Genomic DNA, 110,458 nt, shown 5'->3' with positions numbered 1-110,458 from the left:
CCCTGACATTGAACGCCGGCACGGTCGGGCAGCTGCGCATGGCGGCCGGTATCCTGATCGCCGCCTTCATCGGCTGGCTGATCCTCGCGAGTTTCGTGCCCGCCTTGCTGGGCCTGCCCCTGCTGCTCGCTTCGGAGAAAACCCGCGAGACGCTTCGCAACGCCGTGACGGATTGGATCGATCGGCTGCAATCGACTCCGTAAGGACGGGGAGAGGTTGCCCCCTCCCCCAATTCGTTAAAATGCGAAGGCAAATTGCCGGATGTCCCGGCGAAGACGCCGATAGCCCCTATCGTTGGGGAAATCGTGTCCCCTTCAAATACCCTCGCCGGTCAGTCGCTGGCAGACCATGTCCAGCTGATCGAGCGTCGAATAGCTGAGCGTCAGCGTACCGCCCTTCTCGCCATGCGCGATCCGCACCGACAGGCCGAGCAGATCGGCAAGCTGGTTTTCCAACGCGGCGATGTCCGCATCGGGCACATCCTGACCCTGGCCCTTCGGCGCACCACTCTTGTCCGACGCCCCGGTGGCATTGCGCCCGCCGCCCTTGGCCTCGCGCGTCAGCTTCTCGGTCTCGCGAACGCTGAGGCCCCGCGCGATCACCTGATCGGCAAGCGCTTCGACCTCATCGGCGCCCAGCAGCGCGCGGGCATGACCCATCGACAGCGCGCCGTTGACCACCTGTGCCTGCACGGTGTCGGGCAGTTCGAGCAGACGCAGCAGATTGGCGACATGGCTGCGCGACTTGTGGACGATCTTGGCGAGCGCTTCCTGGGTATGGCCAAATTCGCCGGCGAGCCGCTGATAGGCCTGTGCCTCTTCGATCGCGTTGAGGTCCTGGCGCTGGATATTTTCGATCAGCGCGACTTCGAGCGTCTGCGCATCGTCGAAGTCGCGGACGACGACCGGCACCTCGTGCAGCCGCGCGCGCTGTGCCGCGCGCCAGCGGCGTTCGCCGGCGACGATCTGATAATCCTTGCCATGCGGGCGCACGACGATCGGCTGGATCAGCCCGCGCGCCGCGATCGAGGCGGCGAGTTCGTCGAGCGCGGCTTCCTCGAAATGCCGCCGCGGCTGATCGGGATGCGGCGACAAGGCCCCAACGGGGAGCATGCGCACGCCGCCGATCGCGGGCTGGTCGCCCGGCCGGATCGGCGCCTCGCGCGCCATGTCGCCAAGCAGCGCGCCCAACCCGCGTCCCAGGCCGGGGCGCGGACGCTTCGCGGTCGTCTCAGCGCTCATGCCGCCGCCGCGCCCGGCTGGGTGGTCAGCGGCAAACGCGCGATCAGTTCACGGGCCAGCGCGATATAGGCCTGGCTGCCGACGCAACGATGGTCATAGATCAGCGCCGGCAGGCCGTGGCTGGGCGCCTCCGACAGCCGGACGTTGCGCGGAATCACCGTATCGAACACCACACCTCCCAAAACGGCGCGCACATCCGCCGACACCTGATCGGTCAGCCGGTTGCGCCGGTCATACATCGTCAAAGCCACGCCCAGGATCGCCAGCCCCGGATTGAACCGCGCGCGAATCCGCTCGACCGTGGTCAGCAGTTGCGACAGCCCCTCCAGCGCGAAGAACTCGCATTGCAGCGGTACGAACAGCGAATCGGACGCGACCATCGCGTTGATCGTCAGCAGCCCAAGCGAGGGCGGGCAGTCGATCAGGACAATGTCCCACCGCCCCTGCGAGCGCCGCATCGCATGATCCAGCCGGTGGGTACGATCCTCGAAATCGACCAGTTCCAGTTCGGCCCCCGACAGATCGACCGTGGCGGGTACTATGTCGAGACGCGGCACCTGTGTATGGACGACCGCGTCATCGATCCGCGCTTCGCCGAGCAGCACATGATAGCTGGAGAAGACCCGCTGGCTGTTGGGAATACCGAGGCCGGTCGAGGCGTTGCCCTGTGGATCGAGGTCGATCAACAGAACCTGAAGCCCGGTCGCCGCCAGGGCGGTGGCAAGGTTGATGGCGCTGGTGGTTTTGCCCACCCCGCCCTTCTGGTTCGCGATCGCAACGCAGATCATCGGGCCCCTACTCGGTCGAGGATCACGATCGACGACTCGGTCGATGTGATGCTATGTTCCACGTGAAACACGAAGCGCCATTGCCGGCTTAGGGTCTTGATCTCGCGCTCGTCAAGGCGGCCGCGCGGCAGCAGCCACCGCGTATTCTGTTTGCCGCAATGCGCCGCCGCGCGCAAAAGATTTTCGACTGTCGCCACGGCACGAGCAGAAATAATGTCGGCCTTCAGCTGGACCGCCTCGATCTTGGAGGCATGGACGCTGACCCGGTCGGCGATCCCCAATGTCTCGGCACAGTGCTGAAGGAACTCGGCCCGGCGCTTGCGCGGCTCGACCAGCGTGACCCGGCCGGGCCAGGCAAGCGCGACGACCATGCCGGGAAAGCCGCCGCCGGTGCCGATGTCGATCCACTGACCATCCGCCCGATCGGCGAGCGGGATCAGTTGCAACGAGTCGAGCGCATGCCGCGCCCAGATGCTGGCAATGGTCGACGGTGCGATCAGATTCTGCTGGTCATTCTCGACCACGACCAGGTTGAGGAACCAGTCGATCTTGCTCGCGGCGTCCTCGCCAAAGCGCTGGACCGCCCAGTCGCGCGCTTGTTCTTCGGTCATGCCGCCATCTTTCGTGCGTGAAGGAGAACCGCCGACAGGGCGGCGGGAGTGATGCCCCGGATGCGCGACGCCGCCGCCAGGGTCGCCGGCCGCGCCAGGCTCAGCCGGTCGATCATCTCCTGCGACAGTCCGGGGATCGCGGCATAATCGAGCGAGGCGGGCAACAGGATCTGCTCATCGGCACGGAGCCGTGCGACCTCTTCCGCCTGTCGCTCGACATAGGGGGCATAGCGCGCATCCTCCAATGTCTCGGCGACGACGGCAGGGTCTAGCCCCTCTGCCGCCTCGGGCGCGACATGCGCCAGCGTGACGCCATCGAAGCGCAGCCACTCATAAGCGGTCCGCCGTGCGCCATCCTGGGCGATCGCCGCCCCGCTGCGCGCGAGATCGGACGCGGTCCGCACCGTGGCCAGCCGATCGCGCAGGGTCGTGCGTTGTTCCAGCCGCCGCGCGCGATGCGCCAGCCGCTCGGGCGACAGACATCCTGCCTCCTCGGCGATGCGGCCCAGCCGGCTCTCGGCATTGTCGGCGCGCAAGGACAGGCGATACTCGGCGCGTGCGGTCAGCATGCGATAGGGCTCAGTCACGCCCTGCAGCACCAGATCGTCGATCATCACGCCGAGATAGCTCGAGGCGCGGTCGAGGATCACTGGCGCCAGATCGCAGGCCAGCGCGGCGGCGTTCAAGCCGGCGATCAGCCCCTGCCCCGCCGCTTCTTCATAGCCGGTCGTGCCATTGATCTGGCCGGCGCAAAACACCCCCGGCAACGCTCCCAGCGCCAATCGCGCATCGAGAGCGCGCGGATCGATATGATCATATTCGACCGCATAGCCAGGCAGCGTGATCACCGCCCGCTCCAGCCCCGGCATGGAGGCGATCATCGCCTCCTGCACATCGGTCGGCAGCGAGGTCGACAGGCCATTGGGATAGACCAAAGGATCGTCCAGCCCCTCGGGCTCCAGGAAAATCTGATGGCTGTCGCGATCGGCGAAGCGCTTGATCTTGTCCTCGATCGACGGGCAGTAGCGCGGGCCATTGGCCTCGATCGCGCCGGTGAACAGCGGCGATCGGTGGAAGGCCGCCGCGATGATCGCATGGGTTTCTTGCGTCGTCCGGGTGATCGCACAGGCGATCTGCGGCAGCGGCCGGCTCGCCGTCATCGGCGACATGGTCCAGGGATCACTATCGGAGGGCTGCTCGTCCAGCCTGGCCCAATCGATCGTCCGTCCGTCGAGACGCGGCGGCGTGCCGGTCTTCATCCGTGCCATGGGCAGCCCTAGCGCGCGCAGCTGCTCCGCCATTCGGGTCGCGGCGCGCTCGTTGATGCGGCCGCCGAGATGTCGCTCCTCCCCCCGGAACAGTCGCCCGCCGAGGAAGGTGCCGGTCGCCAACACCACCGCACGGCATGCCAGGACCGAACCATCGGCCAGCTGCACACCGGCGATCCGGTCCCCTTCGAGCACCAGCGCTTCCGCTTCACCCTCGACGATGGTCAGGTTCGCTTGCGCAGCCAGCATTGCCTGGATCGCCCCGGCATAGCGCCGTCGGTCGGCCTGGACGCGCGGACCCTGGACAGCCGTGCCCTTGCTGCGATTGAGCATCCGGTAATGGATCGCACCCTGATCCGCCGCACGACCGATCAGCCCGTCAAAGGCGTCGACCTCGCGCACGATATGGCCCTTCCCCAATCCGCCGATCGCCGGATTGCAGGACATGGCACCCAGACCATGACGATCGAAGGACAAAAGGGCCGTATGCGCACCCCGGCGCGCAGCCGCTGCGGCGGCTTCGGTTCCCGCGTGACCGCCACCGATCACTACGACATCAAACATGCCCCCGCCCTACCGGAAGGACGGGTCAGCGTCAAAGCGATCCCCACCGACATTCTTTGGTGAACGTTCCACGTGGAACAATCACTTGCCGAGGCAGAAGCGTCCAAACAGCGCATCGAGCATCGTCTCGGTCGCACTCACACCGAGTAACGCGGCCAGCACCTGACGCGCCAGACGAAGCTCCTCGGCCATCAGCAACGCGTCGGACCGCGGCGCGCTCAGCAACGCCAGGGCGGCCTTTTGACACTGATCCTGCTGATGCCGCTTGAAGCCCAACGCATCCTCACGCGGCAGCAAGGCCGCCGCCCGCGCCGCCAGCTCATCCCATAGCGCAGCGATCGCCCCCCCATCGTCGCGACGCACAGCCAGCGCGCGACCATCGGGCAAGGCCCCCCGCCCCGGCAGATCGGCACGCGAATGGAGCCATAGCGCATCCTCACGCGGGGGCGGCGTATCGGCCAGCCAGAGCAGGATGTCCGCCTGCGCCATCGCCTCCTGCGCACGGGTGACGCCGATCGCCTCGATCACGTCATCAGTGTCTTCTGCCAGCCCCGCCGTGTCGGTCAGGACATAGGCGATACCACCACGCAGCACCGTCGCCTCAATCCGGTCGCGCGTGGTCCCCGCGATCGGCGAAACGATGGCCGCGTCACGCTCGGTCAGCAGATTGAGTAATGTCGACTTACCGCTATTGGGCGGCCCCGCCAGCACGACGCGGATACCGTCATGCAACCGGTCCACCGGCGGCCGATCGACCGCCTCCAGCATCGTCCGTCCAAGAGCATCCATCTCGTTGCGGATGTGCTCCAGTGCCGCCGCATCGAGCGGAACGTCATCCTCTTCCGCGAAATCGAGCATCGCCTCGATCGCCGCCGATAGCGTGGCAGTGCGATCCATCCAGCCGCGTAACGCCTGGCTGACCCGCCCCTCGACCGCGCCGATCGCGGCACGCCGCTGGCGCTCGGTCTGCGCTTCGAGCAGATCGGCCAGCCCTTCCGCCTCAGCCAGATCGATCCGGCCATGGGTCAGCGCGCGACGGGTGAACTCCCCCGGCTCGGCGCGTCGAACGCCGGGATGCATCGCCAGCGCCGCTTCCACCGCCGCGACAACGGCACGCCCGCCATGGCAATGCAGCTCGACCAGATCCTCGCCGGTCGCGGTCGCCGGTCCGGGGAAGCACAGGACCAGCGCGGAATCGAGCGTCGCTCCACCCTCATCCCGTAACCTCCGCAGGCTAGCGCGCCGGGGTTCGGGTAGCCCGCCTGCCATGCGTTCGACCGTCGCAAAGGCACCCGGCCCGCTCACCCGGATCACCGCGATCGCCGCCGGCGGCTGTCCGCTGGAGACGGCGAAGATCGTATCGGCCATGCTCAGCCCTTCTGCCCCTCGAACATGCGACGCCACATCGCCATGCTCGCCTCCCCCATCGGTGCCCAGTTGCGCATCATCGCCTCGACCATTTCGGGCTTCACCCCCGACTCCATCGTATCGAGCATCATCTGGACATAGCGTTCATGGATCGGCGTCAGGTCGGGCAGGCCCATGGCGCGGCGCGCCTCTTCGGGCGTGCAGTCGATTTCCACATTCACTTTCATGCGCCATCCTCCATCACGCGACCAAGCGAGGCATAAGGCGTTATGGTCGCGTCGACCACAGGAGACCCGTATGACCGCCACCAAGACCATCGCCGCCACGTCCGGCGAGGGCCAATTCAACGCCTATTATGCCGAACCCGAGGGCAAGCCGAGCGCCGCGATCATCGTCATTCAGGAGATTTTCGGGGTGAATGCCGGCATCCGCCGCAAATGCGACACGCTGGCCGAGGCGGGCTATCTCGCGGTCGCCCCCGATCTTTTCCGCAAGATCGCGCCGGGCATCGAGCTGGACCCCGACGTCCCCAACGAGATGCAGCAGGCGCTCGACCTGATGGGGCAGTTCGATCAGGACGGCGGCATCCGCGACATCGAGGCGACGATCAAGGCGATCCGCGACGAGTATGGCGCGGACTTCAAGGTCGGCGTCGTCGGCTATTGCCTGGGCGGACGGCTGGCCTTCATGACCGCGGCGCGCACCGATGTGGATGCGAGCGTCGGCTATTATGGCGTCGGCATCGACGGCCTGCTGGATGAGAAGAACGCCATCGCCAAGCCGGTCCTGCTCCACATCCCGGAGGAGGATCACTTCGTCGACAAGGATGCGCAGAAGCGGATGCACGAGGGGCTGGACGATCACCCCAAGGTCACGCTGTATGATTATGCCGGTGAGGATCACGGCTTCGCGACCGAATTCGGTCAGCGCCGGTCGGATGAGTCCGCAAAGCTGGCGGACGAACGCACCATGGCGTTCTTTGCGGAGCATCTCCGTTGATATGAAAAAGGGGGGAGTCGATCACTCCCCCCTTCTTCGTCGTTGCGAGCGAAGCAAAGCAATCCAGGCCCGCAGCCCGAAGGCTGGATTGCCGCGTCGCTCCGCTCCTCGCAATGACGACGGCTTATACCTTGGCCAGCGCCTCGGCGATCAGCTTGCGGCTGTTCTCCACACCATAGAGCGCAATGAAGCTGCCCATGCGCGGCCCTTGTGCCGATCCCAGCAGCGTCTCGTACAGCGCCTTGAACCAGTCGCGCAGCGAGGGGAAGGCATCCGTCTTGCCGATCTCATAGACGATGTTCTGGATGTCCTCGGCGCTCGCCCCCTCGGGCAAGGCGGCGAGCTGCGCATCCAGCTGACGCAGTGCTTCTGCCTCATGCGGCTCGGGCGCGCGGCGCTGGAGCGTCGGCGTGACGAAGTCGCGGGCATAGGCCAGCGCATGGTCGATCAGCCGGTCGAGCTCCGGGTACTTCGCGGCCGATGCCTCGGGCACATAATTGGCGAGATAGCCCCAGACCTGTTCCTTGCTCGCCTCGCCCATCACGCCGACCAGATTGAGCAGCAGGCCGAACGTCACCGGCAGCTCGCCTTCGGGCAGCTTGCCGTCATGGATGTGATGCACCGGATTGCCCAGCTGCTCCTTGAGCGACTGGTTGGGGTAGTTCACCCGGAACTGCCAATATTCGTCCACCGCGCGCGGGATGACGCCCATGTGCAGCTGCTTGGCCTTTTTCGGCTCGCGATAGGCGAAGAAGGCCAGGCTCTCCTCCGGCCCATAGGTCAGCCACTGGTCGAGGCTGAGGCCGTTGCCCTTGGACTTGGAGATTTTCTCGCCATGCTCGTCGAGGAACATTTCGTAATTGAAGCCCTCGGGCGGACGCCCGCCGAGCACGCGGGCGATCTTGGACGACTGGGTCACCGAGTCGATCAGGTCCTTGCCGGCCATCTCATAATCCACGCCCAGCGCGACCCAGCGCATCGCCCAGTCGACCTTCCATTGCAGCTTGGACAGGCCGTCCAGCGCCGACTGGACGATCCGCTCGCCCTCATCCTCGAACGCGATCAGGCCGGCCTCGGCATCCACGACCTCGACCGGCACCTGGAGCACGATGCCCGACTTGGGGCTGATCGGCAGGACGGGTGAATAAGTGGCGCGGCGCTCGGCGCGCAGGGTGGGGAGCATCACGTCCTGGATGCCCTGGAAATGCTTGAGCACCAGCCGCAGCGCGTCGTCGAACCGGCCCGAGGTGTAATAGTCGGTCGAGGAAGCGAACTCGTAATCAAAGCCATAGCGGTCGAGAAACTGACGCAGCAGCGCGTTGTTGTGCGCGGCGAAGCTGTCGAACTTCTCGAACGGATCGGGGACCTGGGTCAGCGGCTTGCCGAGATGCGCGCGCAGCATCTCCTGGTTCGGCACATTGTCCGGCACCTTGCGCAGCCCGTCCATATCGTCCGAAAAGGCAATCAGTCGCGTCTTCTGATCCGACAGCGCGTGGAAGGCGTTGCGGACCATGGTGGTGCGCAGCACTTCGTTGAACGTGCCGATATGCGGCAGACCCGAGGGGCCATAGCCGGTTTCGAACAGGATCGGCTCGCCGCCCGGCTTGCCGTCGGGATAGCGTTTGAGGAGCTTGCGAGCCTCCTCATAGGGCCAGGCCTTGGACTCGAGAGCGGTGGAGCGGAGATCGTCTGTCATGCTTTTGCCTCTGGCAAGGCGGGGCGGGATGCACAAATGCATTTTGCGGTTTGATGGAGTTGTGCACGATATTATCCACAGGGGTCATGTGTTCCACGTGGAACAGATAGGGCGGTATTGCTTGGCATTCCCTGCCCCCATCCCCTCCCGCCTGCGGGAGGGGCGTGCATTGTCGAAAGGTCTTGCGCACTTCACGCGGTAAGCCCCGCCCGCAGGCGGGAGGGGTTTGGGGGAGGGCTACGCCCCAAACCGTAAAGCAAATGGCATGCACCCCGTTGCCAACCTGTTCCCACTCCCCCAAATCAACAAAGTGACCGCGCTCCCCCACCCCGCCCTTCATGCCAGCCATAGCGGTGTGTGGATTTCCACCGGGGGACAGACCCGCGCCGTCTCGCGTGGCGAGGCGATCGGGCTGGCTTCCGAAACCCCGGTCATTCTGCTCAACGCACCCTTGATCGGGCAGCGGCTGGGCTATGCCGAACTATCGGGTCTCGACATTCTCGAGCTGTTCGCCTTCCTGCGCCCCGCCCGCTTCGCCGTCCCGACCCCACACGGCTTGGCGCGCGCCTGCGGACTGGCGCCACCGCAAAGCGATGCAGAGGTTGCGGCCTTTCTGCTCCGCGCCACCGAGACGCTGCTCGCCATGCCGGACGGCGCATGGCCCGAGCGCGAAGGCGCGTGGACCGCCGCGCAGAGCCTCGCCCGGCTCCGCTGGCCTTGGGCACCGCTGATCGGCCCACGCCTCACCCGGCCTGAGCGCAACGAGCGCTGGCTGTTCAGCGCGCTGCCCGAATGGGAGGAGGATGCCCCCCGCCCCGCCCCGCGCACCATCGACCTGCCGCCCGCCGATGCCGAGGATCGCCTGCGCCACCTGACCGGTGAGGGTGCGGAGGAACGCCCGGGCCAGCGCGCCTATGCCGCGGCCGTCACCGCCGCCTTCGCGCCGCGCGCTGTGCGCGACACGCCCAATATGGTCTTGGCCGAAGCAGGCACGGGCATCGGCAAGACGCTGGGCTATCTCGCCCCCGCCAGCTTGTGGGCCGAGCGCGCGGGCGGAGCGGTGTGGATTTCGACCTATACCAAGGCGCTGCAACGCCAGCTGAGTGGCGAGACGGCGCGCATCTTTCCCGACCCCGTGTTGCGCAAGGAACGAGTCGTCACCCGCAAGGGCCGTGAGAATTATCTCTGCCTGCTCAATCTGGAGGATGCCCTGCAAGGCGGGTTCGCTGGACGCGCGGCGGTGCTGGCGCAGTTGGTCGCGCGCTGGGCGGCCTATAGCAGCGACGGCGATATGGTCGGGGGTGACCTGCCCGGCTGGCTGACCACCTTGTTCCGCCGCAACGGCTCGGCCGCGCTGACCGACCGGCGCGGCGAGTGCGTCTATGCGGGCTGTCCGCATTACCGCACATGCTTCATCGAACGGGCGGCGCGGGCGTCGGTGCAGGCCGATATCGTCATCGCCAATCATGCATTGGTCATGGTCAACGCCGCGCGCGGACGTGAGACGCAGACTCGGCCGACCCGCTATGTCTTCGACGAGGGCCATCACCTGTTCGACGCGGCGGACTCGATGTTCGCCACCGCGCTGACCGGTTCGGAGACGATCGAGCTGCGCCGCTGGATACTCGGCCCCGAAGCCGGATCGCGCGGACGTCGTCGGGGGCTGGCCGCGCGGCTGTCCGATGTCGCCAGCTATGACGAGGGCGGCAACCGCGCGATCGGCGATGCGGTACAGGCGGCGCAGGCGCTGGCGAGCGAGGGCTGGCTGGGGCGACTGGCGGAGGGCCAGCCCTTCGGTCCGATCGAGACTTTGCTGGCGGCAGTGCGCGGTCTCGCCTTCGCCCGCGCCGAGCAGCCGGGCGATGCCGGCTATGGCCTGGAAACCGAACTCGCCGACCCCTCCCCCGAACTGATCGACGCGGCCGGCCCCGCCGCCCATGCGCTCGACGCACTGCTGCGACCGCTGGTGACGCTGGGTCAGCGGTTGGAGGCGGTGTTGCAGGAAGCGCCCGACTGGCTCGACGGTCAAGCACGCGCACGGGTGGAAGGCGCGATCGCCTCGCTCGCCTGGCGGGCGGAGACGGTGGCGGCGTGGCTGTCGCTGCTCGCGCGGATCGGCGGACCAGTCGATCCCGATTTCGTCGACTGGCTGGCGGTCGATCGGGTCGAGGGGCGCGAGTACGACATCGGCCTGCACCGCCACTGGCTCGACCCCACCCGCCCCTTTGCCGAGATCGTGCTGAAGCCGGCGCATGGTGCGGTCGTCACCTCGGCGACCTTGCGCGCCGGCGGCGACTGGGATGTGGCGGAGGCGCGGACGGGGGCACCGCATCTGGCGCGCGGCCCGGCGCATTTCGTCGCGCAAAGTCCGTTCGATTATCCGGCCCGCGCCGAAGTACTGATCGTCACCGATGTGAAGCGCGGCGACATTCCCCAACTCGCCAACGCCTATGCGCGGCTGATCGCGGCGGCCAAGGGCGGGACGCTCGGGCTGTTCACCGCGATCCGGCGGTTGCGCGGCGTGCATGGCCGGATCGCCGACCGGCTGGCGCGCGACGGGCTGGCGCTGCATGCCCAGCATGTCGATCCGATCGACACGGGCACGCTGGTGGATATCTTCCGCGACGATCCGTCCGCTTCGCTGCTCGGCACCGATGCGTTGCGCGACGGAGTGGACGTGCCCGGCTCCTCGCTGCGGCTGGTGGTGATGGAGGGCGTGCCCTGGCCCAAGCCGACCGTACTGCACGCCGCGCGCAAGCTGGCGGGGGGCGGCAGCGCCTATGACGATCGGATCGTGCGCGCGCGGCTGGCGCAGGCGTTCGGGCGGCTGATCCGCCGTGCCGATGACCGCGGTGCTTTCGTGCTGCTGTCCGCCGCCATGCCGTCGCGGTTGCTTGATGCCTTTCCGCCGGGGGTCGCGATCAGCCGCGTGACGCTGGACGAAGCGGTCGCGCGGGTCGCGGGCCGGCTTTCCTCCGACGCCGCGATCGGGCATGGAGAGGCCGATACCCTGCCAGCCGCCGCCCCGGAGAATTCGATCCGATGAAGACGCTGACGCTGCTTCGCCATGCCAAATCCAGCTGGGACGATCCCGTCGCGCGCGACTTCGATCGTCCGCTGAATGCCAAGGGGCGACGCGCGGCGGCGATGATCGGCCGACACTTGAAGTCGCTTGACTTTCAATTCGATCACATCCTTGCCTCCCCCGCCGTGCGGGTGATGGAGACGCTGGACGAGGTGTGGAACGGCTATGGCCGGCGGCTGGAGCCGGTGTGGGACAAGGCGATGTATCTCGCCTCGGGCGCCAGCCTGCTCGATCTGGTCCATGCGCTGCCCGAGGATGCCGATCATGTCCTGATGGTCGGCCATAATCCCGGGCTCGAAGATCTAACGCTCGACCTGACGCTGGACGGGGAGCTGCGCGAGCGGGTGGAGGACAAATATCCCACCGCGACCGTCGCGCAGATGACCCTGCCGATCACCCGCTGGGCGGAAGCGCAATCCAACAGCGCGACGCTGATCGCCTTCATCCGTCCGCGCGATCTCGACCCCACGCTGGGTCCCGATACTCCCTGACTTATCCACAGCCATTCCGGCGATAGGATCATCGGTCCAACAAGGCTGAATGGCTCTTCCTGGCCGGAAACAGGGTGTGGATAACCCTGTCAGATAGGGGGCCCAATACCCCGCGTTTCCTGTGGATAAGCCTGTGTGCGATCGGCAGCACGATGCTGAAAACAATCATACGATCGGATGATAGAGCGAAACCCGAAAGGGCCTTTATTCTCTCACGATTTCAGTGTTTTGAATAAAATCATCACTGTGGATAACATGTTGGCAAAGGGTCGATAATCACCCCTTGCCTTCCAGCTTCGCCTTCAGCCCGGCCAGCGCGCCAAGAGGGCGTGCCTCTTCCTCGCTGATGACCCCCGCCTCCTTCAACACTGCCGCCGCGTTCGGGCTGCGCGGGAAGGGATCGAGCGCCAGCGCCATCGTCTCCGCCGCCGCTTCGCCCAGGTCGATCGCGCCGCCCTCGATCTCGATCGTGTCGAGCGTATCGCCGGACAGTTCGATCTCCTCATCCGTGCCGTACGCGGCGGGCTCGACGAAGCGCAGCGCGACCGGCTCGTCCACGGTCGCGGGCACGGGTTCGCCGGTGACCGAGCAAGGCTGGACCACCACGCTGCGCACCGTGCCGGTCACCAGGATGCCGGCGGCATCGCGGCGCACGACCAGATCGGCCTGAAGCCGGTCGATCGACAAGAGTCCGAAGCGCTTGGCCAACGCCGCGCGCTCGGCCGCGTCCGCTTCGATCGCGACCGGCTTTTCACGCTCGCCGATCGTGTCGATCTTTTCGGGGCGGCTCCATTCGGGGGTCACGGCAATTCTCCACTCATCAATCGGGCCAGCGGCATCGCCGCCAGCTGTTCGTGCAATAGGGTCAACGCGCGGCGGACGTGACCGACCGCATCGGCGTCGCCCGGCGCATCCCCCCGGTACAGGTTTCGCAGCAGCGCGGCATCCAGCATCGCCGGCTCCTCGGCCACCAGTGCCTCGCGATAGGCGGTCAGGCGACCGCCCAGCATCGCCATCATCCGGCCGATATGCTTGCCGACGACGATGTCGCCAATCCCCAACTCGCGCAACTGCCCGTCCATATCGGTCACGAACCGCTCGGTCAGGCGCGCGGCGGCCTCGGTGCCCTCCGCGCTCGCCTCCAGCCGGATCAGCACCAGCGACAGGATCGCGGCGATCATGTCAAACCGACCATCGACCGTGTCGGGCACTGCCCCGTCCAGATACCAGTGCGGTTCGCGCGCGCGCAGCACCACCGCATTGTACAGCGGCAGCACCGCATCGCCGTCCCGCCCGAAATAGCGTGCGGTCATCCGCTTCAGCCACGCTCCGGCCATCCGCCCCTCCCTCTTCACGCGGGCATCCACCGCGCTGACGCTTGTATGCGCCTTTCCCTTCGCATATCGAGGGGGCGACGGTCGAGCCGATCGATCGCCTGTTTGCCTACCCGCCTGTGCGGCCGAGTGCGGCCCGGAGATGATGATGAGCGTTTCTTCCACCCGGCTGGCCGTTCTCGGGCTGGGCCTGGCCATGGCCGCCGCCGCCTGCACGCCGCTGCGCTCGCATCAGGGTTATGTCGTCGACACCGACCTGGTCAATTCGATCCAGCCGGGCGTCGACAACCGCCAGTCGGTGCTCCAGACGCTGGGCACGCCGACCATCACCAGCCAGTTCAACGGCGGCGACTGGTATTATGTCGCGCGCGACAGCCGCAATCTGGGCTTCAACCTGCCGCGCCCCGCGTCGCAGATCACGCTGCAGATCAGCTTCGATCCGGCGGGCAATGTCAGCGCGATCCGCCGGTCGGGCATCGATCAGGTCGCCGACATCTCGCCCTATGGCAAGACGACGCCGACGCTGGGTCGCCAGCGCGGCTTCTTCCAGGACCTGTTCGGCAATATCGGCGCGGTCGGTGCACCGGGCGCCGGTGCGGGCGCGCCGGGTACGGGTGGCGGCGGACGTACCCGTCCGTAAGGGCGGGGTCGCTTTTCCTGTAATAGTGAACTCCGTTCCGTCGGAGTGCACGGCCTGTTGCCGGCGAGGGATTTCCTTGGCCTTCGACTTCGCCCAGGCGGAACGGGGTTTGTGGTGTCACCCTTCGCAAGGAGGTTGGGTTTCACCCTTACCTCCGTTCCGCCTCAGCGAAGTCGAAGGCCACGCTTCACCCTAGCTGAGCGCGGAACATACGCTTCGACTTCGCTCAACGTGAGCGGAGGTCGGGGTCTCATTTCAGCAAATCCCCCGTTTGGCCGCGTCGCCTGATAAGCAACGACGCGGCCGTGCCGTGCTTGGACCGGCACGATCCCGAAAGGGGGTGGGATCGGGCCTGCTAACGCCCCAAAACGACAATGGGTTCGCAAACGGGCCTAATTCCGTTTGCGAACCCATCATGGCGTCGCGTCGGCGGGGGCCACGGCCCCCTGCCCGCCCGCTTACTGATTCATCGAGTCGAAGAAATCCTCGTTGGTCTTCGAGTTCTTCATCTTGTCGAGCAGGAACTCCATCGAGTCGATCGTGCCCATCTGCATGAGGATGCGGCGCAGCACCCACATCTTGGACAGCTTGTCCTTCTCGACCAGCAGCTCTTCCTTGCGGGTGCCCGACTTGCCGACGTCCATCGCCGGGAAGATGCGCTTGTCGGCGACCTTGCGGTCGAGGACGATTTCCGAGTTGCCGGTGCCCTTGAACTCTTCGAAGATCACTTCGTCCATGCGGCTGCCCGTGTCGATCAGCGCGGTGGCGATGATCGAGAGCGAACCGCCCTCCTCGATGTTGCGCGCCGCGCCGAAGAAGCGCTTGGGCCGCTGGAGCGCATTGGCATCCACACCGCCGGTCAGCACCTTGCCCGAGGACGGCACCACGGTGTTGTAGGCGCGGCCGAGGCGCGTGATCGAGTCGAGCAGGATGACGACATCCTTCTTGTGCTCGACCAGGCGCTTGGCCTTTTCGATCACCATCTCGGCGACCTGGACGTGGCGCTGCGCCGGTTCGTCGAAGGTCGACGACACGACCTCGCCGCGTACCGAGCGCTGCATGTCGGTGACTTCTTCCGGACGCTCGTCGATGAGGAGGACGATCAGGAAGACTTCGGGGTGGTTGTCGGTGATCGCCTTGGCGATGTTCTGCAGCATCACCGTCTTACCCACGCGCGGGGGCGCCACGATCAGCGTGCGCTGGCCCTTGCCCTGGGGCGAGACGATGTCGATGACGCGCGCCGACTTGTCCTTCTGGGTCGGGTCGGCGGGGTCGAGGACCAGCTTCTGCTCGGGGTAGAGCGGGGTGAGGTTGTCGAAATTGACGCGGTGGCGGACGGCTTCCGGGTCGTCGAAATTGACGCTCGTCAGCTTGGTCAGCGCGAAATAACGCTCGCCATCCTTGGGCGCGCGGATCTCGCCTTCCACCGTATCGCCGGTGCGCAGGCCGTGCTTGCGGACCTGGTTGGGCGAGACATAGATGTCGTCGGGACCGGCGAGGTAGTTCGCTTCCGGGCTACGCAGGAAGCCGAAACCGTCGGGCAGCACCTCGATCGTGCCCAGGCCCATGATCTGGTCGCCCTTTTCCGCCTGCTCCTTCAGAATGGCGAACAGCAGGTCCTGCTTGCGCAGCGTCGACGCGCTCTCGACACCCAGTTCCTCGGCCAGCTGGACGAGATCGGCGGGGGTCTTTTTCTTGAGGTCTTTCAGATGCATGGGGATCGGTCCGGATGGTCGGAGGGCGTCGGTCGGCGAGGATCGCGGCGAAACGAGGCTGTCGATAAGGAAGTGTAGGCGACGCGAGGACCGCGCCCTACGCCGCCGGAGTTAGGATTGGGGGTGCCCCAAGTCAATGGGGAAAGCCCATCGCTGCTTGAGTCCCTCGCCCCTCCCGCAAACGGGAGGCTCCTCTTCCTACTCTTCCTACTCCCCTCCCGCAGGCGGGAGGGGCGGGGGAGGGAAAGCCGCAGGCGTTGGTCTCGGTGAGACTCCCTGCCCTCCCCCAACCCCTCCCGCCTGCGGGAGGGGAGTAAGGAGGGGGAGAGGAGGTCAGAACGGCTTGATGACGACCAACACCACGATCAACGCCGCCGCCAGCGCGGGCACTTCGTTGATCATGCGCAGCTGCTTGCCGCTGAGCTTGGTCACCCCGCGCGCCAGTTTCTTGGAATAGCCGACCATCCAGCCATGATAGCCGCTGAGCAGCAGCACGAAGAACAGCTTGGCATGGAGCCAGCCCAGTCCCGGCACGCCCGAGAACAGCCCCAGCGACGCCGCCAGCAACAGCCCCAGCACCCACACCGCAATCATCGCGGGCGTCAGGATGATCGATCGCAGCTTGCCCTCGCGCTCGACCCAGCGCGCAGCGTCGGTGGCGTCGCCCGCGACCAGCGCCTCCTGATGATAGACCAGATAGCGCGGCATCATGAACAGCCCGGCCATCCAGAAGATCACGAAGATGATATGCGCCGCCTTCACCCATTCATAGGCGGCCCCGAGAAGTCCGGTCATCATGCGCTCCGTACGCGGGCGATCAGCCGCTCGACATGCGCGATCGGCGTGTCGGGCAATATGCCGTGGCCCAGGTTGAAGATATGCGGCCGCTCGGTGAAGGCGGCCAGGATGTGATCGACCGCGCCGTCCAGCGCCTCGCCGCCAGCGATCAGCGCCAGCGGATCGAGATTGCCCTGCACCGGCAGACCCTTGGGCAAATAGGTGTCGGCCCAGACCGGATCGACCGTCTCGTCCAGCCCGACCGCGTCCACGCCGGTTTCGCGCGCATAAGCAGGCAGCTTACCCCCGGCCCCCTTGGGGAAGCCGATCACCGGCACGCCCGGGCAACGTTGGCGGAAACCATCGACGATCGCGGCATTGGGCGCGATCACCCAGCGCTCGAACTGTGCCGGCGACAGCGAACCCGCCCAGCTGTCGAACAGTTGTACCGCCTCGACCCCGTTGGCGACCTGTCCCGCCAGATAGTCGATGGTCATCTCAACGATCGCATCGATGATCGCCCCGAAGCCTTGCCCGTCGGCATAGGCGAAACGGCGCGTCTCACCCTGGTCCTTGGACCCCTGCCCCGCCACCATATAGGTCGCGACCGTCCAGGGAGAGCCGGCAAAGCCCAGAAAGCTGGTCTGGGGCGGCAACTGCGCCTTCACCCCCGCCACGGTGGCGTAAACGGGCTCGAGCCGCTCAGGAACGCGCTGAAGGGCATCCAGCGCATGATCGACCAGCGCCGGCGCCAGCCGTGGGCCCTCGCCCGCGCCGAAGCTCAGGTCCTGCCCCAGCGCCCAGGGGACCATCAGGATGTCGGAGAACAGGATCGCGCCGTCAAAGCCGAACCGGCGGATCGGCTGGACCGTCACCTCGGCCGCTGCGACCGGGTCGGTGGCGAGCGCCAGGAAGCCACCCTTCTCCGCCCGCAACGCGCGATACTCGGGCAGATAGCGTCCGGCCTGTCGCATGAGCCACATCGGTGGCGTCGCCTGCCGCTCACCCGACAGCACGGCGAGCAGGGGCTTTTGGATCGAGACGTCGGTCAGGAGACCCCCCTTCTTCTATCTAAGAAGATTCTAAGAATGGATTGTTGAAGTGGTTGGCACGTTGGTTGTCGGGATTATGCGGCTCTCCCCGATATGCCAACACGTTGACTCAAGGGGAATCACCGATTCAACGGGATTCGGATTCATGACCCCCGTAACTCACAGGCTGTGGAAAAGAATCGCACCTGTGAGATTCATTGTGGACGAATCGGTCGTTATCCACCGGCCGCCAGCCGCTTGGCCGGTCGGCGAAGTTACGCTACCGATTCTTCCCATGTTATCCACAGAGTCATTCGGGCGGTCATGACGACGCGGCTCCACCTGCACCTTTTGTCCGATTCCACCGGCGAAACGCTGGAGAACATCGCCAAGGCGGCGCTGGCGCAATATGACGATGTGGAAACCGTCCGGCACTTCTGGCCGATGGTCCGCACCGAAAGCCATCTGGAGCGCATCCTGCAGGAGATCGCGCAGAATCCGGGGCTGGTGATCTATACGCTGGTCAACCCGACCACCCGGCGCGTGCTGGAAAGCCGCTGCCACGCGCTGGGCCTGCCGACGGTGGCGCCGCTCGATCCGGTCAATGCCGCGCTGTCGGGGTTGCTGGGCGTCCAGGCCAAGATGCGGCCCGGTCGCCAGCACGTCCTCGACGCCGCCTATTTCGCACGGGTCGATGCGATCCAGTTCACCATCGCGCATGACGATGGGATCGCGTGGGAGGAATGGGAAGAGGCCGACATCGTGCTGGCGGGGGTCAGCCGTTCGTCCAAGACGCCGACGTCGATCTATCTCGCCAATCGCGGCTACAAGACCGCCAACATCCCGATCGTGGTGGAAAGCCCGCCGCCGCCGTTCCTCTTCACGCTGAAAAGGCCGCTGGTCGTGGGACTGACCACCAGCGCCGACCGGCTGATCGCGATCCGGCGCAACCGGCTGCTCTCGCTCAACCAGGCGCCCGACACCGATTATGTCGAGCAGGAGGCGGTAAACCGCGAACTGACCTTCGCCAGGCGGATGTTCGCCGACAATGACTGGCCGGTGATCGACGTCACCCGCCGCTCGATCGAGGAGACGGCGGCGGCGATCATCTCCCTCGTCAATCAACGAAAGTCCGACGCATGATCATCCTCGCCTCGCAAAGCGCCTCGCGCCGGGCGATGCTCGACGCCGCCGGGGTCGCCTATGAAGCCCTGCCCGCGCGGGTCGACGAAGCCAGCGTCAAGGCGGCGATGGCGGGGTCGTCCCCGCGCGACCTGTCCGATGCGCTCGCCGAGATGAAGGCGGTGAAGGTGTCGGCCAATGCCGGGCCGGTGCCGGTGCTGGGTTCGGATTCGATCGTGGCGCTCAGTGACGGCACGCTGCTCGACAAGCCCGAGAGCCGCGAAGAGGCGGCCGAGCATCTGGCGCGGATGAGCGGCGGGAGCCATGAATTGTGGAGCGCCGCCGTCATCGCCGAACATGGCCGCCCCGTCTGGCGCCATGTCGAGCGCGCGAAACTCCATGTCCGCCCGCTCTCGGGGGCCTTCATCGACCGCTATCTGGACCAGGAGTGGCCCGACATCGCGGGCTGTGTCGGCTGTTTCCGGATCGAGGGGCCGGGCGTTCAGCTCTTCTCGCGGATCGAGGGCAGCCATTTCACCATTCTCGGTATGCCGCTGCTGCCCGTGCTGGGCTATTTGCGCGAGCGCGGCTGGATGCCCGCCTGACAGGAATTTTCATGACCAAGCCCTATGCAGAGGTGATCGGCGACCCGATCAGCCATTCCAAATCGCCGCTCATCCACAATTTCTGGGCCGAGGCGCTGGGCCTCGACGTCGAATATCGCGCGGTACATGTCACGCCCGAAGGGCTCGCCGCCTATTTTGCCGAGCGCAAGGCCGATCCCGACTGGCGCGGCTGCAACATCACCGTGCCGCACAAGGTCGAGGCGCTGGCGCATGTCGAGGATCGGGGCGACGTTCGCAGCACGATCGGCGCGATCAACACCGTGATCCGGGCCGAGGACGGCGCGCTGGTCGGCACCAACACCGATGCGGCGGGATTCTACGCGCCGCTCAGCGAGCTCGATCTGGCGGGGCAGCCGGTGACGGTGATCGGGGCAGGGGGGGCGGCGCGCGCGATCCTGTTCGCGCTGTCGCGGATGGGCGTCGGCCCGGTGACCTTGTTCAACCGCAACGTGCTCAAGGGCGCGGCTTTGCTGTCGTCCTTCGGTCTGAAGGGACAGGCGCTGCCGATTGGCGCGGCGGTGCCGCCCTCGGCGCTGGTCGTCAACGCCACCAGCCTGGGGATGACCGGCCAGCCGCCGCTCGACCTCGATCTGTCGGCCTTGCCCGAGGACGCGGTGGTCTATGACATCGTCTATGCGCCGCTCGAAACCGGGTTGCTCGCGGCGGCGCGGGCGCGCGATTTCGACACGATCGACGGGCTGGAGATGCTGATCGGCCAGGCAGCGGTGGCGTTCGAGCTGTTCTTCGGTGCCGAACCGCCGCGCGACCGCGACGAGGACTTGCGGGCGCTGCTGCTCGGATGATCGTGCTGGGGCTGACCGGCTCGATCGGGATGGGCAAGTCCACCGTCGCGCAGATGTTCCGCGACGAAGGCGTGCCGGTGTTCGATGCCGATGCCTGTGTCCATGCGCTGCAAGGCCCCGGCGGCGCCCTGGTCGCAGCGATCGAATCGGCCTTTGCCGGCACCACCGATTCGGGCGGGGTGAATCGCGCCGCGCTGGGCCGCGCTGTGCTGGGTGATGATTCGGCGATGCGGCGGCTGGAGGGAATCGTCCACCCGGCGGTCCAGGCCGCGCGCGCCGCCTTCCTGCGCGATCATGCCGACTCGCCGCTGGTCGTCGTCGACGTGCCGCTGTTGTTCGAAACGGGTGGTGACGAATCTGTGGATAAGGTGTTGGTCGTATCGGCAGACGCCGCCGTGCAGGAGGCGCGGGTGTTGGCAAGGCCGGGCATGACGCCCGGGAAATTCGCCGCGATTCTCACGCGTCAGCTGCCTGATGCGGAAAAGCGCGCGCGCGCCGATCATGTCATCGCGACCGACATTCCGCTGGCCGAGACAAAGCGCGCGGTGCGGCGGCTGATCACTTGCATGCGGGACTCCGAAGGCCGATAGTCGGTGGATGAGAGAGATCGTTTTCGACACCGAAACGACAGGGTTCAAATTTTCGGAAGGCGACCGGCTGGTCGAGATCGGCTGTGTCGAACTGGTCAACCGGGTCGAGACCGGGCGCACCTATCACGCCTATTTCAATCCCGAACGGTCGATGCCCGCCGAGGCGCAGGCCGTCCACGGGCTGTCCGACGCGTTCCTGAAGGACAAGCCGGTCTTCGCGGCGGGCGTGGCCGAGTTTCTGGACTTTATCGGTGACGCGCCGCTGATCGCGCATAACGCGACCTTCGACTTCGGCTTCATCAATGGCGAGCTGGGCGCGCTGGGCTTTCCGCCTGTCTGCGAGAAGACGCGGATGGTCGATACGCTGGCGATCGCGCGGCAGAAGCATCCCGGCGCCAAGCATACGCTCGACGCGCTGTGCTCGCGCTATGGCATCGACCGGTCGCACCGCGTGCTGCACGGCGCGCTGCTCGACGCGCAGCTGCTGGCGCAGGTCTATGTCGAGCTGATGGGCGGGCGGCAGATCGGCCTGGGTCTGCTCGCCGACGATACGGGGCAGGGGACCGCGACGGTCACCGTCACCCGCACGCCCGCCATCGTGCGCCCGCCCCGTGTTTTCCGCCCCAGCGACGCGGAACTTGCCGCGCATGCCGCGTTCTTAAAGGGGATCGCCGATCCGATTTGGGGGGCCGAGGCGTCCGGTTGACGCCACGGGACAGGCCAAAAGGACCGTCCCAGTCGAGTAGTTGAGGAGAAAATGATGGATATCCGGATTTCTGGTCATCAGGTCGAAACGGGCGACGCGCTGCGGACCCATGTGACGGACCGGCTTCAGGGTATCGCCGAGAAATATTTCGCCCGCGCCATCTCGTCCGAGGTGACGTTCGGGACGGGTCCGCACGATGTCGGCTTCAAATGCGACATCGTGATGCATGTGACCCGCGGCCTTGTCCTGAAGGGACGTCACGACGCGCAGGATGCGCATCTGTCCTTCGACGGTGCGGCCACCAAGATCGAAAAGCAGCTGCGCCGCTATTCCCGCCGCCTGAAGGACCGCAATGCCGGTCAGGCGATCGAACTGGCCGAGGCGGGGGCCTATGATGCGGGCTATACGCTGTTCGCCGAACAGGTCGACGAAGACGAGGCGGGCGATGCACCCCTGATCATCGCCGAGACCCGTGTGGATATTCCCGATGCCAGCGTGTCCGACGCGGTGATGATGCTCGATCTGCGCAATACCGCGGCCCTTTTGTTCAAGAATTCGGGCACCGGTTCGTACAACATGGTCTATCGCCGGGGCGACGGAACCATCGGTTGGGTTGAACCACAACGGGGCGGCTCCGAAGGATAAGCCCCTATCGTTCTCCCGCGCGGGCCGCTATTGGCGCGGCCTGCGCGGGGGCGCATCGGAAAACGAGCATGAATGATTTCAGCGACCTGTTGCGCCACGATACGGTGCTGGCCGGCGTTTCGGCGGCCAACAAGAAATTGCTGTTCCAGACCCTGGCGGCGGCGGCCGCCGGTCCGTCGGGGCAGGACGCCAAGGTCCTGACCGATGTGCTGGTCGAGCGCGAGAAGCTGGGCTCGACCGGTTTCGGCGGCGGTGTCGCCATCCCGCATGGCAAGGTCGACGGGCTGACGCAGATCGTCGGCGTCTTCGTGCGCCTGGCGCAGCCGATCGATTTCCAGGCGGTGGACGACATGCCGGTCGACCTGGTCTTCGCGATGTTCTCGCCTGCCGATGCCGGCTCGGCGCATCTCAAGGCGCTGGCGCGGGTGTCGCGGCGGCTGCGTGACAAGGGTTTCGTCACCAAGCTGCGCGGGGCGGGATCGCCCGACGCGATCTGGGCGCTGCTGACCCAGGACGAGGCGCGTGACGCAGCCTGAGGGCGAGGCGGCGCATTTCCGGGCTCTCGAGACGCTCTACGCCCAGGCGCCGATCAATCGTCTGTTCGACTCGACACTGGACATTCCCGAACCCGGCATCGCGCGTATCCGCTTTCGGGTGGACGAGCGCCATTATCACGCGGCGGGGGCGGCGCATGGCACGAGCTATTTCAAGATGCTCGACGATGCCGCCTTCTACGCCTGCAACAGCCTGGTCACCGATCGCTTCCTACTGACTACCCAGTTCAACCTGTTGCTGACCCGCCCGATGAAGGCCGGCGCGGTGGTGGCCGAGGGCCGCTGGGTCAGCGGACGGCGGCGGGTGTTCGTCGCCGATGCGCGGCTGATCGATGCCAGCGGGGAGGAGGTCGCACGCGGCACCGGCACCTTCATGCGCTCGCAGATCGCGCTGGCGGGTCTGCCCGGCTATCGGACCGTCTGAGCCGATGGACGGCCGCCTGCCGAGCCATATGCTGGTGACCGCGCTGCTCCGCCGGATGAACGACGGCGGCGGCATGGGCATGGTGCTGGCCAAGGGCGATGCGCAGGCCGGCGGCATCCTGATGGTCATCATCGATGCCGACCGGCGCGAGCGGGTGATGGAGCGCGGCATCGGACCCGATGGCCGGACGGCGCTGATCGATTCGACGCCTGCAAACGATGTCATCGGCTATTGGCGACGCCGTCGCGCGCGCGATCCCGATCTGTGGGTGATCGAACTGGACGGCGCTGGAGCGGAACGCTTCGCCGCTGAAACGATCCTGCAACATTGACGAACGCGGCCGGATCGGCCACGAGCCCCCCATCTTAAGTTCGCGTTGTGCCGCGCTGGGTGCGATCCGGTCGGTTACGCAGTCGGGGGGAAGCCCGGACGAGCGCCTTTGGGCAATGCTCGGGTCCGTGATCCAACCGCATGTCTGTTCGAGTGAATGACCGTTTTCAAGCGAGTCGCGGCGTCTGCGGCCATGGCTCTTTCCCTGGCGGGTCTTCTCGCCACCAGCACGCCCAGCCTTGCGACCAACATCGCCGGCGCTGCTGCCACCACTCCAGTCAGTGCGATGACTGTTTCCGGGATCAACGCCGCCGAATTGGCGATGGTTCCCCAGAGCGCCCGGGCCACCATGTCCGCGCTTCCCGATTTTTCCCAGGTTTCTGAAAGCGATGAGGACAGCGAATATGCGTCGCTGGCCGAAGCCGTCGCCGACCAGGACGACATCGCGTCGAGCGAAGAGCTCCGCTGTCTCGCTGGTGCGATCTATTTCGAATCCCAGGGTGAGCCGCTCACCGGCCAACTCGCCGTCGCGCAGGTGATCCTGAACCGCACCAAGTCGGGCCGCTTCCCGACCGGCGTGTGCGACGTCATCAAGCAGCGCGGCCAGTTCAGCTTCGTGCGCCGCGGTGAAATCCCCTCGATCAGCCCGTCGCGCAGCGCCTATCGTACCGCCGTCGCGGTCGCCAAGGTCGCGCTGGCCCAGGCCTGGGACGGTCCGGCCGGCAAGGCGCTGTTCTTCAACACGCCCGGCAACCGCCCCGGCGTGCGCGTCCAGAAGGTCGCGGCGATCGGCAATCACATCTTCTATCGCTGAGACGAACGGTCCCGCTTGTCGCGGGGCTTTGCCTTTGTTCGTCAAATGTTCTAAGCGGGTGGCATGTTGGACATGCCGCCCGCTTCGTGTGTCGAGGACCCCAGCTCACCGCTCTGCGCCGCCGATGTCGCGCGCGGGGTCACCCGGATGCTGCTCCGCCACGATCTGATCACCATTCCCGAGGTCCCGCTGGAGGGCGGCCGCCGCGCCGACCTGATGGCGCTGGACGCACGCGGCAATGTCGTGGTGGTCGAGATCAAGGTGTCGCGCGCCGACATGCTGGGCGACGGCAAATGGCCCGACTATCTGGCGCATTGCGACCGCTTCTATTGGGCGGTGCCGGCGGGGTTCGACTGGACGCCGCTCGAAAGCGCGGCCTTCCTCCCTGAGCGGACCGGGATCATCGTCGCCGACCGCTATGACGCCGCGATCGTGCGCGAGGCGCATAGCGTGCCGCTGCCGGCACATGTGCGGAAGAAGGCGACGCTGAACTTCGCGCGCAGGGCCGGGCGGCGGATGATCGGGCTGACCGATCCGGATGCGGGGATGTGATGGTGGGCCCGGCAGGACTCGAACCCGCAGCCTAGCCGGATCGATACTCCGATCGCGTACGTCCCAAAGGTGATGGAGGGAAGCTCGGTCGGGGATGTTGGCCAATCTCTCGGACCGGGACACCCCTCCGTCAGGCCTTTCGGCCTGCCACCTCCCCTTCCAGGGGAGGAATGTTGATCCGGACTAGCAATCAGGGGATTCCCTTGGCCTTCGACTTCGCTCAGGCTGAACGGCTGTTGATAAGTCCCCTCGCAAACCTCCGTTCGGCCTGAGCGAAGTCGAAGGCCACGCCCCACCCTCACCGCGTTAGAATCAATGTCACGATCGACCGCGGCGGCGCGACGTCCCCTGGGACGTCCACCGCCTGATGCCCCGCATCGGTCACGATCATCCGCCGCCGCCAATTCCCCGGCACCGCGACCGACAGGGGCCGGGGCGACAGTCCCGGATTGACATGGACCAACACCAGCCGCCGGCCATCGGCGGACAGCGCGCCGACGCTATCCATGTCATCCACCGGCACCAGCCGGTCGCCCGGGCGGATATAGCGGCTGAACTGCGCCATCGCCCAATATTTGCCCGTTACGTGGATCGCATGCGGCTTGTCCGCCGCACCCTGCAGATCGGCCTTCACGATGCCCCAGTTGGACCCCGCCTGCCCGTTGCGCGCGCTCAGATCCTCGATCGCCTGCCAGAAGACCCAGGCGGCCGGCTCCAGCCGCTTCAGATCGCCGACGACATGCTCGGCAAAGGCGAGTGGCGTCGCCATGCCGGTGAAATCCTCCGGGTCCTTGGACAGCGGCGTGTCATTCTCGCTCATCCACAACCGGATGCCCGAGGCGCGGGCGATGTCGCGCACCGCCGTCTGGTGGACGGTGCCATAGCTGTGAACGTTGAGCTGCCCGATCACTTTGCGGGTCGAGGCGGGATAGGCGGCCCAGTCCTCGACGAACAGATGCGAGGCGGTTTCGTCCGGCGCACCGACGACGGTGGCGAGGCCCCTGGCCTTCAGCGCGGCGGCGGTAGCGTCGATCATCTGCGCCTGGCGCGCGGGCGACCAGTGCGCGCCCTCCTGCGTATTGGCGGCGAACCAATAATCGGTATTTGGCTCGTTGACCGGCGACAGGGTGCGGAAGGTGATGCGGTGCCGGCGCTGCAACTCGTCAGTCACGCGGACGAGATAGTCGGCGAAGGCGCGCTCCTGACCGGGACGCAGATTGTCGTCGGTGCCCTTTTCCGCCCCCGACACGCGGCCGCTGACCGTCATGAACCAGGGCGGCGAGTTGGAAAACGCCTCGAAGATCGGCTGCTTCACCCGCGCGGTGATCGCGTCCAGCCACCAGCGCTGATTGGCGTCCTGTGCCCAGTCCCAATGTTGTGGGTTGTCGGCGCGCCACCAGTCCTTGCCGGTCACCCCCGCCGGTTGCCGCCAGAAGCCCGGCACCGCACGCCCGACCTTCATATAGGGCGGGGTGTCGGCCGCGTTGCCGCCGCCGATATTATAGCGCGCGATCGTCCAGCCCAGGCCATCGGCGCCGTAGAACAGATCGGCCAGCCGCGTCCGCTCCGCCTCGGGCCAGCCGCCGGTGACATGCGCGAACCAGGCGAGCGCGGTGCCCCAGCCCTCGAACACCGTCGATGGCCGGTCGATCGCCGGCCGCAGCGTGACCGGCACCGGCCGGTCGGCGGGCAGGGGGGTGGCGGCTCTGGGGGGGGCAGTCTGCGCCACCGCCGCTCCGCCTAGCATGAGCGCCAGGATCGTCGTCAACGTGCGTGCCGGCCGGCCCATGCCGCCGGAAATCCGATTGCGCCCCATCGATCCTGCTCCCTGCCGAGGTCGCCGTGATGCGACCAAACGTCAGACTATAATCGCAGCTGGGCGCGCGCCGTCAATCCGCCGAAGACCATAGCACGACCGCGCACGCCTTGGCGGCTTTCGGCCTTGGCCATCCCGATTAGAGCTTGTGACAGAAAGTTCATGCTCTTATAAATCAGACAAAAGGACGGCGATCCCATGGAGGATCGCGAGCGGGACAAGGGGATGGCGATGACGTGGCAATGGGCGGCCGGTGCGGCCGTGATCGCGCTGAGCACGGCGGCGACGGCGCAGGATTCGGGGCCGCAGGTGGCCGCCGTCCAGGTCGACCCCAGCCGCCCCGACTGGGAAAATCCCGCCGTCAATGCCCGCAACACCCGCCCCGCGACCGCCACCGCCTTTCCCTATGAAAGCCGCGCACTCGCGCTGGCCGGCGACCGGTCACGCTCCAGCCGCTATATGAGCCTCGACGGACCCTGGTCCTTCGCCTTCTCCCCCTCGGTCGATGGCGCGCCCAAGGGGTTCGAGCGGCCCGATTATGACGTGTCGAAGTGGAAGACGATCCCCGTCCCCGCGATGTGGCAGGCCGAGGGGTATGGCCAGCCCAAATACAACAACATCACCTATCCCTTCCCCGCCAACCGGCCACTCGTGCCGCATGACGATAACGAAACCGGCTCCTACCGCCGCGACTTCACTCTGCCGGATGGGTGGCGCGGGCAGGATGTGATCCTGCACATCGGCGCGGCGGGATCGGCGTACCGCGTCTGGGTCAACGGGCGGGAGGTCGGCTATTCGGAAGACTCCAAGCTCCCGTCCGAATTCGATCTCACCCGCTTCGTGAAGCCCGGCCGCAATGTCGTGGCGATCCGCGTCCACCGCTGGTCGGACGGCAGCTATCTGGAGGATCAGGATTTCTGGCGTGTCTCGGGGATCGAGCGCTCGGTTTACTTACGTGCCGTACCCAAGGCGCGGATCGACGATCTGTTCGTCCATGCGGGGCTCGACAAGAATTATCGCGACGGCACGCTGTCGACCGAGCTGACGCTGCCCGACTTGCCCCAGGCGATGACCGCGCGGATGACGTTGCTCGACGGGGATCGCGCGGTGGTGACGCGCGACGTGGCGCTGGCGCAGGGCGCGACCTCGGCCATGCTGGAGGCGGCGGTGCCGGGTGTGCGCAGCTGGTCGGCGGAGACGCCCAACCTCTATACGCTGCTGGTCGAACTGGTCGATGCGAACGGTCAAGTGGTGCAGGCCACGCCGCAGCGCATCGGTTTCCGCACCGTCGAGATCAAGGACGGGCAGGTCATGGTCAATGGCCGCCGCATCATGATCCGCGGCGTCAACCGGCACGAGCATGACCCGGTGACCTTCCACGTCATCTCCGAAGAGTCGATGCGCCGCGATCTGGAGCTGATGAAGCGCAACAACTTCAACGCGATCCGTACCTCGCACTATCCCAACGACCCGCGCTTCCTGGCGCTGGCGGACGAGTACGGCTTCTACCTGATGGACGAGGCCAATATTGAGAGCCACGCCTATATGGAGCAGGGCAACCGCCACGGCGGCGAGCGGGCCAAATACCAGATCGGCTTCGACCCCGCCTGGGAGGGCGCGCACGTCTCCCGCGTGATGAACATGGTCGAGCGGGACAAGAACCACCCCTCGATCATCTTCTGGTCGCTGGGCAACGAGGCGGGGATCGGTCCCAATTTCGAAAAGGCGGCGGCGGCGATCCGACAGCGTGACCGCTCGCGGCTGATCTCCTATCTCGGTTGGGGCACGCTCGACTGGAGCCACCAGCCGAACAATTATGTCGACATCTATGCGCCCATGTATGACGACATCGAAAAGATGGTCGACTGGGCCGAGGACCCGACGCGCACCCAGCCGATGATCCAGTGCGAATATGCCCATATGCAGGGCAATTCGGGCGGCAATTTCAAGGATTATTGGGACACCATCTACGCCCACCGCAAGCTGCAGGGCGGCTTCATCTGGGACTGGGTCGACCAGTCCATGTACCGCTATACCAAGGACGGGCGGCGCTATTGGGGTGATGGCGGCGAGTACGGCCCCAATCCGGGCGGCGATATCGAGTTCGGCGACGGGCTGAACCAGCCCGACCGCACGCCCAATCCGCAGCTGTACGAGGTGCAGAAGGTCCAGTCGCCGATCCGCTTCGACGGCTATGATCCGAAGACCGGACGGCTCATTGTACACAACCGTCATGACTTTATCGATCTGTCGGGTTTCACCTTCAACTGGGTGGTCGAGAAGAATGGCGTCGCGGTGGCGACCGGAGAACTGCCCGCGCTGACCACGGCGGCCGGGCAGGTGCAGACGGTGACGCTCGCCCCCAAATTCGCGCGGGAGCCGGGGGCGGAATATCGGCTGACCGTGCGCGCGCATGCCAAGGACGGCACGATCCGCGCGGTTCCGGCGAACTACGTCGTCGGCTGGGAGCAGTTCGCGCTCAGTGACGGACCCGCGATGCCGGTGGCGGCCAGGGGGCAGGTCACGGTGGCCGATAGCGCCGACAGCGTCACCCTGTCGGCGAACGGCGCGGAGCTGGTCATCGATCGCAAGACCGGGCTGGTCACACGCTATGCGGCGGGTGGCCGCCTGCTCGCGAAGGGCGGTCAGCCCAACTTCGTCCGCGCCGAAACCGACAATGACACCGCCAATGGCACGGTCGCGCAGCAGGGGCCATGGCTGACGATGAACGGCCGTTATCAGGTACGGCGTATCAGCGTCGGCCCCGACCGGAGCGTCACCGTCGATCATGAAATGGGCGCGGGCGCGGCGCGCTTCGTGACGAAATACACGATGGCCGGCAATGGCGCGGTCGATGTCGATGGGCAGTTCGTGCCGCTGAAATCCGACCTGCCGCCGCCGGTCCGTATCGGCCTGTGGTACACCATGCCCACCGCGATGAAGATGGTGGAATGGTATGGCCGGGGTCCGCACGAAAGCTATGTCGACCGCCAGAGCTCGGCCGCGATCGGACTGTGGCGCGGGGCCATCGCCGAGCAAAATCACGATTACATGCGACCGCAGGATACCGGCAACAAGACGGACGTCCGCTGGATGGAGCTGTCGGGCGAGGGGGCGGGGCTGCGCGTCCGTGCGCCCAGGCCGCTGATGATGCAGGCGCTCGCCTTCCCCTATAGCGATCTTTACCGCCGTGCGCCGGGGACGTGGAAGTCGACCGACATCGTCCCCCATGGCGAGACGACGCTGATCATCGACGCCGCGCAGTGGGGCGTCGGCGGAGACACGACCTGGAGCCATGTCGGTCAGCCGCACATGCAATATCGCACCCGGCTGGAGCCGACGCGCGTCGCCTTCCGCCTCGAACCTTTCACCGGCGAGGGCACGACACCCGATCGGGCCCAACCGGCGCGCGCGACGGAACCGCAATAGGGCTATTCTTTACTCGGACAATAAGCCATCATGCCGCAACAGGCAGAGGAGAATCCATGAAAAGGGCTACGAAGTTTCTGATCGCGGCGGCGGCCACCCTGGTCGCGACCACGGTATCGGCGCAGACGGCGCCGGCGACCTCGGGGGAGACGGTCGCGGTGCATGGCGACCGCCCGGGCGCGGTCTATGACCGCCATATCTTCGGCCAGTTCGCCGAGCATCTGGGCACCGGCATCTATCCGGGCATCTGGGTGGGTAAGGGCAGCAAGATCCCCAACATCAACGGCTATCGCCGCGACGTCATCGACGCGCTGAAGGCGATCCGGGTGCCGGTGATCCGCTGGCCGGGCGGCTGCTATGCCGACGAATATCACTGGCGCGAGGGCATCGGCCCGCAGGCCAAGCGCCTGACCAAGGTCAACACCAACTGGGGCGGCGTGACCGAGGACAACAGCTTCGGCACCAACGAGTTCATGAACTATACTGAGCTGGTCGGTGCCGAGGCCTATGTCTCGGGCAATGTCGGCTCGGCCGCGCCGTCCGAAATGGCCGAGTGGGTCGAATATATGACCTTCCCGTCCAAATCGACCTATGCCGAGGAGCGCCGCAAGAACGGCCGCGACAAGCCGTGGAAGCTGGCGATGTTCGGCATCGGCAACGAGCTATGGGGTTGCGGCGGCAATATGCGCCCCGAATATGCGGCCGACATCACCCGCCGTTATTCGACCTTCCTGAAGGTCCCCGCCGGCGAGCGCCTGATGAAGATCGCCAGCGGCGCCAACAGCGACGATTATAACTGGACCGAAGTGATGATGCGCGACGCTGGCGGCGCGTTCGACGGCATCGGCGTCCATTATTACACCATCCCCGGCGACTGGTCGAACAAGGGGCCGGCGACCGGCTTCGACGAGGAATCCTGGGCGCGCACCCTGTCCAAGACGCTGAAGATGGAAGAGCTGATCAGCCGTCACGCCGCGATCATGGACAAGTACGATCCGCGCAAGCGTGTCGCGCTGCTCGTGGACGAATGGGGCACCTGGTATGACGTCGAACCCGGCACCAATCCGGGCTTCCTGTTCCAGCAGAACTCGCTTCGCGACGCGATGGTCGCCAGCCTGAACCTCGACATCTTCGCCCGTCACGCCGACCGCGTGCGCGGTGCCAACATCGCGCAGATGGTCAACGTGCTGCAGGCGATGCTGCTGACCGATGGCGCGCGCATGGTGAAGACGCCGACCTATTGGGTGTTCGACATGTACAAGGACTATCAGGACGCCACCGTCCTGCCGGTCGATGTCCAGTCGCGCTGGTACAATAAGAACCAGTGGGTGATGAAGGCGGTCAGCGCCTCGGCCGTGCGCGACAAGGCGGGCGTGGTCCATGTCGGCCTGACCAATGTCGATCCCAACCAGCCCGCGACCGTGAGCGTGAAGCTGGACGGCGTGACGGCAGGCCAGGTGTCGGGCCGTATCCTGACCGGCACGACGATGGACGCGCACAACACCTTCGACGCGCCCAACCAGGTCGCGCCGCAGCCGTTCAACGGCGCGACGCTGTCGGGTGGCATGCTGACGGTGCAGATCCCGGCCAAGTCGGTCGTGATGCTGGACCTGCGCTGATGAAGGCCCGCGCCGGGGCGCTGCTCGCCGCCGCCGTCCTGCTCGCCCCCGTGGCGATCCTGGAGACGGCGGGGACCGCCGCGCCCCGGCGCGATGTGGCATGGAATAGTCCGGGGGCGGGCAATCCGCTGCTCCCCGGCTATTTCGCCGACCCCTCCATCGTGGGCGATGGGGGGCGTTGGTATATCTTCGCCACGGTCGATCCGTGGGGGGATGACCGTCTGGGGCTGTGGACTTCGGACAATGGCCGCGACTGGCGCTTCTCGCAGCCCAACTGGCCGACCAAGCAGGCGGCGACCAGCCCGACCTCGGGCGATGCCAAGGTCTGGGCGCCCTCGGTCGTGAAGGCGGCGAATGGCCGCTGGTATATGTATGTCTCGGTCGGCAGCGAGGTGTGGGTGGGCTCGGCCCCCTCGCCGGCGGGGCCATGGGCGGACGCCAATGGCGGCAAGCCGCTGATCGCGCGCGACTTCGCGCCGAAATATCACATGATCGACGCCGAGGCGTTCGTCGATGATGACGGCCAGGCCTATCTCTATTGGGGTTCGGGGCTGAACTGGACCAACGGGCATTGTTTCGTCGTGAAGCTGAAGCCCGACATGGTGCATTTCGACGGCGCGCCCCGCGACGTGACCCCGGCCAACTATTTCGAAGGCCCCTTCATGGTGAAGGAGAAGGGGCGATACCTGCTGACCTATAGCGATGGCAACACGACCAAGGACACCTACAAGGTGCGCTACGCGGTCGGTTCGTCACCCATGGGGCCGTTCACCGAGGCGGCGAACAGCCCGATCCTGCAAACCGATGCGGCCCGGCAGATCATCAGCCCCGGCCATCATGCGATCTTCGCCGACAAGGGCCGGTCCTATATCCTCTATCACCGCCAGGCCCTGCCCTTCGTGATGGGGAGCGAGCGGGTGCTGCGACAGGTGGCGATCGATCCGCTGACCGTGCGCGCCGATGGCATGCTGGAGACGGTGCGGCCGAGCCACGACCCGGTGATCCCCGCCTTCGCCGCGAAGCGTGACCGGGGGCTGCGCTGGACGGGCAAGGGGGCCGACGCGCTGGCGGCGGACGACAATTACGCGACCGCGTGGCAGCCCGAGGTGGGGAAGCCACCGGTCCTGACCGCCGATCTGGGCGGGGTACGCGACGTGCGGGAGAGCCAGGTCCGCCCGGCTTTCGTGATCGAGCCGCAGGATGTGCGGGTCGAGGCCTCGCTGGACGGTAAGAGCTGGCGTGAGGTGGCGGCGGAGAAGGGGGCGAGCGGTTCGCCGATCACCTTGCGCCACCCGGGCAAGGCGCGATTCCTGCGCATGACGGTGCGGGCGAAGGAGCCCGCGATTTTGGAGTGGTTGATCTTCTGATCGTTAAGCTCCTCCCGTAGGCAAGTTCCAGGTCGGTCATGCCCCCGGCATGATCTAAACGATGCGGGGCATCGTTTACCTGAAACTGGGTTTGGGGAGGGCAAAGCCGCAAACGTTGATCTCGGTGAGACTCCTTTCCCTCCCCCATCCCCTCCCGTTTACGGGAGGGGAGCGGCTAGAGGAGAGCTCGGGTCCTCAACCTCCGTTCAGCCTGAGCCCTTCGACTGGCTGGCAAGTCAGCCGCTCAGGATAAACTTCGGCGCTACGCGCCGAAGTCGAAGGCCAAGGGAAACCCTCACCCCTTCGGCAATGCGAACGCCATGGTATAATCCCCATAGCGCGTCCCCAGCGCGCCATGCCCGCCGGCGGTGATCACGACATATTGCCGCCCGTCCCGCCCGCGATAGGTCATCGGCGTCGCCTGCGCCCCCGCGGGCAGCCGTGCGCGCCACAGCACCTTGCCGCTCTTCAGGTCATAGGCGCGCAAATACTGGTCGGTCGTAGCCCCGATGAACACCAGCCCCGAGGCGGTGATGATCGAGCCACCCAGATTGGGCACGCCCGTCTTGATCGGTACGCCCAGATGGCTGCCGAACAACCCGGTATCCTGCGCGGTGCCCAGGACCTTCTTCCACACCACCTTCCGCGTGTTGAGATCGACGGCGGTCAGATGCCCCCAGGGCGGGGCGTTGCACGGCGCACCGAACACCCCGATCCAGGCAGCGACGACTGCGACATAGGGCGTGTTATACTGGGTCTGGAGATTGGGTTCGCGCGCATTCTCGCCGCCCTTCTTCTTCGCCATGTATTTTTTGACGCGCGGATCGTCGCGGCGCATCAGCCAGATCATGAACGGCATCTCCATCGTGTTGACGGTGAAGACCTGCCGCACCGGATCGACCGCCGCCCCGCCCCAATCGGTGACGCCGTCGAAGGCCGGATGGCCGATGATCGGCTTCAGGCCGGTGGGTTGATAGATGCCCGTCCCCTGCGCGCGGCGGATGTCGATTCGGCAGAAGAGCTGATCGATCGGCGTCGCGCCCCAAGTCGATTTCTCGGTCGGCGCCGGCGGCGTGAAGGAGGGCAGGCCGACCGACCAGGGCTGGGTAGGGGAGACCCGGACGCCCGGCGTCGCGCCGTCCTGGCGCGCGGGCTTCTCGACGATGGGCGTGATCGGCGCGCCGGTCAGGCGGTTGAGGAAATAGACCTGGCCCATCTTGGTGGTCTGAATCAGCGCGGGGATCGTCTGTCCGTTCGGCGCGCGATAGTCGAACAGCGACGGGCCGATCGGAATATCCATGTCCCACATGTCGCGGTGGACCAGCTGGCGGACCCAGCGCAGCTTGCCCGTCGCGATCTCCAGCGCGACGATCGACGAGCCGAACCGGTCGTCGAACGGCCGCCGCCAGCCGATCCAGTAATCGGGCGAGGCATTGCCGGTGCCCAGATAGACCAGGCCATTGGCCGGATCGGCGGTCATCGCGCCCCAGACATTGGGCGTGCCGCGGGTATAGACCTGCCCCTCGGGCAAAGGCGGGATGGCATCGGGTGAGCGACCCACGTCCCAGGCCCAGACGCCCGCGCCCGTGACGGGATCATAGGCGCGCACCACGCCGCTGGGGATGTTGCGGTTGACGTTGTCGACGATCCGCTCGCCGACGATCAGCCGGCCATTGGCGACGACCGGGGGCGAGGTGCTGATTTGGTCCGCCGGACCCGACACGCCCATATTCTGGCGCAGGTCGATCGCGCCATTGGTGCCGAAGCCGGGGCAGGGCTTGCCCGTATCGGCGTCCAGCGCCATCATCCGCGCGTCGAAGGTCGGCGCGAAGATGCGGCGCGGGCAGGGGGTGCCCGCCGGCGCCTGATAGAAGGCGACGCCGCGACAGACGAGATAGCTGTTGCCTTGGCGGCTGACCCGATCCTTCCAGCTCCATTTGGTCCGCCCCGTCGTCGCGTCGATCGCCTGCACGATCGAATGCGGGGTGCAGGTATAGAGCGTGTCGCCGATCTGGATCGGCGTCGCTTCGGAATGATATTCGCGCTTATGCTCGACCGCCTCGGCGCGGTCGGGCAGGTCGCCGGTCCGCTGGGTCCAGGCGAGTTCGAGTTTCTTCACATTATCGGGCGTGATCTGCGACAGCGCGGAATAACGCTGACCCGACAGGGTGCCGCCATAATCGGTCCAGTCCCCCACCGGCGCCTGCGCCGCGATCGGCAGCAACGGGTCCTGCGCCTCGGCGGGACGCGTGCGGATCATCGGCATGGCGAAAAGCAGCGCGATGATCCCCAGCGCGGCGGGCACCGCGCGCGACCGCGTCTTCGGCGCATGGAACGCGTGGCCGATCCAAGGCAGCGCGACGAGAATCAGCAGGACGGTGGGCGCGACGACGCGCGGGACGAGTTGCAGCGGGTCGAACCCGACCTCCCACACCGCCCAGACCAGCGTCGCGAGCCAGATCGCGACGTAAAGCCAGCGCCCGCGCCCATCGCCGCGTCCGATCAGCGCGCCCGACAGGATCATCGCCAGCCCGGTCAGGACATAATAAGGCGATCCCCCCAGCAGCGCGAGATAGCCGCCCGCCACCGCGAAGAAGCCGCCGAGCAGCGCCAAGATCCAGCCCAATATCTTCGCAAAGGCGCGCGCGACCATCGCCGTCCCCGATTTGTGACAAAAGATTGCTGTCGGGTGAACGCATCCCATGCGGCTTTTGGTCCCATGGCTTGATGCGCCCTGATGAATTTGAAAGGGATGCGCCTTCGATTGCTCGATGCGGAAGGATTCGCATGGCCGATTCGCTGTCCTGGCCCGCCGATCTGCCGCTGGCCCCCTGGCTATCCGCCTGGGTCGCGCCCGATGGCTGGACGCATCGCCGCTATGATCGCCCGCGCGTGGCGGGGACCGTGCGGCGCGGGCGGCTGCTGTTCCAGACCGGGCGCGCCGACATGATCGAGAAATATGGCGATGCGATCGACCATTTCCGGGGTCGGGGCTGGGATGTCAGCGCGTTCGACTGGCGCGGGCAGGGTGGTTCGGGGCGGCTGGCGCAGGGCGATACCGGCCATATCGACCGGTTCGACCGGCTGGTCGACGATCTTACCGCCTTCCACGCCGATTGGACCGCCGAGGAGGAAGGCCCGCATGCCGTGCTCGGCCACTCGATGGGCGGGTTCGTGACGCTGGCCGCGCTGGCGGCCGGCGGAATCGCACCGGATGCCGCGATCCTGGTCGCGCCGATGCTCGCGCTGCGCTCGCCGATCGGACAATGGGCGGGCAGCCGGTTCGCGCGGTGGCAGATGCGGCGCGGCGATCCACTACGCCCCGCCTGGCAAAGGCTGGAAACTCCCGAGGCCGCGAGCGCGCGGCAGAAGCGGCTGACCCATGATCTGGCGCGCTTCGCCGATCAGCAGGCGTTTCGGCGGCAATGGCCCGATCTGTGTCTGGGCTCGCCCAGCTGGCACTGGGTGGCGGAGGCGTTTCGCGCGACGGCGGCGCTGCGCGACGATCCGGCACTGGCGCGGATCGCGACGCCAGTGCTGATGCTGGTGGCGCAGGCCGATCGCCTGGTCGATGCGCGCGCCGCCGGCCGGGTCGCGGCGCGGATGCCGCGCGCCGAGATGGTCGCCTTCGGGCAAGGTTGCGCGCATGAAATCCTGCGTGAGGCCGATCCGGTCCGCGCCAATGCCTTCGCCGCGATCGACGCGTTCCTGACGCGGCATGTATCGCCGGTCTAGCGGGTGCCGCAGCGGATTGGCCCGCTCCCTTGGCGTAGGATGCGGCATTTGGGTGACCCTTCGACCGTGATCCGGCCCAGCCCGCTATGGGTGAGGGTCGCCATATAGCGCGCCCGCACGCTGGCATCGCCGGGACCGTCGAGCATGACCGTCACCTCGCCCGCGTCCAGCCCCGAGGCCGTCGTCACACCCTGACCGCTGGCTGAGAATCGCGCCTTGCCGACCCGGCCGCCGGCAATGCCCAGTTTGCCCGGGCCGAGCAGCGTCGTGACCAGCTGCTCGCCATCGGCGCGGTCGACTTGGACCTCGCCCGGCCCGGTGATCGTCACGTTAATCATATCCCCCCGCAACGCCTGTGCGGTCACCAGCGCGCCGCCGATCACGGTGATACCGGAGAGCGGCGGGGCGGCGATGGTCAGTTCCACCGGTCCGTTGCCGGCGCGGCGCGGCGTACCGTCGCGCAGCGTGCGGATGACCAGGGTACGACCGACGATCACCGCCTCGGTCTGGCGCAGCGCCGCCGGATCACCGTGCATCATCCCGCGCGGCGAGGCGGCGGTGATCAGATGCACGACGAACGCCCCTTCGACCCGGAGCGAGTCGAAGCTGCTCAGATCGATCCGCCGCTCGGCCGCATCGACGCCGCCGCTCGGGGCGATACAGAGACAGACGGCAAGGAGGATGCGCGCGTTCACACCGCCACTCAGTCGGTGCGTTCGGACCGGCCGCAGCGAACATGGCCCGACCCCATCTTCTGGATGGTGCAGATCGACTCGGGGCCGAGATCGGCACTCCCCGATCCCATCAGCAAGACCTTCGCCGGCCCCTGAACCTGCGCCGTGACGCCGCCCGATCCGGCGATTTCGACCTGCGCACGGCCGGCGCGCAAGCCCCGGCCGGCGATGCTGCCCGATCCCGCCACCCGCAGGATCACCGTATCGGCCGATCCGACCGGCCGGACAGTGCCCGACCCGGCGATCTCGATCTTGGCTTCGCCGACGCGCATCGCCCCGATGGCCAATTGACCCGATCCCGCCATGCCGGCCTGGAAGCGCGGCCCCTCCACCCGGTCGACTGTCACGTCGCCCGATCCGGCAAGGTCGACCTGGGTCAGCCGGGGGAGCGTCACGACGATGCGGACCCCGCGATCCCTTTTCCACGACGCGCGCGTCTGCCGATCACCGCGCCGGGTGATGCGCAACGTGTCGCCCCGGCGATCGATGAGGAGATCGTCGAGTTGCGTCGTGGCGCCTTGTGCATGCACCGAAAAATCACCGCCGACGCGGATATCGACGGAATCGCTGGTCTCGACCGTGACGGCGGTGAAATCACGCAACGGATAGTCGCGCTCGCCCTGTGCCTGCTGCGGTGCCTCGCCAGCATCGGCAAGGGCGGTGACGGGCAGGGTGAGCATTGCGGCGGCGAGCAGCCAGGACATCGACACGGATTTGCGCATCGTTCATTCCCCCAAGACGAAATAAAGCGGCGGCCCCATCCCGGCCGTCGTCACCCCTTATCGGCCATAGCGGCCGCAGCGCGCGCTGCCCGACCCGGTCTTGCCGACTGTACAGACCGCATTGGGACCCAGATCGGCGTTGCCCGATCCGGTCAGCCCGACCTTGGCGGGGCCGTCGACCTGCAGCGTCACATTGCCCGACCCGGTGATCCCGACCTGCGCCTGGCGCGCACGAAGGCCGGCGCCCTGGACATTGCCCGAGCCGGCGACGCCGACCTTCAAGCTATTCACCGATCCGCTCGCCGTGACCGATCCCGAACCCGCCACCCCGACATCGGCGGTGTTGACCCGCATCGCGGCGATCGCCAGATCGCCCGATTCGGCGACACCGGCGCGGAATAGCGGGCCGTCCACCCGGTCGACCGTCATCCGCCCCGACCCGCTGACCCCCGCGCCCGTCAGACGGGGCAGCGTCACCAGGATGCGGACATTCCGGCGGCCACCCCAATGCACACCTTTCTTCACGCCGATCAGCAGCTTGTCGCCGTCGCGCGCGATGCGCAGCTGGTCGAGCGCCCCGGCATCACCTTCTGCACGCACCGAAAAGTCACGGCCGGTGCGGATGTCGACCGGGTCGCTGCCGCTGGCGTCCACCGCCGTGAAACCGCGCACGGCATAGCTGCGCTGGCCGCCCGAGCCTTGCGCAGCGATCTCCTGGCCGCGCGCCTCGCTTTCGAAAGAACAGGCGGCGGTGGGGATCGCGAGTGCCGTGATGGCGAGCAGCGAGGGAAGAATGACCGACGTCTTCATGCAACAGCCTCCCGTGTATTGTACGGATAATACGCATGGGAAAGCGGTGAGCGCAAATGAAAAGGGGCGGCCCCATCGGCGCCGCCCCTTGTTCGTGTCGGAGAAGATCGACCGCGTGTCAGGCGGCGGGCTTTTCCTTGTTGTAGATGGCGGCGGCGGCACGCAGGATTTCCAGGATCTTCTCCTGGGCGCGCGGCTCGTCCACCTCTTCCATCGCGGCGAGTTCGCGGGCGAGGCGGCTGGTCGCGGCCTCGAAGATCTGCCGTTCGGAATAGCTCTGCTCGGGCTGGTCGTCGGCGCGGAACAGGTCGCGGACCACTTCGGCGATCGACACCAGGTCGCCCGAGTTGATCTTCGCTTCATATTCCTGGGCACGGCGCGACCACATGGTACGCTTGACCTTGGGCTTGCCCTTCAGCGTTTCCATCGCCTCGCGCATGGTCTTGTCCGAGGACAGCTTGCGCATGCCGACCGACTCGGCCTTGTTGGTGGGAACGCGGAGCGTCATGCGCTCCTTTTCGAACCGCAGCACATAGAGTTCGAGCTGCATCCCTGCGATTTCCTGCTTTTGCAGCTCGATCACGCGGCCCACGCCATGTTTGGGGTACACGACATAGTCACCGACGTCGAAGTGGAGCGCCTTGGCAGCCATTAAGGGGCCTTTCCGGATCAAGGCCTTCGCACGAGCGCCGAACAAGCGGAAATGGGTCCACTGATCAAGCCGGCCTCGGGAAGGAAGGGTCGAACACATCAAGGCGGGCAGTCGCGAAAACAGCTATGCCCGTCGCGGAACCATATAGCATGGTCGCAACAAAATTACCAGCATATGTGCAGGTATAGGGAACCATCCGGCGCGAACGGTCGAGACGTCGCTATTCTATCTTTCCTCCCCTGTAAGGGGAGGGGGACCAGCGAAGCTGGTGGAGGGGTGTCCCGCTATCGAGAGGAGTGCCCCTCCGTCAGGCCTTCGGCCTGCCACCTCCCCTTACAGGGGGAGGAATGGTTTGGGCGTCAGTCGCCCTTGCCGGGTTCCGGGCTGAAGAACTGTTCGTACTTGTTCTCGACGCCCTTCATCGCATCGGCGTCGGGCGGCGTCTGGTCCAGCTTGCGCGTGACGTTGGGCCACTGCGCGGAGAAGGTGGTGTTCAGCTCCAGCCACTGCTCCAGACCGCTCTCGGTATCGGGCAGGATCGCCTCGGCCGGGCATTCCGGCTCGCACACGCCGCAGTCGATGCATTCCGACGGGTTGATGACGAGCATATTCTCGCCCTCATAGAAGCAGTCGACGGGACACACCTCGACACAGTCCATATACTTGCAGCGAATGCAGGCATCGGTGACGACGTAGGTCATGACAACTCCCAAGGTACGAAGGCGTGCTGCTATGCCGCGTGCGGCGATCCGTCAACGCTTGAAACCGGAGAAGTGACCAGATCGCAATAACAGGCGCGTCCCTCGGCCGGGGGGCCGCGCCGCACGGGCAGCGACTCGACGCGCAGCACGCGGACGTCGCCGTGATGCGCGAAGGTCAGGATGCTGCCGATCCGCACCGGGGCATGCGCCCGGTCGATCGCGCGACCGTCCATGCGGAAATGCCCGTCGCACGCCATCGCCTGCGCCGTCTCGCGCGACTTGGCGATCCGCGCCCACCAGAGGAAACGGTCGAGCCGCATCGACTCGGGGGCGGGGGCGCGAGTGGTCATGGGGTGGGGCGATCCTTTCTGTGGGGGAGGGAAGACATGCGGAATCCCATTCCTCCCCAAGCTGTGCTTGGGGAGGGGGACCATCCACAGGATGGTGGAGGGGCAGAGGCTTGGCGATGACCTTCGTGGCCTGACGCGAGCCGTGGGGCATTACCCCTCCACCACCGCTTCGCGGCGGTCCCCCTCCCCATCGGAGATGGGGAGGAATGGAGGAATGGCATCACGGCGTCCGTCCCCAGTCGGCGAGCGCGGCGAAGGCGTTGCCGGGGCGCGCCTCGACCCGCGGGGCGGGGCGGGCAGGCGGGCGGCCGCGCCAGATCCAGCGGACGGGTTCGCTCTCCCCGCTACGGATCTTGCGGAAGCCCAGATCGCCCATCAACCGGTCGAGCGTCGCCGCCTCCAGTCCGATCGAGGTGGCGAGCGACGCATCGGGGGTGAATGGTCCGCGCCCCGCACGCGCATCATGCGCGGCGCGCGCGATGCGTTCAACCAGATCGACGCGCACCGCCTGCTCCCCCAGTGGCCGATAGCCCGAGGCGACGCCGCGCCCCGGCTCGTCGCGCCGCAATATCGTCGCGCCCGGTCGCGCCAGATCGGGCGTCTGGCCCCAGAGCGTCATCAGCGTGCGCCGCCAGGCGGCGGCACCGGGCTTCAGCAGCCGGGGATCGAATATGTCGAGCGTACCGATGGTGATGCCGAGGGCGCGCAACCGCCGCCGCTCGTCGGGGGACAGCGCATCGATCATCAACCGCAGCGGCTGGCGCGGCACGATGCCGCCGGCATCCTCCAGCGCGGCGGCGACGGCGCGGATCGCGGGCGACGCCTTGGCCTCGCGCGCCAGCGCTGCCAGCCGGACCAGCGCGGGCAATTGCCGGTCGAGCGAACGCGCCAGCCACGCCTCCAGCCGCGCCTTCACCCTGTCGCGCATCGGCTGCGACAGGCAATCCAGGTCGCGCTCCAGCCTGATCACCGGCCGTCCGAGCGACGCACCCGCCGCCAGTCGCGCGACGCCATGCCCGTCCCAGACCAGCCGGTCTTCGGCAAGCGTGAAGGCATCATGCTCGGCGGCGATCAGCGCCTCGGCACGGCGGCCACGTTCGGTGCCCAGCCGCTTTTCCGCCGCCGCCAGCAACAGTCGCTTGTCGTTCGCCCGCGCCCCCGCCTCGACGGTGAAGCGGAACCCCTCCAGCCGACCGATCGGGTGGTCCTCGACCAGCACCTCGCCCTCCGGCCCGATGGTGACGGGCAGCGCGCCGGCATCCGCGCCGATGCGGCGGATCAGCGCGGTGGTGCGCTTGTCGACGAAACGCTGGGTCAGGCTGGCATGGAGGCCGTCGGACAGCCGCTCCTCGATCTCGCGGGTGCGCTCGGCCCAGTGGCGCGGGTCGGCCAGCCAGTCGGCGCGCTGCGCGATATAGGCCCAGCTGCGGATCGCGGAGAGGCGGCCCGCCAGCGTCTCGACATCGCCCGCCATGGTGTCGAGCCGCGCGATCTCGTCGGCGAACCATTGGTGTGGAACATGGCCCAGCCCTTCGGAGAGATGGCCGAACACGCGCGAGACGAAGCGGGCATGGGGATCGAGGCCGACTTTGCGGAAATCGGGGATGCCGCACGCCGCCCAGAGCCGCGCGACCATGGCGGGCCGCCGCACCCGGTCGCGGACCCAGGGTTCGTCGGCGAGTCGCTTGAGCACCTGCAAATCGGTGGCGAGGGGGGCGGCGCGGAGCACACCGGGTTCGGGCTTGCGCTCCAGGCTGGCGATCAGCGCGTCGATGCTCAACAGGTCGGGATCGCCCTTGCGCCAATAGAGATGGTCGAGCCGGGGGAAGCGATGCTCCTCGATCGCCAGCACTTCTTCGGGGAGAAACGAGTCCGGCCCTTCCTCGGCCAGCGCGCCGAAACTGCCGTCGCGGTGGTGCCGCCCGGCGCGTCCGGCGATCTGCGCCATCTCGGCGACGGTCAGACGACGGCGGCGACGTCCGTCGAACTTGTGCAGCCCGGCAAAGGCGACATGCGCGACGTCCATATTCAGGCCCATGCCGATCGCGTCGGTGGCGACGAGATAGTCGACCTCGCCCGCCTGGAACATCTCGACCTGCGCGTTGCGGGTGCGCGGGGACAGCGCGCCCATCACCACCGCCGCGCCGCCGCGCAGGCGCCGCAGCATCTCGGCGACCGCATAGACCTCCTCCGCCGAGAAGGCGACGATGGCGGAGCGCTTGGGCAAGCGGCTGATCTTCTTCGCGCCCGCATAGGTCAGCGTCGAGAAGCGCGGCCGCGCGATGATCTCGGCATCGGGCACCAGCGCGCGGATCATGGGTTTCAGCGCTTCGGAGCCGAGGATCATCGTCTCGTCACGGCCGCGCTGGTGCAGCAACCGATCGGTAAAGACATGACCGCGCTCCAGGTCCGCGCCCAACTGCGCTTCGTCCAGCGCGACGAAGGCGACGTCGCGGTCGGGCATCGACTCGGCGGTGCACAGGAACCAGCGCGCATCGGGGGGAACGATCTTTTCCTCGCCGGTCACCAGCGCGACCTTGTCCGCGCCCTTGATCGCGACGACCCGGTCATAGACCTCGCGCGCCAGCAGCCGCAGGGGAAAGCCGATGATGCCGCTGCTATGCGCGCACATCCGCTCGATCGCGAGGTGCGTCTTGCCGGTGTTGGTCGGCCCGAGAACGGCCGTAACGGCGCCCGATACGCGGCTGGTCATGCCCCCTACATCGGGCTTCGCGTGGCCGGTTGCAACGGCATGGAGCAAGACGGTCGACCGATGGCGGGATTCGGCCCGAAGCGGCCACGCCCCGTCGCAGCATGCGGCGCCCAAGCGGTCGCATGGTTTGACTTTGCCCCGCCCGGCCATCAACCAGCATGGCAAGCGCCGGGGGGGATCGGCGACGCCCATCGACACTCACGGACGTAACCGATCTTTCGCATGTTCCTGGCTACCGACGACGCATCCTATCTCTCCGGCGGCACCGCCGCGCGCACGCTGGGCGGCGCGCTGGCACCCGCGTCCAAACCCCGCCCGTCCGGCTGGCGCCAGATGCTGCGCGAAATCGACTGGGTGCCCGATCTGGGCACGCGGATCGGCAGCCGCGACTGGTGGCGCGGGCTGGCGACCTGCACCGCGCTATGTGCGACGACGATCGCGCTGTCGCCCGGCCTCCACCGCCCGATCATCGGCGAGTCCCCCGCACCCCTGAGCGGCGAGGTTCGCGAGAATGCCCGCGCCCAGGCGATCGCGCCGCTGGCGCTGGGGGCCGATACCGGTCGGCACGCGGTGGCGAACGCGATGGTCGCCACGCTGGCCGAAGCGCCTGAGCGGCCGATGATGCAATTGTCCGCGACGGTCGGCGCGGGCGACCGGCTGGCCCGCGTGCTCCAGCGCGCCGGCGTCGCCAAGGATCAGGCGCGGGCGGCCGCCGATCTGGTCGAACAGGCGACCGACGGTGCCGACATCGCCTCCGGCACCCGCGTCGCGCTGACGCTGGGGCGGCGGCCGAGCCGGACGGTCGCACGGCCGCTCGAACAGATGAAGCTGCGTGCGCGCTTCGACCTGGCGGTGACGCTGACCCGCGCGGGCAAGGGCTTCACCATGACCGAGCAGCCGATCGCGATCGATCGCACGCCGCTGCGCCTCCAGGGGCTGGCGGGGTCGAGCCTGTACCGATCGGCCCGCGCCGCCGGTGCCCCGGCCAAGGTCGTCGAAACCTATATGAAGGCGCTGGCCAGCCGCATGTCGGTCGGTCGCGAGGTCAAGCGCGCCGACAGCTTCGACCTGATCATCGAGCGTGAGCGTGCCGCCACCGGCGAGACCCGGCTCGGCCGGCTGCTCTATGCGGGCCTCGATCGCGGCGGGCGCAAGGTGCAGCTGGCGCGGCTGCCCGGCGAGGACGATGGCGACTGGTACGACGTCAATGGCCAGAGCCAGAAGCGCGGCGCGATGGGCATGCCGGTCGCAGGGCGGATCACCTCCTCCTTCGGCAATCGGATGCATCCGGTGCTGGGCTTCATGCGGATGCACAAGGGGCTCGACATCGGCGCCCCGCGTGGCACGCCGATCCATGCGATCATGGACGGCGTCGTCCAGTTCGCGGGCCGTTCGGGCGGTTATGGCAATTTCGTCAAGCTGATGCATGGCGGCGGCGTCGCCAGCGGCTATGGCCATATGAGCCGCTTCGTCGTCCGCTCGGGCGCGCGGGTGAAGCAGGGGCAGGTGATCGGCTATGTCGGCTCGACCGGCATGTCGACCGGCCCGCACCTGCACTGGGAAGTGTGGAAGAACGGCGCGACCGTCAATCCGCGCAGCCTGAAGCTGTCGAGCGTCGCCGCGCTGTCGGGCGCCAAGCTGCGCGCCTTCCGCCACGCGGTGCAGCAGCTGCTGTCGGTCAAGCCGGGCCGGTAAGGCACCGGCCAAGGCGGGTCAGCGCCCGCCCGAGCGCCAGCGCGCGACCGTCGCGTTCAACACGCCTTCGCCCGCCGCACGGTCGGTCCACAGCGCGGTGATCGGCATATCGCCCGAGGCGGGGCGCTTGCCGTCCTCCAGATTGTCGAAGCTGGCGCGCACCGGAAAGGCCACGCCCTCGCCGCACAGGATCGCCTCGCGGTTGCGCAGCGCCGACATGGTGTCGAGCAGGCCGCGCCCGCCCTCGGGCATGGCGGCGGCGACCATCGCCTGATCGCGGTCGTTGTTCAGGCGCATGGCGATGATGGTGCCGCACTGCGACAACACCCCTTCGGCCAGGTCGGAGGGACGCTGCGTCACCAGGCCCAGCGAGACGCCGTATTTGCGCCCCTCCTTGGCGATGCGCGCCAGGATGCGCCCGACCGCCGACCCCTGTTCGGCGCGCGCGGGGATGTAGCGATGCGCCTCCTCGCACACCATCAGCACCGGGCGCCGCTCCTCGGGCCGCGCCCAGACCGCCTGGTCGAAGATCATCCGCGCCAGCACCGCGACGACGACGCTGGTCACCTCGGACGGCACGCCCGACACGTCGATGATCGAGATCGGCCGCCCGTCGCCCGGCATGCGCAGGATGCGGCTCAGGAACGCGGCCATGGTATCGCCGACCAGCATGCCCGAGAACATGAAGGCATAGCGCGGATCGCCCTTGATCTCGTCCAGCTTGGCCTTGATCCGCTGATAGGGTGCGATCTCGCCCGCGCGGTCCAGCTTGCTCATCTCCTGGGTCAGCGCCGCGCCCAGATCGGACAGCAGATAGGGGATGGGCGTGTCGACGGTCACGCGCGGCACCTCGGCGGCGGCGCGGCTGCGCGTCCGCGCGGCGAGCAGGCACTTGGCGAGGATGTCGACCTCGATCTGGCGTTCGGCGGGGCTGGCCGACAGCAGCATCTCGCAATGCTCCTCGAAGGTCATCAGCCAATAGGGCATGCGCAGATTACCGACGTCATGCACCTCGCCGGTGGCGCGGAAGGCGGTGGCATATTCGCCGTGCGGGTCGATCATCACGACATGGCCGCGCGGCGCCATCTCGCAGATGCGGTGGAGGATCAGCGCGGTCGCGGTCGACTTGCCGGTGCCGGTCGACCCGACCAGCGCGAAATGGCGGCCGAGCAGCGCGTCGATGGTCAGTGTCGCGGGCACGCTGCGCGCCGGATAGACGGTGCCGATGCGGATGGTCGGCGCGCCCCGGCGATCGTGCATCGCGGCCAGTTCGGCGTTGGTGATCGCATGCACCGCCGCGCCGGGCAGCGGATAGGCGGTGACGCCGCGTCGAAAGCCGTGAAGCGTGCCGCTCCCCGCCTCGCACCAGCCCTCGCCGATCAGCTCGACCTCGGTCTGGATCGCGGCGGGATCGCTGGCGGGATCGAGCGACATGTTGCGGATCGTGCCGATGATCCAGCGATCGCCGCGCCGGATCTTGATCGGCATCGCCACCTGTCCCGCCGCCGCCAAGACCGGGTCGGCGTCTCCGCCAAGCGCGCTCACCGCCTCACGGTCGAGGACGATCCGCGCCGTCGATCCACCGACCGCCAGCAGCCACCCGATCACGGGCGTATCGACCGGCAAGGCCGAGGCGTTCGGAAAGGCGGGCAGGGGGTGGGACATGGGCGGGGCCGTGACGCTCAGGGGAGGAGACAAGCCTCGCGATAATCGGGAAAACCTAAAGATATGGTGTCGTTACACCCGCCGCGCGATCCACCCCGCCGCCCAGCCGAGCAACACCGACAGCGCCACCGCGGTCAGCCCGTACGGGATGGCGGCACGGTCGGCGGCGCGCGCGACGAACCGTTCGAACCCCGATTTGCGGATGTCGATGTCGCGCACGGCGGCGGCCAGCACGCGCCCGTCGCGGATCAGGAAGGTCTCGGCGGTGAAGCGCCCCACCGGCACGCGCGCGGGAATGGTGACGCGCGCACGGTAGAGCACGTCGTCGGTGATCTCGACCGCGCTTGGCGCCTCGACATACAGCCCCGCGCGGCGACGCTGGTCGACCAGCCCGGCCTGGAAACGCGCCTGCACATCGGCGGGCGCGTTGGAGGCGGGGGAGAGCTGAAGGCTGTCGAGCCCCAGTTCGTAGATGGCGCGGGTGCGATCGTCGACGATCCGGCCGATCGGCCGTGACGAGGCGATGGCGTAGAAGGACGGCGCCGACTGATAGCGCAGCCGCCCGGCATTGACCCAAAGCCCCGCGATCTTCTCCTTCTCACGGATCAGGATCGACTGGGTCGGCCCCTTGACCACGACGACGATGTCGGTCGGCTTGTCGTCCTGCGGCGGGCGGCCGCCGGGATAGAGGATCGCGCCGAACAGCAGCAGCTCGGCACCGGTGAAGCTGTACGCGATCTGGATGTCGCGCTGCGACACGTCGGGGACCAGCACCGGCTTGGCCTGCGCCATCAGCAGCGGCGACAGCAGGGCGAGGACAGGCGCGAGCCGCGTCATGACAGCTGGACCGTGAAGATCTCCTCGGGCCGCCAGACGAGGCCGAGCAGGATGCGCAGGCCGACGAGCAGCACGATGACGGCGAGTGCGAGCCGCAGATATTCGGGCTTCACATTGGTCGCGAACTTGGCGCCCAGCTGCGCCCCCGTCACCGATCCGATCAGGAGCAGGCCGGCCAGGACGATGTCGACCGCCTTGGTGGTGGTGGCATGGACCATCGTCGCCGCCGCCGTCACGAACAGCGTCTGGAACAGCGAGGTGCCCAGCACCACCCGCGTCGCCATGCCCAGGATATAGATCATCGCCGGCACCAGCACGAACCCGCCACCGATGCCGAGCAGGATGGTCAGGACGCCGGTGAACATCCCTAGCAGCAAAGGCGCGAGCGGCGAGATATAGATGCCCGAGGCGTAGAAGCGGGTGCGGAAGGGAAGGGCGGCGACCAGCGGATGGTGCCGCCGCCGCGCCGCCCGCTGCGCCACGCCGCGCCGCGCCGCGATGATCGCGGTCAGCGCCTCGCGCGCCATCACCGACCCGATCCAGCCGAGCATCAGCACATAGACGATCGCGATCACCGTATCGATCTGCCCGCTCGCCTGGAGCAGGCGGAAGATATAGGCGCCGATGAACGACCCGATGATGCCGCCCGCGACCAGAACGCCGCCCATCTTCACGTCGACCCCGCCACGCTGCCAGTGCGCGAACACGCCCGACACGCTGGCGCCGGTCACCTGGCTGGCGGCTGAGGCGGCGGCGACGGTTGGCGGAATGCCATAGACGATCAGCAGCGGCGTGGTCAGAAAGCCACCGCCCACCCCGAACATGCCCGACAACAGACCGACACCCGCACCCAGCGCGATGATGACCAGCGCATTGACCGACAGGTTGGCGATGGGAAGATACAGATCCACGCCGGCCGTTATAACCGCATGGGCGGAAGCGACCAGAGCCATCCCGATATTCATCCCATTCCTCCCCTGCAAGGGGAGGGGGACCATCCGAAGGATGGTGGAGGGGTGTCCCCGGTCGCGGGTTGAGGCCGATCTCTCCAGCCGGGACACTCCTCCGTCAGGCCTGCGGCCTGCCACCTCCCCTGCAAGGGGAGGAAAAAGCGGGAATGCCAATCGTCCTTAGAGCGGGATAACGTCAGTTTGACCCAAGCCGTCATTGCGAGCGTAGCGAAGCAATCCAGAGCGTCTTGCCTGGACACTGGATTGCTTCGCTACGCTCGCAATGACGAATCCACCTCATGTCATCCTTCTCTAGAAGGAATGCCGATCGTCCTAGAAATCGCCGCCGATCGACAGCGCGGGGCCGGACCCCGGCGCGGCGCTTCCCGCCACCCGCTGTCGCCAATCGAGCGACAGGCGCAGCCTCTGGCCGGCGACGGGCAGAGCGATGCCCAGCGTCGGCCCGACATCGAAGCGCTTCGCCCCGCGCTGGGCACCGCCCCAGGCGCCAAGCCCCAGATCGATGTCACGGGTGAGGGCGATGGTCGCACGCACCGCGCCGTCCGCGAACGGTTCGGCACGGTCGCGCAGCACGCCGCCCGCCTGGGCATAGCCCGCCGCCGTCACGCCGGGCAGGACGTCGCGTGGCCCGAAACCGGCAACGGCCAGAATGGCGGGGCCGCCTTGCCCGCGATCGAGCGCGATCCGCTGTTCGACCAGCAAGCGGACGGGCAGGTGCGGCGATGGTCGCCAGTCGACCCCCACCGCCATCTCGCGGCCGATACCCTCGATCGGCGTGGAGAGGCGCAGACTGGCCGACAGCGCGCCCTCTCGATCGATCCGGCGCAGGATACGCACCCCCGCCTGGGTTCCGCCAAGCTGTCCGCCGGGCAGCAATCCGCCGCCGCCGCCCTGAAGCAGGATCGCCCAAGCGCTAGCGCTCCAACGGGACGGGGATGTCGGCGTAACGGGGAGTGCGGGAATCGCGTCGGGCCAGCTTTGCGGCCTCGGCGAGACATCGGACCAATCCTCCAGGGGCGGCTGATACGACGGAAGTGCGGCCGACCGAGTGACCGGCACCAAGCCGGACGACGGGGCCGGGACGGCGCGGCGGGGACGCACCGCCAGGACCGGCGTCGCCACCGGGGCGGCCACGGCGGCAGCGGCCTTGGCCGCCCCGGGCCGCTTCGACGCATGATAGGTCGGCACCGACGACGTCCCGATCGGCAACAGAAAGGCGACCCGCCCCAGCGTCCACAGGCCGAGCACGCCGCCCAGGAACCGGATCGGCCGTCCGCTCATGGCTGGAGCGACAGGTCCGGAAAATGATGCTTCGTCTTGTCCCACACCGCCGGCCGGCCGCGCAGCACGAAGACATAGCGGATCAGCGCACGCGGTGCCGCCGCCAGCGCGACGAAATTGCCGATGACGAAGCGCGGCAGCGACCATAAAGCCTCGCGCCAGCCATAAGCCCGCCCGGTAAAGGCCATGCGCACGACCAGTCGCCACCACAGCAGCATCGCGTTGATCGCGAACAGCCACCACAAGGCGGGTGCCAGCGGCGGCACGGGCGCATCGATGATCCACCGCGCCACGATCGCGCCGGCATCGGCGAACAGCCCCAGATAGGCCGCCGCCAGCACCAGCATGGCCAAGGGCCCGCGCCGGTCGCGCAGCCGCCACCAGTGATCGCCCAGTGCCATCGGCCGCGCCCAGCCGGTACGATCCCAGCCGATCAGCGCGATGCCAGTCATCCACCGCGCCTTTTGCCGCACGGCGGCCACCAGATCGGCGGGAAAGAAGGCGCGCACCGCCACCACCCCGCCGCGCGTCCCGTCGGCGACGCGCGCGAACAGCCCCTCGCCGCCCAGCTCGGCGATGCGCAGGCCCAGTTCGTAATCCTCGGTCAGGCTGGTCGCATCGAACGGATCGCCCCCGCGCGCCGCCGCGATCGCCGCCAGCATCGCCGGCGCGATCGCGCAGCCCGTCCCCGCCAGCGGCATCCCCGCACCGATCCAGGTGCGGACGACCAGCTGCTTATGGTGGCTCTCCGCGAACTCGTCGGCGTAATGGCCCGACACCAGCCGCGATCCCGGCACGACCAGCGGCAGGACGGGAATCTGCACCACCGCGCGTCCCTCGATCAACGAATCGAAAACCGTCAGTTCCGCCGGATGCACGACATCCTCGGCATCGTGGAGGACGATCGCCTTGACCGCAAAGCCCTCCGCCGCCTGGTCGCGGGCGAGCGCATGCCACAGCGTGTTCAGGCAATCCGCCTTGGTCGTGGGTCCCGCGCGTGATCCGATGACCAGCCGCACCCGATCGTCCCCTTCGGCGATCTCGGCGGCCGCCGCGATGGTCGCCGGATCATTGGGATACAGCCCGACATATAGCTGGTAATCCGGGTGATCGATCCGCTCCAACGCGGCGGACAGCATCGCGCCGATCACCCCCGATTCGTCCCAGGCGGGAATGAAGACGACCATCCGCCCCGGCTGGCTTGGCGGTGGCAGCGCGTCGCAGCGGACCGGGCGGGCATGCCGGCCACCGATCCGACGCACCAGATACAGAAGGTCGACCAGCAGATCGTCGAGCCCGCCGATCAGCAGTCCGGCCGCCGCGAACAGCGACAGCTCGCGCGCGACGACATCGATGCTTCCGATGATCCCACCCATTCGGCTTGCTCCCCCACGCCGATGCATCCGGTGTGCGGGCCGCAGGCCGTCCGTTCAACGGGATTCTGCGCATCGATTTGAAACAGCGGCGGCAACCGGAAAATTCTGCCCGGAAATCAAGCCCGATCAAAGGTTGCGATCCGTGTTGCGCTGCAACATATGACAGCCGAAAGGACATTCTCTTGGCCAAGACATTTTCTCCGGGCGTCGTTCATGCCGCGCTGGCCGTCGGCGGCTTCGCGATCGGCACGACCGAATTCGCCGCGATGAGCCTGGAGCCCGACCTCGCGCGTGGCCTCGGCGTCGATGCGCCGACGGCGGGGCATGTCATCAGCGCCTATGCGCTGGGCGTCGTGGTCGGCGCGCCGTTGCTGGCGGTGCTGTCGGCCAGGCTGGCGCGACGCACCTTGCTGATCGCGCTGATGCTGATGTTCGCGATCGGCAACGGCCTGTCGGCGATGGCCCCCGATTATCACTGGATGCTGGTCTTCCGCTTTTTCAGCGGGTTGCCGCACGGGGCCTATTTCGGGATCGCCGCGCTGGTCGCGGCGTCGCTCGTTCCCGACGAGCGGCGGACGATGGCGGTGGGGCGGATCATGCTCGGCCTGACGGTCGCGACCGTGATCGGCGTGCCGCTGGCGCAGATGCTGGGCCAGTGGCTCAACTGGCGCTGGGTGTTCGGGGTCGTCGCCGCGCTCGCCCTGCTGACCGCGACCCTGGTCGCCATCGCCGCGCCGCAAGACCGACCCGATCACGGCGCCAGTGTCCGCCGCGAGCTGGCGGCGCTGGGCAAGGGGCAGGTGTGGCTGACGCTGGCGATCGGCGCGATCGGCTTTGGCGGCATGTTCGCGGTCTATACCTATCTGGCGTCGACGCTGACCGAGGTCACGGGCGCGTCGCAGACGACCATTCCGCTGGTGCTGGCGGTGTTCGGTCTGGGCATGACGATCGGCAATATCGTGGTGCCGCGCTTTGCCGACCGCGCGTTGATGCCGACCGCCGGCGCGCTGCTGCTCTGGTCGGCGGCGATGCTGGCGCTCTATCCGCTGGCGGCGGGCAGCTTGTGGACGATCCTGCCCAATGTCTTTGCGATCGGGCTGGGCGGGGCGCTGGGCACGGTGCTGCAGACGCGGCTGATGGACGTGGCGGGTGAGGGCCAGGGGCTGGCCGCCGCGCTCAACCATTCGGCGTTCAACACCGCCAATGCGATCGGTCCCTGGGCGGGCGGCATGGCGATCGCGCATGGGCTGGGCTGGACCTCGACCGGCTATGTCGGATGCGGGCTGGCACTGGGCGGGTTCGTGATCTGGCTGGTTGCGATGCGGTTCGCCGGAGACACGCTCAACGCGCCAGCGGATCGATCGAATCGCCCGGTGCTGTCGCACTGAGGCTTTTCGCCACCGCCTCCACCCGCTCCATCACGCGCAGAATGTTGCCGCTGGTCAGGCGGATCAGGTCGGCATCGCTCCAGCCGCGCCGGACCAGCTCGGCCAGTACCAGCGGATAGCCGTCGACGCCGGTCATCCCCTCCGGCCCGGTGCCGTTGATCCCGTCATAGTCGCCGCCGAACCCTACCGTGCCGTGACCGGCCACGCGGGCGATATGCTCGATATGATCGGCGACCATCGCGGGCGTCACGCGCGGGGGCGGGTTGGCGTCGTCCCACGCGATCAGCGGTGCCGGGCTGCGGAAGCCATAGACATTGGCGGGCACACCGACCGACCTGGCATAAGCGGTACGCTTCGCATCCCAGGCGCGCCAGTCGCTCGACAGGAAGGCGGGATAGCAATTCACCATCACCACGCCCCCGCTCGCACCGATCCGGCGGAGCAGCGCATCGGGAATGTTGCGCGGCGCATCCGCCAGCGCGCGGGCGTCCGAATGCGAGGCGATGACCGGCGCCTTGCTGGTGTCCAGAACCGCCGCCATCGTCGCGTCAGAGACATGCGCGACATCGACGATCATGCCGATCCGGTTCATCTCGGCGACCACCGCCCGGCCGAAGGCGCTGAGGCCGTTGGCAATGGGAGCATCGGTCGACGAATCGGCCCAGGCCAGGCTGCGGCCATGGGTCAGCGTCAGATAGGCGACGCCGAGCGCCTTGTACTGGCGCAGCACCGACAGCCGCCCGTCGATCTGATGGCCGCCCTCGACGCCGATCAGCGAGGCGACCCGGCCGCTGCGCGAAAGGCGGCGAATATCCTCGGCGGTGCGCGCCATTGCCAATCGCTCGGGATGCGCCGCGACCAGCCGGTGTACGCGGTCGATCTGCTCCAGCGTCATCTCCACCGCGCGCGGGCCGGTGACATCGGCGGGAATCCACACCGACCAGAATTGCCCGCCGACCCCGCCGCGTTTCAGTCGGGGCAGGTCAGTCTGGAGCGGATGGAGGAGGGTGGCGGTATTGGCGGCGAATGCCGGCGATTCAGGCGGAAGGTCCGAGTCGCGCAACTCCCATGGCAGGTCGTTATGCCCGTCGACGATCGGCGCGCGGGCCAGGACAGACTCGATGCGGCGCGTAATCGCGGGATCGGCGGCCTGGGCGAGCAGGAGCGCGATCAGCATGTTGGTCGCTGCTCGAATCGGGTGAGGCTGGGATCGATTTCGTGATCGTGGGGCAGGACCAGATCGACCCGGGCGGCGGGCGGGCCGTCTGTGGCGTCGGCGATCATCTGCGCGACGGAGGCGTCAGAGCCTTGAATCATAGCCTCGACCGAACCGTCCGCGCGATTGCGCACCCATCCGGTCAGCCCCAGCGCCTCGGCGCGGCGAAGGAACCAGTAACGATACCCGACGCCCTGCACGCGCCCGGTGATGCGAGGATGACGGCCGATCATGTTCGCGACTGTCGCGCGGGCGGATGGGAAAGGAAAGTTCCTATTCCTCCCCTGTAAGGGGAGGTGTCCCGCTATCGAGAGGGTGACACCCCTCCGTCAGGCCTTCGGCCTGCCACCTCCCCTTGTAGGGGAGGAATGATGGTTCGCGCAGAGGCGCAGAGAACGCGGAGAATACGAAATCTTCTCTGCGCCCTCCGCGCCTCTGCGCGAACGCATCTCAGACCTTGTCGGTCAACTCCGGCACGACGGTGAACAGGTCCCCGACCAGACCGATGTCCGCCACCTGGAAGATCGGCGCATCCTCGTCCTTGTTGATCGCGACGATGACCTTGGAGTCCTTCATCCCCGCCAGATGCTGGATCGCGCCCGAGATACCGACCGCGACATAGACTTCGGGTGCCACGATCTTGCCGGTCTGCCCGACCTGATAGTCGTTAGGGGCATAACCCGCATCGACCGCCGCGCGGGATGCGCCGACGGCGGCACCCAGCTTGTCGGCGAGCGGGTCGATCAGCGCGTGGAACTGCTCCTCCGAGCCCAGCGCCCGACCACCCGAGACGATGATCTTGGCGCTGGTCAGCTCGGGGCGGGCGCTCTCGGCCTTTTCCGCGCCGACGAAGCGGGACTTGGCGGCATCGCCGGTTGCGGCGACCGCCTCGACCGTACCCGAACCGCCCTCGGCCGCTGCCTTCTCGAAGGCGGTGGTGCGGACGGTCAGGACCAGCTTCTTGTCGCTAGTCTTCACCGTCGCGATGGCATTGCCCGCATAGATCGGGCGGGTGAAGCTGTCGGGGGCCTCGACCGACAGGATGTCGCTGATCTGCATCACGTCGATGAGGGCGGCGACACGCGGCGCGATGTTCTTGCCCGTCGTGGTCGACGGGGCGAGGAAGGCATCGTGATGACCCATCAGCTCGGCGATCAGCGGCGCGACGTTTTCCGCTAGTGCGTTGGCGTACGCCGCGTCATCGGCGACATGGACCTTGCCCACGCCCGCGATCTTGGCGGCAGCCTGCGCCACGCCGTCCACACCCTGCCCCGCGACGATCAGGTGGACCTCACCCAGCTTGGCCGCCGCCGTGACGGTCGCCAGCGTGGCATCCTTGACGGACCCGCCGTCATGCTCGACCCATACCAGCGTCTTCACTTGGCCACTCCCAGTGCTTTCAGTTTCTCGACCAGTTCGTCGACCGAGCCGACCTTGACGCCCGCCTGGCGCTTGCCGGGTTCGGCGACATGGGTGATCGTCAGGCGCGGCGCGATGTCGACGCCGTAGTCGGCGGCGGTCTTGGTCGCCATCGGCTTGGACTTGGCCTTCATGATGTTCGGGAGCGACGCATAGCGCGGCTCGTTGAGGCGAAGGTCGGTCGTGACGATCGCGGGCAAAGTCAGCGCCACCGTCTCCAGGCCACCGTCGACCTCACGCGTGACGTTGGCGCTGTCACCGTCGATCTCGACCTTCGATGCGAACGTCCCCTGCGCCCAACCGAGCAGCCCGGCGAGCATCTGGCCGGTCTGGTTGTTGTCGCCGTCGATCGCCTGCTTGCCCAGGATCACGAGGCCGGGCTGTTCCTCTTCCACGACCTTGGCCAGCAGCTTGGCGACGCCGAGCGGTTCGACCGGCTGGTCGGCGGTGATGAGGATCGCCCGGTCCGCGCCCATGGCGAGCGCGGTGCGCAGCGTGTCCGCGGCCTTGGGCTCGCCGATCGAGACGACGACCACTTCGGTCGCCGCCCCCTTCTCCTTCAGCCGGATCGCCTCTTCCACCGCGATCTCGTCGAACGGGTTCATGCTCATCTTCACGTTCGCCAGATCGACGCCCGTCCCGTCCGCCTTCACCCGCGGCTTCACATTGTAATCCAACACCCGCTTCACGGGCACGACGATCTTCATCGCAGGTCCTTCCCGGCTGAACAGCCAAACATGCCGTCGTCTTTGGCGGCGTTGCGAGCGCATCGCAAGAGGTACACCCGACCAACGAAAAGGGGCCCGGACGTTTCCGCCCGAGCCCCCCTTTTATCGGTCCGTCAGGGCCGAAGGTGCGGATCAGGCGACCTTCTGAACCTCGGCGACGATCTTCTTGGCGGCATCGCCCAGATCGTTGGCGGGGACGATGGCGAGACCCGAATTAGCGAGGATTTCCTTGCCCTTCTCGACATTCGTGCCTTCGAGGCGGACGACCAGCGGAACCTGCAGGTTCACTTCCTTCGCCGCCGCGACGATGCCGTCGGCGATGATGTCGCAGCGCATGATGCCGCCGAAGATGTTCACCAGGATGCCCTTCACGGCGGGATCGCTCAGGATGATCTTGAACGCCGCGGTGACCTTCTCCTTGTTCGCGCCGCCGCCGACGTCGAGGAAGTTGGCCGGGAACATGCCGTTCAGCTTGATGATGTCCATCGTCGCCATGGCGAGGCCGGCGCCGTTGACCATGCAGCCAATGTCACCGTCGAGCTTGATGTAGGCCAGGTCGTACTTCGACGCCTCCAGCTCCATGGCGTCTTCTTCGGTGGTGTCGCGCAGTTCCATCAGGTCCTTGTGACGGAACATGGCGTTGCCGTCGAAGCCGACCTTGGCGTCGAGCACCATCAGCTTGCCGTCCTCGGTGACGGCGAGCGGGTTGATCTCGATCTGCTCGGCATCGGTGCCCAGGAACGCGGCGTACAGCTTCGACGCGACATTGGCGGCCTGCTTGGCGAGGTCGCCGGTCAGCTCCAGCGCGGCGGCGACGGCGCGGCCGTGATGCGGCATGAAGCCGGTCGCGGTGTCGATGTCGATCGAGTGGATCTTCTCGGGCGTGTCATGCGCCACGGTCTCGATGTCCATGCCGCCCTCGGTCGAGGCGACCATCGAGACACGGCCGGTCGCGCGGTTGACGAGCAGCGCGAGGTAGAATTCCTTGGCGATGTCGACGCCGTCGGTCACGTACAGGCGGTTGACCTGCTTGCCCGCTTCGCCGGTCTGGATGGTGACCAGCGTGTTGCCCAGCATGTCGGTGGCGTGCGCACGGACTTCCTCGGCCGTCTTGGCCAGGCGGACACCGCCCTTGGCGTCCGGGCCGAGTTCCTTGAACTTGCCCTTGCCACGGCCGCCCGCATGGATCTGCGCCTTGACGACATAGAGCGGTCCGGGGAGCTTGGACGATGCCTCGACGGCCTCCTCGACGGTCATCGCGGCGAAGCCGGCGGGGACGGGCACGCCGAACTTGGCGAGCAATTCCTTGGCCTGATATTCGTGGATGTTCATGCGCTAGCCTTCCGCCTCTCGGGTGGTTCTAGGGAAATTGGGTGCGGCTAAAGCACAGGCTGGCGGACAAATCCACCCCGAAACGGTGTTAATGCAAATGCATTGCAAATGCGATTTATCCGGCGTCAGGCCGTTCGATGCGTGCGATCGACGGAATAGGAAGCAAAATCATCGCGGATGGGTTATGGCGACTCGATGAACTGGGCTTTCGGCATTCTTCTGTTTCTCGGCACCGTGATCTTCATGGAGGGGTTCGCCTATGCCGCGCACCGCTGGATCATGCACGGGCCGGGCTGGTTCCTGCACGAAAGCCATCACCGCCCGCGCACCGGCAATTGGGAACTGAACGACCTGTATGCGGCGATCTTCGCCGTTCCGTCCTTCGTGATGATCCTGGGCGGGGTACAGCTGGGCTGGTGGCCGGGCTTCACCTGGATCGGCGCGGGGATCGCGGCGTATGGCGCGATCTATTTCGGCTTTCACGATATCATCGTCCATAAAAGGCTGCCGACGCGCTATCTGCCCAAGTCCGATTATATGAAGCGGATCATCCAGGCGCACCGGCTGCATCATGTGGTCGAGACCAAGGAGGGGACGGTCAGCTTCGGCTTTCTGGTCGCCCCCAAGCCCGAGGATCTCAAGGCCGAGTTGAAGCGCCGCGCACGCGCCGGGGTTCGCCGCCCCGCGGGCGTCGCAGTCGAGGTTGATCGCGAACGGGCGTTGGCGGAAAAGTAACCTTCTTGTGGCTAAGGGGAGCGTTATGGAAAAACCGGTCTTCACACCGCCATTCGAGCCGGTCCCCGGCCAGGAGCTTCGCCGCTCGCTTCGCCATGCCGTCCGGATGCGCGCGCATCTGCGCGACAAGGGGCAGACCCGGTTCGAGATCGACGTGGTCGACCTGTCGCCCGAGGGCTTTCGCGCTGAAACCAGCTTCACGCTATGGCCGGGCACGATCGTCTGGCTGACCCTGCCGGGCCTCGCCCCGCTGGAGGCGGTGATCGCGTGGCGCGACCGGTTCAAATATGGCTGTGCGTTCTCGAAGCCGCTTCACCCGGCGGTGTTCGAGCATATCGTCGGCTTGGGGAATCGCTAATACCTCGTCATTGCGAGCGCAGCGAAGCAATCTAGAGAGCCAAGCTGGACGCTCTGGATTGCTTCGCTGCGCTCGCAATGACGATTCTCGTAAGACCCCGCCCGGCCGAGCGGGGTCTTTCCGTTTTAGTCGAACAGGCTCGACACGCTCGTCTCGTCCGCAATCCGCTTGATCGCCTCGCCCAGCAGCGGCGCGATGGGCAGGTGGCGGATTTTGCCGGTGCCGCTGATCGACTCGTGATTGCCGATCGAGTCGGTGATGACCAGTTCGCGCAGTTCCGAGCCATCGACTCGCGCTACCGCGCCGCCCGACAGCACACCGTGCGTGACATAGGCCACAACATCCTCGGCTCCCGCCTGGCGCAGCGCGGCGGCGGCGTTGCACAGCGTGCCTGCCGAGTCGACGATGTCGTCGATCAGGATGCAGAAGCGCCCCTCGACGTCGCCGATGATGTTCATCACTTCCGATTCGCCCGCGCGCTCGCGACGCTTGTCTACGATGGCGAGCGGCGCGTTGTTAAGCCGCTTGGCGAGCTGGCGCGCGCGGACCACGCCGCCCACGTCGGGCGACACGACCATGAGGTTGTCGTTCTTGAAGCGCGCCAGAATGTCCGCCGACATGACCGGCGCGGCATAGAGATTGTCGGTCGGGATATCGAAGAATCCCTGGATCTGACCGGCATGGAGATCGACCGACAGGACGCGGTCGGCGCCCGCGACGGTGATGAGGTTCGCCACCAGCTTGGCCGAGATCGGCGTGCGCGGGCCGGGCTTCCGGTCCTGGCGCGCATAGCCGAAATAGGGAATCACGGCCGTGATGCGGCTGGCCGACGCACGCTTCAGCGCGTCGATCATGATGAGGAGTTCCATGAGGTTGTCGTTGACCGGATAGCCGGTCGACTGGATCACGAACACGTCCTCGCCGCGCACATTCTCCTGGATCTCGACGAAGATTTCCTCATCGGCGAAGCGGCGCACCAGCGCCTCGGTCAGCGGCACCTCCAGATAGGAGGAGATCGCCTTCGCCAGCGGCAGGTTCGAATTGCCGGTCATCAATTTCATGGTCGTACCCCGTCCCCGCAGACAGCCCGTAGTCGCGGCCCCTTTAATCGCGCTGTCACAATAGCGCAAAGGTGATTCCCCGATTATGGGCGAGGCCATGACCGTGACCCGTTTCGCTCCCTCGCCCACCGGGCGGCTGCATGTCGGCAATATCCGCACCGCGCTGCACAACTGGATGTATGCGCAAAAGGCCGGCGGCCGCTTCCTGCTGCGCATCGACGACACCGATGCCGAGCGGAGCGAGGAACGCTATGTCGATGCGATCCGGGCGGATTTGGCGTGGCTGGGCCTGATCCCGGATAGCGAGGTGCGGCAGTCGCAGCGTTTCGCTTTGTACGAGGCGCGCTTTGCCGAGTTGGTCGCCAGCGGCCGAGTCTATCCCGCCTATGAGACGGCACAGGAACTCGATCTGAAGCGCAAGATTCAGCTCGGGCGCGGCCTGCCGCCGGTGTACGATCGCGCTGCCCTGTCGCTGAGCGAGGAAGATCGCGCCAAGCTGGAAGGCGAAGGCGTGCGTCCGCATTGGCGGTTTAAGCTGGATCATGGCGCGCCGATCGAATGGGACGACGCGGTGCGCGGGCCCCAGCGCTTCGATCCCGCGACGATGAGCGACCCCGTGATCCGCCGCGCCGACGGGACGTGGCTCTATATGCTGCCTTCGGTCATCGACGACATCGACATGGGCGTGACCCAGGTGGTGCGCGGTGAGGATCACGTCTCCAACACCGCGCTGCAGATTCAGATGTTCCAGGCGCTGGGGGCCGAACTGCCGCGCTTTGCCCATGCCGCGCTGCTGACCGGCAATGAGGGCAAGCTGTCCAAGCGACTCGGCTCGCTGGGCGTCGATCATTTCCGCGAGATCGGTATCGAGCCGCAGGCGGTGCGCGCCTTGTTGGCGCGGATCGGCACCAGCGATCCAGTCGAGCCGGTCGCCGACATGGCGCCGCTGATCGCCGGGTTCGACTTTTCGCGCTTCGGCCGTGCGCCCGCGCGCTTCGACGAGGCGGAGTTGGCGCAGCTCAATGCGCGCATCCTCCACCAGACGCCGTATGAAGCGGTCGCCGACCGCCTGCCGACCGGTATGGGGCCGGCGGAGTGGGAAGCGGTGCGGCCCAACCTCAACACCGTCGCGGAGGCCGCCGACTGGTGGCAGGTGATCGAGGGGCCGGTCGAGGCCCCCGAACCGGCCGGGGACGACCGCGCCTATCTAGCGCAGGCCGCCGAAGTCGCGGGGCAGATCGACTGGACGACCGATTCCTGGCACGCACTGACCGCCGCGCTCAAGGACGCGACCGGGCGCAAGGGCAAGACGCTGTTCCTGCCGCTGCGCCTCGCGCTGACCGGCCGCGCGCAGGGGCCGGACATGGCGGCGCTCTTGCCGCTGATCGGGCGCGCGCGGGCGATCGCGCGGCTGAACGGCTGATTTACGCGCCCACCTTCCATTCCCGCACCCGCTCGCCCACATAAGGGCCCAGCAACACGTAAAGGAGCGTCTTTTGGCCACGTTGGGAATGTCGCCCGCCGACAAGGAAGCCGTCACCGCCTTCCGCCGCGATGTCGTCGAGCCGTCGATGACCAAGCTGGTCATCCTCGATTTCTGGGCGGAATGGTGCGGGCCGTGCAAGGCGCTGGGCCCGACGCTGGAGAAGGTCGCGGAGGCCTATGCCGACAAGGGTGTGGTGCTGGCCAAGATCGACACCGACAAGAACCAGTTCATCGCCAACCAATTCCAGATCCGCTCGATTCCGACCGTCTATGCGATGTTCCAGGGCCAGCTGGTCGCCGACCTCACCAGCGCGCGCACCGAAAGCGCGCTGCGCACGATGCTCGATCAGCTGCTCAAGCAATTGCCGATTCAGTCGGAAGCGTCGGACGCGGCAGCGGAACTCGAACCGCTGATCGCGATGGGCGAGGAAGTGCTGGAGGCCGGTGACGCGACCCGCGCGCTGTCGATTTTCCAGCAGCTGCTCGACATGGCGCCGGAGCATCCCGCCGTGCTGTCGGGGCACATCCGCGCGCTGCTCGCCGCCGGCCGGATCGACGAAGCCGAAGCGGCGACTGAGGCGCTTCCGCAAGGCCTCGCCAACGATCCCGCCATCCACCGTGCGGTCGCTGCCGTGGCACTCGCCCGGTCGGCCCCACCGGCGGCGGACTATGCCGATCTGGCGGCCGAAGTCGCGGCCAGCCCCGACGACCATGAAAAGCGGTTTGCGCTGGCGAACGCGCAGATGGCGGCGGGCGACCGTGACGGCGCGGCGGACAACCTGCTCCACATCGTCGCGGCCGATCGCGGCTGGAACGAGGACGCCGCGCGCCAGCAGTTGCTTAAGCTGTTCGAGGTCGTCGGCATGACCGACCCCTGGGTGTCGCAGCAGCGGCGGCGGCTGTCCGCCATCCTGTTCGGATAAGCGCAGGTGGCGCGGCTCTCGATCTTTCCGCTGGCGGGCGCGATCCTCTTTCCGGGGATGCCCTTGCCGCTGCACATCTTCGAGCCGCGCTACCGGGCGCTCGTCTCCGACGCGATGGCGCGCGACCGGCGGATCGGCATGGTCCAGCCGGCGGGTGAGGGCGACAAGCCCGCGCTCTATCAGGTCGGTTGCGTCGGCCGCATCGCCGAGGTCGAGGCGATGGAGGATGGCCGCTACAATCTGGTGCTGGAGGGCGTGTCACTGTTTCGCATCCAGCGCGAGCTGGAAGTGACGACGCCGTTCCGTCAGGTCGAGGCGGACTTGCTGCCGATCGCCGACGAGGATTTCCTGTCGCTCGGCCGCCGCGCCTCGCTGGAGCAGGAATCGCGGCGCTTCGCCGAGCTTCAGGGCTATGCCGTCGACTGGGATTCGGTCGGGCGGCTGGACGATGAAAGCCTGGTCAACGGCATCGCCCAGATCGCCCCCTTCGACGTGGCGGCGAAACAGGCGCTGCTGGAGGCCCCCGACCTGGAACAGCGTGCCGAGCTGATCATCCAGTTGATGCAATTCTTCGGACGCCATGACGGCGAGGATCGGGTGACGCTGCAATGAGCCTGGACCCGTGGTTGCTCGAACGGCTGGTGTGCCCCGTCACACGCACGCCGCTGCGTTATGACGAGGCCGCACAGGAACTGGTGTCGGAGGCGGCGGGGCTGGCCTATCCGATCCGCGACGGCGTGCCGGTGATGCTGGTCGAGGAAGCGCGGGAGCTTTAAGCCCCCACGCCGTTCACACTATCCCCCACCCCCGTTCAGCCTGAGCGAAGTCGAAGGCCACGGAACTTGCTATCGGCCAACGCGGGACGTGCACTTCGACTTCGCTCAGTGCGAACGGAGGACGGGATTGGGGTTCGCGGACAGGGCGTGGCGTGGCCTTCGACTTCGCTCAGGCTGAACGGGGGGCGGATTTGATCAAATCAACCGCCCCACCAATGCCGCCAGCACGATGACCAGCGCCGCCACGCTGGAATAGAAACCCAGTGCAAAGCCGAACGCCCGTGCCACCGCGCCGCGTGCGTAATTTGCCCAAAACAACGTCCGCCCGATCGAGAACAGCGCGGCGAGCATCGGCACCATCGCGCCCGATCCCTCGACCACCCAGGCCAGCGCGATATAGGCCGGGACCGCCAGCACCACCTGCTCCAGCGTGTTGCGCAGCACCGCCTGCGCGATGGCGATGCGCGGCGAATCGCCGCCGCCCCCCGCCGCGGCATCGATGTCGGCGGGTGATTCGAAGCGGAGCGCGGCGACATGGCCGATCGCCGCCGCCAGCCATAGCGCCGCCACCGTCGCCGCCGCGACCGCGCGCAGGACCCGGTCGGTCGGCGACAGGACGGGCGCGAAGCTCCAGCTGACGATCAGGGTCAGGATGACGACGAACAGCGCCGCGCCCATGCCGCGCGCGACGCCGCGCTGACGCCGGTCGCGGATCGGCCCGCGCGTGGGGCGGGTGGGATGGCCGGGATAGTCAGGCCCAGGGATCATAGCTGCCAAAGCTCCAGATATGGCCTTCCGGATCGCGCACGGCATAGCCACGGCCGCCATAGGGCTTGTCCGCCGGCTCCGCGATGATCGTCGCGCCCACCGCGCGGGCCTGCGCCGCATGGGCATCGACATCGGCGACGACGAGATACAGCTCCATCGTCACCCCGTCCGCCTGGGCCGGCGTCCGGGACCCGGCGACGGCGGCATGCGGCGTGAACAGCGCGCTCGACACCATCACCATCCGGTCCTGCCAGACCAGCTGCGCGTGATGGACGATATTGGGATCGTCGGGGTCGGCGAAGACCGCCTGCCGTGCGAACCCGAAGGCGTCACACAGAAAATCGATGGCGTGCGGCGCATTCTCGTACCGGAGGCAGGGAATGATGTCGGGCCGCATCGCCATCTCGCTCATGAAGGTTCAGACCATCACGCCCTGTAACAACCGGGGCAATTGTCCGGTTTCACCGCGCGCTTCGGCCATGAAGCGGTTCTTGATCGGCGGGATATGGTTGATCGCGGTGATGCCCAGCCGCCGGACCGCGCTGGCGGTCTTGCCGGGTATGCCGAAGATGCGGTTGAAGCTGTCGGTCGCGACCGACACCATCAGCGTGTCGAGCCCGCGCCATTGCTGATAGCGCTGGAGCAGCGCCGCATCGCCCAGGTCCATGCCGGTGCGCTTGCCCTCGACCAGCACCTCGACGAGGGCGGCGACGTCGCGATAGCCCAGATTCACGCCCTGCCCCGCGATCGGGTGGATGCCGTGCGCCGAGTCGCCGACCAGCACCAGCCGTTCGCCGGTCATCGTCGCCGCGCGGTGGAAGCCCAGCGGATAGGCGGAGCGGGGGGACGCATGGGACAGCGTGCCCAGGAATCCGCCCATGCTCTTCTCCGCCTCGGCGAGGAAGGCGCGGTCGGACAGCTTCAGCATCCCGTCGCCATCGCGCCCCGGCACGGACCAGACGATCGCCGAGCGGTGCCCGATGTCATCGTCGGGCAGCGGCAGCAGCGCGAACGGGCCGCTGGGGTAGAAGATCTCGAACGCGATATTCTCGTGGGCTAACTCGTGGTGGAAGGCGCTGATGATCGCCTTGTGGTCGTAGGACCAGCGTGCGACCTTGATCCCCGCCGCCTCGCGTGTCGGCGACTGGCGTCCCTCGGCGGCGACGAGCAGCGGCGCGCGGACGGTGGTGCCGTCGCTTAAAGTCGCGGTGACGCCCGCCGGACCGCGCTCGACCGATACCGCGCGGGTCTGCATGCGCAGGTCGACTAGCTCGGCCTCGCTGGCGGTCGCATGGATCGCGCGGCGCAGCAGCTTGTTCTCGAACATGGTGCCGAGAGCGCCGTCATCGGCATCGGGGATGAAGTCGAGCGCGCCCGGCTCCAGCCCGTCGCTGACCCGGATGTGCCGGATCTCGCAACCCTGCCCCGCCAGCTTCGCGCCGATGCCGATCGCATCGAGCATCCGCCAGCTGGCCGAGGCGACCGCCGAGGCGCGCCCGTCGAAACCGGGGGCCAGGACCACCGCCGGATCGGCGGGATCGACGATGATCGAAGACAGGCCATGTGCGGCCAGGCCAACGCCCAGGGTCGCCCCGACCAGGCCGCCGCCGAGGATGATGACGTCGCTATCCATATCCATGCTCCTAGACCGTCAGGCGGTCGCAAACAATGCGGGGGCCGACAATCCGCCGTCCCTCGCGCCTTGACGTGGAAACCGTCAGAGGCGATGAATTTTCCCGGATTTTCGGACATTCCTGAAGGACAACAGCCATGGCCAGCCGCGCGCAGCCCGTTTTATGGCGCGAGACGGTGAAGGCGGGGGCGGTGCGCAGCGGGGCGCTGGTCACGGCGATCGCCTTGTTCGCCGTCACGCTGATGCTGGTGCTGGCGCTCGCCAGCTACCGCGCGAGCGACCCTGCGCTCAACACCGCCTCGGGCGCGGTGCCCGCCAACTGGCTGGGGCTGCCCGGTGCCTGGATTGCCGACATCGCGCTGACCCTGTTCGGGCCGGCGGTCGCGCTGATCCTGCCGGTCGGGCCGATCATCGCGACCCGGCTGTGGCGCGACCGTCCGGCGGGGCGCTGGGTGCGGATGCTGCGCCAAGCGGTGATCGGTGTCGCGCTGATGGCGTGCGCGCTGTCCTTCGTCTCCGACTCGGCGGTGCTGGCGTTGCCCGCCGGCTGGGGCGGGGTGGTCGGCCTGTCGGTCGCCGGACTGGTCGACTGGGCGCTGGCGTTCAGCGGACAGCCGGCGGTCGTCACCTGGGGCGCGGCGGTGGCGGGCCTCGCCTTTGGGCTGGGCGGGGCGTATCTATGGGGCCGCAGCCTGGAACTCGATCTGGCCGAGCGCGGGCTGGCGCGGCTGCGGCGGCGTCGGGCCACCTCGGGCGCGGACGCGGACGGCGTGCCGTGGGATGACGACGACAGCGCGCTGTACGACGATGACGGGGAAGAGGACGAGGAACCGCTGACCCTGGCGCGCAAGGCGGTGCCGGTGCGCGAGGATCGCCCCGCCCCCGTCATCGCCGACCGCCAGGTCGCCCCCGCCCCCGCCCGACCCAAGGCCGCCGCCGATCGCGACGCGCCCTATCAGTTGCCCAGCCTCGACCTGCTGACCCCCGCGCCGCCCTCTTCGGCGGGGACGGTCGACAAGGCGGCGCTGGAGCGCAATGCGCGCCTGCTCGAGAATGTCCTCGACGATTTCCGCGTCCAGGGCGCGATCGTCGAGGTGCGCCCCGGCCCGGTCGTCACCATGTACGAGCTGGAGCCCGCGCCCGGCATCAAGGCCAATCGCGTCATCGCGCTGGCCGACGATATCGCGCGCAACATGTCGGCGATCTCGGCGCGCGTCGCGGTGATTCCGGGGCGCAACGTCATCGGTATCGAACTGCCCAACGCCAAGCGCGAGATGGTGTCGCTGCACGAGCTGGTCGCGTCGCAGAGCTTCGCCGATCAGGCCGCCCAGCTGCCGATAATCCTGGGTAAGAATATCGCGGGCGACTCGGTGGTCGCCGATCTGGCCCCCATGCCGCATCTGCTGGTCGCGGGTACGACCGGCTCGGGCAAGTCGGTGGGTCTCAACGGCATGATCCTGTCGCTGCTTTACCGGCTGACGCCCGAGCAGTGCCGGATGATCATGATCGACCCCAAGATGCTCGAACTGTCGATGTATGACGACATTCCGCATCTGCTCTCGCCGGTCGTCACCGATCCGGCCAAGGCGGTCCGTGCGCTGAAATGGGCGGTCGAGACGATGGAGGACCGCTATCGCCAGATGTCCTCGGTCGGCGTGCGCAGCCTTGCCAGCTTCAACGACAAGGTGCGCGCGGCCAAGGCCAAGGGCCAGCCGCTCGGCCGCAAGGTCCAGACCGGCTATCACCCCGAGACCGGCCAGCCGGTCTATGAAGAAGAAAAGCTCGAATACGAACCGCTGCCGCAGATCGTCGTGATCGTCGACGAGCTGGCCGACCTGATGATGACGGCGGGCAAGGAAGTCGAATTCCTGATCCAGCGGCTGGCGCAAAAGGCGCGTGCGGCGGGTATCCACCTCATCATGGCGACGCAGCGCCCGAGCGTGGACGTCATCACCGGCGTCATCAAGGCGAACCTGCCGACCCGCATCTCCTTCCATGTGACGTCGAAGATCGACAGCCGCACCATCCTGGGCGAGCAGGGTGCCGAACAGCTGCTGGGGCGCGGCGACATGCTCTACATGCCCGGCGGCAAGGGGATCGTGCGCGTCCATGGCCCCTTCGTCTCGGATGACGAAGTGCACCGCGTCGCCGATCACTGGCGTGCGCAGGGCCAACCCGATTATATCTCTTCGGTCACCGAGGAACCGGCGGAGAGCTTCGCGCTCGATGGCGCACCCACGGGCGAGGATTCGGCCGAGGACCAGCAATATCGCGCGGCGATCCAGCTGGTGTGCGAGAGCCAGAAGGCCTCGACCTCCTGGCTCCAGCGGCAGTTGCGGATCGGGTATAACTCGGCGGCCCGGCTGATCGAGCGGATGGAGACCGACGGCATCGTCGGGCGCCCGGACCATGTCGGCCGGCGCGAGGTTCTGCGCGATACCGAGGGGCATCCGATCTAGGCCGGATCGACATTTGGACACTGCCGCCGTCATTCCTCCCCTGGAAGGGGAGGGGGACCATGCGGAGCATGGTGGAGGGGTGTCCCCCTCTCGATAGCGGGACACCCCTCCGTCAGGCCTTCGGCATGCCACCTCCCCTTCCAAGGGAGGAATAGGACGAATGTCGATTGGCCCTCGGCGTCGGTATGTGCACTTCGACTTCGCTCAGTGCGAACGGAGGCTGGGACATTGCCCCAAACTCCGTTCAGCCTGAGCGAAGTCGAAGGCCAAGGGATTACCCCACCGGCTTCAACGTCGCCGAATCGATATGCCAGCGCCGCTGCTCCGCGCTGGCGCCGTCCACGTCATTGACCCGCCGCACGACATATTGGCCGGTGAAGCGCTGCTGCCGGCCATTGTCGAGCTGGGCATCGACCGTCACCGGGATGGTCGCATAGACCGACCCCGCCGCGCCCTCGCTGGGGGCCATGCGGCCGATCGTCACGCGAGTCGCGCGGGTGTCGGCAAAGCCCTTCTGAAAGTCGGCGAAGCGCTGGCCCGGGCGGCCGTCCGGCCCCCATTGCTGCCACGCGGTCGCATAGTCATGCGCGTTGATCGCGGCATAATAGCGCCGGACCACGCCGGCGGCCGCCGCATCGCTCTTCGAATCGACCGAGCAGCCCGGCGTCGTCGCCGCATCCTCGCCGAGCAGCGCGCAACTGCGCGCGATCTCGTCCTCGATCAGCGCGCAGCTATTCGCGATGTTGCACGGCGGATGGGTGGCGGGGGAGACCGAGGTGCAGATTTTCACCAGCCGCTGCGCCGCCGCCTGTCCGCGCTCGGCGGAACAGGCGAGCACGCCCTTGGGCTCGGCCGGACGGCTGATCGGCTGGGCGGTCGTCTCGGGGTTGGGGGCCTCGGCGTTGGTCGGGCTGGCCGACGGCGTGGGGCCGGGCGTGCGCACCGTATAGGTTTCGTCCCGGCTCTCGCCGCCGTTCCCGCAGGCACCCAGCAGCGGCAGGAGCGCGCAGGCCGCGATCCAGGCCCTGGCGCGGTTGGAGGTGATCATCCGCAAATCTCCGGCAATGGCATGGGGTTCGAACGCCGGGCGACCGATCGGGCTCCCCGTCCGGGTGCAAGGCCGGACGGATCAGCGCGACAGGGCGATCAGTTGCGCCACGCTTTGCGTCCGGGTCTTGGCGAAGACGGCGGCGCGGTGGTCCTCGATCGTCTTGGGCGACAGGCCGAGCAGGCCGGCCACCGCCTTGTTGCCATGGCCCTGCACCAGCAAATCGAACACCTGGCGCTCGCGCGGGGACAGGTCCGCCAGCCGCGCCGCCGCCGCGCGCCGCTCGCGCGACCACGCGATGCCTTCGCGCAGGGAGGCGCCGAGCCGTGCCTCGTCGATCGGCTTTTCCAGATAGTCGAGGCCGCCATGCCGCCGCACCGCATCGACCGCATGCGCGGTGGTCGGCCAGGCGGTGATGAACAGGATCGCGACATGCGGGTCCAGCGCACGCAGCCGATCGGCAAAGCCGAACCCGTCCAGATCGCCCATCATCACGTCGCTGACCACCGCATGCGCCGGCATCGCGGGATAGCGGTCGAGAAGATCGACCGGATCACCAAAGGCGCGGGTGACGAAATCCTGCCGCGCCAGCATCCGCGCGATCGCCGCGCCCAGATCGGGATCGTCATCGACGACATGGACGACGGCACCGGCAAGGTCGGGGCCAAGATCGGGGAGGGGGTGCGTCATCGCGGCTCGACCAGCGGCAGCGACAGCGTGGCCAGGACCATGCCATCGGCCAGACGGGTGCGCGACAGGGTGCCGCCATGCGCCTCGACGATGGCGCGGGCGATGAAGGTGCCGACGCCCATGCCGCCATCCTTCGGCGCATGGGACGCGGCGGCGCGGTTCGTCACCGACAGGATGGCGCGGTCCAGCGCGACACCGGCCGAGAGCGTGACGGGCGGCGCGGGCGACAGGTCTCGCGCCGCCTGCACCGCGTTGCGCACCAGGTTCATCACCGCCTGCGCCAGCTCCACCTCCTGCGCCAGGACGAAGGCGTCGGGTGTGGCGGGGGCGATCTCCAGCGCCACTCCGGCATCGCGCGCCTCGGCACGGGCGAGCGGGGCGACCATGTCGATCAGCGCGGCGATGGCGACCGGCTGCGGACGGTCGGCCGCATGGCCGCCGAAGCGGCGTAGGCGGCGGATCATCGTCGCCAGATGATCGGCCTTGCGATCGATCAGCGCCGCGCTCTCCGCGATCTCACCGCCCAGATCACCCCCAAGGTCGGCGGTCAGGTGGCGCAGGTGGCGCGCTTCGATCGCCAGGGTGGAGAGCGGCTGGCTCGCCTCGTGGATCACCGCCACCGACATGGCGCGCAGGGTCTTCAGCCGCTCGGCCTGGAACAGCAGCCGGTCACGCCGCTCCAGCGTGGCGCGCGCGCTGGCCTGCGCATCGGCGAAGCTGCCCGCGAGGTAACCGGCGACCACGATCGTCGCCAGCGCCAGATGATATTGCAGTCGCTCCGGCGTCGCCATCGCGCCGGCGGTGTCGGGCAGGACGATCAGCACGATGATCAGCAGCGCCCCCCAGGCGGCCGCGCGGCCGAAGCGCAGGCCGATCCACGCGACCGCGACCAGCACGGGGGCGGGTTGCACCCCCAGCCCCCCGGCGGTCAGGAGGCGCGAGAGACCCAGCCCCAGTGCCAGCACGCCCAGCGCCTCGGCCAGCACCGCCAGCGACGGCGCGGGGCGTCTTTGCCGCCCGCGTCCTTGTGCCAGATCGGCCAGCCAGAGCAGCGGCGGCGCGACGAACAGCGTGCCGAGCAGATCGCCGACGACAAAGGCGGAGAGCGAGACGATGACCTCGCGCATATTGGTCACGCCGGTCAGTTCGGGATTGTAGAGCGCCTGCGGCACCGCCAGCGCGGCCCCCGCCAGCGGGGCCAGGGTCGCGGCCAATCCGAACGGCATCGGCGCGCTCAGCAAGGTGCCGCGCCGCCGCCCGGCCAGCCAGCGGATGCCCGCGACGGTCAGGCCATAGGCGAACACCGGGCGGATAATGCCCCAGATCGTCATCACGCCCCCCGCCCGGTCGAGCGAGACGAAGCCTAGGACGACATTGTCCAGCACCTCGACCACCGCGATCCATGGCGTCAGCCGCGCGCCCATCCGCCACATCAGCGCCAGGCGGAGGCCGGCGGCAGGAAACCAGAGCGAATAGAAGCCCGATCCGCTCCACAGATGCGATACGCGGTGCGCGGCGGCGAAGGCCAGCGCGTAGAGCGCCAGCGCCCACCAGTCCCGCCGATCGAGCCGCACCATTGCCCGTCGCGCGGTCCCGGCATCATCGCCCATGTCGGCGACCGCGAAACGGAACGGGCGGGGCAGCGCGGTCATGACATGCTGTCTGGATCAGGCGCGGCCCGCGCGGCATCCGGGAAAATCCCGGATTGCTCAACTAGATGGAGGGTGCGACCGGCTGGGGCGTGGGGGCGGGTGCCGCCTGGTCGCCGGAGCCTTGCGAAGGGGCTGCGTCGGGCGCGGTGTCGGGAGTGCCGACGACCGGACTGGTCACGATGGGCGCCGGCGCCGTGACCGGGGCGACCAGTGCGGCATTCTCGATCAGGTCGAGCGCATGGCGGGCGAGCACATAGCGCCGTGCCGCCCGCTGCCATGTCTGCGCCGCCGATCCGCCGGCCCCGGGCAGCCGCATGACCTCGGCCCGGGCGGCATCGACCTGACCGCTGTCGAGCAGCCGCTGCGCGCGTTCCAGCCGGCTATTGGGATTGGACGAGGGCGCGGACGCCTCGCGAATGACGATCAGCCGGCCGAGTTCCTGGCGCAGTCCTTCCCACCAGCCGTCATTGCCGTTCACGACCAGTTCGGGGCTGAGCGTGTCCAGCCCCTGGCGCAGCGTCTCCAGCGTGACCGGCTGGCGCGCGGCCATGACCAGCACGGTGACCGCGCGCGGCTCGCTGGCGCCGAAGCGGATGCGCAGCTGTTCCTCGAGATAGCCGAGCGGCTGGCCGCGATCGATCGCACGGCGGGTGGCGGCGGCGACCAGAATCGCTTCGGCACGACCGGCCTGCACCCCGGCGGCGGCGGAATCGGTGGCGATGGCGGCGGCGCGCGCCTCCAGCGTGGCGAGCTGCGCGGCCAAGGCGGCCTCACGGGTGGCCAGCGTCATCGGATCGGTGCCGGCGCGGGCGGCATCGCTGCCGGGCGTATTGGCCGTGGTGCCGGTGCCGGGCTTGGCGGTGACCGCGCGGGGGGTGCTGGCGGTGGTGCCGCCGAACCAGGACAGGTTGCGCATCGCATAGGCCATCAGGATCAGCCCTGTAGCAAAGGCCAGCAGGATCAGCGCGATGGTCGCGCCCGTTCGGGGGCCGCGCGATCGCGGTCGGTCGAGTGGCGCGAAGTCGTTCATGCGCCGCTTATCCCCGTGGCGGCTGTCCGGGTCAACGCCCGCGCGGCGGCGATCATCGCATCGTCGCGCGGCGCCTCGGCGAGCGCCACCGCGCGCCACCCCGGTCCGGCGGCGGCGGCCGTCTTGGCGCTGATCGCGACCAGCGCGATGGCGGCCCGCTCCACATCATGGTCCTCGACCAGTTGGGCGAGCCGCGCCGCCGCACGGGCCGAATGCAGCAGGACGATGGTGCCGGCCAGATCGCGTACGGTGTCGGGCGGGATGACGATCGGCTCGGCGGCATAGACGATGCGTATCATCGCGTCCGTCACCACCCGGTCGCGCCCCGCCAGATGGAGCAGCCGCGCGAAACCGGCCGCCCGCGCCGCCGCGACCACCGTCGCGGCATCGGTGTCGCCCGTCAGTACCACCGACAGGCCGGCGGCGCGCGCGGCGGCGGCGGTGGCGGGGCCGACCGCGATCACCGGTCGCGCGGCGAGGCCGGCCAGCGCGGGGCCGGCGAGCCGGACGCCCTGTGCACTGGTGAAGAGCAGCGCATCGACTTCGCCCGGATCGGGCGGCGTCCAGTCCACCGCCTGGGCAACGAAAAGGGGCAGCGACCGCGCCGTCAGCCCCGCATCATGCAATGCGGCGATCGTCGCGGCATTGCCCGGCTCGGGCCGGATGACGACGATCGTCACGGGGCGGCTCAACGCCCTGCGAACAGCCGCCGGACCTCGGGCGGCGCGCGGTCGAGCAGATCGGTTGCCAGCCTCGGCCCCAATTCCTCGTCCAGCGCGCCCTCGACCCAGCCGCCGACCCGCGCCGAGCCATCCTCGGCCAGCAATTCGGCGCGCAGCGTCAGCATCTCGCCCGACAGTGAGGCGAGCGCCGCGACCGGGCTGTGGCAATCCGCCTGGAGCGCCGCGAGCAGCGACCGCTCCGCCATGACGCAGGCATGGGTCTCGGCATGGTCGATCGACGCGATCAACATGGTCGCGGCCGCATCGTCGGCGCGCGTCTCGATCCCCACCGCGCCTTGCGCGGGGGCGGGCAGCATCTGGTCGGTCGGCACCGCATGGCCGACCTCACGCCCCAGTCGATCGAGCCCGGCGGCGGCGAGCAGGGTGGCGTCGATTTCCCCGTTCGTTACGGCGGCCAGGCGCCGGTCGACATTGCCGCGCAGCAGCGTGATGGTCAGGTCGGGCCGGTGCGACAGCATCTGCGCGCGGCGGCGCGGGCTGCTGGTGCCGATCACCGCGCCGGGGCGCAGTTCGGCGATCGTCTCCGCGCCGATCAGCCGGTCGCGGACATCGGCGCGCGGCAGCATCGCGGCGATGTGCAGCCAGTCGGGCCGGATCGTCTCGACATCCTTCATCGAGTGGACCGAGGCGTCGATCTCGCCGTCGTACAGCGCGCGGTCCAGTTCCTTGGTCCACAGCGCCTTACCGCCGATCTCGGCCAGTGCGCGGTCCTGCACGCGGTCGCCGGTGGTCTTGATCGGCACGATCTGGACCGCGTCCTCGCTCCACCCCTGCGCGCTCGCCAGCGCCGCGCGCACCATATGCGCCTGGGTGAGGGCCAGCGGCGAGCCGCGCGTACCGAGCCGGAAACGAACCATATGTCCGCCTTTGCCGTAAACCGACCCCCTTCGACAAGTTGTCAGCGGGCGGGTATGGAAGAGCCATGCTGATCCTGGGACTGGAATCCTCGTGCGACGAGACCGCCGCCGCGCTTGTCACCGATGACGGCCGCGTGCTGGCGCACCGGCTGCTGGGGCAGGAGGCGGCGCATGCCCCGTTTGGCGGCGTCGTCCCCGAAATCGCGGCGCGCGCGCATGTCGAGGCGATGGAGCCGCTGGTCGCCGCCGCCTTCGTCGATGCGGGCGTGACCCTGGCCGATGTCGACGCGATCGCCGCGACCGCCGGGCCGGGGTTGATCGGCGGGGTGATGGTCGGCCTCGTCACCGGCAAGGCGCTGGCCCATGCGGCGGGCAAGCCGCTGATCGCGGTCAACCATCTGGAGGGCCATGCTTTGTCGCCGCGCCTGTCGGATCGCGAGCTGGCCTATCCATACCTATTGCTGCTCGTCTCGGGCGGGCATTGCCAGCTGCTGCTGGTCGAGGGGGTCGGGCGCTATCGCCGGATGGCGACGACGATCGACGACGCGGCGGGCGAGGCGTTCGACAAGACCGCCAAGCTACTCGGCCTCGGCTATCCCGGCGGCCCGCGTGTCGAGGCGGCGGCGCGGGAGGGGAATCCCCATGCGGTGCCGCTGCCCCGGCCGTTGAAGGGTTCGGCCGAGCCGCACTTCTCCTTTGCCGGTCTGAAGAGCGCGGTCGCGCGCGCCATCGGCCATCATTCGCCCGAGGACATCGCCGCGTCGTTCCAGCAGGCGGTCGTCGACTGCCTGCTCGACCGGACGCGGCGTGCGCTGGCCAATGTCCCGCCCGTCACCGCGCTGGTCGTCGCGGGCGGGGTCGCGGCGAACGGCGTGATCCGGGGCGCGCTGGAGGGGCTCGCGGCCGAGCATGGCCTGCGCTTCGTCGCGCCGCCGCTCTGGCTGTGCACCGACAATGCCGCGATGATCGCCTGGGCGGGCGTCGAGCGGTTCCGGGAAGGGCTGACCGATCCGCTCGACACGCCAGCCCGCGCGCGCTGGCCGCTCGATCCGGCGGCGGAAGCCGTACGCGGCGCGGGGGTGAAGGCATGAAGATCGGGGTGATCGGTGCGGGCGCCTGGGGCACCGCACTGGCGCAGGTGGCGGCGCATGGGGCTCGGCCGGTGCGGATATGGGCGCGCGATCCGGCGGTGGCGGAGGCGATTAACACCACCCACACCAACCCACTCTATCTGCCGAATATCGCGCTCTCGCCGAGCATCGAGGCGGTGAGCGATCCGGCGGCGATGGCCGAGATGGACGCGCTGCTGGTCGTGACGCCCGCGCAAGCCGTGGGCGCGGTGCTGGCGACGATGCCGGTCGGGTCCAAGCCGCTGGTCCTGTGCTCCAAGGGGATCGAGGCGGGCACGCGGCGGCTGGTCGGCGAGGTGGCGCGGGCGATCCATCCGGGCGCGCCGATCGCGGTCCTGTCCGGCCCGACCTTCGCGCATGAGGTGGCGGCGGGGCTGCCGACGGCGGTGACTTTGGCCTGCGAGGACTCGGATCTGCGCAAGGCGCTGTCCGCGCGGATCGCCGCGCCGCATTTCCGGCCCTATGCCACCGACGATGTGACCGGTGCGGAGATCGGCGGCGCGATCAAGAACGTCCTCGCCATCGGTTGCGGCGTGGTCGAGGGGGCGGGGCTGGGCCAGAATGCCCGCGCCGCGCTGATCGCGCGCGGCTTTGCGGAGATGACGCGGTTCGGGCTGGCACGCGGTGGTCGGGCGGAGACGCTGGCGGGCCTGTCCGGCCTGGGCGATCTGGTGCTGACCTGTTCGTCGACCGCCTCGCGCAATTTCTCGCTCGGCGTCGGCTTGGGGCAGGGGCGGTCGGCGGCGGACTTGCTGGCCGATCGGCGGACGGTGGCGGAGGGGGCGTTCACCGCCCCCGTGCTGCGCCAGGCGGCGGCGGAGGCCGGGGTCGATATGCCGGTATGCGAGGCGGTGTGCCGGTTGCTGGACGGGGCGGCGGTCGGTGAGGTTATCGGAGCACTGCTGGCAAGGCCGCTCAAGGCCGAGGGGGCGTAACCCCACCTCCGTTCAGCCTGAGCGAAGTCGAAGGCCAAGGGAATCGGGTAACCAAGCATCCCTCTTGGCGAAGGTTGAAGCGTGGCCTTCGAGTTCGCTTAGGCGGAACGGGGTTCGGGATTTGGTCTGAACGGAACGTGGGGATGTATTACCGCAACACCTGCCGCGCCAACGCCCCACAGGCCGCGTTCTGCGCCTTCGGTCCGGTATCCCCGGTGATCGCGCGGCCGATCGACTTGAAGATATTGCCGACCGAGCGGACTTCGCGGGGGATGACTAGGTCGGGCTTTTGCAGCGTTCCCGTCACCGTCGCCGCCCCGGCGAGCTGCAACGTCGCGCCCTGCTTCGCCACGCCGGTCAGCCGCAGCGCCAGCCGTTCCTCAGGGAAGGTCACCGTCCCGATCCCCTCCAGCCGGCTGCGCGAGGTGTCGACGATCAACGGATCGGCGCGCCCCGTGCCGCCCTTCATGTCCACCCCCAGGATCATGCAGCGTAAGCTCGCGCGGCCGCTATTGCCCATGAACGCCGCCCCCGCATCGAAGCCCAGCGCCACCGCATAGCGATCGGGCAGGGTGCCGTTGGCGACGACGAGCCCGATCCGACCGTTCGAGCGGCCGATCGCGTCGCGTACCGTCTCGCCGCTGCCGGTCAGCCGGGCACGGGCGGCGACCTGTCCGGTGATCTCGGTCTGGCCCGACAGCGACAGCACATTGGCCCCCGACAGCCGCAGGTTCAGCGCCAGTTGCGGCACGCGGCGGCCGCCGCGCTGGTCGATCACTGCCTGACCGCGCACCATGCCCTGGCGCAAGGACATGCGGATGTCGTCGATGGTCAGACGCTGGTGGTCCATCGTCATCCGACCGGCGAGTCCGGTGATGGGGGAGGGGCCTTGCGCGCTGACCACCTGGCCGACCTTGAACCGGATCGTGCCGTCGGTCGTGTCGATCTTGCCGATGTCGATCCGGGTATTGGGCACCAGGCGCGGCCCGATCCGCCGTTCCAGCGCGGCGGCCTCCGCGCGCCCTTGTGCCGAGGACAGATCGTCGAAGTCGAGCTGCCCCGCCGTCACCTCACCGTCCAGGTGCGTCCGGCCCTCCTTCTTGTCGACCGTGAGCCGCCCGGCCAGGTCCGAACGGCCGATCCGCCCCTTCAGATTGGTGATCGTCCAGCGCGGATTGTCGTGCCGGACATGCGCGGACAGCTGGACCGGCCGTGTCTGGAACAGCCCGGCCTCGATCACCGCGTCGATCCGCTTCAGGTCGTCGGCGCGCGCGGTCAGGTCGAGCGTCATCGCATCGGTGTCGAGCGGCCGGTCCATCGTGCCTTGCGCGTTCATGGTCAGCCGATCGCCGGTGATCACGGCCTTGAAGGGCCATGGCCCCGGCCGCACCGGCGCGCCGGTGAAGCGCAGGGCGACGGGGGCGCCGCGAATCCTGCCCTGCCCCGCGGCGCTCAGGCCGTGATCGGGGTCGGCGGCGATGCGGACGACGGCCTCGCGATCCTCCTTGGCGTCGCGGTAGCTGACCACGCCATCGGTGACGACCAGCCCTTGCAGATCGCTGGAACTGCCGCCGCCCTGCGGCTCGCCGGGGCGCGACCAGTTGGTGCGGCCCTGCTTGTCGCGGACCAGCGCCAGCCGCAGACCGGAGACGCGAATGTCCTCGGGCACGAAATCGCCCCTGAGCAGCGGCCAGACCGAGAAGCGGATCTCGGCCCGCGCGAGTCGCGCGAAATCGCCCTGTCCCGCCCAGGTGGCCTGCGGGATTTGCAGATCCTCGACCGCGATTACCGGATGAAAGCCGATGCCGTCGACCCGGTGCACCGATCCGATCGTCACCGGCCGGCCGAACCGCGCCGTCGCCTCGCGCGCGACCGCCCCGCGCAGGATGCCCCAGGGAAAGACCGCCAGCACCAATAGCAGGATCAGGGGCAGGGCGATCAGCACCCCGATCGCGATTCGCCCCCAATGCCGCCGCCTGCCCCGACGCTCTGCCACCTGTTCCATGTTAAGCGGGACGCGCGGGCCCCAATGTTCGTTCCGCCTGCGTCAGGACCGGAGGGCGTGATTGTTGCCCCGACCGGCCTCGCGCCCTAGATAGGGGCCAATTGCCATCGGGAGCGTCCTCCGTTGATCCTCATCCTTCAGATTTTGCAGATTCTCCTCAACGTCGTCTGGTGGATCATCATCGTGCAGGCGATCCTGTCCTGGCTGATCGCGTTCAACGTGATCAACACCTCGAACGATTTCATCCGCTCGGTCTGGTATGCGCTGCAGAAGATGACCGATCCGCTCTATCGCCCGATCCGGCGCATCCTGCCCGATTTCGGCGCGCTTGACCTGTCGCCGATGGTCGTGCTGCTGGCGGTGATCATTTTGGGCAAGATCCTGGACACCGCGATCGCCAATCAGATGTACGGGGGCGCGGTCGTCGTCGGCTGATGCCTGCCTGGACCTCGCGCGATGATGGCATCCATATCGCGGTCCGGGTGACGCCGCGCGGCGGTCGCGATGCGCTGACCGCCGGGACCGAGGAGCATTTCGCCGCGCGGCTTTCCGCCCCGCCGGTCGATGGCGCGGCCAATGCGGCGCTGATCCCGCTGGTCGCCAAGCATTTCGGGGTGCCCAAGCGCGCGGTGACGATCATCGCGGGCGAAACGGCGCGACTGAAGCGGCTGCATGTCGCGGGCGACCCGCATACACTGGCGCGGTTGGCCCAGGCGCTTTATGGCGATCAGCCATGACCCCAAATACCCCAATGACTGGCGCCACGATCATCGACGGCAAGGCGTTCGCCGCCGGCCTCCGCACCCGCATCGCCACCCAGGTGGCAAGTTTCCGCGAACAGACCGGCCGCGCGCCGGGTCTGGCGGTCGTGCTGGTCGGCGAAGACCCGGCCTCCAGCGTCTATGTCCGCTCCAAGGGCAAGGCGACGCGCGAAGCGGGCATGGAGAGCATCGAGCATCGCCTGCCCGCCGATACCGATCAGGCGACGCTGCTGACGCTCGTCGAACATCTCAACCAGGACCCGACCGTCGACGGCATCCTCGTCCAGCTGCCGCTGCCGGGCCAGATCGACGCGCAGGCGGTGATCCAGGCGATCGACCCCGACAAGGATGTCGACGGCTTCCACCCGGTCAATGCCGGGCGGCTGGCGACGGGCAGCGAGGGCTTCGTGCCCTGCACTCCGCTCGGTTGCCTGATGCTGCTCAAGAGCATCCACCCCAGCCTGTCGGGCATGGACGCGGTGGTCGTCGGCCGCTCCAACATCGTCGGCAAGCCGATGGCGCAGCTTTTGCTCGGCGAAAGCTGTACCGTGACCGTGGCGCACAGCCGCACCCGCAATCTGGCCGAAGTGGTGGGTCGCGCCGATATCGTCGTGGCGGCGGTGGGCGTGCCCGGCCTGGTCAAGGGCGAGTGGATCAAGCCCGGCGCCAGCGTCATCGATGTCGGCATCAACCGCACCGAAACCGGCCTGGTCGGCGATGTCGACTATGATACGGCGGCGACCCGCGCGGGCGCGATCACCCCGGTGCCGGGCGGCGTCGGCCCGATGACGATCGCGGTCCTGCTGCGCAACACCCTGGTCTCGGCGGGACGGCGCGAGGGCGTCGCGATCGACCAGACGGCACTGTAAGGCCGTGCTCGAACTCTTCATCTCGTCGTTCATCACCTTCTTCGTGGTGATCGACCCGCCGGGCTGCGCGCCGATCTATGCGGGGCTCTCGGCGGGGGCGACGCCGCAGCATCGCCGCGCCATGGCCATCCGCGCGGTGACGGTCGCGGCGATCATCCTGTTCGTCTTTGCACTGTTCGGCGAGGCGCTGCTCCACGGCCTGGGCATCGAGATGGCGGCGTTCCGCATCGCGGGCGGCATCATGCTGTTCCTGATCGCGCTGGAGATGGTGTTCGAAAAGCGCACCCAGCGGCGCGAGGACCGCGCGGCCAAGGTCGCCGACGATCCGCACGAGGCGGAGGACGTGTCGATCTTCCCGATGGCGATGCCGATGATCGCCGGGCCAGGGTCGATCGCGACCGTCATGCTGCTGATGAGCCGCAATTCGGGACTGGAAGGCTCGCTGGTCGTGCTGGGCGCGATGGTGTCGATCCTGCTGCTGACGCTGATAGCGTTGCTGGCGGCGGGGCCGATGATGCGCCTGCTGGGCGCCAAGATCGAGGCCGTGATCACCCGCGTGCTGGGCGTGCTGCTCGCCGCGCTGGCGGTGCAGTTCGTGATCGACGGGGTCACGGCCAGCCTCAAGTAATTGCTATTCCTCCCCTGTGAGGGGAGGTGGCGCGCGCAGCGCGTCGGAGGGGTGTCACCCTCTCGATAGCGGGACACCCCTTCGTCAGGCCTGACGGCCTGCCACCTCCCCTCACAGGGGAGGAATTTCTTAGCTGATCCGGTACAGTCTCAGCGGCGAGCCCTTGGGCAGCGGCAGGGGGGTCAGCCAGTCCGGCACCCAGCCATGCGCCATCCGGTCGTAAAAGCCCCCCGGCGCGCGCGCGCGGTAATTGGTCGACTCGGCCATGTCGGGGCAGATCAGCAACAGCGTCGCGCCGTGCCGCTTCATGATCGCACGCGCCTGCACCTCATTGCCCTGAAAGGCGTGCTGGACGTCCAGGATCGCATCGCCATTGCGGTGATAGGGGCCGGCGATCGCATTGTGATGCGTCGTCACGATCAGGCGCGGGCCCAGATCGACGAAGGTGAAGACCGTCGCCTTGGGATAGGCGTTGACCCGCGTCAGCACCGAGGTGCGCACGCACTGCCCGGTCGCGCGGTTGACGCGCTGGGCATAGGCATTGGCCTGCGCGGCGGGCAGCTTCTTCAGGATCAGCCCGGCGACGATCCCCGTCGGCAGCAGGACGGCGGCGACCATCACCGGCACGCGCAGCAGCGGCGAGCGCAGCCGGTTGATCCAGGGCAGCGCCATCCAGAGGAGCGCCGCGATACCCGGCACCGCCAGCATCTGTCCCGCCGGGGCCGCGCGCACCTGCCACAACAGCATGGCACAGGCGAAGCCGGTGAACAGTGCGATCGCGGTCCAGCCCATCGTCCGATAGCGAATGGCGGCGGCGATCGCGCCGATCATCCCGACGACCGGCATGATCGCCATCGGCAGCGCGACGCGCAAGGGGTGCTTGTAGATCGGCTTGGCCTCGCGGACGTTATTCAGCCAGTTGCGCTGGAGCTCGGGACTGACCTGCTCGGGCCGGGTCAGGCATTGCGGAAACAGGCTGGCGAAGCCGCCCGCGATGATCCCGCCGGCGACCACCGCCAGCCCCAGCCGCGCAGCTCGCGACGCCGGATTGATCCGCGCCATCACGAACAGCAGCGCACCCGCGACCACCGTCACCGACAGCCAGACCGGGGTCAGCGCGTCGCAGCGCATGGCGTAATTGGCGTTGGAGGCGAAGGCGGCGAACCCCGCGGCGCTCCCCCCGCCTAATGTCAGGGCATAGACGGCCAGGCGCGGCGCCTCCGCCCGGTCCCACACCCAGCGCAGCGTCAGGATCGCGCCGGCCATCGCGGCATAGGGCAGCATCTCTAGCCCGATCGCCAGCGACACCGCGCTGGCCAGCCCCACCAGCGCGCCGCCGCGCCGGGCATGGGGATCGCACAGCCCCGCGACGGTGACCGCCAGCATGGCGAGCTGCCACCCGTGATGGTCGATGCGCATCGGCATATACATCAACATGGTCGCGTTGGCGCACAGCAGCAGGCCCAGCCCCACCGGCCAGGCGAAGGGCGAGACCAGCCGGCGCAGCGTCGCCGACAGCGCCAGCATGACCACCGACAGCGGCAAGAGCGGCGCCAGGCCGCAGGCGATCCGCTCGGCCCAGGCGGGGGTGGTGAACAGGCGGAAGAACAGGATCAGGCCCGCGATCGGCAGGTCGACGATACGGCTCCAATGGATGTCGAAGCCGCCCGGCGGATTGAGGCGATACTGGCGCAGGTCATACCATCCCTGCCCGTCCAGCCAGGCGCGCACCTGCATCAGGCGGATATTGTCGTCGGTGTCGCCCAGCGACCACCAGCGGATCTGGCCCCAGCGGTCATAAAGGTACCAGCCGGTCACCGCGAGCCAGACGATCATCACCCATTGCCGCCAGTTGCGGTCGATCTCGTCCTGCAGACGTTCCAAAGACGCTTCCCTCATACCCGCCCGCGGCTTAAGGCGCAGGACTCAGGGCCCGCTCTATCGCGGGTGGCGCAAAGGGCAAGGTCGGGGGCAAGGTAGCGGCGTGGCGACTCTTCAGCATCGGATCGCGCGGTGGCGGGACAGCGGGATGCTGGGCCAGATCATCCGTTTCGGGATCGCGGGCGGATTGTCGACGGTGGTCTATTCGGCGGTCTATCTGCCGCTGACCACCTGGGTGCTACCGAAGACACAAGCCGTGCTGGCGGTGCCCCCGGCCTTTCTGGTGGCGGTGATCTTCGGCTTCTTCGTGCACAGCGCCTGGAGCTTTCGCGGCCACGGCACCCGCGATTCCAGCGGCAGGCAGCATCTGAAATTCCTGGTGGTGCAAGGCTTTGGACTTGTGCTGAATGCGCTTTTCACGTGGATTGCCACCGGGCTTCTGCATCAACAACCCTGGGTCGCGCTGATCCCGGTGGTCACGATCACGCCGATCGCGACCTTCGCGCTCAACCGCCAATGGGTCTTCGGATAAGTTCATGGACCGTATCGTTTACGACCGCATGGCCGCGCATGATTCCACCCATTGGTGGTATCGCGCCCGCCGCGACATCCTGGCCGATTACCTGACCCGCTATGGCAAGTTGCCTGGCCAGGCGCGTATCCTGGAGATCGGTTGCGGCACTGGGCACAACCTGCCGATGCTGGCGGGCTTCGGCACGGTCGACGCGATCGAGATCGACCCGGCTGCACGCGAAATCGCGTCCGCCCGGCTGGGCAAGCCGGTCCAGGCCGCGCCGCTCCCCGAACTGCCGGGGATCGAGCGCGGGGCGTACGACCTGATCGCGGTGCTCGACGTGGTCGAGCATATCGAGGACGACGTCGCCGCGCTCGCCGCGATGAAGTCGTGCCTGAAGCCCGGCGGCAAGATCCTGATCGCCGTCCCTGCGCATCAGTGGATGTGGTCGGCGCATGACGTGGTGAATCACCACCATCGCCGCTACTCCAAGGGGACGTTGGTCGCGGCGATCGAGAAGGCGGGGCTGAAACCCCGCAAGCTGACCTATTTCAACTCGCTGCTCTTCCCGCTCGCCGCCGCCGCGCGCATTGCCGGGCGGCTTTCGGGGCGCGACGACAGCGACGACTCGCCGCCCCCGGCGCCGCTGAACAAGGCGTTCGAGGCGATCTTCCGGCTGGAGCGGCATCTGGTCGGCCGCGCGCCGATGACGCCGGGGGTTTCGATCGTGACCTTGGCGGAGCCGGTTTGAGGTAGGCGTTGGGGCGTGGCCTTCGACTTCGCTCAGGCTGAACGGCGGTTTGTATTTGGGGCATATTCCCCAACCGCGCTCAGCCTGAGCGAAGTCGAAGGCCACGGGAATCCCCAACCTTTCCGGGTTCCGCTCACCCCCTAACGGCGATACGGAAGCCCCCATGCTGGACTTTCATCGCGCCGATCTGGCCCGGTTGGCCGCGCGGGACCGATTGCGGGTGCTGGCCCCAATGGCGGGCAAGGACTTCGCCTCCAACGATTATCTGGGACTGGCGAACAGCCCGCGCCTCGCCGCCGCCATCGCGCGCGCGGTCGAAGAGGGGGTGCCCGTCGGCTCGGGCGGCTCGCGGCTGCTGCGCGGCAATCATCCCGAACATGAAGCGCTGGAGGCCGAAGCCGCCGCCTTCTTTGGGGCGGAGGCGAGCCTGTATTTCTCCTCGGGCTATGCCGCCAATGTCGCGATCATGGCGACGCTGCCGCAACGCGGCGACCTGATCGTTCATGACGCGCTGGTCCATGCCAGCATGCATGAGGGGATGAAACTGTCGCGTGCCGGCTCCGTGGCGGCGGCGCATAACGATGCGAATGCCTTTGACGACGCGATCCGGGCGTGGCGCGCGGGCGGTGGCAAGGGCACGGTCTGGATCGCGGTCGAAAGCCTCTATTCGATGGACGGCGACACCGCGCCGCTCGCCGAGCTGATGGCGGTGGCCGAGCGCCACGACACCATGCTGATCGTCGACGAGGCGCATGCCACCGGCGTCTTCGGCGACCGGGGGCAGGGACTGAGCATCGCCGGCGAGCGGGTGGTGACGCTCCACACCTGCGGCAAGGCGTTGGGCTGCGAAGGGGCGCTGGTCGCCGGGCCGCGTATCGTGCGCGACTATCTGGTCAATCGCGGGCGCGGCTTCATCTTCTCGACCGCGCCCTCGCCGCTGATGGCGCGCGGGGTACGCGAGGCGCTGCACATCCTGGCCGACGAGCCCGAGCGCCGCACTGCGCTGCACGACCGGATCGCGCTGGCGGGCGAGCATCTGGCGAAACATGGCGCGCTGGCGGGGGGCACGCCGATCATGCCGCTGATCCTGCACGATAATGGCCGCACCATGCGCGCGGCGCAGGCGCTGCAGGCGCGCGGTTTCGACATACGCGGCATCCGCCCGCCGACCGTGCCGGTGGGCGCGGCGCGGCTGCGGCTGTCGATCACCCTGAATGTCGAGGCGGCGGACATCCGCGCGCTCGACGACGCATTGCAAGAGGTTCTGGCATGAGCGCCATCATCGTCACCGGCACCGATACCGAGATCGGCAAAACCGTCTTTTCCGCCGCGCTGACCGGCGCACTCGGAGCAAGTTATTGGAAACCGGTGCAGGCGGGCACCGACGAGGACGGGCATGGCGATGCCGAGACGGTCGCGCGGCTCAGCGGGCGGCCAGTGCTGCCCTCCGCCTATCGGTTGAAGACGCCCTGCTCGCCGCACCGCGCGGCTGAGATCGATGGCGTGACGATCGATCGCGAGCGACTGGCGCTGCCGCAGGTTGAGGGGCCGTTGGTCGCAGAGGGGGCGGGCGGGGTGCTGGTGCCCGTTACCCGGCAGATGCTGTTCGCCGACCTGTTCGCGCATTGGGGCCGCCCGGTGGTACTGGTCGCGCGGACGGGGCTGGGCACGATCAACCACAGCCTGTTGTCGATCGAGGCCTTGCGGTCGCGCGGGGTGCCGATCCTCGGCATCGCATTCGTCGGCGAAGGCGTCGAGGACAGCGAGGCGACCATCACCGCGATCGCCGGGGTGAAGCGGCTCGGCCGCCTGCCGCGTCTGGACGTTCTCAATCGCGAGACACTGGCGGAGGCGTTCGCCGCGAATTTCGACATCGAGGATTTCCGATGACCTCGCCCGTCTGGCACCCCTTCACCCAGCATGGTCTGGGTGAGCCGATCCCCAAGGTCGCCACCGCCTCCGGCGCCGTCCTGACCACGGTCGACGGGCGCGAGGTGATCGACGCCATTTCCAGCTGGTGGGTGACGACCCACGGTCACAACCATCCGCGCATCAGCGCCGCCATCGCTGCCCAGGCCGGCAAGCTCGACCAGATCATCTTTGCGGGCTGGACCCATGAACCCGCCGAGGAGGTCGCCGCCGAGCTGGTGCGGATCACCCCGCCCGAATTGACGCGGGTGTTCTTCTCCGACTCCGGCTCGACGGCGGTCGAGGTCGCGCTGAAGATGGCGCTGGGCTATTGGCTCCACCGGGGCGAGCCGCGCCACCGCATCCTCGTCCTCGAACACAGCTATCATGGCGACACGATCGGGGCGATGTCGGTGGGCGCGCGCGGCGTGTACAACCAGGCCTATGCGCCGCTGCTGTTCGATGTCGGCACCATCCCCTTTCCCAGCGACATGCAGGCGACGCTCGACGCGCTGGAGGCGGAGTGCCGGGCAGGCGCGGCGGCGTTCATCGTCGAGCCGCTGGTGCTGGGGGCAGGCGGTATGCTGCTCTACGCGCCCGAAACGCTGGCGGCGATGCGCGATATCTGCACCGCTCACGGCGTCCTCTTCATCGCCGACGAGATCATGACCGGCTGGGGGCGCACCGGCACGCTGTTCGCCTGCGATCAGGCGGGGGTGGTGCCCGACATTCTCTGCCTGTCCAAGGGGCTGACCGGCGGCGCAGTGCCCTTGGCCGTAACGCTGGCGACCGAGCCGATCTTTCAGGCGCACTGGTCGCAGACCGATCGGTCGAAACAGTTTTTCCACTCGTCCAGCTACACCGCCAACCCCATCGCCTGCGCGGCGGCGGCGGCCAATCTGGCGATCTGGCGCGACGAGCCGGTGCAGGACCGCATCGATACGCTCGCCCAGCGTCAGGCGGCGCATCTGGCAGGCATCGCGCATGAGGACGCGGTGCGTAGTCCCCGCCAGCTCGGCACCATCGCCGCGTTCGAGCTGGGCGCGGGGCAGGACTATCTCTCCGACCTAGCGCCCCGGCTGCTGGCGCATTTCCGTGAGGCCGATCTGCTCGTCCGGCCGATGGGCAATACCATCTATGTGATGCCGCCTTATTCCATCACGGCGGAACAACTCGGTACAGTCTGGACTGGCATCCGCAAGGCGATCGACCGTTTCGGGGGTTAGGTACCCTCAGTATTCCTCCCCTGGAAGGGGAGGTGTCGCGCGAAGCGTGACGGAGGGGTGTAACCCTTTCGAGAGCAGGACACCCCTCCGTCAGGCCTGACGGCCTGCCACCTCCCCTTCCAGGGGAGGAACAGATGCCGCGCCCTTTGACTTTAGGGCTTTTCATTTGCTTTATCCCGCGGCGATTCAAAAGGAGCAGGCATGGGCGTGGCGGCGGCAAGAGCGATGGGGGCTCTGGCATCGATGACGGCGCTGATGTGGAGCCTCGCGGCCACCGCGCAGACAAGCCCGCCTGCGCCGGGGCAACCCCTCGGGCCGATCAACGCCGATCTGCCGCCGGGCGGCGCGTCCTACACCCGCGCGATCGATCGTGCCCCGGTGGCCGCAACCAACTGGACTTTGTCCGCTTGGGTCCAGCCGCGCAGCGTGACGGGCAAGGGCACGACGATGCTGATCGGCGGCTTCGGCGATCCCGCCAGCGGCCCGCGCCGCTATCTGGCGCTGGTCGACGGCCAGCCCGCGCTCGTCACCGAGGCGGGCGTGGTGCAGGGCGGCGGCGACGCCGATCGCAACAAATGGACGCACATCGCCGCCAGCTATGATGGCAAGGTCGTGCGGCTGTTCGTCAACGGCCGACAGGTGGTGCAGCGCGGGCTGACGCTGGCGCCGGTGGCGGGCGTCGCGACGCTGGCCCCGCGTGAGTATCAGCCGATCTTCGCGGGCAAGGTCATCGACTTCCGCATGGTGCGCGAGGCGGTCGATCCGCTCGCCATCCGCGTCGCCGCCAGGCGGGCACCCGATCCGGCGAAACTGGCGCTCCAGACCGGCAGCCCGACCTGGCCCTATCAGACCCGCCAGATGCAGGGGCAGACCGCGCCGCAGGACGCCTGGACATTGCCCCAGTCCAAGGCCCCGATCCCGACCAGCGGCACCGCCAAGCCCGAGCCCAAAGACCCCGCGCTGGTATCCACAGCGACAGGGCAATGGGCGGTCAATGGCTGGCGGCTGATCGAGGCGGCCAAGGTCGGCCCAGGCGGTGCAGACCTGTCGCAGGGCAATTTCGACGCGAGCAAATGGTATGCCGCGACCGTGCCGGGCACGGTGCTGACCACGCTGGCCGATCGCGGCGTCTATCCCGATCCGGCGGTCGGGCTCAACAATCTGGCGATCCCGGAGACGCTGGCACGGCAGGATTACTGGTATCGCACCGAGTTCGACACGCCCGCAGAGGCCGCCGGGCGGACCATGTGGCTGACCTTCAACGGCGTGAACTATTCGGCCGAAGTCTGGGTCAATGGCCGGATGATGGGCACGATGAAGGGCGCCTTCATCCGCGGCCGCTTCCCCGTGACGCTGGCCGCCGGGCGCAATGCGATTGCGGTGCGCGTCTCGCCGCCGCCGCATCCCGGCCTCGCGCATGAGGAGTCGATGACGGCGGGCGTCGGCGAGAATGGCGGCGTCCAGATGATGGACGGCCCGACCTTCGTCGCGACCGAGGGGTGGGACTGGATCCCGTCCGTCCGCGATCGCAATACCGGGCTGTGGCAGGGCGTGACGCTGGCCGCGACCGGCCCGGCGGTCATTGGCGACCCGCAGGTGGTCACGACGCTGCCCAAGCCCGACAATTCGGTCGCCGATGTCGAGATCGCGGTGCCCGTCACCAATAACGGCCAGGCGCCGGTGACGACGACGGTGCGTGCGGTGTTCGACGATGTCGTCGTCGAAAAGCCGGTGACGGTGGCGCCCGGCCAGACGGTTCGCGCCGTCCTGTCGCCGAGCGAGTTTCCGCAGCTGTCGGTCAAGAACCCGCGTCTGTGGTGGCCCAATGGTTATGGCGACCCCGCGCTGCACGATCTGGCGCTGACGGCGGCGGTCGACGGTGCGCTGTCGGACAGCAAGGCGCTTCGCTTCGGCATGCGGCAGGTGACCTATGATCTGTCGCTGTTCGACGATGACGGCGATCTGGAGCGGGTGACGCTGGACCTCAACCGCGTGCGCGGCGGGCCGAAGGTGGTGGACACCAGCCACAAGGGCATCCGCAAGACGGCGAATGGCTGGGCGATGAGCTTCACGCCGGGCGGCGACCAGTCGGCGGCGGTCGCCAAGCTGACCGATGATCCGCGCCTCGCCCCCTATCTCGTGCTGCGCGTCAACGGCGTCCGCATCGCGGCGCGCGGTGGCAATATCGGCATGGACGATTTCATGAAGCGCGTCGACCGCGCGCATCTGGAGCCGTTCTTCCGCCTGCACCGCGACGCGCATCTGAACATCATCCGCAACTGGGTGGGGCAGAATACCGAAGAGAGTTTCTTCGACCTGGCCGACGAGTACGGCCTGATGGTCCTGTCCGATTTCTGGGAGTCGACCCAGGATTACAATATGGAGGCCGAGGACCCGCAGTTGTTCCTCGCCAACGCTGCGGACGTGGTGCGCCGCTATCGCAACCATCCCTCGATCGTCGCCTGGTTCGGCCGGAACGAGGGCGTGCCCCAGCCGATCCTCAACACCGGGCTCGACACCCTTCTGCGCGCCGAGGACGGAACGCGGCTCTACATGCCCTCGTCCAATGCGGTGAACCTGCAAGGCTCGGGCCCCTATAACTGGCGGCCGCCGGTCGAGTATTTCACGACGCACGCCAAGGGCTTCTCGGTCGAGGTCGGCACACCCTCGCTCCCCACCCTGGAATCCTGGAAGCGAACCATCCCGGCCGAGGCGGATCGCTGGCCGATCGGCGATGTCTGGGCCTATCATGACTGGCACCAGACCGGGAACGGCGCGGTGAAGACCTATATGGATGTGCTCGAACGCCGCTTCGGCCCCGCCACCGGGCTGGAGGACTTCGAGCGCAAGGCGCAGATGATGGAGTACGAGTCCTACCGCGCCATCTTCGAGGGGATGAATGCGGGCCTGTGGACCGAGAATTCGGGCCGGATGCTGTGGATGACGCAACCCGCCTGGCCGTCCTCTGCGTGGCAGATCTTCTCGTCCGACTATGACACCCATGCCGCCTTCTACGGCGTGAAGAAGGCCGCCGAGCCGGTCCATGTCCAGATGAACCTGCCCGACCACCGCGTCGTGCTGGTCAACAACACCCGTGATGCGCTGAAGGGCGTGCAGGTCCGCGCGAAGATCGTCGGGCTCGACGGGCGCAGCGAGGGCGAGCAGGAGGCCAAGCTGGCGGCCAATGGCGAGGCGGTGACCCCCGTCTTCACGCTCGACCTCGCCAATGCGATGAAGCGCGGTGCGGTTCTGGTCCGGCTGGAGGCGACCGACGCGGGCGGGCAGCTGCTGTCGACCAACAGCTATTGGCAGGCGGCCGACGATGCCGGCTACCGCGCGCTGACCGGCATGGGCGCGGCAAACGTCACCGCGAGCGCAACGATGCAAGCACAGGGTGAGGAGGCGCTGGCGAGCGTGACGCTGACCAACAACGGCGCGGTGCCCGCGATCGAGACCAAGCTGACGCTCGTCAACGCCGACGGCACCCAGATCCTGCCCGCCTATTTCAGCGACAATTACGTCACCCTGCTGCCCGGAGAGACCCGCGTGATCGAGATTCGCTATCCCAGCGCCAAGGCGGACAAGCTGATGGTCGCGCTTCGCGGCTGGAACGTCACCGCGACCGGCACCGAGCTGCGCCCGTGAGCCGGCTGGTCCTGGCCGCGCTCATTGCGCTGACTCTCGCCACGCCCGCCGCCGCGCAGCAGAAGGAGACGGATGCACAGCGCTGGACCCGCGAATGGGAGGAGCGGCTGCATAACGACTTCGCCTATCTGGCGCGCTACCGCGACGATAATGCGAAGCTGGCGGCACCCGTGGCGGGGCAGCCGCGCGTGGTCTTCATGGGCGATTCGATCACCGAGGGCTGGGTCGGCAAGATGCCGCAATTCTTCGTGCCCGGCCGCATCGGGCGCGGGATCAGTGGGCAGACGACCTCGCAGATGCTGCTGCGCTTCCGCCAGGACGTGATCGACCTGAAGCCGGCAGTGGTGCAGATCATGGCTGGCACCAACGATATTGCGGGCAATACCGGCCCGACGACCGATGCGCAGGTCGAGGGCAACATCATGTCGATGGTCGAGCTGGCCCAAGCTAACGGCATCCGCGTCATCCTGGCCTCGATCCCGCCCGCCGATCATTTCGAGTGGAAGCCGGGCCTCGCCACCGCGCCGCGCATCGCGACGCTGAACGCGTGGTTGAAGGACTATGCCAAGCGGGTGGGCGTGACCTATGCCGATTACTGGTCTGCCTTACATGTCGGCGACGCGCTGAACCCCGCTTACGGCACCGACGGGGTGCATCCCAATGCGGCGGGCTATGCCGCGATGGCGCCGATCGCCGATGCCGCGATCAAGCAGGCCTTGGCCAAGCCTCAGCCCCGATCGGCATTCTCTCATTCCTCCCCTGGAAGGGGAGGTGGCAGGCCAAAGGCCTGACGGAGGGGTGTCCCGGTGGCAGCTCAGGGCCAAATATAACTACCGGGGACACCCCTCCACCATGTTTCGCATGGTCCCCCTCCCCTTGCAGGGGAGGAATGAGGGCAGCCTATCCACGCAGGATGCGGTAGTTCAGCCGGGCGGTCGCGATCGGATTGTCGCGATCCTCCTGCCAGGCGACCGCCTCGACATTGGCGGTCCGCTGGCCGAGCCGCAGGATGGTGCCGACCGCGCGTGTCGGATGCCGGTCACGCCCGGTGCGCAGATAGTTGGTGGTGATCGTCACCGGCTTGATCCGCGCCGTGCCGTTACCCGCCAGCCGGTGGGTCAGCGCGGCGATGCCGGCGACCTCCAGCAGCCCGGCGATCGCGCCACCCTGCAGCAGCCCCGGCCAGCCCATCACATGCTCGCCGAACGGCATGACGAGGTGCGGATCACCCTCGACCCAATCGATCGAACAGCCGAGCCATTCGGCATAGGGCGGCAGCTCCATCGCCTGCCCGATGGCGGTCCGGGGCGCGCTCATGCGGCCATGCCGATGAAAGTACCTGCGACATGCGCGACCGGATCGTCGGGGTCGCCGTCATGCGCGATGCCCCGGACAAAGGCGATGCTGCGCGTCAGCCGGTAACATTCGCCGCGCCCGATCACCGTGCGGTCGGGCACGGCGGGGCGGAGATAATCGACCCGCAGGTCGAGCGTCACATGTGCCTCGAACTTGCCCCGCTTCAACCAGACCGCGACGCTGGTCGCCATGTCCATCATCGCGACGATCGGGCCGGAGGCGATGACCCCGCTCGCCGGATCGCCGATCAGCCGCGCGTCATAGGGCAGCGCCAGCTCGGCCCAGTCCTCGCCATGCGCGCGGTAGCCGATGCCCAGATGCCGTCCATGCCCGCCGCCCAGGCCACCCATCGCGACGAAGCGTTCCATATCGAACCCCATAAGGCGATGGTCTACACCAGCATGCGACAAGCGCAAAAGGAGAGCGATGGTGCAGGACCGGGTGACGATCGAGATGACGGACGGCGTCGCCGATGTCCGGCTGGCGCGCGGGGAGAAGCTGAACGCGATCGATCGCGCGATGTTCGATGCGCTGGCCGGTGCGATTGATACGCTGGCCGCGCGGACGGACCTGCGCGTGGTGGTGCTGTCGGGCGAGGGGGATGGTTTCTGCTCCGGACTCGACATGGCGGCGATGGCGGAGGGCGATCTGGCGGGGCTGGACCTGTCGACGCGGGCCCATGGCCCGGCCAATCTGGTGCAGCAGGTCGCCTGGGGCTGGCGCACCCTGCCGGTGCCGGTGATCGCGGCGGTTCACGGTGTCGTGTTCGGTGGAGGCACGCAGATCATGGCGGGCGCCGACATAAGGCTGGCCCATCCCGCCACCCGGTTCGCGATTCGCGAGGTGCATTGGGGGATCGTCCCCGACATGGGCGGCTTCGCGCTGTGGCACGGGGTACGCGAGGATGTGTTGCGCGAATGGGTCTATACCGCGCGCGAGTTCGATGCGGCCGAGGCGCAGGCGGCGGGGTTCGTGACGCGGCTGGTCGAGGACCCGCGTGCTGAGGCGCTGGCGCTGGCCGCCAGAATCGCCGAGCGCAGCCCCGATGCGGTGAGGAGCGCCAAGCGGCTGTTCGGGGCGATGGGGTGCGCGCCGGAGGAGATGCTGGCGATGGAGAGCGCCGAGCAGGTGGCGCTGATGCAGGGCGCGAACCACCGCGAGGCAGTGCGCGCGAATATGGAACGGCGGCGGCCCATGTTTCGCGACGTTTGAGTGGGCGCGTGACCTCTCCCCACACGATAGCCCCTCCCGCAGGCGGGAGGGGTTGGGGAGGGTAGGGGGTCTCATAGAGACTGTCGCACGTGGCGTTCCCTCCCCCATCCCCTCCCGCCTGCGGGAGGGGCGTGTTGCTTGGCTGGGAGTAGGGCCAAACAAAAAGGGGGGAGCCTCTTGCGAGACTCCCCCCCTTTCCATCCGGCTCGCGAAAATTACTCCGCGGTCGCCTTCAAAATCTTGCCCGGATTGCGGGGCGGCTCGCCCTTGGGCAGCGCGTCGACATGTTCCATGCCGCTCTCGACCTGGCCCCAGACCGTGTACTGACGGTCGAGGAAGCGCGCGTCGTCGAAGCAGATGAAGAACTGCGAATTGGCCGAGTTCGGATCGTTGGTCCGCGCCATCGAGCAGGTGCCGCGTACGTGCGGCTCGGCGTTGAACTCCTGCTTCAAATTCGGCTTGTCCGAACCCGACATGCCGGTGCCCGTGGGGTCGCCGCCCTGCGCCATGAAGCCGGGGATCACGCGGTGGAACACGACGCCGTCGTAAAAGCCTTCATTGGCGAGGCCACCGATGCGCGCGACATGCTCGGGCGCCAGGTCGGGGCGCAGCGTGATCACGACATCGCCGCTCTCGAGCGTCAGGGTCAGCTTGGAAAAAGTCTCGGCCATAAGGGTCTTCCTTGGTTGATGTGCCGCAGGTAGGCATTCCCGTGCCCGCTGGCAAATGCAGACGCCTCGCGATAGAGGCGTGACACCGCGTTCATGTACCAATTCCGGCATGGTCCAGCGAGGGAGGCCGAGATCAGCGACACCGAACTCCCCGAACTCGAAACCGACGCCCTGCCGCCCGAGACCCAGCTGGACGAGGACGACCGGCTGAAGCCCGAATATGTGACGGCCGTGCTCGACGCGCTGGAGGCGGGCGACGATGAGGGTGCCCGCGCGCTGGTCGAGCCGCTTCATCCCGCCGACATCGCCGACCTGTTCGAGCTGGTCGGCGACGAGGAGCGCGTCAATCTGGCGCGCGCGGTCGCCGACCTGCTGAACGGCGACGTCTTCGCCGAAATGAACGACTATGTGCGCGAGCAGCTGATCCAGGCGCTCGAACCGCACGAAGTCGCCGACATCGCGTCCGAACTCGATACCGACGACGCGGTCGCGATCATCGAGGATATGGACGAGGACGAGCAGCGCGCGGTGCTGCGCGCGCTCGACCCCGACGACCGCGCCGCGATCGAGGAGGCTTTGTCCTTCCCCGAGGAGTCCGCCGGCCGCCTGATGCAGCGCGAGCTGATCGCGGTGCCCGAGCATTGGACGGTGGCCGAGACGATCGAGTTCCTGCGCGGCGACGAGGAACTGACCACCGACTTCTGGGAAATCTTCGTCGTCGATCCCGGCCACCGCCCGATCGGGACCTGCCAGCTATCCTGGATCTTGCGCGCGCCCGGCGGGATCGCGATCGGCGACGTGATGAAGCGCGAACAGACGCTGATCCCCAGGAAGAGGTCGCGCTGCGCTTCCAGAAATATGCGCTGATCTCGGCCGCCGTGGTCGATGGCAGCGGACGGCTGGTCGGCATGATCACCGTCGACGACATCGTCCACATCATCCAGCAGGAGGCGGGCGAGGACGTGCTGCGCCTGTCGGGGGCGGGCGAGGGCGACATCAACGAGCCGATCCTCGACAGTTACAAGAGCCGTGTGCGCTGGCTGCTCGCCAACCTGATCACCGCGATGGTCGCCTCCTCGGTGATCGCGGCGTTCGAAGGGACGATCGCGCGGATGGTGGCACTCGCCACCCTCATGCCGATCGTGGCGGGTGTCGGCGGCAATGCGGGGACGCAGACGCTGGCGGTGACGGTGCGCGCGCTGGCCACCAACCAGCTGACCCAGTCCAACACCGCGCGCGCGATCATGCGCGAGATTCGCGTGGCGATGATGAACGGCGTGACCGTGGCGGCGGTGATCGGGGTGGGCGTCAGCCTGGTCTTCGGCAATCCCGCGCTCGGGCTGGTGATCGCGGCGGCGATGATGACCAACATCCTGGTCGCCGGGCTGGCGGGGGTGCTGGTGCCGGTAACGCTCGACCGCTTCGATGCCGACCCGGCGGTGGCGTCGTCGGTGTTCGTGACGATGACGACCGATTCGATCGGCTTCCTGGCGTTTCTGGGACTGGCCACGGCAGCGGGGCTGACGGGCTGAACCATTCCTCCCCTGCAAGGGGAGGTGGCGCGCTCAGCGCGTCGGAGGGGTGTCCCGCTATCGAGAGGGCGACACCCCTCCGTCAGGGCTTCGCCCTGCCACCTCCCCTTGCAGGGGAGGAATTTTTCACCCAATCAAAACTATAGCGGTCCTCCCGCGCCATGCTTATGATGCACCCCCGCGCAGCCGGGGGGCCGCGTCATGTCACCACCCGTCAACGCGGATAGTTAAGCAGCGCGCATGAATCGTTTTGCCATCGGTATCGCCGGTATTCTTGTCATTCTGGCGATCGCGGTCGCCCTGTCCACCGATCGCCGCGCCATCCGGCTGCGCGTCGTCGGCGCGGCCTTCGCGCTGCAGGCGGGGATCGCGGTGCTGGTCCTTTACGTCCCCTGGGGCAAGAAGGTGCTCCAGACCCTGTCCGCCGGGGTCGCCGGGCTGCTCGGCTATGCCAATGAGGGGACCAAGTTCCTGTTCGGCGCGCTGGCGTCCGATCCGCTGGGCCGCAACTTCGCGATCCAGGCGCTGCCGGTCATCATCTTCTTCGCCGCCCTCGTCTCGATCCTCTATTATCTGGGGATCATGCAGTTGGTGGTGCGCTGGCTGGGTGGTGCGATCGAGAAGGTGATCGGCGTGTCCAAGGTCGAATCGCTCTGCGCCGCCGCGAATGTGTTCGTCGGCCAGTCCGAATCGCCGCTCGTCATCCGCCCCTATCTGGCGGGACTGACCCCGGCGCAGCTGTTCACCGTGATGACCAGCGGCATGGCGGGCGTCGCGGGCACGATCCTGGCGGCCTATGCGTCGATGGGCATCTCGATCGAATATCTGCTCGCGGCCAGCTTCATGGCGGCGCCGGGCGGCATATTGATGGCCAAGATCATCATGCCCGACCGGATGGAGCCGCCCGCCGGGCAGCTGCCGCTGGGCGACGTGATCGAGGACGAGAAGATCGCACTGGCCGAGGCCACCCATGACGAGGAAAAGCCCGCCAACATCATCATGGCGGCCGCCCAAGGCGCACAGACCGGCGTGAAGCTGGCGGTCGCGGTCGGTGCGATGGTGCTGGCCTTCGTCGCGCTCGTCGCACTGGCCAACGGCCTGCTCGGCAGCTTGGGCAATCTGGTCGGCCTGCCGGGGCTGAGCTTCCAGGCGCTGCTGGGCTATGTCTTCCAGCCGATCATGGCGCTGCTCAACGTGCCGTGGAAGGAAGCGGGTATTGCCGGCGGACTGTTCGGCGAGAAAATCGTGCTTAACGAGTTCGTCGCCTATATCGATCTGGGCAAGCAGGCCGCGCAGCTCTCGCCGCGCACCGTCGCGGTCGTCACCTTCGCTTTGTGCGGTTTCGCCAATTTCTCGTCGATCGCGATCCAGATGGCCGTTACCGGGAGCCTCGCCCCCAACCAGCGCCCGACCATCGCGCGCCTGGGCATCCGCGCGCTGATCGCCGGGAGCCTGGCCAACCTGATGTCGGCGGCGCTGGCGGGCCTGCTGATCGGCTGACCCGCTCATTCCTCCCCTGCAAGGGGCGGTGGCAGGCCGAAGGCCTGACGGGGGGCTTCCACACGAGACACCCGTTGCGGCCCGCCCCCTCCACCAGCCTGCGGCCGGTCCCCCCTCCCCGTGCCGGGGAGGAGTTTGGGGTTGATCCCCATCACCAGCGCGTTATGGCGCCCCCTGTCGGCCGTGAGCGCCGACTCACGCTTAGGATCACAATGCCCCGATCTAGTCCCTTGTCCGGCGACGAGGACAGTAGACGCACTCGCGTCCACTATCCCGCCGACCGTCTGACGGGCCTGACGGGGTCGACGATGTCGGCCCGCTAACGCCGTTCCTCGCCGACCTTCCGCCGGGCTCGAACCACGAACCCGAAGGAGGTCCGCCATGACCCGCATGATGTTCCGCGCGCATGTCCGCGCCCAGTCCCTAGCCGATGTGATGGCCAGCGTGCCGCGTGAGCGCGCCCGGCTGCTCCGCGCCGTCGCGACCAGCCGGCCGCAGCCGGTGCGCCGTACCCGCCCCTCGGCCTGACGGAGGGGCGGGTACGGCCGAACGGGGTCAGCGCGTCGGCACCGGCTCCGCACCGGTATAATCGTAGAAGCCGCGCCTGGTCTTGCGGCCATACCAGCCCGCCTCGACATATTTGATCAGCAGCGGGGCGGGGCGGAACTTGGGGTCGCCCGTCCCCTCGAACAGCACACGCGTGATCTCCAGACAGGTGTCGAGACCGATGAAGTCGGCGAGCGTCAGCGGCCCCATCGGATGGTTCAGCCCCAGCTGGCATGCCGCATCGATGTCGGGGATCGTCGCCACGCCCTCGCCCAGCGCGAAGATCGCCTCGTTGATCATCGGCATCAGCACGCGGTTGACGATGAAGCCCGGCGCGTCATTGGCATGGACCACGCGCTTGCCCAGCTCCTGCGCGAAGCCCTCGACCCGGGCGACCGTCTCGTCGGCAGTGGCGAGGCCGCGGATCAGCTCGATCAGCCCCATGACCGGCACGGGGTTGAAGAAGTGCACGCCGACGAAGCGCCCCGCATCGGGCGCCGCCTGCGCCAGCCGGGTGATCGGGATGGACGAGGTGTTGGTCGCCAGGATCGCGGTGTCCGACATCACCTTGCCGACCTCCTCGAAGATCGCGCGCTTGATGGCCTCGCGCTCGGTCGCCGCCTCGATCACCAGTTCGCAATCGGTCATGGCGGACAGGCTGCCGACCGGTTCGATCCGGCCGAGCAGCGCGTCGGCGTCTTGCCGCGTCATCTTTTCCTTGGTCACCAGCCGGTCGAGCGCCTTGGCGATTCCCGCCTTGCCCGCCTCGGCCCGTTCCGCCGAGACATCGGCCAGCTTGACCTGATAGCCCGCCGCCGCCGAGACTTGCGCAATGCCCGCGCCCATCTGCCCCGCCCCGATCACGCCCACTGACTTCATCGCGAAACTCTCCTTATGGTTTTGCCGCATGCCCTATCCGTTTCGGAACGCCACCGCCAGCAAGCGGGTTGAGGGACGCATGAACCCGATGCGTCTGGCCCCGCTGATCCTGGTTGCCGCCTCGCCGGCCATGGCTGCGCCGGGTGATCCGGTGCCGGCCAGGCCGCGCGTCTTTCAGGACTGGATCGTCGCGTGCGACAATGGCGGGCGCTGCGAGGCGGCATCGCTGGCGTCGGAGGACAGCGCGTTGCAGGATGCGGGCCTGCTCGTGCGCCGCGATGAGCATGGCGCGCTGTCGGTGCGGGTCGCCGACATGACCGGCAAGGCGCCGCGCGCCACGGTGCGCGTCGATGGTCGCGCCGTCGCCTCCACGCCGCTGACCCGCCAGGTCGAAGGGACGTGGCAGGGCGCACCCGCCAAGGCGCTGGTCAGCGCGCTGGCACGCGGACGCAAGGCCGCGATCCTGACGCCGACCGCGCATCCCTTGTCGCTGCGCGGTGCGGCGGCGGCGCTGCGCTATATGGACGATCGCCAAAAGCGTGCGGGCACGACCACCGCGCTGGTCGCCAGGGGGGCGGCACGTTATCGCGCGACCCCGCCGTCGCTGCCGTTGGTGCGGGTGGTGACGCCGCCGGGGAAGGCCGCCCCGGCGATACCCGGCGCGGCGATCAACGCGGCGCGGCGGCAATATGGCTGTGCGACCGATGACGGCAGTCCGGTCAGCGCCGACGCCTACCGTCTCGATGCGCGTTCGACGCTGGTACTGCTGTCCTGCGGTGCGGGAGCCTATAACTATATCGTCCAGCCGCTGATCTGGCGTGACGGGCGACTGACCCCCGCCGCCTTCGACTATGCCTTCGCCTTTGGCGAACCCAAGCCCGCCGGCCAGCCCCAGGTGCTGGTCAACACCGACTGGTCGCGCGACGGCCGGCTGTCGAGCTGGGCCAAGGGGCGCGGGCTGGGCGATTGTGGCGACGCCGCGCAATATGGCTGGGACGGGACGCGGTTCCGGCTGCTGTCCGCGGCCAGGATGACCGAGTGTCGCGGGGCGATCGATACGCTCGGCGTGTGGCGCACCCGTGTCGTTCCGGCCCCCGCGCGCTGAGACGTTTCAGGAAGGAGAGGATCATGCTCGAACATCTGCCCGCCTGGCTGGGCAAGGCGATGAGCGGCTGGCGTGCCGGGGTCGAGTCGCTGGCGATCACCCGCGCCGATCTGGTTCCGCCGGCGAGCATCGCGCTCAACAGTCCGGCCTTTGGCGATATGGGGCGGCTGCCCGAACGCTTCACCGCCGATGGCGAGGGCATGTCGCCGCCGCTCTTCTGGGGCGATCCGCCGGCGGGGACTGCGATGCTGGCGCTGTTGGTCGAGGATGCCGATGCGCCGACGCCGCAGCCGCTGGTCCATGCGATCGTCTGGAACCTGCCGGCACGGGCGGGCGAGTTGGCCGAGGGCGAAATCGTCGCCGATGGTCCCGGATCGGCCGAGCGGGGCGATGTCGGCCGCAATTCCTATCTGGGTGAGGGCTGGCTGCCGCCCGATCCGCCGCGCGGGCATGGCGAGCATCGTTATGTCTTCCAGCTCTTCGCGCTGGATGCGGTTGTCGATATCGGCGGTGAGACGCCGGGGCGCGGCGCGATGCTGGATGCGATGGCGGGGCATGTGCTGGCCGCCGGGGTGCTGACCGGCACCTATTCGCGTGAGGAGGAAGCGCCCGTGGGGCCGGTGGGCGCGCTCGCCTGACCCTTATGGGTTGAATGTCTGGTGCGTCGGGCCGGGTGTCGGGACTGGACGACCCGGCCGACGCTGAAAAGCCGGCACCTCGCGCATCAGGCGATCGGGAAGACCGGTGCGGCGCTGGTAATGGCGAGCCCGGCGAACACCAGGGCACCGAGGCAGGAGATGAGGAACTGGCGGGCCTGAACGGTCTGGAACATGATGAAACTCCCTTTTCGATCCGGCCGCCAACCTTTTGGCGACCGATGCAAAGTGTTTTGCAGGGAGTGTGCCAGTTTTCTAAATATCTGAAATTGCTGTGTTATTTTTCAAGTGGCGGGAAGTATGGGAAATCCCGCCACTCGAAACCCGAAATTGCCGCCATCGCATGGCGGAAATTTCAGTCGGCATAGACGCGATTGCGGCCTTCGTTCTTCGCGCGGTAGAGCAGCGCGTCGGCGCGGGCGAACACCGTCTCATGCGTATCGTCGGGACGGAAGCCGGTGATGCCGGCGGAGAAGGTCACCTCACCGATCGCCTCGCCCGTCTCGCGCACCCGCAGCCGCTTTTCGCGCACCGCATCACGCGCGCGGTCGATCAGCGCCCGCGCCTCGGCCATGGTCAGGCCGGTCATCAGGATCGCGAACTCCTCGCCGCCATGGCGACAGACCAGATGGCCGCGCCCCTCGTCGCTCAGGATCTGGCCGATCGCGCTCAGCACCCGGTCGCCGACGGCATGGCCATGTTCGTCGTTGATCCGCTTGAACCGGTCGACGTCGCACAATGCCAGGTAGCAGGAGGCGGGCGACTGGAAGCACTGGCCGATCGATTCGTTGAACGCCAGCCGGTTGGCCAGTCCGGTCAATGGATCGCGCCGGGCGGAGGCGCGCGCCTCGACCAGCTTTTCGCGCAGCGCATCGGCCTCGGCGGTGGCCTTTTCCAGCCGTCGCTCGCTGTCATGGATGCGCTCCAGCATCTCGCCGGTCAGCTTGGCGAGCGTGGCGAGGCCGATCGACTCGCCGCGCCGGATTTCGGCCGCGCTGCGCTCCAGATTGGCGCTGAAGGCGGAGGTGTCGGCCTGGATCGTGCGGATCATCGCCGACAGCGCCTCGACATGGTCCTGGGTCTGTTCGGCGAGCGCGTCGGTGCGCGACTCGGCGGGGTCGACCAGATGGTCACGCGGGGTGGGCGCGGCGGGCGGGGCGACCGCGCGCTGCCCCGCCGTCGATGGTCCGCCCAGCCGCTGGATGTCGTCCTGATGCAGTCGCACGCCGCCATCGATCAGTTCGGCGGCGGCCTTGGCCAGGCTGCTATTCGGCTGGGTCAGGATGGCGTGGACGAACGCATAGTGCGCCGGGTCCGGGACCAGGCGATGATCCTCCAGAAACTGGCCGATCCGCTGATAGAGTTTGTCCGTCGCCGTCATTGCGCGACACCTGTCGCGATCGCCGCGGGCACCAGTCTGCGCTGGCGGGTGCCCCGCGATGATTCGACATCCTTCCCTTGATTCATGTCTAGCCCCCGACCGCGCTATACTCAGCGCTTGGTGGTCAGTCCACGCACTGCCGCCAAAGTGGAGGCAACATGCTCGGCGGGGTTCATATCGTCGTGCACGAAGGCGATGCGGCCGTCGCGGCCGATGACATAGCTGGTGCGCGAGGTGATGTCGCGACCCTCGATCTGGCGGCCCAGCGCCACGTCATAGCCCTTGACGATCGCCGGACCCGCGCTCGCCACCGGGAACTTGCCCGCGCATTCGGCCTTAGAGAAGGCGGCAAGTTTGTCGACCGGATCGGCCGACATGCCGATCACGCGGGCGCCGGCGGCGCGGAAGGCGTCGATCTTCTCGGCAAAGGCGCGCGCCTCCGCGCTGCACCCGCTGGTGAAGGCGGCGGGGAAGAAATACAGGACGACCGGGCCGTGGCGCAGCTGATCCTTCAGGTTCAGCGTGAAGACCTTGCCCGCCACCGCGCCGCGCGTCGTGAAGTCGGGGGCCGTCGCGCCGGTGCGCAAGGCCGCGCTCGCCGGCACCGCGAGAAGCGCAAGAAAGACGCCGAACAACACACGCATTGTGATCCATTCCTTCAAATCGAGGTTAATGCGTAACCTTTCGCGGGGACGCCGTCCATTGCTGATCACGTCCCGCTATCCTATCGCATGTCCCATGTCCGTTCATAAAGCCGATATCGACCTGGCCCTCGCCTTGGCCGACGCCGCCGGCGCCGCGATCCGCCCCTATTTCCGCCGCGACATGGGGCTGGAGATCAAGGCGGACAAATCGCCCGTCACCCTGGCCGATCGCGAGGCGGAGGCCGCGATGCGCCGCATTCTGGAGGCGGAGCGTTCGGGCGACGGCATTCACGGCGAGGAATATGGCGTCAAGGAGGGCGTGACCGGGCGGCAATGGGTGCTCGATCCCATCGACGGCACGCGCAGCTTCACCGTGGGCCGGCCGATCTTCGGCACGCTGATCGCGCTGGTCGACAATGGCTGGCCGGTCCTGGGCATCATCGACCAGCCAATCGCCGGCGAACGCTGGCTGGGCGTGACCGGGCGGCCGACCTTGTTCAACGGCCAGCCGGCGCGCACCCGCTCCTGCCCCGAGCTGGAGGGCGCGACGATCGCGACGACCAGCCCGCATCTGTTCGAAGATGAGGACGTGCCGCATTATATGGCGCTGGTCGCGGCGATCAGCGGCAACAGCCCCCGGCAAGGGCCGGTGTACGGCGGCGACTGCTATAATTACGGCCTGCTGGCGAGCGGCCATATCGACATCGTCTGCGAGTCGGGGCTGAAGCTGCATGACTTCGCCGCGCTGGTGCCGGTGGTCGAGGGTGCGGGCGGGCGCATGTGCGACTGGAACGGCGACCCGCTGACCGCCGACAGCGCGGGCCATGTCCTCGCGATCGGCGACCCGGCGCGCACCGAGGAGGTGCTCGAGGCGCTGCGCAATGTGCCGCACGGGCATGGCCATCACGATCATTGATGCCTGAACCTTAGGCGATCACGTTATTGTGGTGAGATTTTGCCCGAGCTCCTTAAGCTCATGGCGGACAGACTCGGATCGACGAGGATAGCCGCATGATATTCGCGCTCCTGTTGCAAGCGGCCGACACGCCATCATTACCTAATGATGTCTGGGCCGATTTGTCTTATTCGGTATCGCTCCGATCTCGTTCTGAAACGATCGAGATACTGCGCGCCGAGCGCGGTCAGAGCGGGGATAACGTCACGCTGCGGCTGATTTCCCGTCGTCAAGGCGAAGCGCCACTTATCATGTGGACCAATAGCCAGGTTTGCCCCAACGCGGCCGAAGCGGTTCGGAGCTTGCGAGCCATTCCCATGCCAACACCGCTCCTCCCCGACGATCCGGGGGAAATCATATTGGACGGCGTGAGCTATCGCGTGCGCATGCAAGCCCGCTACGGATCGGAAGTGGGATTCCCTGTGGAACTGCAGTCGAATGCCGGAACGCCGCTCGCCACTTGGGTAAGTCAGACATTCAAAATGCTAAAGCCATGCTGGTCAACGGTTCGTCCGAGTTGAACGCTAGCAGCGACGATCAGAAAATCCCCAGAAACTTCTTCCGCTGCGCCTTGGCCTGACCTTCGGTCTGGCGGCCGTCCTTGGACTTGGCGGTGGTGCCGTTGCCGACATCGTCGCGCGGCGCGCCCTTGGTCGTCCGCTGGGCGCTGGCGCGGGCACCCGACAGGACCGGGCCGCACGCCGCCGCCTTGGCATCGCCGACATCGACGAAGGCCAGCACGCCGGCCAGCGGCGACGCCACCACCGCCAGGCCCAGCCCGGCACCGGCACGGGCCAGCAGGTCGCCGCTGATCGGGTTGATCCCCGGCTGGGCGAAGCGGCCCGTCAGCCCGACCGGGGACTGGCCCGAGAACAGGCTGAACTTCTTGGCATCGGCGCGCACGGCCATGTCGATCGCCTCGTTGCGGAAGCTGAAGCCGCCGCGCCCGACGATCACGTTCTTCGACGTATCGATCAGGATCGGGTCCGCCGCCGCTACCCCGCCGCGCACGGTGAAGGCGATCAGCCCGCAATTGATCCGGACGGGCTCCTTCAACCGTTCCTCGAACATCTTCTGGACGAAGGTGCCGATGTCGAGTTCAGCCAGCTGCGCATTGCGGGTCCAGAGCGAGCCGGCGGGCAGGATGAAGGCCATGCGTCCGTTCGCGCTGGCCAGCGAATCGTGAATGGTGTCGCCGCGACCCTGAAGCTGGATGCGGCCCTTCACCGTGCCGGTCGTCCCCGCCTCCGCCACGCCCCAGCCCGCCAGCAGCCGGCCGAGCGGGGTCGGCGACAGGCGGATGTCATAGCCGATCCGGCTGGGGCGCGGCCGCGTGTCGAATACCAGATCGGAGGAGACATTGCCGCGCGCCATCGCGAAGTTCAGGGGCGACAGGGTCAGCTTGCCCCGGTCGAGCGCCAGCGTCAGGTCGACATCCGAAATCGGTACCTTGCGCGAACGGACCGCACCGATCGTCCATTTCAGATCGGCGTCGAAGCGCTGCATCGTCGCCACCGGCAGCGCGGCGTCGGGCAACAGCCGCTGCGCCCCGGCCCCGGTCGCGGCGGCGGCGGCCTGCGCGCCTTTGGTGGCGACGATATCGGGATTGTAACCGATGAAGGGCGCGGCATCGATGATGTCGAGCCGCCTCGTGGTCAGCGCCGAATCGAGGTGCAGCCGCGTGCCATTGGTCACGGTTAGCCGGCCGGTCAGGTCGCTGTCGCCGAAGGTCCCGGTCAGGCGGGTGAAGCGATAGGCGTCGCCATCCTTCACCATCTGCGCACGCACGTCATAGGTGCGGGTACGCGGGATAGTGGCGCCGATGATCTCGAGCAGCGTCGACATGTCCTTGCCGCGTGCACGGGTGCGCAGGGGCACATTCTCAATATCGGCGATCGAGGGCAGGGTGCCCGACACGTCGATGACGTTGCCCGCCGCCCGCATCCGCGCGATCAGTGCGTTCCGGCCGCGATTGGCGGTGGCGTCGGGCGACAGCAGCTGCGCGGTCAGGCGGAAGGGCGTTTCGCGGATCACGCCCCGGCCGCGCACGCCGACCGCCTTGCCGATGCGCGCGTCCTGCGAGCGGATGTCGTCCAGCGCCAGCTCGGCGGTCACCCGCATTCGCGGATCACGATAGCGCACCGTCGTCCCCGTCACCTGGGCGGTGTCGATGCGCGGGAACTCCAGCGGCTTGCCGCCCTTCTTCTCGCTGAACGTCCATGTGTTGGTGCGGTGGTCGGGCGTCCATTCCAGATCGACCGCGCCGTTCGTCAGTTCCAGCCAGGTAAAGCGCCGCTTGCCGAACAGCAGCGACAGCGGCGCGATGCGCGAATCGATCCGGTCGGCGGTGAACAGGTTCGGCCGGCTCGCCCAATCGGGGTTGGAGATGGCGATCTTCTCGGCGACGAACTTGATCCGCCACGGCGCGAAATAGAGCTGGAAGTCGCCGCCCACCGTCACCTCGCGATGGGTCAGCCGGCCAACGGTCGATTCGAAGGTCGAGCGCAGGAAGCGCCCTTTGGTGACGAAGAGCACCAGCCAGATCGCGACGATGACGATCAGCAGGCCGATGACGACCCGCAATGCCCATCGCCGCCACGGCGTGCGACGCGCGGGCGACAGGGCGATCGTTTCGGCCGCGGAGGGTTGATCCATGGCCCTACCAAGCGTGCGAGCGCAGCGGCGGTTCCCTGGGGCGACATCGGTTGCAATCGCCCGCCACTTCGTCTAAGCGGCCCGCTTCCCGAGCGAGGTGTCACGAACGGCCCGGCCATCAGGGCTGCCGCGGCCGTTTCTGCCTTGCTCACAGCGAAAGGACCAAAATGCCCAAGCTCAAGACCAAGAGCGGCGTCAAGAAGCGCTTCAAGCTCACCGCGACCGGCAAGATCAAGCACGGCGTGGCCGGCAAGCGCCACCGCCTGATCAGCCATAACGGCAAGTATATCCGCCAGAACCGCGGCACCTCGGTCCTGTCCGATGCCGACACCAAGACCGTGAAGGCCTGGGCGCCTTACGGCCTGAACTGATTTCTGGAAGGATAGAGAGATATGGCACGCGTCAAGCGGGGCACGACCACCAAGGCGAAGCATAAGCGGATTTTGGATCAGGCGAAGGGCTATTATGGCCGTCGCAAGAACACCATCCGCATCGCGCGCCAGGCCGTCGAAAAGGCCGGTCAATATGCGTATCGCGACCGCAAGGTTAAGAAGCGGACCTTCCGTGGTTTGTGGATTCAGCGCATCAACGCCGGTGTCCGGGCCGAGGGCCTGACCTATTCGCAGTTCATGCACGGCCTGAAGCTGGCGGGCGTCGAATTGGACCGGAAGGTCCTGGCCGACATCGCGATGCACGAGGGCGATGCCTTCAAGGCGATCGTCGCACAGGCGAAGGCCGCTCTGCCGCAGGCTGCGTAATTCGCAGACGACGGTTCAGCGCCGGAAATCGAAAAGGGCGTCGGTGGGGTTCCACCGGCGCCCTTTTTCGTGGGTAGCACCCGGCCGGTGCCGCTCAGCGCGCGGGCGGTAGCCATCCCGGCTCGAACTGCGGACGCCGGGGCGGCAGCGACGACAGCCGGCGCAGCGCGACCAGGTCGAGCAGCTGGAACCGGTGGCCCTGACGCGCCAGCAGCCCTTCCTCCTCCAGCCCTCGGATCGTACGGTTCACATGCACCGCCGTCAGCCCCAGCAGGTCGCCCATGATCTCCTGCGTCAAGGGCAGGTGGAAGCCGTCATCGGTCACCAGCCCGATCGGGCTGAGCCGCGCATGGAAATCGACCAGAAGCCGCGCCAGCCGCTCGCGCGCCGGGGCATTGCCCGTCATGGCCAGCGCATCCATCAGCGCCAGCCGCTCCATCTGGGTGGCGATGGTGAACAGCGCGGCGAGGCGCGGGTGCGAATCGTACAACCGGCCGAAGCGTTCATAGGGCACGAAGGCGGTGATCGATTCGGTGACGGCGGTCAGCGTGTCGGCCGCCTCGGGCAGCACCATGCTGGGCGTGCCGAGCATGTCGCCGGGCAGGTGCACCTTCTGAATCAGGCGGTTGCCATTGCGCAGGACGATTGACGAGGTCACCCAGCCCTGCACATGCAGGTGGAAACCGCTGGTCGCCTCGCCCTCACGCTGGAAAATCTCCCCCCGCCGCCGCGCAACCTCGGCATCGCCCAGCGCCCCCAAAGCCTGGCGCTCTCCGGCCGTGAGGGTGGCGAACGCCTCATAGCGATGAATCGGATATGCTATTTCGGCCTCCCTAGACCCGTCCCGTCGTACGACCGATGACGGTCGCCGACCTGTTTATCAGCCTGCCATAAAAGAACCGCGCGCGTCCTTCGCAGACGTGGATCAATCAGACAGGTGGAAAATGTCGCCGGGGCCGGGGCGTTGCTTGTCGTGCGGTACCGGCATGAGGGATTGTCCGAATCATCCGACCAAAGGAGCGATGCGCCGTGCAAAAGCCCGAAGACAGTTACCGTCGTCGCCTGCAACGGGATGTACCGACCGGAATCGCGGCGTTCCTCTGTCTGATCGCGCTTCTGTTGCCGACCATCGGTGTGACGACGCTTCTGGTCGAAGGCGCGCATCTGGAGGCGCGGGGACATCCGCTATACTGGTTGCTTCTGGGCCTGCCCGCCATCTGGTCGTGGCGTATGATGGATTACACGCCGGGGGCGTTGCGAACGATCCGCCCGACTTTGTTCGCGACGCCGTTCCTGGCGGCGGCTGTCCTGATCGCGGCCCATGTCAGCGGGCGCGACATGGTAGCCTATCGGGTCATGTTCCTATCGACCGTCGTGATCTGCACCGTTGGCGGTTTTCTCTACAACCGCAGTCTGCTGGCACGGGAGGGGGCGGGGGATTGAGCGGTCTTGCGGCTCTGGTCATCCCGGCACGTCACCCCCACATAGCCCCGCGACATGGCGTTGCATTTGACCAAGGTCGCGTTCGGGGCGGCCAGTATCGATCATCTGGCCGAGCGACTGGCCTTGCGGGCGGCCGATGGCCCCGTGTTCCTGACGACGCGCTATCTGCCCAAGCGGCATGAGGAGGTGGCGGGGCAGGGTTCGCTGTTCTGGATCTTGAAGCATCAGCTGGTCGCGCGCTCGCCGATCCTGTCCTTCGGCGAGGCCGAGGGCGGGCGGTGCGCGATCCATATCGATCCTGCGCTGGTGCTGGTGCAGGCGCTGCCCAAGCGGGCGCATCAGGGCTGGCGCTATCTGGAGGCGGCGGACGCGCCACCCGATCTGAGCGGGGCCGCGACGGGGATCGAGACGATGCCGCCGATGCTGGTCGGCAAGCTGGTGGAGTTGGGGCTGATCTGATCCTCCCCGGAACGGGGAGGGGGACCGCGCCCGCGGGGCGTGGTGGAGGGGGCTGTCCGCCAGGCTTATCCTGTGTGGAAGCCCCCCTCCGTCAGGCCTTTCGGCCTGCCACCTCTCCGTGCCGGGGAGGATTTGTAGCGGGATGACACGGGATGGACTTACCCCTCCCCTTCAGGGGAGGGGCCGGGGGTGGGGCGCTTCCACGGGCCAGCAGTTTGCGGTGACGCCCCACCCCAACCCCTCCCCTGAAGGGGAGGGGCTCACGGTGGTTCGATACGACGTCATTACGGTCTAGGGATGATCAGAATTTCGGCCCCGCCACCGCCGCGCGGGTCTTTTTGGGGGTTTCGGCCAGCAGCTTGGCGATCGCGGCGTTGCGCGAGTCCTGGGTGGCATAGTCGCGCGCGGTCAGGCCGGCGATATTGTCGGCCTGATCCGGGTCGGCCCCGGCGGCGAGCAGTTCGCGCACCATCGCGATGTCGTGGCGCTGGACCGCGCGGATCAGCGGGGTCTCACCGCCCGAATTGCCGATATTGGGATTGGCCTTCGCCGCCGTCAGGATGCGGATCATGTCGGGCTGGCCGCCCGCCACCGCCAGCAGCAGTGGGGTGTTGCCGCGCCCGTCGCGCAGGTTCGGGTCGGCGCCCTTTTGCAGCAGGAAGCGCAGATACGTCTCGTCGCCGCGCTTGATCACGATGTGTAGCGCGCCCTCGCCATTGGTCACGTCGCGGGTGTTGATGATGCTGGCGCCGGGGCGGTCCAGCATGTTGGTCACCTCGTTGCCCTTGGCCTCCTTCACCGCCTGCAGGAACTTGTAGCTTTCCGACTGCATCATCTGCGCGGTGGCGGGCGCCAGGGCGGGCAGGGCGAGGCTGCCTAGAAGCGCGGCGGCAAGCAGGGGGCGAAGGGACATGAAGCGAAATCCTGAACGATAGGGCATGACTTGCAACCGGCGATTTATCACAGCAAGGCTGTCGTCGTCATGACCCGATTATTCCCGTTCTTTGGCGCGGCACTGGCGCTCGCCACCGCCGGTTGCGGCTCCCAATCCCAGGTCCCGGCGGCCGAGCAGCCGCCGCTGGCCGGCGCCAAGATCGGCGGGCCGTTCCGGCTGACCGGCGCCGATGGCCGCACCGTCACCGATCGTGACTTCGCCGGGCGCTACCGGGTCATGTATTTCGGCTACACCTTTTGCCCCGATGTCTGCCCCACCGATATGCAGGCGATCGCCGCCGGCCTGAAGCTGCTCGATAGCCGCGCGCCGGCCAAGGCGAAGAAAATCGCGGCCGTGTTCGTCACCGTCGACCCCGAGCGCGATACGCCGGCGGTGGTCGGCCGCTTCGCCGCCGCCTTCGACCCGCGCATCGTCGGGCTGACCGGTACGCCCCAGCAGATCGAGGCGGTGAAGAAGGCCTATGCCGTCTGGTCGCAAAAGGGCGATCCGTCGCCGGGCGGCGGCTACCTCGTCAACCATAGCCGCCAAGTCTATCTGATGGACCCAAGCAACAAGCCGCTGGCGCTGATCCCCTCGGACGAAGGGCCGCAGGCGGTCGCCGCTGCGCTCGACCGCTGGGTGAAGTGATGGAGCGCTTCTGGGAAAAGCCGATCGAGAGCCTCGATCGCGCGCAATGGGAGGCGTTGTGCGACGGCTGCGGCAAATGCTGCATCCACAAGCTGGAGGATGAGGAGACGGGCGAGCTGGTGCCGACCAATGTCGCGTGCCGCCTGCTCGACCGGCGCAGCGGGCAATGCTCCAACTACCGCCACCGCCGTGCCTATGTCAGCGAGTGCGTGCGGCTGACCATGGGCAATGTCCGGTCGATCGACTGGCTGCCCAACACCTGCGCCTATCGCCTGCGCGCGGCGAACGAACCGCTGCCCGACTGGCATTATCTGATCTCCGGCGACCGTGAGGCGGTGCACCGCGCCGGCCAGTCGGTGCGCGGCTGGACGATCAGCGAGGATGATGCCGGCGATTTCGAAAACCATATCGTGGACCGTGAATTGTGATCGACGAAGTCGTGCGGCATCCGACCGCCAAGCGTATCCGCCTCAGCGTCGATCCCGCCACCGGCACCGCCCGACTGGTGGTGCCCAAGCGCGCCGCGCTGAAATCCGCACTCGCCTGGGCCGAGGACAAGCAGGGCTGGATCGCCGAGCAGCGCGCGCGCCTGCCCGAACCGCGCCCCTTCGTGACCGGCGCGGCCATCCCCTTCGGCGACGACATGCTGACGCTGCACTGGGAAGCGGGCAGCCGCCGCGTGATCCAGCGCGAGCAGGACCGTCTGCTCGCCTCCGGCCCGATCGAGACGCTGGGCCGCCGGGTCGAGGCATGGCTGAAGCGGCAGGCGCTGGAGGTGCTGGCGCGCGAGACGGCGGAATTCGCGCGGTCCGCCGGGGTCGCGGTGTCGAAGGTCAGCGTCGCCGATCCCAAGGCGCGCTGGGGCAGCTGCGCCTCGTCGGGGGCGATCCGCTATAGCTGGCGGCTGATGCTGGCGCCGGCTTTCGTCCGCCGCGCCACCGTCGCGCACGAGGTCGCGCACCGCATCCATATGAACCACGCGCCGGCCTTCCACGCGCTGGTCGCCGAGTTGCTGGGCCAGGACCCGGCGCCCGCCACCGCCTGGTTGCGGCAGCATGGCGCGGGGCTTCACTGGTACGGGCGGTCATCCTGACGATCGCGCGGCGGCGCGGCGCGCGGGGCGTTGCGCGGATCGCGCGGGTCGCCACGCGGCGCTGAGCCGGCGCCGCGCCCGGTGACGCGGTCGATCCACGCCTGATCCAGCCGCTGCTGCTGCTGGGGCGGCGGGGCCGCGCCATCGGGGGCGTCCGGCGCATCGGGCTGCTGCGGCTGCTGGATCGGGACCGGTGCGCCGGGGTCGCGGCGCATCGGGATTTCCACCGC

109 protein-coding genes and 1 pseudogene (2 of these 110 running past the window's edge) are annotated in these 110,458 nt (G+C 67.8%); 57 read left to right on the top strand and 53 right to left on the bottom strand.

All coding sequences use genetic code 11. The features are described 5' to 3' along the window. On the top strand, positions 1 to 203 hold the end of the coding sequence (locus ACQHGV_RS15750) for a hypothetical protein (protein ID WP_440978882.1). Its footprint begins 247 nt before the window's first position; 203 of the gene's 450 nt are visible here — the last part of the coding sequence; its start codon lies beyond the left edge, outside the window; the stop codon is at positions 201 to 203. Positions 204 to 314: 111 nt separating this feature from the next. Here the strand turns inward: ACQHGV_RS15750 and ACQHGV_RS15745 are convergent, their stop codons facing one another. The 6 genes from ACQHGV_RS15745 to ACQHGV_RS15720 all read right to left on the bottom strand — a co-directional run bounded on the left by ACQHGV_RS15745 (position 315) and on the right by ACQHGV_RS15720 (position 6,067). Next, positions 315 to 1,241 (bottom strand): ParB/RepB/Spo0J family partition protein, encoded by a 927-nt coding sequence (locus ACQHGV_RS15745; protein ID WP_440978881.1) that lies wholly within the window; start codon positions 1,239 to 1,241, stop codon positions 315 to 317. Continuing rightward, entirely contained in the window at positions 1,238 to 2,029 is a 792-nt protein-coding gene (locus ACQHGV_RS15740; protein WP_007405343.1) for a ParA family protein, read from the bottom strand. Before ACQHGV_RS15740 ends, ACQHGV_RS15745 begins: the two co-directional genes overlap by 4 nt. Beyond that, complete coding sequence (gene rsmG / locus ACQHGV_RS15735; RefSeq protein WP_440978880.1) at positions 2,026 to 2,640, bottom strand: 16S rRNA (guanine(527)-N(7))-methyltransferase RsmG; 615 nt, start codon at positions 2,638 to 2,640, stop codon at positions 2,026 to 2,028. The genes ACQHGV_RS15740 and rsmG overlap by 4 nt, the downstream gene beginning before the upstream one ends. Beyond that, positions 2,637 to 4,472, bottom strand: coding sequence for a tRNA uridine-5-carboxymethylaminomethyl(34) synthesis enzyme MnmG (gene mnmG / locus ACQHGV_RS15730; protein WP_440978879.1), 1,836 nt, complete (start codon positions 4,470 to 4,472; stop codon positions 2,637 to 2,639). Before mnmG ends, rsmG begins: the two co-directional genes overlap by 4 nt. A gap of 81 nt (positions 4,473 to 4,553) precedes the next feature. After that, the gene (gene mnmE, locus ACQHGV_RS15725) at positions 4,554 to 5,840 is read right to left on the bottom strand and encodes a tRNA uridine-5-carboxymethylaminomethyl(34) synthesis GTPase MnmE (RefSeq protein ID WP_440978878.1); all 1,287 of its coding nucleotides are present in this window, start codon (positions 5,838 to 5,840) and stop codon (positions 4,554 to 4,556) included. 2 nt (positions 5,841 to 5,842) lie between these two features. Beyond that, positions 5,843 to 6,067 carry a DUF6489 family protein gene (locus ACQHGV_RS15720; protein ID WP_183951587.1) on the bottom strand — a complete coding sequence of 75 codons (225 nt, stop codon included), beginning with the start codon at positions 6,065 to 6,067 and terminating at the stop codon, positions 5,843 to 5,845. 70 nt (positions 6,068 to 6,137) lie between these two features. Between ACQHGV_RS15720 and ACQHGV_RS15715 the strand changes: the two genes are divergently transcribed. Beyond that, positions 6,138 to 6,839, top strand: coding sequence for a dienelactone hydrolase family protein (locus ACQHGV_RS15715; RefSeq protein WP_440978877.1), 702 nt, complete (start codon positions 6,138 to 6,140; stop codon positions 6,837 to 6,839). Positions 6,840 to 6,963: 124 nt separating this feature from the next. On the opposite strand, the gene ACQHGV_RS15710 is transcribed toward ACQHGV_RS15715, so the two are convergent. Then, a complete protein-coding gene (locus ACQHGV_RS15710; RefSeq protein ID WP_440978876.1) occupies positions 6,964 to 8,535 on the bottom strand; it encodes a lysine--tRNA ligase in 1,572 nt (523 codons plus the stop codon). 310 nt (positions 8,536 to 8,845) lie between these two features. Here ACQHGV_RS15710 and ACQHGV_RS15705 point away from each other — a divergent pair, with 310 nt between their 5' ends. Together ACQHGV_RS15705 and ACQHGV_RS15700 are read left to right on the top strand one after the other, a co-directional pair. Then, the gene (locus tag ACQHGV_RS15705) at positions 8,846 to 11,581 is read left to right on the top strand and encodes an ATP-dependent DNA helicase (protein ID WP_440978875.1); all 2,736 of its coding nucleotides are present in this window, start codon (positions 8,846 to 8,848) and stop codon (positions 11,579 to 11,581) included. Next, complete coding sequence (locus tag ACQHGV_RS15700) at positions 11,578 to 12,111, top strand: SixA phosphatase family protein (RefSeq protein WP_440978874.1); 534 nt, start codon at positions 11,578 to 11,580, stop codon at positions 12,109 to 12,111. Before ACQHGV_RS15705 ends, ACQHGV_RS15700 begins: the two co-directional genes overlap by 4 nt. Before the next feature lie 276 nt (positions 12,112 to 12,387). Here the strand turns inward: ACQHGV_RS15700 and ACQHGV_RS15695 are convergent, their stop codons facing one another. Continuing rightward, on the bottom strand, positions 12,388 to 12,915 hold the full coding sequence (locus ACQHGV_RS15695) for a YceD family protein (protein WP_440978873.1): 528 nt from the start codon (positions 12,913 to 12,915) through the stop codon (positions 12,388 to 12,390). Beyond that, positions 12,912 to 13,448, bottom strand: a complete 537-nt coding sequence (locus ACQHGV_RS15690; protein WP_440978872.1) for a ubiquinol-cytochrome C chaperone family protein — start codon at positions 13,446 to 13,448, stop codon at positions 12,912 to 12,914. The genes ACQHGV_RS15695 and ACQHGV_RS15690 overlap by 4 nt, the downstream gene beginning before the upstream one ends. A 139-nt stretch (positions 13,449 to 13,587) precedes the next feature. On the opposite strand from ACQHGV_RS15690, the gene ACQHGV_RS15685 reads away from it, so the two are divergent. Further along, positions 13,588 to 14,085 (top strand): outer membrane protein assembly factor BamE, encoded by a 498-nt coding sequence (locus ACQHGV_RS15685; RefSeq protein ID WP_440978871.1) that lies wholly within the window; start codon positions 13,588 to 13,590, stop codon positions 14,083 to 14,085. Between the two features lie 458 nt (positions 14,086 to 14,543). Here the strand turns inward: ACQHGV_RS15685 and rho are convergent, their stop codons facing one another. The 3 genes from rho to hemE all read right to left on the bottom strand — a co-directional run bounded on the left by rho (position 14,544) and on the right by hemE (position 17,614). Beyond that, on the bottom strand, positions 14,544 to 15,800 hold the full coding sequence (rho, locus tag ACQHGV_RS15680) for a transcription termination factor Rho (protein ID WP_440978870.1): 1,257 nt from the start codon (positions 15,798 to 15,800) through the stop codon (positions 14,544 to 14,546). A 333-nt stretch (positions 15,801 to 16,133) separates the two neighbouring features. After that, positions 16,134 to 16,595, bottom strand: a complete 462-nt coding sequence (locus tag ACQHGV_RS15675; RefSeq protein ID WP_409787858.1) for a CopD family protein — start codon at positions 16,593 to 16,595, stop codon at positions 16,134 to 16,136. Then, positions 16,595 to 17,614, bottom strand: coding sequence for a uroporphyrinogen decarboxylase (gene hemE, locus ACQHGV_RS15670; protein WP_440980225.1), 1,020 nt, complete (start codon positions 17,612 to 17,614; stop codon positions 16,595 to 16,597). The genes ACQHGV_RS15675 and hemE overlap by 1 nt, the downstream gene beginning before the upstream one ends. Positions 17,615 to 17,932: 318 nt before the next feature. Here hemE and ACQHGV_RS15665 point away from each other — a divergent pair, with 318 nt between their 5' ends. From ACQHGV_RS15665 to ACQHGV_RS15615, 11 genes are all read left to right on the top strand, one after another. Next, positions 17,933 to 18,751 (top strand): pyruvate, water dikinase regulatory protein, encoded by an 819-nt coding sequence (locus tag ACQHGV_RS15665; RefSeq protein WP_183951596.1) that lies wholly within the window; start codon positions 17,933 to 17,935, stop codon positions 18,749 to 18,751. Beyond that, positions 18,748 to 19,335 carry a Maf family protein gene (locus ACQHGV_RS15660; RefSeq protein ID WP_183951597.1) on the top strand — a complete coding sequence of 196 codons (588 nt, stop codon included), beginning with the start codon at positions 18,748 to 18,750 and terminating at the stop codon, positions 19,333 to 19,335. The genes ACQHGV_RS15665 and ACQHGV_RS15660 overlap by 4 nt, the downstream gene beginning before the upstream one ends. 11 nt (positions 19,336 to 19,346) lie before the next feature. Then, positions 19,347 to 20,159, top strand: coding sequence for a shikimate dehydrogenase (gene aroE / locus ACQHGV_RS15655; protein ID WP_440978869.1), 813 nt, complete (start codon positions 19,347 to 19,349; stop codon positions 20,157 to 20,159). Beyond that, a complete protein-coding gene (coaE, locus tag ACQHGV_RS15650) occupies positions 20,156 to 20,749 on the top strand; it encodes a dephospho-CoA kinase (RefSeq protein ID WP_440978868.1) in 594 nt (197 codons plus the stop codon). Before aroE ends, coaE begins: the two co-directional genes overlap by 4 nt. A gap of 7 nt (positions 20,750 to 20,756) precedes the next feature. Further along, positions 20,757 to 21,455, top strand: a complete 699-nt coding sequence (dnaQ, locus tag ACQHGV_RS15645) for a DNA polymerase III subunit epsilon (protein WP_440978867.1) — start codon at positions 20,757 to 20,759, stop codon at positions 21,453 to 21,455. Positions 21,456 to 21,509: 54 nt separating this feature from the next. Next, on the top strand, positions 21,510 to 22,100 hold the full coding sequence (gene hpf, locus ACQHGV_RS15640; RefSeq protein WP_183951601.1) for a ribosome hibernation-promoting factor, HPF/YfiA family: 591 nt from the start codon (positions 21,510 to 21,512) through the stop codon (positions 22,098 to 22,100). A 68-nt stretch (positions 22,101 to 22,168) separates the two neighbouring features. After that, positions 22,169 to 22,636 (top strand): PTS sugar transporter subunit IIA, encoded by a 468-nt coding sequence (locus ACQHGV_RS15635; RefSeq protein ID WP_183951602.1) that lies wholly within the window; start codon positions 22,169 to 22,171, stop codon positions 22,634 to 22,636. After that, the gene (locus tag ACQHGV_RS15630) at positions 22,623 to 23,078 is read left to right on the top strand and encodes a hotdog fold thioesterase (protein WP_183951603.1); all 456 of its coding nucleotides are present in this window, start codon (positions 22,623 to 22,625) and stop codon (positions 23,076 to 23,078) included. The genes ACQHGV_RS15635 and ACQHGV_RS15630 overlap by 14 nt, the downstream gene beginning before the upstream one ends. Before the next feature lie 4 nt (positions 23,079 to 23,082). Beyond that, positions 23,083 to 23,409 (top strand): DUF1491 family protein, encoded by a 327-nt coding sequence (locus tag ACQHGV_RS15625; protein ID WP_440978866.1) that lies wholly within the window; start codon positions 23,083 to 23,085, stop codon positions 23,407 to 23,409. Positions 23,410 to 23,565: 156 nt separating this feature from the next. Then, entirely contained in the window at positions 23,566 to 24,222 is a 657-nt protein-coding gene (locus tag ACQHGV_RS15620) for a cell wall hydrolase (RefSeq protein WP_183951605.1), read from the top strand. A 63-nt stretch (positions 24,223 to 24,285) separates the two neighbouring features. After that, complete coding sequence (locus tag ACQHGV_RS15615) at positions 24,286 to 24,774, top strand: MmcB family DNA repair protein (RefSeq protein WP_409787843.1); 489 nt, start codon at positions 24,286 to 24,288, stop codon at positions 24,772 to 24,774. Positions 24,775 to 25,072: 298 nt separating this feature from the next. On the opposite strand, the gene ACQHGV_RS15610 is transcribed toward ACQHGV_RS15615, so the two are convergent. Continuing rightward, positions 25,073 to 26,590: a glycoside hydrolase gene (locus ACQHGV_RS15610; RefSeq protein ID WP_440978865.1), complete on the bottom strand. Its 1,518-nt coding sequence runs from the start codon at positions 26,588 to 26,590 to the stop codon at positions 25,073 to 25,075. Between the two features lie 198 nt (positions 26,591 to 26,788). On the opposite strand from ACQHGV_RS15610, the gene ACQHGV_RS15605 reads away from it, so the two are divergent. The 3 genes from ACQHGV_RS15605 to ACQHGV_RS15595 are packed head-to-tail and all read left to right on the top strand — an operon-like array spanning position 26,789 to position 33,005. Then, a complete protein-coding gene (locus tag ACQHGV_RS15605; protein WP_440978864.1) occupies positions 26,789 to 30,019 on the top strand; it encodes a glycoside hydrolase family 2 TIM barrel-domain containing protein in 3,231 nt (1,076 codons plus the stop codon). Positions 30,020 to 30,075: 56 nt separating this feature from the next. Beyond that, entirely contained in the window at positions 30,076 to 31,638 is a 1,563-nt protein-coding gene (locus ACQHGV_RS15600; protein WP_440978863.1) for an alpha-N-arabinofuranosidase, read from the top strand. Continuing rightward, positions 31,638 to 33,005 carry a family 43 glycosylhydrolase gene (locus ACQHGV_RS15595; RefSeq protein WP_440978862.1) on the top strand — a complete coding sequence of 456 codons (1,368 nt, stop codon included), beginning with the start codon at positions 31,638 to 31,640 and terminating at the stop codon, positions 33,003 to 33,005. Before ACQHGV_RS15600 ends, ACQHGV_RS15595 begins: the two co-directional genes overlap by 1 nt. Before the next feature lie 295 nt (positions 33,006 to 33,300). On the opposite strand, the gene ACQHGV_RS15590 is transcribed toward ACQHGV_RS15595, so the two are convergent. Next, positions 33,301 to 35,658 carry a membrane-bound PQQ-dependent dehydrogenase, glucose/quinate/shikimate family gene (locus ACQHGV_RS15590; RefSeq protein ID WP_440978861.1) on the bottom strand — a complete coding sequence of 786 codons (2,358 nt, stop codon included), beginning with the start codon at positions 35,656 to 35,658 and terminating at the stop codon, positions 33,301 to 33,303. 134 nt (positions 35,659 to 35,792) lie between these two features. Between ACQHGV_RS15590 and ACQHGV_RS15585 the strand changes: the two genes are divergently transcribed. After that, complete coding sequence (locus ACQHGV_RS15585; RefSeq protein ID WP_440978860.1) at positions 35,793 to 36,740, top strand: alpha/beta fold hydrolase; 948 nt, start codon at positions 35,793 to 35,795, stop codon at positions 36,738 to 36,740. Here ACQHGV_RS15585 and ACQHGV_RS15580 read toward each other — a convergent pair. The 7 genes from ACQHGV_RS15580 to ACQHGV_RS15550 form a co-directional block, all read right to left on the bottom strand. Continuing rightward, complete coding sequence (locus ACQHGV_RS15580; protein ID WP_440978859.1) at positions 36,737 to 37,435, bottom strand: GIN domain-containing protein; 699 nt, start codon at positions 37,433 to 37,435, stop codon at positions 36,737 to 36,739. The genes ACQHGV_RS15585 and ACQHGV_RS15580 overlap by 4 nt on opposite strands. Before the next feature lie 8 nt (positions 37,436 to 37,443). Then, a complete protein-coding gene (locus ACQHGV_RS15575) occupies positions 37,444 to 38,196 on the bottom strand; it encodes a head GIN domain-containing protein (RefSeq protein ID WP_440978858.1) in 753 nt (250 codons plus the stop codon). Positions 38,197 to 38,253: 57 nt separating this feature from the next. Next, on the bottom strand, positions 38,254 to 39,006 hold the full coding sequence (locus ACQHGV_RS15570) for a head GIN domain-containing protein (protein WP_440978857.1): 753 nt from the start codon (positions 39,004 to 39,006) through the stop codon (positions 38,254 to 38,256). Positions 39,007 to 39,124: 118 nt separating this feature from the next. Next, complete coding sequence (locus ACQHGV_RS15565; RefSeq protein WP_042486954.1) at positions 39,125 to 39,658, bottom strand: CarD family transcriptional regulator; 534 nt, start codon at positions 39,656 to 39,658, stop codon at positions 39,125 to 39,127. A 359-nt stretch (positions 39,659 to 40,017) separates the two neighbouring features. After that, positions 40,018 to 40,359: a ferredoxin FdxA gene (fdxA, locus tag ACQHGV_RS15560; protein ID WP_037568754.1), complete on the bottom strand. Its 342-nt coding sequence runs from the start codon at positions 40,357 to 40,359 to the stop codon at positions 40,018 to 40,020. 29 nt (positions 40,360 to 40,388) lie between these two features. After that, positions 40,389 to 40,709 carry a S4 domain-containing protein gene (locus ACQHGV_RS15555; protein ID WP_183951615.1) on the bottom strand — a complete coding sequence of 107 codons (321 nt, stop codon included), beginning with the start codon at positions 40,707 to 40,709 and terminating at the stop codon, positions 40,389 to 40,391. A gap of 220 nt (positions 40,710 to 40,929) precedes the next feature. Then, positions 40,930 to 43,422, bottom strand: a complete 2,493-nt coding sequence (locus ACQHGV_RS15550) for a helicase-related protein (protein ID WP_440978856.1) — start codon at positions 43,420 to 43,422, stop codon at positions 40,930 to 40,932. A 222-nt stretch (positions 43,423 to 43,644) separates the two neighbouring features. On the opposite strand from ACQHGV_RS15550, the gene ACQHGV_RS15545 reads away from it, so the two are divergent. After that, the gene (locus ACQHGV_RS15545; RefSeq protein ID WP_440978855.1) at positions 43,645 to 45,117 is read left to right on the top strand and encodes a M23 family metallopeptidase; all 1,473 of its coding nucleotides are present in this window, start codon (positions 43,645 to 43,647) and stop codon (positions 45,115 to 45,117) included. 18 nt (positions 45,118 to 45,135) lie between these two features. Here ACQHGV_RS15545 and ACQHGV_RS15540 read toward each other — a convergent pair whose 3' ends face one another. From ACQHGV_RS15540 to ACQHGV_RS15520, 5 genes are all read right to left on the bottom strand, one after another. Then, positions 45,136 to 46,782, bottom strand: a complete 1,647-nt coding sequence (locus tag ACQHGV_RS15540; protein WP_440978854.1) for an ATP-binding protein — start codon at positions 46,780 to 46,782, stop codon at positions 45,136 to 45,138. Positions 46,783 to 46,854: 72 nt separating this feature from the next. Continuing rightward, a complete protein-coding gene (locus ACQHGV_RS15535) occupies positions 46,855 to 47,619 on the bottom strand; it encodes a TIGR02186 family protein (RefSeq protein WP_440978853.1) in 765 nt (254 codons plus the stop codon). Beyond that, positions 47,616 to 48,530, bottom strand: a complete 915-nt coding sequence (locus ACQHGV_RS15530) for a sulfite exporter TauE/SafE family protein (protein WP_440978852.1) — start codon at positions 48,528 to 48,530, stop codon at positions 47,616 to 47,618. The genes ACQHGV_RS15535 and ACQHGV_RS15530 overlap by 4 nt, the downstream gene beginning before the upstream one ends. A gap of 372 nt (positions 48,531 to 48,902) precedes the next feature. After that, positions 48,903 to 49,871: a hypothetical protein gene (locus ACQHGV_RS15525; protein ID WP_440978851.1), complete on the bottom strand. Its 969-nt coding sequence runs from the start codon at positions 49,869 to 49,871 to the stop codon at positions 48,903 to 48,905. Beyond that, positions 49,868 to 51,247 (bottom strand): glycosyl transferase family protein, encoded by a 1,380-nt coding sequence (locus tag ACQHGV_RS15520; RefSeq protein ID WP_440978850.1) that lies wholly within the window; start codon positions 51,245 to 51,247, stop codon positions 49,868 to 49,870. The genes ACQHGV_RS15525 and ACQHGV_RS15520 overlap by 4 nt, the downstream gene beginning before the upstream one ends. Before the next feature lie 182 nt (positions 51,248 to 51,429). Here ACQHGV_RS15520 and ACQHGV_RS15515 point away from each other — a divergent pair, with 182 nt between their 5' ends. Continuing rightward, a complete protein-coding gene (locus ACQHGV_RS15515; RefSeq protein WP_440978849.1) occupies positions 51,430 to 52,635 on the top strand; it encodes an MFS transporter in 1,206 nt (401 codons plus the stop codon). Here the strand turns inward: ACQHGV_RS15515 and ACQHGV_RS15510 are convergent. From ACQHGV_RS15510 to sucC, 5 genes are all read right to left on the bottom strand, one after another. After that, a complete protein-coding gene (locus tag ACQHGV_RS15510; protein WP_440978848.1) occupies positions 52,589 to 53,812 on the bottom strand; it encodes a dipeptidase in 1,224 nt (407 codons plus the stop codon). The two genes, ACQHGV_RS15515 and ACQHGV_RS15510, sit on opposite strands and share 47 nt — an antisense overlap. Beyond that, positions 53,806 to 54,084, bottom strand: coding sequence for an acylphosphatase (locus tag ACQHGV_RS15505; protein ID WP_440978847.1), 279 nt, complete (start codon positions 54,082 to 54,084; stop codon positions 53,806 to 53,808). The genes ACQHGV_RS15510 and ACQHGV_RS15505 overlap by 7 nt, the downstream gene beginning before the upstream one ends. Positions 54,085 to 54,301: 217 nt before the next feature. Further along, positions 54,302 to 55,231 (bottom strand): electron transfer flavoprotein subunit alpha/FixB family protein, encoded by a 930-nt coding sequence (locus ACQHGV_RS15500; protein ID WP_440978846.1) that lies wholly within the window; start codon positions 55,229 to 55,231, stop codon positions 54,302 to 54,304. Next, on the bottom strand, positions 55,228 to 55,977 hold the full coding sequence (locus tag ACQHGV_RS15495) for an electron transfer flavoprotein subunit beta/FixA family protein (RefSeq protein WP_440978845.1): 750 nt from the start codon (positions 55,975 to 55,977) through the stop codon (positions 55,228 to 55,230). Before ACQHGV_RS15495 ends, ACQHGV_RS15500 begins: the two co-directional genes overlap by 4 nt. Before the next feature lie 153 nt (positions 55,978 to 56,130). After that, positions 56,131 to 57,330 (bottom strand): ADP-forming succinate--CoA ligase subunit beta, encoded by a 1,200-nt coding sequence (sucC, locus tag ACQHGV_RS15490; protein WP_007405207.1) that lies wholly within the window; start codon positions 57,328 to 57,330, stop codon positions 56,131 to 56,133. Between the two features lie 195 nt (positions 57,331 to 57,525). Here sucC and ACQHGV_RS15485 point away from each other — a divergent pair, with 195 nt between their 5' ends. Beyond that, positions 57,526 to 58,065: a sterol desaturase family protein gene (locus tag ACQHGV_RS15485; protein WP_082052471.1), complete on the top strand. Its 540-nt coding sequence runs from the start codon at positions 57,526 to 57,528 to the stop codon at positions 58,063 to 58,065. Positions 58,066 to 58,090: 25 nt separating this feature from the next. After that, entirely contained in the window at positions 58,091 to 58,423 is a 333-nt protein-coding gene (locus tag ACQHGV_RS15480; RefSeq protein WP_175311813.1) for a PilZ domain-containing protein, read from the top strand. 125 nt (positions 58,424 to 58,548) lie between these two features. Here the strand turns inward: ACQHGV_RS15480 and ACQHGV_RS15475 are convergent, their stop codons facing one another. After that, positions 58,549 to 59,484 (bottom strand): ribose-phosphate pyrophosphokinase, encoded by a 936-nt coding sequence (locus ACQHGV_RS15475; protein WP_058744857.1) that lies wholly within the window; start codon positions 59,482 to 59,484, stop codon positions 58,549 to 58,551. Positions 59,485 to 59,581: 97 nt separating this feature from the next. Here ACQHGV_RS15475 and gltX point away from each other — a divergent pair, with 97 nt between their 5' ends. The 4 genes from gltX (at position 59,582) to ACQHGV_RS15455 (ending at position 62,668) form a co-directional block, all read left to right on the top strand. Beyond that, positions 59,582 to 60,907, top strand: a complete 1,326-nt coding sequence (gltX, locus tag ACQHGV_RS15470; RefSeq protein WP_440978844.1) for a glutamate--tRNA ligase — start codon at positions 59,582 to 59,584, stop codon at positions 60,905 to 60,907. 88 nt (positions 60,908 to 60,995) lie between these two features. Continuing rightward, positions 60,996 to 61,892, top strand: coding sequence for a tetratricopeptide repeat protein (locus tag ACQHGV_RS15465; RefSeq protein WP_440980224.1), 897 nt, complete (start codon positions 60,996 to 60,998; stop codon positions 61,890 to 61,892). Positions 61,893 to 61,898: 6 nt separating this feature from the next. Then, positions 61,899 to 62,504 carry an LON peptidase substrate-binding domain-containing protein gene (locus tag ACQHGV_RS15460; RefSeq protein ID WP_440978843.1) on the top strand — a complete coding sequence of 202 codons (606 nt, stop codon included), beginning with the start codon at positions 61,899 to 61,901 and terminating at the stop codon, positions 62,502 to 62,504. After that, positions 62,501 to 62,668 (top strand): Trm112 family protein, encoded by a 168-nt coding sequence (locus ACQHGV_RS15455; RefSeq protein ID WP_007405277.1) that lies wholly within the window; start codon positions 62,501 to 62,503, stop codon positions 62,666 to 62,668. The genes ACQHGV_RS15460 and ACQHGV_RS15455 overlap by 4 nt, the downstream gene beginning before the upstream one ends. 195 nt (positions 62,669 to 62,863) lie before the next feature. Here ACQHGV_RS15455 and ACQHGV_RS15450 read toward each other — a convergent pair whose 3' ends face one another. From ACQHGV_RS15450 to ACQHGV_RS15440, 3 genes are read right to left on the bottom strand one after another with little or no spacing between them, the layout of a single operon-like run. Beyond that, the gene (locus ACQHGV_RS15450) at positions 62,864 to 63,436 is read right to left on the bottom strand and encodes an MAPEG family protein (RefSeq protein ID WP_440978842.1); all 573 of its coding nucleotides are present in this window, start codon (positions 63,434 to 63,436) and stop codon (positions 62,864 to 62,866) included. Continuing rightward, positions 63,420 to 63,839 (bottom strand): VOC family protein, encoded by a 420-nt coding sequence (locus ACQHGV_RS15445; protein ID WP_440980223.1) that lies wholly within the window; start codon positions 63,837 to 63,839, stop codon positions 63,420 to 63,422. The genes ACQHGV_RS15450 and ACQHGV_RS15445 overlap by 17 nt, the downstream gene beginning before the upstream one ends. A 15-nt stretch (positions 63,840 to 63,854) precedes the next feature. Further along, positions 63,855 to 65,069 (bottom strand): UbiH/UbiF/VisC/COQ6 family ubiquinone biosynthesis hydroxylase, encoded by a 1,215-nt coding sequence (locus tag ACQHGV_RS15440; protein WP_183951630.1) that lies wholly within the window; start codon positions 65,067 to 65,069, stop codon positions 63,855 to 63,857. Between the two features lie 137 nt (positions 65,070 to 65,206). Between ACQHGV_RS15440 and ACQHGV_RS15435 the strand changes: the two genes are divergently transcribed. Next, entirely contained in the window at positions 65,207 to 67,528 is a 2,322-nt protein-coding gene (locus ACQHGV_RS15435; protein WP_440978841.1) for a DNA translocase FtsK, read from the top strand. Between the two features lie 274 nt (positions 67,529 to 67,802). On the opposite strand, the gene ACQHGV_RS15430 is transcribed toward ACQHGV_RS15435, so the two are convergent. The 6 genes from ACQHGV_RS15430 to hemC all read right to left on the bottom strand — a co-directional run bounded on the left by ACQHGV_RS15430 (position 67,803) and on the right by hemC (position 73,548). Next, positions 67,803 to 68,576 (bottom strand): hypothetical protein, encoded by a 774-nt coding sequence (locus ACQHGV_RS15430; protein ID WP_440978840.1) that lies wholly within the window; start codon positions 68,574 to 68,576, stop codon positions 67,803 to 67,805. 81 nt (positions 68,577 to 68,657) lie between these two features. Then, positions 68,658 to 69,266, bottom strand: coding sequence for a response regulator transcription factor (locus tag ACQHGV_RS15425; protein ID WP_440978839.1), 609 nt, complete (start codon positions 69,264 to 69,266; stop codon positions 68,658 to 68,660). After that, on the bottom strand, positions 69,263 to 70,918 hold the full coding sequence (locus tag ACQHGV_RS15420) for a sensor histidine kinase (protein WP_440978838.1): 1,656 nt from the start codon (positions 70,916 to 70,918) through the stop codon (positions 69,263 to 69,265). Before ACQHGV_RS15420 ends, ACQHGV_RS15425 begins: the two co-directional genes overlap by 4 nt. Positions 70,919 to 70,979: 61 nt before the next feature. After that, on the bottom strand, positions 70,980 to 71,948 hold the full coding sequence (locus ACQHGV_RS15415) for a hypothetical protein (RefSeq protein ID WP_440978837.1): 969 nt from the start codon (positions 71,946 to 71,948) through the stop codon (positions 70,980 to 70,982). Further along, on the bottom strand, positions 71,945 to 72,640 hold the full coding sequence (locus ACQHGV_RS15410; RefSeq protein WP_440978836.1) for a uroporphyrinogen-III synthase: 696 nt from the start codon (positions 72,638 to 72,640) through the stop codon (positions 71,945 to 71,947). The genes ACQHGV_RS15415 and ACQHGV_RS15410 overlap by 4 nt, the downstream gene beginning before the upstream one ends. After that, on the bottom strand, positions 72,637 to 73,548 hold the full coding sequence (hemC, locus tag ACQHGV_RS15405) for a hydroxymethylbilane synthase (protein WP_440978835.1): 912 nt from the start codon (positions 73,546 to 73,548) through the stop codon (positions 72,637 to 72,639). Before hemC ends, ACQHGV_RS15410 begins: the two co-directional genes overlap by 4 nt. Before the next feature lie 65 nt (positions 73,549 to 73,613). Here hemC and tsaD point away from each other — a divergent pair, with 65 nt between their 5' ends. Both tsaD and ACQHGV_RS15395 read left to right on the top strand, forming a co-directional pair. After that, the gene (gene tsaD, locus ACQHGV_RS15400; RefSeq protein ID WP_440978834.1) at positions 73,614 to 74,639 is read left to right on the top strand and encodes a tRNA (adenosine(37)-N6)-threonylcarbamoyltransferase complex transferase subunit TsaD; all 1,026 of its coding nucleotides are present in this window, start codon (positions 73,614 to 73,616) and stop codon (positions 74,637 to 74,639) included. Next, positions 74,636 to 75,613: an NAD(P)H-dependent glycerol-3-phosphate dehydrogenase gene (locus tag ACQHGV_RS15395; RefSeq protein ID WP_440978833.1), complete on the top strand. Its 978-nt coding sequence runs from the start codon at positions 74,636 to 74,638 to the stop codon at positions 75,611 to 75,613. The genes tsaD and ACQHGV_RS15395 overlap by 4 nt, the downstream gene beginning before the upstream one ends. Positions 75,614 to 75,761: 148 nt before the next feature. Here ACQHGV_RS15395 and ACQHGV_RS15390 read toward each other — a convergent pair whose 3' ends face one another. Further along, on the bottom strand, positions 75,762 to 77,618 hold the full coding sequence (locus tag ACQHGV_RS15390; RefSeq protein WP_440978832.1) for an AsmA family protein: 1,857 nt from the start codon (positions 77,616 to 77,618) through the stop codon (positions 75,762 to 75,764). A 123-nt stretch (positions 77,619 to 77,741) separates the two neighbouring features. Here ACQHGV_RS15390 and ACQHGV_RS15385 point away from each other — a divergent pair, with 123 nt between their 5' ends. Genes ACQHGV_RS15385 through ACQHGV_RS15370 form a run of 4 tightly spaced genes read left to right on the top strand, consistent with a single transcriptional unit; the run spans position 77,742 to position 79,876 of the window. Continuing rightward, the gene (locus ACQHGV_RS15385) at positions 77,742 to 78,053 is read left to right on the top strand and encodes a YggT family protein (RefSeq protein WP_183952578.1); all 312 of its coding nucleotides are present in this window, start codon (positions 77,742 to 77,744) and stop codon (positions 78,051 to 78,053) included. Continuing rightward, entirely contained in the window at positions 78,053 to 78,355 is a 303-nt protein-coding gene (locus tag ACQHGV_RS15380; RefSeq protein WP_440978831.1) for a DUF167 domain-containing protein, read from the top strand. The genes ACQHGV_RS15385 and ACQHGV_RS15380 overlap by 1 nt, the downstream gene beginning before the upstream one ends. 14 nt (positions 78,356 to 78,369) lie before the next feature. Beyond that, complete coding sequence (gene folD / locus ACQHGV_RS15375) at positions 78,370 to 79,248, top strand: bifunctional methylenetetrahydrofolate dehydrogenase/methenyltetrahydrofolate cyclohydrolase FolD (protein ID WP_440978830.1); 879 nt, start codon at positions 78,370 to 78,372, stop codon at positions 79,246 to 79,248. 4 nt (positions 79,249 to 79,252) lie between these two features. Next, a complete protein-coding gene (locus ACQHGV_RS15370) occupies positions 79,253 to 79,876 on the top strand; it encodes a MarC family protein (RefSeq protein WP_440978829.1) in 624 nt (207 codons plus the stop codon). Positions 79,877 to 80,005: 129 nt separating this feature from the next. On the opposite strand, the gene ACQHGV_RS15365 is transcribed toward ACQHGV_RS15370, so the two are convergent. Next, complete coding sequence (locus tag ACQHGV_RS15365; RefSeq protein WP_440978828.1) at positions 80,006 to 81,775, bottom strand: AcrB/AcrD/AcrF family protein; 1,770 nt, start codon at positions 81,773 to 81,775, stop codon at positions 80,006 to 80,008. Between the two features lie 130 nt (positions 81,776 to 81,905). On the opposite strand from ACQHGV_RS15365, the gene ACQHGV_RS15360 reads away from it, so the two are divergent. The 7 genes from ACQHGV_RS15360 (at position 81,906) to ACQHGV_RS15330 (ending at position 90,592) form a co-directional block, all read left to right on the top strand. Further along, positions 81,906 to 82,289 (top strand): GtrA family protein, encoded by a 384-nt coding sequence (locus tag ACQHGV_RS15360; RefSeq protein ID WP_440978827.1) that lies wholly within the window; start codon positions 81,906 to 81,908, stop codon positions 82,287 to 82,289. A gap of 4 nt (positions 82,290 to 82,293) precedes the next feature. After that, positions 82,294 to 83,022, top strand: coding sequence for a class I SAM-dependent methyltransferase (locus ACQHGV_RS15355; RefSeq protein ID WP_183952583.1), 729 nt, complete (start codon positions 82,294 to 82,296; stop codon positions 83,020 to 83,022). Between the two features lie 163 nt (positions 83,023 to 83,185). Continuing rightward, a complete protein-coding gene (locus ACQHGV_RS15350; RefSeq protein ID WP_440978826.1) occupies positions 83,186 to 84,295 on the top strand; it encodes an 8-amino-7-oxononanoate synthase in 1,110 nt (369 codons plus the stop codon). After that, entirely contained in the window at positions 84,292 to 84,912 is a 621-nt protein-coding gene (gene bioD / locus ACQHGV_RS15345) for a dethiobiotin synthase (RefSeq protein WP_440978825.1), read from the top strand. Before ACQHGV_RS15350 ends, bioD begins: the two co-directional genes overlap by 4 nt. Then, a complete protein-coding gene (locus ACQHGV_RS15340) occupies positions 84,909 to 86,156 on the top strand; it encodes an adenosylmethionine--8-amino-7-oxononanoate transaminase (protein ID WP_440978824.1) in 1,248 nt (415 codons plus the stop codon). The genes bioD and ACQHGV_RS15340 overlap by 4 nt, the downstream gene beginning before the upstream one ends. Before the next feature lie 243 nt (positions 86,157 to 86,399). Continuing rightward, a complete protein-coding gene (locus ACQHGV_RS15335) occupies positions 86,400 to 89,801 on the top strand; it encodes a glycosyl hydrolase 2 galactose-binding domain-containing protein (protein ID WP_440978823.1) in 3,402 nt (1,133 codons plus the stop codon). After that, the gene (locus ACQHGV_RS15330) at positions 89,798 to 90,592 is read left to right on the top strand and encodes an SGNH/GDSL hydrolase family protein (RefSeq protein WP_440978822.1); all 795 of its coding nucleotides are present in this window, start codon (positions 89,798 to 89,800) and stop codon (positions 90,590 to 90,592) included. The genes ACQHGV_RS15335 and ACQHGV_RS15330 overlap by 4 nt, the downstream gene beginning before the upstream one ends. 109 nt (positions 90,593 to 90,701) lie before the next feature. On the opposite strand, the gene ACQHGV_RS15325 is transcribed toward ACQHGV_RS15330, so the two are convergent. Then, positions 90,702 to 91,118 carry a PaaI family thioesterase gene (locus tag ACQHGV_RS15325; protein ID WP_240456191.1) on the bottom strand — a complete coding sequence of 139 codons (417 nt, stop codon included), beginning with the start codon at positions 91,116 to 91,118 and terminating at the stop codon, positions 90,702 to 90,704. Then, positions 91,115 to 91,525: a PaaI family thioesterase gene (locus ACQHGV_RS15320; protein WP_244954866.1), complete on the bottom strand. Its 411-nt coding sequence runs from the start codon at positions 91,523 to 91,525 to the stop codon at positions 91,115 to 91,117. Before ACQHGV_RS15320 ends, ACQHGV_RS15325 begins: the two co-directional genes overlap by 4 nt. A 61-nt stretch (positions 91,526 to 91,586) precedes the next feature. Here ACQHGV_RS15320 and ACQHGV_RS15315 point away from each other — a divergent pair, with 61 nt between their 5' ends. Continuing rightward, positions 91,587 to 92,369: a crotonase/enoyl-CoA hydratase family protein gene (locus ACQHGV_RS15315; RefSeq protein ID WP_440980222.1), complete on the top strand. Its 783-nt coding sequence runs from the start codon at positions 91,587 to 91,589 to the stop codon at positions 92,367 to 92,369. A gap of 215 nt (positions 92,370 to 92,584) precedes the next feature. On the opposite strand, the gene ACQHGV_RS15310 is transcribed toward ACQHGV_RS15315, so the two are convergent. Next, entirely contained in the window at positions 92,585 to 93,040 is a 456-nt protein-coding gene (locus ACQHGV_RS15310; RefSeq protein ID WP_056436311.1) for a peptidylprolyl isomerase, read from the bottom strand. 132 nt (positions 93,041 to 93,172) lie between these two features. On the opposite strand from ACQHGV_RS15310, the pseudogene mgtE reads away from it, so the two are divergent. The 3 genes and pseudogenes from mgtE to ACQHGV_RS15295 all read left to right on the top strand — a co-directional run bounded on the left by mgtE (position 93,173) and on the right by ACQHGV_RS15295 (position 96,600). Next, a pseudogene (mgtE, locus tag ACQHGV_RS15305) lies at positions 93,173 to 94,572 on the top strand (magnesium transporter). 240 nt (positions 94,573 to 94,812) lie between these two features. Further along, positions 94,813 to 96,072, top strand: coding sequence for a NupC/NupG family nucleoside CNT transporter (locus ACQHGV_RS15300; protein ID WP_183952590.1), 1,260 nt, complete (start codon positions 94,813 to 94,815; stop codon positions 96,070 to 96,072). Positions 96,073 to 96,453: 381 nt separating this feature from the next. Next, a complete protein-coding gene (locus tag ACQHGV_RS15295; protein ID WP_409790265.1) occupies positions 96,454 to 96,600 on the top strand; it encodes a hypothetical protein in 147 nt (48 codons plus the stop codon). A 27-nt stretch (positions 96,601 to 96,627) separates the two neighbouring features. Here the strand turns inward: ACQHGV_RS15295 and ACQHGV_RS15290 are convergent, their stop codons facing one another. Continuing rightward, the gene (locus tag ACQHGV_RS15290; RefSeq protein WP_440980221.1) at positions 96,628 to 97,497 is read right to left on the bottom strand and encodes a 3-hydroxybutyryl-CoA dehydrogenase; all 870 of its coding nucleotides are present in this window, start codon (positions 97,495 to 97,497) and stop codon (positions 96,628 to 96,630) included. Between the two features lie 79 nt (positions 97,498 to 97,576). Between ACQHGV_RS15290 and ACQHGV_RS15285 the strand changes: the two genes are divergently transcribed. Both ACQHGV_RS15285 and ACQHGV_RS15280 read left to right on the top strand, forming a co-directional pair. Next, a complete protein-coding gene (locus ACQHGV_RS15285; protein ID WP_440978821.1) occupies positions 97,577 to 98,602 on the top strand; it encodes a DUF1176 domain-containing protein in 1,026 nt (341 codons plus the stop codon). A gap of 23 nt (positions 98,603 to 98,625) precedes the next feature. Next, entirely contained in the window at positions 98,626 to 99,240 is a 615-nt protein-coding gene (locus tag ACQHGV_RS15280; protein WP_440978820.1) for a YbhB/YbcL family Raf kinase inhibitor-like protein, read from the top strand. Positions 99,241 to 99,613: 373 nt separating this feature from the next. Here ACQHGV_RS15280 and ACQHGV_RS15275 read toward each other — a convergent pair whose 3' ends face one another. Both ACQHGV_RS15275 and ACQHGV_RS15270 read right to left on the bottom strand, forming a co-directional pair. Continuing rightward, complete coding sequence (locus tag ACQHGV_RS15275; protein ID WP_183952595.1) at positions 99,614 to 100,639, bottom strand: GGDEF domain-containing protein; 1,026 nt, start codon at positions 100,637 to 100,639, stop codon at positions 99,614 to 99,616. 110 nt (positions 100,640 to 100,749) lie between these two features. Beyond that, complete coding sequence (locus tag ACQHGV_RS15270; RefSeq protein WP_183952596.1) at positions 100,750 to 101,283, bottom strand: peroxiredoxin; 534 nt, start codon at positions 101,281 to 101,283, stop codon at positions 100,750 to 100,752. 94 nt (positions 101,284 to 101,377) lie between these two features. Here ACQHGV_RS15270 and ACQHGV_RS15265 point away from each other — a divergent pair, with 94 nt between their 5' ends. After that, the gene (locus ACQHGV_RS15265) at positions 101,378 to 102,199 is read left to right on the top strand and encodes an inositol monophosphatase family protein (protein WP_183952597.1); all 822 of its coding nucleotides are present in this window, start codon (positions 101,378 to 101,380) and stop codon (positions 102,197 to 102,199) included. A 95-nt stretch (positions 102,200 to 102,294) separates the two neighbouring features. After that, the gene (locus ACQHGV_RS15260; protein WP_440978819.1) at positions 102,295 to 102,759 is read left to right on the top strand and encodes a hypothetical protein; all 465 of its coding nucleotides are present in this window, start codon (positions 102,295 to 102,297) and stop codon (positions 102,757 to 102,759) included. 16 nt (positions 102,760 to 102,775) lie between these two features. Here the strand turns inward: ACQHGV_RS15260 and ACQHGV_RS15255 are convergent, their stop codons facing one another. Next, positions 102,776 to 104,893: an AsmA family protein gene (locus ACQHGV_RS15255; RefSeq protein ID WP_440978818.1), complete on the bottom strand. Its 2,118-nt coding sequence runs from the start codon at positions 104,891 to 104,893 to the stop codon at positions 102,776 to 102,778. Positions 104,894 to 105,060: 167 nt separating this feature from the next. On the opposite strand from ACQHGV_RS15255, the gene rpmI reads away from it, so the two are divergent. Both rpmI and rplT read left to right on the top strand, forming a co-directional pair. Further along, positions 105,061 to 105,264, top strand: a complete 204-nt coding sequence (rpmI, locus tag ACQHGV_RS15250) for a 50S ribosomal protein L35 (protein WP_179513023.1) — start codon at positions 105,061 to 105,063, stop codon at positions 105,262 to 105,264. Positions 105,265 to 105,285: 21 nt separating this feature from the next. Then, positions 105,286 to 105,651 carry a 50S ribosomal protein L20 gene (gene rplT / locus ACQHGV_RS15245; protein ID WP_409792678.1) on the top strand — a complete coding sequence of 122 codons (366 nt, stop codon included), beginning with the start codon at positions 105,286 to 105,288 and terminating at the stop codon, positions 105,649 to 105,651. Positions 105,652 to 105,745: 94 nt separating this feature from the next. Here the strand turns inward: rplT and ACQHGV_RS15240 are convergent, their stop codons facing one another. Further along, entirely contained in the window at positions 105,746 to 106,411 is a 666-nt protein-coding gene (locus tag ACQHGV_RS15240; RefSeq protein ID WP_440978817.1) for a Crp/Fnr family transcriptional regulator, read from the bottom strand. A 269-nt stretch (positions 106,412 to 106,680) separates the two neighbouring features. On the opposite strand from ACQHGV_RS15240, the gene ACQHGV_RS15235 reads away from it, so the two are divergent. Further along, positions 106,681 to 107,094, top strand: a complete 414-nt coding sequence (locus ACQHGV_RS15235) for a hypothetical protein (protein WP_440978816.1) — start codon at positions 106,681 to 106,683, stop codon at positions 107,092 to 107,094. A 54-nt stretch (positions 107,095 to 107,148) separates the two neighbouring features. Beyond that, positions 107,149 to 107,553: a DUF1489 family protein gene (locus ACQHGV_RS15230; RefSeq protein WP_183952602.1), complete on the top strand. Its 405-nt coding sequence runs from the start codon at positions 107,149 to 107,151 to the stop codon at positions 107,551 to 107,553. A 301-nt stretch (positions 107,554 to 107,854) separates the two neighbouring features. Here the strand turns inward: ACQHGV_RS15230 and ACQHGV_RS15225 are convergent, their stop codons facing one another. Further along, a complete protein-coding gene (locus ACQHGV_RS15225; protein ID WP_183952603.1) occupies positions 107,855 to 108,466 on the bottom strand; it encodes an ankyrin repeat domain-containing protein in 612 nt (203 codons plus the stop codon). Positions 108,467 to 108,535: 69 nt separating this feature from the next. Between ACQHGV_RS15225 and ACQHGV_RS15220 the strand changes: the two genes are divergently transcribed. From ACQHGV_RS15220 to ACQHGV_RS15210, 3 genes are read left to right on the top strand one after another with little or no spacing between them, the layout of a single operon-like run. Next, positions 108,536 to 109,135, top strand: a complete 600-nt coding sequence (locus ACQHGV_RS15220) for an SCO family protein (RefSeq protein ID WP_440978815.1) — start codon at positions 108,536 to 108,538, stop codon at positions 109,133 to 109,135. Further along, positions 109,135 to 109,563 (top strand): YcgN family cysteine cluster protein, encoded by a 429-nt coding sequence (locus tag ACQHGV_RS15215; protein WP_183952605.1) that lies wholly within the window; start codon positions 109,135 to 109,137, stop codon positions 109,561 to 109,563. Before ACQHGV_RS15220 ends, ACQHGV_RS15215 begins: the two co-directional genes overlap by 1 nt. Continuing rightward, entirely contained in the window at positions 109,560 to 110,228 is a 669-nt protein-coding gene (locus tag ACQHGV_RS15210; protein ID WP_183952606.1) for a YgjP-like metallopeptidase domain-containing protein, read from the top strand. Before ACQHGV_RS15215 ends, ACQHGV_RS15210 begins: the two co-directional genes overlap by 4 nt. Here ACQHGV_RS15210 and ACQHGV_RS15205 read toward each other — a convergent pair. Then, positions 110,204 to 110,458 carry the 3' portion of a transglycosylase domain-containing protein gene (locus ACQHGV_RS15205; RefSeq protein ID WP_440978814.1) on the bottom strand. It continues 1,959 nt past the right edge of the window, so 255 of the gene's 2,214 nt are visible here — the last part of the coding sequence; its start codon lies off the right edge, out of view; the stop codon is at positions 110,204 to 110,206. The genes ACQHGV_RS15210 and ACQHGV_RS15205 overlap by 25 nt on opposite strands.

It is taken from the genome of Sphingomonas pseudosanguinis (assembly GCF_052056765.1).
Taxonomy (GTDB): domain Bacteria; phylum Pseudomonadota; class Alphaproteobacteria; order Sphingomonadales; family Sphingomonadaceae; genus Sphingomonas; species Sphingomonas pseudosanguinis.
The sequence above is the reverse complement of the archived record's forward strand: the minus strand, read 5'-3'. Positions and strand labels throughout refer to the sequence as shown.

Excerpts from the sequence above, each read along its gene's own strand:
- ACQHGV_RS15745 (WP_440978881.1), bottom strand. The coding sequence starts at position 1,241 with ATGAGCGCTGAGACGACCGCGAAGCGTCCGCGCCCCGGCCTGGGACGC.
- ACQHGV_RS15740 (WP_007405343.1), bottom strand. The coding sequence starts at position 2,029 with ATGATCTGCGTTGCGATCGCGAACCAGAAGGGCGGGGTGGGCAAAACC.
- rsmG (WP_440978880.1), bottom strand. The coding sequence starts at position 2,640 with ATGACCGAAGAACAAGCGCGCGACTGGGCGGTCCAGCGCTTTGGCGAG.
- mnmG (WP_440978879.1), bottom strand. The coding sequence starts at position 4,472 with ATGTTTGATGTCGTAGTGATCGGTGGCGGTCACGCGGGAACCGAAGCC.
- mnmE (WP_440978878.1), bottom strand. The coding sequence starts at position 5,840 with ATGGCCGATACGATCTTCGCCGTCTCCAGCGGACAGCCGCCGGCGGCG.
- ACQHGV_RS15720 (WP_183951587.1), bottom strand. The coding sequence starts at position 6,067 with ATGAAAGTGAATGTGGAAATCGACTGCACGCCCGAAGAGGCGCGCCGC.
- ACQHGV_RS15715 (WP_440978877.1), top strand. The coding sequence starts at position 6,138 with ATGACCGCCACCAAGACCATCGCCGCCACGTCCGGCGAGGGCCAATTC.
- ACQHGV_RS15710 (WP_440978876.1), bottom strand. The coding sequence starts at position 8,535 with ATGACAGACGATCTCCGCTCCACCGCTCTCGAGTCCAAGGCCTGGCCC.
- ACQHGV_RS15700 (WP_440978874.1), top strand. The coding sequence starts at position 11,578 with ATGAAGACGCTGACGCTGCTTCGCCATGCCAAATCCAGCTGGGACGAT.
- ACQHGV_RS15690 (WP_440978872.1), bottom strand. The coding sequence starts at position 13,448 with ATGGCCGGAGCGTGGCTGAAGCGGATGACCGCACGCTATTTCGGGCGG.
- ACQHGV_RS15685 (WP_440978871.1), top strand. The coding sequence starts at position 13,588 with ATGATGATGAGCGTTTCTTCCACCCGGCTGGCCGTTCTCGGGCTGGGC.
- rho (WP_440978870.1), bottom strand. The coding sequence starts at position 15,800 with ATGCATCTGAAAGACCTCAAGAAAAAGACCCCCGCCGATCTCGTCCAG.
- ACQHGV_RS15675 (WP_409787858.1), bottom strand. The coding sequence starts at position 16,595 with ATGACCGGACTTCTCGGGGCCGCCTATGAATGGGTGAAGGCGGCGCAT.
- ACQHGV_RS15665 (WP_183951596.1), top strand. The coding sequence starts at position 17,933 with ATGACGACGCGGCTCCACCTGCACCTTTTGTCCGATTCCACCGGCGAA.
- ACQHGV_RS15660 (WP_183951597.1), top strand. The coding sequence starts at position 18,748 with ATGATCATCCTCGCCTCGCAAAGCGCCTCGCGCCGGGCGATGCTCGAC.
- aroE (WP_440978869.1), top strand. The coding sequence starts at position 19,347 with ATGACCAAGCCCTATGCAGAGGTGATCGGCGACCCGATCAGCCATTCC.
- coaE (WP_440978868.1), top strand. The coding sequence starts at position 20,156 with ATGATCGTGCTGGGGCTGACCGGCTCGATCGGGATGGGCAAGTCCACC.
- dnaQ (WP_440978867.1), top strand. The coding sequence starts at position 20,757 with ATGAGAGAGATCGTTTTCGACACCGAAACGACAGGGTTCAAATTTTCG.
- hpf (WP_183951601.1), top strand. The coding sequence starts at position 21,510 with ATGGATATCCGGATTTCTGGTCATCAGGTCGAAACGGGCGACGCGCTG.
- ACQHGV_RS15635 (WP_183951602.1), top strand. The coding sequence starts at position 22,169 with ATGAATGATTTCAGCGACCTGTTGCGCCACGATACGGTGCTGGCCGGC.
- ACQHGV_RS15625 (WP_440978866.1), top strand. The coding sequence starts at position 23,083 with ATGGACGGCCGCCTGCCGAGCCATATGCTGGTGACCGCGCTGCTCCGC.
- ACQHGV_RS15620 (WP_183951605.1), top strand. The coding sequence starts at position 23,566 with ATGACCGTTTTCAAGCGAGTCGCGGCGTCTGCGGCCATGGCTCTTTCC.
- ACQHGV_RS15615 (WP_409787843.1), top strand. The coding sequence starts at position 24,286 with ATGTTGGACATGCCGCCCGCTTCGTGTGTCGAGGACCCCAGCTCACCG.
- ACQHGV_RS15610 (WP_440978865.1), bottom strand. The coding sequence starts at position 26,590 with ATGGGGCGCAATCGGATTTCCGGCGGCATGGGCCGGCCGGCACGCACG.
- ACQHGV_RS15605 (WP_440978864.1), top strand. The coding sequence starts at position 26,789 with ATGGAGGATCGCGAGCGGGACAAGGGGATGGCGATGACGTGGCAATGG.
- ACQHGV_RS15600 (WP_440978863.1), top strand. The coding sequence starts at position 30,076 with ATGAAAAGGGCTACGAAGTTTCTGATCGCGGCGGCGGCCACCCTGGTC.
- ACQHGV_RS15595 (WP_440978862.1), top strand. The coding sequence starts at position 31,638 with ATGAAGGCCCGCGCCGGGGCGCTGCTCGCCGCCGCCGTCCTGCTCGCC.
- ACQHGV_RS15590 (WP_440978861.1), bottom strand. The coding sequence starts at position 35,658 with ATGGTCGCGCGCGCCTTTGCGAAGATATTGGGCTGGATCTTGGCGCTG.
- ACQHGV_RS15585 (WP_440978860.1), top strand. The coding sequence starts at position 35,793 with ATGGCCGATTCGCTGTCCTGGCCCGCCGATCTGCCGCTGGCCCCCTGG.
- ACQHGV_RS15575 (WP_440978858.1), bottom strand. The coding sequence starts at position 38,196 with ATGCGCAAATCCGTGTCGATGTCCTGGCTGCTCGCCGCCGCAATGCTC.
- ACQHGV_RS15570 (WP_440978857.1), bottom strand. The coding sequence starts at position 39,006 with ATGAAGACGTCGGTCATTCTTCCCTCGCTGCTCGCCATCACGGCACTC.
- ACQHGV_RS15565 (WP_042486954.1), bottom strand. The coding sequence starts at position 39,658 with ATGGCTGCCAAGGCGCTCCACTTCGACGTCGGTGACTATGTCGTGTAC.
- fdxA (WP_037568754.1), bottom strand. The coding sequence starts at position 40,359 with ATGACCTACGTCGTCACCGATGCCTGCATTCGCTGCAAGTATATGGAC.
- ACQHGV_RS15555 (WP_183951615.1), bottom strand. The coding sequence starts at position 40,709 with ATGACCACTCGCGCCCCCGCCCCCGAGTCGATGCGGCTCGACCGTTTC.
- ACQHGV_RS15550 (WP_440978856.1), bottom strand. The coding sequence starts at position 43,422 with ATGACCAGCCGCGTATCGGGCGCCGTTACGGCCGTTCTCGGGCCGACC.
- ACQHGV_RS15545 (WP_440978855.1), top strand. The coding sequence starts at position 43,645 with ATGTTCCTGGCTACCGACGACGCATCCTATCTCTCCGGCGGCACCGCC.
- ACQHGV_RS15540 (WP_440978854.1), bottom strand. The coding sequence starts at position 46,782 with ATGTCCCACCCCCTGCCCGCCTTTCCGAACGCCTCGGCCTTGCCGGTC.
- ACQHGV_RS15535 (WP_440978853.1), bottom strand. The coding sequence starts at position 47,619 with ATGACGCGGCTCGCGCCTGTCCTCGCCCTGCTGTCGCCGCTGCTGATG.
- ACQHGV_RS15525 (WP_440978851.1), bottom strand. The coding sequence starts at position 49,871 with ATGAGCGGACGGCCGATCCGGTTCCTGGGCGGCGTGCTCGGCCTGTGG.
- ACQHGV_RS15520 (WP_440978850.1), bottom strand. The coding sequence starts at position 51,247 with ATGGGTGGGATCATCGGAAGCATCGATGTCGTCGCGCGCGAGCTGTCG.
- ACQHGV_RS15510 (WP_440978848.1), bottom strand. The coding sequence starts at position 53,812 with ATGCTGATCGCGCTCCTGCTCGCCCAGGCCGCCGATCCCGCGATTACG.
- ACQHGV_RS15505 (WP_440978847.1), bottom strand. The coding sequence starts at position 54,084 with ATGATCGGCCGTCATCCTCGCATCACCGGGCGCGTGCAGGGCGTCGGG.
- ACQHGV_RS15495 (WP_440978845.1), bottom strand. The coding sequence starts at position 55,977 with ATGAAGATCGTCGTGCCCGTGAAGCGGGTGTTGGATTACAATGTGAAG.
- sucC (WP_007405207.1), bottom strand. The coding sequence starts at position 57,330 with ATGAACATCCACGAATATCAGGCCAAGGAATTGCTCGCCAAGTTCGGC.
- ACQHGV_RS15485 (WP_082052471.1), top strand. The coding sequence starts at position 57,526 with ATGAACTGGGCTTTCGGCATTCTTCTGTTTCTCGGCACCGTGATCTTC.
- ACQHGV_RS15480 (WP_175311813.1), top strand. The coding sequence starts at position 58,091 with ATGGAAAAACCGGTCTTCACACCGCCATTCGAGCCGGTCCCCGGCCAG.
- ACQHGV_RS15475 (WP_058744857.1), bottom strand. The coding sequence starts at position 59,484 with ATGAAATTGATGACCGGCAATTCGAACCTGCCGCTGGCGAAGGCGATC.
- gltX (WP_440978844.1), top strand. The coding sequence starts at position 59,582 with ATGACCGTGACCCGTTTCGCTCCCTCGCCCACCGGGCGGCTGCATGTC.
- ACQHGV_RS15465 (WP_440980224.1), top strand. The coding sequence starts at position 60,996 with ATGTCGCCCGCCGACAAGGAAGCCGTCACCGCCTTCCGCCGCGATGTC.
- ACQHGV_RS15455 (WP_007405277.1), top strand. The coding sequence starts at position 62,501 with ATGAGCCTGGACCCGTGGTTGCTCGAACGGCTGGTGTGCCCCGTCACA.
- ACQHGV_RS15450 (WP_440978842.1), bottom strand. The coding sequence starts at position 63,436 with ATGATCCCTGGGCCTGACTATCCCGGCCATCCCACCCGCCCCACGCGC.
- ACQHGV_RS15445 (WP_440980223.1), bottom strand. The coding sequence starts at position 63,839 with ATGGCGATGCGGCCCGACATCATTCCCTGCCTCCGGTACGAGAATGCG.
- ACQHGV_RS15440 (WP_183951630.1), bottom strand. The coding sequence starts at position 65,069 with ATGGATAGCGACGTCATCATCCTCGGCGGCGGCCTGGTCGGGGCGACC.
- ACQHGV_RS15435 (WP_440978841.1), top strand. The coding sequence starts at position 65,207 with ATGGCCAGCCGCGCGCAGCCCGTTTTATGGCGCGAGACGGTGAAGGCG.
- ACQHGV_RS15430 (WP_440978840.1), bottom strand. The coding sequence starts at position 68,576 with ATGATCACCTCCAACCGCGCCAGGGCCTGGATCGCGGCCTGCGCGCTC.
- ACQHGV_RS15425 (WP_440978839.1), bottom strand. The coding sequence starts at position 69,266 with ATGACGCACCCCCTCCCCGATCTTGGCCCCGACCTTGCCGGTGCCGTC.
- ACQHGV_RS15420 (WP_440978838.1), bottom strand. The coding sequence starts at position 70,918 with ATGACCGCGCTGCCCCGCCCGTTCCGTTTCGCGGTCGCCGACATGGGC.
- ACQHGV_RS15415 (WP_440978837.1), bottom strand. The coding sequence starts at position 71,948 with ATGAACGACTTCGCGCCACTCGACCGACCGCGATCGCGCGGCCCCCGA.
- hemC (WP_440978835.1), bottom strand. The coding sequence starts at position 73,548 with ATGGTTCGTTTCCGGCTCGGTACGCGCGGCTCGCCGCTGGCCCTCACC.
- tsaD (WP_440978834.1), top strand. The coding sequence starts at position 73,614 with ATGCTGATCCTGGGACTGGAATCCTCGTGCGACGAGACCGCCGCCGCG.
- ACQHGV_RS15395 (WP_440978833.1), top strand. The coding sequence starts at position 74,636 with ATGAAGATCGGGGTGATCGGTGCGGGCGCCTGGGGCACCGCACTGGCG.
- ACQHGV_RS15390 (WP_440978832.1), bottom strand. The coding sequence starts at position 77,618 with ATGGAACAGGTGGCAGAGCGTCGGGGCAGGCGGCGGCATTGGGGGCGA.
- ACQHGV_RS15380 (WP_440978831.1), top strand. The coding sequence starts at position 78,053 with ATGCCTGCCTGGACCTCGCGCGATGATGGCATCCATATCGCGGTCCGG.
- folD (WP_440978830.1), top strand. The coding sequence starts at position 78,370 with ATGACTGGCGCCACGATCATCGACGGCAAGGCGTTCGCCGCCGGCCTC.
- ACQHGV_RS15365 (WP_440978828.1), bottom strand. The coding sequence starts at position 81,775 with ATGAGGGAAGCGTCTTTGGAACGTCTGCAGGACGAGATCGACCGCAAC.
- ACQHGV_RS15360 (WP_440978827.1), top strand. The coding sequence starts at position 81,906 with ATGCTGGGCCAGATCATCCGTTTCGGGATCGCGGGCGGATTGTCGACG.
- ACQHGV_RS15355 (WP_183952583.1), top strand. The coding sequence starts at position 82,294 with ATGGACCGTATCGTTTACGACCGCATGGCCGCGCATGATTCCACCCAT.
- ACQHGV_RS15350 (WP_440978826.1), top strand. The coding sequence starts at position 83,186 with ATGCTGGACTTTCATCGCGCCGATCTGGCCCGGTTGGCCGCGCGGGAC.
- bioD (WP_440978825.1), top strand. The coding sequence starts at position 84,292 with ATGAGCGCCATCATCGTCACCGGCACCGATACCGAGATCGGCAAAACC.
- ACQHGV_RS15340 (WP_440978824.1), top strand. The coding sequence starts at position 84,909 with ATGACCTCGCCCGTCTGGCACCCCTTCACCCAGCATGGTCTGGGTGAG.
- ACQHGV_RS15335 (WP_440978823.1), top strand. The coding sequence starts at position 86,400 with ATGACGGCGCTGATGTGGAGCCTCGCGGCCACCGCGCAGACAAGCCCG.
- ACQHGV_RS15325 (WP_240456191.1), bottom strand. The coding sequence starts at position 91,118 with ATGAGCGCGCCCCGGACCGCCATCGGGCAGGCGATGGAGCTGCCGCCC.
- ACQHGV_RS15320 (WP_244954866.1), bottom strand. The coding sequence starts at position 91,525 with ATGGAACGCTTCGTCGCGATGGGTGGCCTGGGCGGCGGGCATGGACGG.
- ACQHGV_RS15310 (WP_056436311.1), bottom strand. The coding sequence starts at position 93,040 with ATGGCCGAGACTTTTTCCAAGCTGACCCTGACGCTCGAGAGCGGCGAT.
- ACQHGV_RS15300 (WP_183952590.1), top strand. The coding sequence starts at position 94,813 with ATGAATCGTTTTGCCATCGGTATCGCCGGTATTCTTGTCATTCTGGCG.
- ACQHGV_RS15295 (WP_409790265.1), top strand. The coding sequence starts at position 96,454 with ATGACCCGCATGATGTTCCGCGCGCATGTCCGCGCCCAGTCCCTAGCC.
- ACQHGV_RS15290 (WP_440980221.1), bottom strand. The coding sequence starts at position 97,497 with ATGAAGTCAGTGGGCGTGATCGGGGCGGGGCAGATGGGCGCGGGCATT.
- ACQHGV_RS15285 (WP_440978821.1), top strand. The coding sequence starts at position 97,577 with ATGAACCCGATGCGTCTGGCCCCGCTGATCCTGGTTGCCGCCTCGCCG.
- ACQHGV_RS15280 (WP_440978820.1), top strand. The coding sequence starts at position 98,626 with ATGCTCGAACATCTGCCCGCCTGGCTGGGCAAGGCGATGAGCGGCTGG.
- ACQHGV_RS15275 (WP_183952595.1), bottom strand. The coding sequence starts at position 100,639 with ATGACGGCGACGGACAAACTCTATCAGCGGATCGGCCAGTTTCTGGAG.
- ACQHGV_RS15270 (WP_183952596.1), bottom strand. The coding sequence starts at position 101,283 with ATGCGTGTGTTGTTCGGCGTCTTTCTTGCGCTTCTCGCGGTGCCGGCG.
- ACQHGV_RS15265 (WP_183952597.1), top strand. The coding sequence starts at position 101,378 with ATGTCCGTTCATAAAGCCGATATCGACCTGGCCCTCGCCTTGGCCGAC.
- ACQHGV_RS15260 (WP_440978819.1), top strand. The coding sequence starts at position 102,295 with ATGATATTCGCGCTCCTGTTGCAAGCGGCCGACACGCCATCATTACCT.
- ACQHGV_RS15255 (WP_440978818.1), bottom strand. The coding sequence starts at position 104,893 with ATGGATCAACCCTCCGCGGCCGAAACGATCGCCCTGTCGCCCGCGCGT.
- rpmI (WP_179513023.1), top strand. The coding sequence starts at position 105,061 with ATGCCCAAGCTCAAGACCAAGAGCGGCGTCAAGAAGCGCTTCAAGCTC.
- rplT (WP_409792678.1), top strand. The coding sequence starts at position 105,286 with ATGGCACGCGTCAAGCGGGGCACGACCACCAAGGCGAAGCATAAGCGG.
- ACQHGV_RS15230 (WP_183952602.1), top strand. The coding sequence starts at position 107,149 with ATGGCGTTGCATTTGACCAAGGTCGCGTTCGGGGCGGCCAGTATCGAT.
- ACQHGV_RS15225 (WP_183952603.1), bottom strand. The coding sequence starts at position 108,466 with ATGTCCCTTCGCCCCCTGCTTGCCGCCGCGCTTCTAGGCAGCCTCGCC.
- ACQHGV_RS15220 (WP_440978815.1), top strand. The coding sequence starts at position 108,536 with ATGACCCGATTATTCCCGTTCTTTGGCGCGGCACTGGCGCTCGCCACC.
- ACQHGV_RS15215 (WP_183952605.1), top strand. The coding sequence starts at position 109,135 with ATGGAGCGCTTCTGGGAAAAGCCGATCGAGAGCCTCGATCGCGCGCAA.